65 protein-coding genes (2 of these 65 running past the window's edge) are annotated in these 115,343 nt (G+C 69.3%); 5 read left to right on the plus strand and 60 right to left on the minus strand.

From position 1 onward, the window contains the following. The 5 genes from dxs to ACEN9Q_RS13410 all read right to left on the minus strand — a co-directional run. Positions 1–259 carry the start of a 1-deoxy-D-xylulose-5-phosphate synthase gene (gene dxs, locus ACEN9Q_RS13390; protein WP_495628792.1) on the minus strand. The gene continues 1,520 nt to the left of window position 1, outside the view, so the window shows 259 of its 1,779 coding nt (coding positions 1–259); its start codon is at positions 257–259; its stop codon lies off the left edge, out of view. A gap of 158 nt (positions 260–417) precedes the next feature. After that, on the minus strand, positions 418–1,308 hold the full coding sequence (locus ACEN9Q_RS13395; RefSeq protein ID WP_495628793.1) for a LysR family transcriptional regulator: 891 nt from the start codon (positions 1,306–1,308) through the stop codon (positions 418–420). Between the two features lie 9 nt (positions 1,309–1,317). Then, positions 1,318–2,511 carry an MFS transporter gene (locus ACEN9Q_RS13400; protein ID WP_495628794.1) on the minus strand — a complete coding sequence of 398 codons (1,194 nt, stop codon included), beginning with the start codon at positions 2,509–2,511 and terminating at the stop codon, positions 1,318–1,320. A 3-nt stretch (positions 2,512–2,514) separates the two neighbouring features. After that, entirely contained in the window at positions 2,515–3,564 is a 1,050-nt protein-coding gene (locus ACEN9Q_RS13405) for an NAD(P)-dependent alcohol dehydrogenase (protein ID WP_495628795.1), read from the minus strand. 153 nt (positions 3,565–3,717) lie between these two features. Next, on the minus strand, positions 3,718–4,314 hold the full coding sequence (locus tag ACEN9Q_RS13410; protein ID WP_229412651.1) for a hypothetical protein: 597 nt from the start codon (positions 4,312–4,314) through the stop codon (positions 3,718–3,720). A 56-nt stretch (positions 4,315–4,370) separates the two neighbouring features. On the opposite strand from ACEN9Q_RS13410, the gene ACEN9Q_RS13415 reads away from it, so the two are divergent. After that, positions 4,371–4,730, plus strand: coding sequence for a winged helix-turn-helix domain-containing protein (locus tag ACEN9Q_RS13415; protein WP_495628796.1), 360 nt, complete (start codon positions 4,371–4,373; stop codon positions 4,728–4,730). A 79-nt stretch (positions 4,731–4,809) separates the two neighbouring features. Here ACEN9Q_RS13415 and ACEN9Q_RS13420 read toward each other — a convergent pair whose 3' ends face one another. From ACEN9Q_RS13420 to ACEN9Q_RS13555, 28 genes are all read right to left on the minus strand, one after another. Further along, positions 4,810–5,208: a (R)-mandelonitrile lyase gene (locus ACEN9Q_RS13420; RefSeq protein WP_056440114.1), complete on the minus strand. Its 399-nt coding sequence runs from the start codon at positions 5,206–5,208 to the stop codon at positions 4,810–4,812. A 90-nt stretch (positions 5,209–5,298) separates the two neighbouring features. After that, the gene (locus ACEN9Q_RS13425) at positions 5,299–9,306 is read right to left on the minus strand and encodes a pilus assembly protein (protein ID WP_495628797.1); all 4,008 of its coding nucleotides are present in this window, start codon (positions 9,304–9,306) and stop codon (positions 5,299–5,301) included. Further along, on the minus strand, positions 9,303–9,884 hold the full coding sequence (locus ACEN9Q_RS13430; RefSeq protein WP_056440119.1) for a PilX N-terminal domain-containing pilus assembly protein: 582 nt from the start codon (positions 9,882–9,884) through the stop codon (positions 9,303–9,305). The genes ACEN9Q_RS13425 and ACEN9Q_RS13430 overlap by 4 nt, the downstream gene beginning before the upstream one ends. Next, positions 9,881–10,954, minus strand: a complete 1,074-nt coding sequence (locus tag ACEN9Q_RS13435; protein ID WP_495628798.1) for a PilW family protein — start codon at positions 10,952–10,954, stop codon at positions 9,881–9,883. The genes ACEN9Q_RS13430 and ACEN9Q_RS13435 overlap by 4 nt, the downstream gene beginning before the upstream one ends. Positions 10,955–10,962: 8 nt before the next feature. Further along, entirely contained in the window at positions 10,963–11,535 is a 573-nt protein-coding gene (locus ACEN9Q_RS13440) for a type IV pilus modification PilV family protein (RefSeq protein ID WP_495628799.1), read from the minus strand. 10 nt (positions 11,536–11,545) lie between these two features. After that, positions 11,546–12,007, minus strand: coding sequence for a GspH/FimT family pseudopilin (locus ACEN9Q_RS13445; protein WP_495628800.1), 462 nt, complete (start codon positions 12,005–12,007; stop codon positions 11,546–11,548). Beyond that, positions 12,001–12,402 (minus strand): type IV pilin protein, encoded by a 402-nt coding sequence (locus ACEN9Q_RS13450; protein WP_495628801.1) that lies wholly within the window; start codon positions 12,400–12,402, stop codon positions 12,001–12,003. Before ACEN9Q_RS13450 ends, ACEN9Q_RS13445 begins: the two co-directional genes overlap by 7 nt. A 146-nt stretch (positions 12,403–12,548) precedes the next feature. Next, complete coding sequence (locus ACEN9Q_RS13455) at positions 12,549–13,847, minus strand: ATP-binding protein (RefSeq protein WP_495628802.1); 1,299 nt, start codon at positions 13,845–13,847, stop codon at positions 12,549–12,551. Positions 13,848–13,983: 136 nt separating this feature from the next. Next, positions 13,984–14,412 carry a YybH family protein gene (locus ACEN9Q_RS13460; protein ID WP_495628803.1) on the minus strand — a complete coding sequence of 143 codons (429 nt, stop codon included), beginning with the start codon at positions 14,410–14,412 and terminating at the stop codon, positions 13,984–13,986. An 85-nt stretch (positions 14,413–14,497) separates the two neighbouring features. Beyond that, positions 14,498–17,062 (minus strand): beta-galactosidase GalB, encoded by a 2,565-nt coding sequence (gene galB, locus ACEN9Q_RS13465; protein ID WP_495628804.1) that lies wholly within the window; start codon positions 17,060–17,062, stop codon positions 14,498–14,500. 127 nt (positions 17,063–17,189) lie between these two features. Further along, positions 17,190–19,430: an EAL domain-containing protein gene (locus ACEN9Q_RS13470; RefSeq protein ID WP_495628805.1), complete on the minus strand. Its 2,241-nt coding sequence runs from the start codon at positions 19,428–19,430 to the stop codon at positions 17,190–17,192. Then, complete coding sequence (locus ACEN9Q_RS13475; RefSeq protein ID WP_495628806.1) at positions 19,427–20,302, minus strand: response regulator; 876 nt, start codon at positions 20,300–20,302, stop codon at positions 19,427–19,429. The genes ACEN9Q_RS13470 and ACEN9Q_RS13475 overlap by 4 nt, the downstream gene beginning before the upstream one ends. After that, positions 20,299–21,357, minus strand: a complete 1,059-nt coding sequence (locus ACEN9Q_RS13480; RefSeq protein WP_082547870.1) for a chemotaxis protein CheB — start codon at positions 21,355–21,357, stop codon at positions 20,299–20,301. The genes ACEN9Q_RS13475 and ACEN9Q_RS13480 overlap by 4 nt, the downstream gene beginning before the upstream one ends. Then, entirely contained in the window at positions 21,354–23,591 is a 2,238-nt protein-coding gene (locus ACEN9Q_RS13485; protein ID WP_495628807.1) for a hybrid sensor histidine kinase/response regulator, read from the minus strand. Before ACEN9Q_RS13485 ends, ACEN9Q_RS13480 begins: the two co-directional genes overlap by 4 nt. Before the next feature lie 7 nt (positions 23,592–23,598). Then, complete coding sequence (locus ACEN9Q_RS13490; protein ID WP_495628808.1) at positions 23,599–25,233, minus strand: methyl-accepting chemotaxis protein; 1,635 nt, start codon at positions 25,231–25,233, stop codon at positions 23,599–23,601. Positions 25,234–25,248: 15 nt separating this feature from the next. Beyond that, positions 25,249–25,869, minus strand: coding sequence for a chemotaxis protein CheW (locus ACEN9Q_RS13495; protein WP_495628809.1), 621 nt, complete (start codon positions 25,867–25,869; stop codon positions 25,249–25,251). After that, the gene (locus tag ACEN9Q_RS13500; RefSeq protein WP_495628810.1) at positions 25,866–27,236 is read right to left on the minus strand and encodes a CheR family methyltransferase; all 1,371 of its coding nucleotides are present in this window, start codon (positions 27,234–27,236) and stop codon (positions 25,866–25,868) included. The genes ACEN9Q_RS13495 and ACEN9Q_RS13500 overlap by 4 nt, the downstream gene beginning before the upstream one ends. After that, entirely contained in the window at positions 27,223–27,738 is a 516-nt protein-coding gene (locus ACEN9Q_RS13505; protein ID WP_495628811.1) for a chemotaxis protein CheW, read from the minus strand. The genes ACEN9Q_RS13500 and ACEN9Q_RS13505 overlap by 14 nt, the downstream gene beginning before the upstream one ends. A 313-nt stretch (positions 27,739–28,051) precedes the next feature. Further along, positions 28,052–29,026, minus strand: a complete 975-nt coding sequence (locus ACEN9Q_RS13510; RefSeq protein WP_495628812.1) for an HDOD domain-containing protein — start codon at positions 29,024–29,026, stop codon at positions 28,052–28,054. A 115-nt stretch (positions 29,027–29,141) separates the two neighbouring features. Then, positions 29,142–29,666: a response regulator gene (locus ACEN9Q_RS13515; protein WP_495628813.1), complete on the minus strand. Its 525-nt coding sequence runs from the start codon at positions 29,664–29,666 to the stop codon at positions 29,142–29,144. After that, positions 29,644–30,990 (minus strand): response regulator c-di-GMP phosphodiesterase, NosR family, encoded by a 1,347-nt coding sequence (gene nosR, locus ACEN9Q_RS13520; protein ID WP_056440152.1) that lies wholly within the window; start codon positions 30,988–30,990, stop codon positions 29,644–29,646. Before nosR ends, ACEN9Q_RS13515 begins: the two co-directional genes overlap by 23 nt. After that, entirely contained in the window at positions 30,987–31,922 is a 936-nt protein-coding gene (locus ACEN9Q_RS13525; RefSeq protein ID WP_495628814.1) for an ATP-binding protein, read from the minus strand. Before ACEN9Q_RS13525 ends, nosR begins: the two co-directional genes overlap by 4 nt. A 9-nt stretch (positions 31,923–31,931) precedes the next feature. Next, positions 31,932–32,771 (minus strand): HDOD domain-containing protein, encoded by an 840-nt coding sequence (locus ACEN9Q_RS13530; RefSeq protein ID WP_495628815.1) that lies wholly within the window; start codon positions 32,769–32,771, stop codon positions 31,932–31,934. Then, complete coding sequence (locus ACEN9Q_RS13535) at positions 32,768–33,085, minus strand: hypothetical protein (protein ID WP_056440158.1); 318 nt, start codon at positions 33,083–33,085, stop codon at positions 32,768–32,770. The genes ACEN9Q_RS13530 and ACEN9Q_RS13535 overlap by 4 nt, the downstream gene beginning before the upstream one ends. A gap of 39 nt (positions 33,086–33,124) precedes the next feature. Further along, complete coding sequence (locus ACEN9Q_RS13540) at positions 33,125–35,638, minus strand: EAL domain-containing protein (RefSeq protein ID WP_495628816.1); 2,514 nt, start codon at positions 35,636–35,638, stop codon at positions 33,125–33,127. A 298-nt stretch (positions 35,639–35,936) separates the two neighbouring features. Further along, positions 35,937–36,503, minus strand: coding sequence for a nitroreductase family protein (locus ACEN9Q_RS13545; RefSeq protein WP_495628817.1), 567 nt, complete (start codon positions 36,501–36,503; stop codon positions 35,937–35,939). Positions 36,504–36,555: 52 nt separating this feature from the next. Continuing rightward, on the minus strand, positions 36,556–37,992 hold the full coding sequence (locus ACEN9Q_RS13550) for a DUF3943 domain-containing protein (protein WP_495628818.1): 1,437 nt from the start codon (positions 37,990–37,992) through the stop codon (positions 36,556–36,558). 116 nt (positions 37,993–38,108) lie between these two features. Further along, on the minus strand, positions 38,109–40,310 hold the full coding sequence (locus ACEN9Q_RS13555) for an OsmC domain/YcaO domain-containing protein (protein ID WP_495628819.1): 2,202 nt from the start codon (positions 40,308–40,310) through the stop codon (positions 38,109–38,111). Between the two features lie 339 nt (positions 40,311–40,649). Between ACEN9Q_RS13555 and ACEN9Q_RS13560 the strand changes: the two genes are divergently transcribed. After that, positions 40,650–41,207 carry a porin family protein gene (locus tag ACEN9Q_RS13560; RefSeq protein WP_495628820.1) on the plus strand — a complete coding sequence of 186 codons (558 nt, stop codon included), beginning with the start codon at positions 40,650–40,652 and terminating at the stop codon, positions 41,205–41,207. Between the two features lie 42 nt (positions 41,208–41,249). On the opposite strand, the gene ACEN9Q_RS13565 is transcribed toward ACEN9Q_RS13560, so the two are convergent. The 20 genes from ACEN9Q_RS13565 to ACEN9Q_RS13660 all read right to left on the minus strand — a co-directional run bounded on the left by ACEN9Q_RS13565 (position 41,250) and on the right by ACEN9Q_RS13660 (position 105,826). After that, positions 41,250–41,543, minus strand: coding sequence for a hypothetical protein (locus tag ACEN9Q_RS13565; protein ID WP_495628821.1), 294 nt, complete (start codon positions 41,541–41,543; stop codon positions 41,250–41,252). A gap of 78 nt (positions 41,544–41,621) precedes the next feature. Next, complete coding sequence (locus tag ACEN9Q_RS13570) at positions 41,622–42,377, minus strand: polyketide synthase (RefSeq protein WP_495628822.1); 756 nt, start codon at positions 42,375–42,377, stop codon at positions 41,622–41,624. After that, positions 42,374–43,165 carry an enoyl-CoA hydratase/isomerase gene (locus tag ACEN9Q_RS13575; protein ID WP_495628823.1) on the minus strand — a complete coding sequence of 264 codons (792 nt, stop codon included), beginning with the start codon at positions 43,163–43,165 and terminating at the stop codon, positions 42,374–42,376. Before ACEN9Q_RS13575 ends, ACEN9Q_RS13570 begins: the two co-directional genes overlap by 4 nt. Continuing rightward, the gene (locus tag ACEN9Q_RS13580; RefSeq protein WP_495628824.1) at positions 43,153–44,415 is read right to left on the minus strand and encodes a hydroxymethylglutaryl-CoA synthase family protein; all 1,263 of its coding nucleotides are present in this window, start codon (positions 44,413–44,415) and stop codon (positions 43,153–43,155) included. The genes ACEN9Q_RS13575 and ACEN9Q_RS13580 overlap by 13 nt, the downstream gene beginning before the upstream one ends. A 45-nt stretch (positions 44,416–44,460) precedes the next feature. Continuing rightward, positions 44,461–45,447 (minus strand): hypothetical protein, encoded by a 987-nt coding sequence (locus ACEN9Q_RS13585; RefSeq protein WP_495628825.1) that lies wholly within the window; start codon positions 45,445–45,447, stop codon positions 44,461–44,463. Between the two features lie 24 nt (positions 45,448–45,471). After that, complete coding sequence (locus ACEN9Q_RS13590) at positions 45,472–46,728, minus strand: hypothetical protein (RefSeq protein ID WP_495628826.1); 1,257 nt, start codon at positions 46,726–46,728, stop codon at positions 45,472–45,474. A gap of 31 nt (positions 46,729–46,759) precedes the next feature. After that, positions 46,760–48,106 carry a type I polyketide synthase gene (locus ACEN9Q_RS13595; RefSeq protein WP_495628827.1) on the minus strand — a complete coding sequence of 449 codons (1,347 nt, stop codon included), beginning with the start codon at positions 48,104–48,106 and terminating at the stop codon, positions 46,760–46,762. A gap of 16 nt (positions 48,107–48,122) precedes the next feature. Continuing rightward, positions 48,123–49,013, minus strand: a complete 891-nt coding sequence (locus ACEN9Q_RS13600) for an outer membrane lipoprotein-sorting protein (RefSeq protein WP_056440183.1) — start codon at positions 49,011–49,013, stop codon at positions 48,123–48,125. A gap of 17 nt (positions 49,014–49,030) precedes the next feature. Beyond that, on the minus strand, positions 49,031–51,601 hold the full coding sequence (locus tag ACEN9Q_RS13605) for an efflux RND transporter permease subunit (protein ID WP_495628828.1): 2,571 nt from the start codon (positions 51,599–51,601) through the stop codon (positions 49,031–49,033). Positions 51,602–51,609: 8 nt separating this feature from the next. Continuing rightward, positions 51,610–65,073: an SDR family NAD(P)-dependent oxidoreductase gene (locus ACEN9Q_RS13610; protein WP_495628829.1), complete on the minus strand. Its 13,464-nt coding sequence runs from the start codon at positions 65,071–65,073 to the stop codon at positions 51,610–51,612. A gap of 33 nt (positions 65,074–65,106) precedes the next feature. After that, positions 65,107–73,875: a beta-ketoacyl synthase N-terminal-like domain-containing protein gene (locus ACEN9Q_RS13615; protein WP_495628830.1), complete on the minus strand. Its 8,769-nt coding sequence runs from the start codon at positions 73,873–73,875 to the stop codon at positions 65,107–65,109. Positions 73,876–74,115: 240 nt separating this feature from the next. After that, entirely contained in the window at positions 74,116–82,581 is an 8,466-nt protein-coding gene (locus ACEN9Q_RS13620) for a beta-ketoacyl synthase N-terminal-like domain-containing protein (protein WP_495628831.1), read from the minus strand. 9 nt (positions 82,582–82,590) lie between these two features. Continuing rightward, the gene (locus ACEN9Q_RS13625) at positions 82,591–83,844 is read right to left on the minus strand and encodes a hypothetical protein (RefSeq protein ID WP_495628832.1); all 1,254 of its coding nucleotides are present in this window, start codon (positions 83,842–83,844) and stop codon (positions 82,591–82,593) included. A 32-nt stretch (positions 83,845–83,876) separates the two neighbouring features. Then, the gene (locus tag ACEN9Q_RS13630) at positions 83,877–84,542 is read right to left on the minus strand and encodes a DUF2306 domain-containing protein (RefSeq protein ID WP_495628833.1); all 666 of its coding nucleotides are present in this window, start codon (positions 84,540–84,542) and stop codon (positions 83,877–83,879) included. Positions 84,543–84,564: 22 nt separating this feature from the next. Then, the gene (locus ACEN9Q_RS13635) at positions 84,565–95,610 is read right to left on the minus strand and encodes an SDR family NAD(P)-dependent oxidoreductase (RefSeq protein WP_495628834.1); all 11,046 of its coding nucleotides are present in this window, start codon (positions 95,608–95,610) and stop codon (positions 84,565–84,567) included. A gap of 63 nt (positions 95,611–95,673) precedes the next feature. Continuing rightward, positions 95,674–96,417, minus strand: coding sequence for an SRPBCC family protein (locus tag ACEN9Q_RS13640; protein ID WP_495628835.1), 744 nt, complete (start codon positions 96,415–96,417; stop codon positions 95,674–95,676). Between the two features lie 34 nt (positions 96,418–96,451). Then, positions 96,452–97,153, minus strand: a complete 702-nt coding sequence (locus ACEN9Q_RS13645) for an SRPBCC family protein (protein WP_495628836.1) — start codon at positions 97,151–97,153, stop codon at positions 96,452–96,454. 35 nt (positions 97,154–97,188) lie between these two features. Further along, on the minus strand, positions 97,189–98,487 hold the full coding sequence (locus ACEN9Q_RS13650; protein WP_495628837.1) for an FAD-dependent oxidoreductase: 1,299 nt from the start codon (positions 98,485–98,487) through the stop codon (positions 97,189–97,191). Between the two features lie 12 nt (positions 98,488–98,499). Further along, the gene (locus ACEN9Q_RS13655; protein ID WP_495628838.1) at positions 98,500–99,453 is read right to left on the minus strand and encodes an NAD-dependent epimerase/dehydratase family protein; all 954 of its coding nucleotides are present in this window, start codon (positions 99,451–99,453) and stop codon (positions 98,500–98,502) included. After that, on the minus strand, positions 99,443–105,826 hold the full coding sequence (locus ACEN9Q_RS13660; RefSeq protein ID WP_495628839.1) for a thioester reductase domain-containing protein: 6,384 nt from the start codon (positions 105,824–105,826) through the stop codon (positions 99,443–99,445). The genes ACEN9Q_RS13655 and ACEN9Q_RS13660 overlap by 11 nt, the downstream gene beginning before the upstream one ends. Positions 105,827–106,127: 301 nt before the next feature. Between ACEN9Q_RS13660 and ACEN9Q_RS13665 the strand changes: the two genes are divergently transcribed. Continuing rightward, positions 106,128–106,922, plus strand: coding sequence for a 4'-phosphopantetheinyl transferase family protein (locus ACEN9Q_RS13665; protein ID WP_495628840.1), 795 nt, complete (start codon positions 106,128–106,130; stop codon positions 106,920–106,922). Here the strand turns inward: ACEN9Q_RS13665 and ACEN9Q_RS13670 are convergent. The 7 genes from ACEN9Q_RS13670 to ACEN9Q_RS13700 form a co-directional block, all read right to left on the minus strand. After that, complete coding sequence (locus ACEN9Q_RS13670; protein WP_495628841.1) at positions 106,877–107,869, minus strand: acyltransferase domain-containing protein; 993 nt, start codon at positions 107,867–107,869, stop codon at positions 106,877–106,879. The genes ACEN9Q_RS13665 and ACEN9Q_RS13670 overlap by 46 nt on opposite strands. A 17-nt stretch (positions 107,870–107,886) precedes the next feature. After that, positions 107,887–109,005, minus strand: coding sequence for an ACP S-malonyltransferase (gene fabD, locus ACEN9Q_RS13675; protein ID WP_495628842.1), 1,119 nt, complete (start codon positions 109,003–109,005; stop codon positions 107,887–107,889). 22 nt (positions 109,006–109,027) lie between these two features. Further along, a complete protein-coding gene (locus ACEN9Q_RS13680) occupies positions 109,028–110,272 on the minus strand; it encodes a beta-ketoacyl synthase N-terminal-like domain-containing protein (protein ID WP_495628843.1) in 1,245 nt (414 codons plus the stop codon). After that, positions 110,259–110,498 carry an acyl carrier protein gene (locus ACEN9Q_RS13685; protein ID WP_495628844.1) on the minus strand — a complete coding sequence of 80 codons (240 nt, stop codon included), beginning with the start codon at positions 110,496–110,498 and terminating at the stop codon, positions 110,259–110,261. Before ACEN9Q_RS13685 ends, ACEN9Q_RS13680 begins: the two co-directional genes overlap by 14 nt. A gap of 27 nt (positions 110,499–110,525) precedes the next feature. Further along, complete coding sequence (locus tag ACEN9Q_RS13690; RefSeq protein WP_495628845.1) at positions 110,526–111,821, minus strand: DUF1302 family protein; 1,296 nt, start codon at positions 111,819–111,821, stop codon at positions 110,526–110,528. A 235-nt stretch (positions 111,822–112,056) separates the two neighbouring features. After that, a complete protein-coding gene (locus ACEN9Q_RS13695) occupies positions 112,057–112,566 on the minus strand; it encodes a UpxY family transcription antiterminator (RefSeq protein WP_056440222.1) in 510 nt (169 codons plus the stop codon). 173 nt (positions 112,567–112,739) lie between these two features. Continuing rightward, positions 112,740–113,471: a helix-turn-helix transcriptional regulator gene (locus tag ACEN9Q_RS13700; RefSeq protein ID WP_082547882.1), complete on the minus strand. Its 732-nt coding sequence runs from the start codon at positions 113,469–113,471 to the stop codon at positions 112,740–112,742. A 1,191-nt stretch (positions 113,472–114,662) separates the two neighbouring features. Between ACEN9Q_RS13700 and ACEN9Q_RS13705 the strand changes: the two genes are divergently transcribed. Continuing rightward, the gene (locus ACEN9Q_RS13705; protein WP_056440226.1) at positions 114,663–114,857 is read left to right on the plus strand and encodes a hypothetical protein; all 195 of its coding nucleotides are present in this window, start codon (positions 114,663–114,665) and stop codon (positions 114,855–114,857) included. A gap of 77 nt (positions 114,858–114,934) precedes the next feature. Beyond that, a protein-coding gene (locus ACEN9Q_RS13710; protein WP_495628846.1) for a radical SAM protein crosses the window boundary here: on the plus strand, positions 114,935–115,343 show its start. The gene runs 1,091 nt beyond the window's last position; 409 of the gene's 1,500 nt are visible here — the first part of the coding sequence; its start codon is at positions 114,935–114,937; its stop codon lies beyond the right edge, outside the window.

The following is a 115,343-nucleotide window of genomic DNA, read 5'->3' on the forward strand; positions in this document are numbered from 1 at the left end:
GCGCGCGGCGCCCCGTCAGCACCTTGTGGCCATAGCTCTGGTGGCCGACGTCCCACACGATGCGGTCGCGCGGCGTGTCGAACACGTAGTGCAGCGCGATCGTCAGTTCCACCGTTCCCAGGTTCGACGCGAGATGGCCGCCCGTGCGCGCCACCGTGTCGAGCAGGAAGCGGCGCAGCTGCTGCGCCAGCGGCTGCAGGTGCGCGCGGGGCAGCGCGCGCAATGCGGCCGGATCGTCGATTGCCTCGAGCAGGTCCATGCGGTCCTCCATGCGGCGTGCGAAGGCACCGCAGGCGAACCATTCTAGAACATCCGGGCCATCCGTTCAGGCATGCGATTCAACCGTGCGCCACCCTCTGCAGAGACATGGTAAGCACGAAAAAGCCCCGCAGAAATCAAGCCACGCCGGCACCGCCGTCACCCGTTGTGGCGGATCGCATCCAGCACGACGGCCAGCGCGCGCGACGCATGCCGCCGGCTCGGGTAATAGGCATGCAGGCCGGGAAACTTGGGGCACCAGTCGGCCATCACGCTCACCAGCCGTCCCGCGCGCACATGCGCCAACGCCATGTCCTCGGTGACGAACGCGATGCCGCAGCCGGCGAGGGCCGCGCCGACCATCTGGTAGACGCCGTTGAAGATGAACTGGCCGCGCACGCGCGTTTCGACGTCCGCGCCGTCATGGCGCAGCTCCCACGCATACAGGCCGCCGCCGGCGAGGCGCAGCCGGATGCAGTCGTGCTTCAGGAGGTCCTGCGCGGACATGGGCACCGGACGGTGCGCGAAATACGCGGGCGCGGCGACGATCATCGTCTGCGTGTCGGGCGTCAGCCTCACGGCGATCATGTCCTTCTCGACCTGGTCGCCCCAGCGCACGCCGATGTCGAAGCGTTCGGCGGCCACGTCCACCATGCGGTATTCGGCGCTGATCTCGACCTGGATGTCCGGGTATCGCGGCAGCACGGCGGCCAGCCGCGGCCACAGGACGTTGTCGATCACGTGGTCCGTGGCCGTGATGCGCACGGTGCCGGACGGCGTGTCGCCCAGTTCGCTGACGGCGGCGATCTCGGCGTCGATCTCTTCCAGCCGCGGCCCCACGTTCTGCAACAGGCGCTCGCCGGCCTCGGTGGGCGACACGCTCCGGGTGGTGCGCGTCAGCAGGCGTACGCCGAGCCGGCTTTCCAGCGCGCGGATCGTGTGGCTGAGCGCCGACTGCGTCATGCCGAGCTTGGCGGCCGCGCGCGTGAAGCTGCGCTCGCGCGCGACGGCGAGGAAGACGAGGATGTCGCTGAGGTTATCGCGTGCCATCCCCTGATTCTAAGCCCGCGCGGCCTTGCCGGCCAGCACCGCGGCGACGACGAGCAGCAGCGCGCCCAGCCCGAACGTGGCGCGGTAGCCCCAGGCATCGAACAAGACCCCGCCCAGGGTCGCGCCGAGGCCGATCGCCAGCTGGACGACGGCCACGATCAGGCCGCCGCCCGCCTCGGCGTCCTGCGGCAGCGTGCGCGCGAGCCAGGTCCACCACCCGACGGGGGCCGCCGTCCCGACGAGGCCCCACGCGGCCAGCAGCACGGCGACGACGGGCGCCGAGCCGCCCCACGCGACGAGCGCGACGGCCAGCACGGCCATCGCCAGCGGGATGACGACCAGCGTGCGGTACAGGTGGTTGTCGAGGAACGCCCCGATCGCCGTCGTGCCGACGAAGCCGGCCACGCCGATCGCCAGCAGCATGCCCGTCAATGTGTTCACGCTCACGTGCGTGACCGTTTCGAGGAATGGCCGCAGGTACGTGAACAGCGCGAACTGGCCCATGAAGAACACGCTGACGGCCGCCATGCCGTACGCGACGGCGGGCCGCTTCAGCAGCGCGAACACGTTGCCGGAGCGCGCCCCCGGCGCGGCGGCCAGCGGCGGCAGGCTGACGAACTTCCAGGCGAATGCCAGCGCCGCGACGGGCACGACGCAGAAGAACGCGCCGCGCCAGCCGACCAGCGCGCCGAGGAAGCTGCCGGCGGGCGCCGCGACGACGGTCGCCAGCGCATTGCCGCCGTTGACGATCGCCAGCGCGCGCGGCACGAGGTGATCCGGCACGAGCCGCATCGCGGTCGCCGCCGACATCGACCAGAACCCGCCGATCGCGACGCCGATGAACGCCCGCCCCACCATGAACACCGTGTAGTTCGGCGCGAACGCGGCGATCGTGCCCGACACGATCATCGTCAGGCACAGGCCCAGCAGCAGGATCTTGCGGTCGAGCCGGCCGGCCAGCCGCGCGATCGCGAGGCTGGTCACGAGCGCGAACGCGCCCGAGACGGCGATGGCCTGCCCCGCCTGTCCCTCGCTGATGTGCAGGTCGGCGGCGATCGGCGTGAGCAGGCTGACGGGCATGAACTCGGACGCGACCAGCGCGAACGCGGCGAGCGCCAGCGCGAACACGGCGCCCCAGGCCGCGGGCGCGGCGGGCACATGCGGCGCCGCGCCGGCGTCGATCGATGACACTTGTGGCTGCATGAATCAGGCCGCCAGCGTGGCGTTGTCGATCACGAAGCGGTACTTGACGTCGCCCGCCAGCATGCGCTCGTACGCGGCGTTGATCCCGTCGGCCCGGATCAGCTCGATGTCCGCGACGATGCCGTGCGCCGCGCAGAAATCGAGCATCTCCTGGGTTTCCGGAATGCCGCCGATCATCGAGCCGGCCAGCGCGCGGCGCTTCATGATCAGGTCGAACACCTGCGGCGACGGGTGCGGTGTGGCCGGCGCGCCGACCAGCACCAGCGTGCCGTCGCGCTTCAGCAGGGCGAGATAGGCGTCGAGGTCGTGCGGGGCGGCGACCGTGTCGACGATCAGGTCCAGGCTGCGCGCCCGCGCGGCCAGCGCGGCGGCGTCGCGCGACACGACGACCTCGTGCGCACCGAGCGCCTCGGCGTCGCGGCGCTTCGATTCGGAGGTCGTGAAGGCGACGACGTGGGCGCCCATGGCACGCGCCAGCTTGATGCCCATGTGGCCCAGGCCGCCGATGCCGACGATGCCGACCGTCTTGCCCGGACCCGCGTGCCAGTGGCGCAGCGGCGAATACGTCGTGATGCCGGCGCACAGCAGCGGCGCGACGGCCGCCAGCTGGTGTTCCGGATGGCGCACCCGCAGCACGTAGCGCTCGTGCACGACGATGCGTTCGGCGTAGCCGCCCAGCGTATGGCCCGGCGCGTCGCCGGTGGCGCCGTTGTAGGTGCCGACCATGGCGTCGCAATAGTTTTCGAGGCCGGCCTCGCAATCGGCGCAGTGCCGGCAGCTGTCGACCATGCAGCCGACGCCGACGAGGTCGCCGGTCCGGAAGCCCGTCACGTGCGCGCCGACGGCGGACACGCGGCCGACGATCTCATGGCCCGGCACGCACGGATACAGGGTGCCGGCCCATTCGGCCTTCACCGTGTGCAGGTCGGAGTGGCACACGCCGCAATAGGCGATCTCGATCTGGACGTCGTGCGGGCCCGGCGCGCGGCGGGCGATGGTCAGGGATTCGAGCGGCTTGTCGGCGGCATGTGCGCCATAGGCTTTGACGGTCATGGGTGCGATCCTTTCGTGACGTTGGTCGTTGCATCGATGGTCGACGATGGTAACGGCAAACGCCGGGCGGATAACCCGGTCGGGATTGCTTGACCTTATGAATGCCGTTCATGTATCGGCGGTGGAATCATGTCCGCCGCGTCATGAAACGGGTCAGCGGCGGCGTGGCGGCGCCGGCAGCAGGACCAGCATGGCCTTGAGGGCGTACAGGACGAGCAGCGCACCGACCATGTCCCCGACGGCCATGACCGTGAAGCCCTGCGCCAGGTTGACGGGGTCGCCGTGGAGCCAGAACCACAGGTGGTGCATCAGCGGACTGGCGACGCCGAACAGCGGCACGAGCAGCAGCAGCCGGCGCGACGTCAGGTTCGAGAGCGACGCCTGCATGCCCAGCACGCGCAGCGCGAACAGGTACACGAGGTAAGGGGCCAGGGCCGAGCTGATGCCGCCGGCCAGCGAGCGCACGGGGTCGTCCGGGTACAGGTGGAAGAAGCACTCGCACCACGACCCGACCAGCACGCCGATGGCGCCAGGCAGGCCCAGCAGCAGTGGACACAGCAGCCGCGCGCCCGCCGGCAGGTAGAGCCAGCCGACGCCGCGGACGAATTCGACGTGCGGGAACACCCAGTCCTGCAAGCGCGCCAGCGCCACGTAGAACACGGCCGATCCGATCACGCCGGCACACGCGATCCCGGCCCGTTCGGCCACGCCCTGCACGACATCGTTGCGTGGAGCAGTTGGGATAGGCATGGCGGGATCGTCGACGATGGATGGAGTTCGGTGGGCACTCGCATTATAATCTGCGCATGAGCAAATCTACCCGGCCCGCCGACATCTATCTGCGCTTTCTGCAACTTGCCGAAGCCTTGCGCGGGCTGCCGTCCCTGCCTTCCCTCGATCCGCTGGAAGAACGCATCCTCGGCACCGTCGCGCGCGCCATGCAGGACGGCCAGCGGCTGTGCGTGCGCGACATGATGGCCAAGAAGGAGCTCGGCGCGCCCGCGACCGTGCACAGCCGCCTGACGTCGATGCGCGAGAAGGGCTGGATCATGTTGACGGACACCGAGGACACGCGGCGCAAGCAGGTCACGCTCACGCAGGCCGCGCTGGCCCACTTCGACAAGCTGTCGAAGTGCATGGTCAAGGCCGTGGAAAAGACGGGCTGACGGCAAGAATACCGCCCGGCGTCCCGTCGTCCCCGCGCAGGCGGGGACCCAAGTTCTTCGGCCAAATCCGCGCGCAACCTCACTGGCCCAGGTAATCCTCGTCGCCGACCTTGTCCATCCACACGACATTCACACCGTCCAGCGCTTCCTGGATGGCGATGTGGGTCATGGCGGTCGTCGCCGTCGCGCCGTGCCAGTGCTTGTGGCCGGGCGGGCACCAGATGACGTCGCCGGCACGGATCTCCACTTTCGGCCCGCCCTCGCACCGCGTCCAGCCGCAGCCGGCCGTCACGACGAGCGTCTGGCCGAGCGGATGCGTATGCCAGGCCGAGCGCGCGCCCGGTTCGAACGTCACGCTCGCCACCGATACGCGCGCCGGCGCGGGCGGCGCGTTCAGCGGATCGATGCGGACTGTGCCAGTGAAATATTGCTCCGGGCCTTTGATCGACGGCTGGGAGCCGGGGCGCTTGAGTTCCATGGGAGTCCTTTCGGTAAAGGACCCAATATAACGGTCGCTCGCCCGGCCGAATACCCCGCGGTCGTTCAATGACGTTATGAAGCGTGTTCATCAATCCCCGGCCGTATAGGTGTAGACGCGCTTGCGCTTGGACGCGATAGCCGGCCGGATGCGCTGCGGCGAGATCGCCACGCTGGCCCCGGAGGAACCGTTGCTGCCCTTCTGCACGGCGCCCAGCACGACGGACACCGCCTTGCCCCCGATCGGCACGCTGCTGGCCTTGACCGGCGACGGCGGCAGCCCGCCCCCGACGAAGATCGACGAGCGCGTCCCGCCGCACAGGCCCGGCACGTTGATCGCGCCCGAGCCGTTCAGCAGGTTGACCCAGTAGCCGCGCGCCTCGCCGAGCGACGTCGAGCAGCTCGCCCCGTCGGGCGGGACCGGACGGTTGGTGCTGAACGTGATCATGCCGCTGGCGATCAGCGCGGACGTGACCACCTGCTCGCCCTGGCCGTACTGGTTCAGGTCCATGTACCAGCCCTTCACGCCCGCGTTGGGCAGGATTTTCGCGGTCGCGCAGTCGGTGGCCGTGCTGTAGTCGGTCATCGCATCGAGGTTCGTGGCCGGCGTGCCGGTGGCCGCCGCCAGGTCGTCCAGGTAGACGTAGAAACGGTTCGTCACGCCGCTGTAGGGGTATTGCGCCTGCAGCGGATGTTCGCGGTCGCCGCTGCCGAGCGCCACATAGACCTTGCCCTGGGTCGCCAGCAGCGCCGGCGCGAACAGGAACTTGCGGCCGCCGCCCGTCGTGTACGCGACCTTGCGCGAGGTCCAGGCGTCGGGCGCGGCGGGCACGCGTCCCGCGTAGCTGCCCACGAAGTCGATCCGGTAGATGCCGCCGCCCGTGTCGGCCGCGTAGGCGTAGTCGGGATAGCCGTCGTTGTCGACGTCGACGAGGGCCACGTCGGCCGCCACCGCGCGGTCGGTCGGGAAGGCGCGCAGCACGGTGCCCGTGTTCGCATCCAGCACGTACACGAAGCCTCCCTTGCCGCTGCCGCACGCGGGCGCCGCCGTGTCGGCGTCCTCGCAGGCGTCGTAGCCCCCGCCCACGACCAGCACCGGCGTCGTGGTCGAATAGCCTTTGACGAAGGCGACGTTCGGCGTCGACCAGGTCTGGCCGATGCCGGACATGCCGGCCGTGCAGCCGGTGTCGTCGCCCAGGCTCGGACAGCCGGCCTTCCACTTGAACACGGGGCTGTCCGGATTGCTCACGTCCAGCCCGTACAGCATGCGGCCGCCGCGGCGCATGGCCGGGAAGATCCAGACCTTGGAGTCGTCGGCGTTCTGGTACAGGCCGATCGAGCCGTCGAAGAAATAATCCTTGCGCGCCGGCGCCGGCGTGATCGATGCGCTCATGTTCGGATAGCTCACGAGCGGCGTGTTGTCCATCAGCCGCTGCAGGCGGCCGAAGAACTCGGGCGCGACGAAGGACCAGCTCTCGGTGCCGTTGCTGGCGTTCACGGCATGCAAGGCGCCGTCGTTGGCGCCGTAGAACACGCGCACGCCCGTCGTGCCGCCGAAATTGACGGGCAGCGGGCGCGAGTGGATCACGTCGCCGTGGATGGACGGGCGCGTCGTCGTCGTGCTGCCGGTGCCCTTTTCGTTGTCGACGTCCGCACCCTGGATGAAGTTCACGACGTCCGCGGCGAGGCCCGTGCTGGCCGTGTTGAAGGCCGTCAGCGCGGTCCCGGACAAGGTCAGCATGTTGCGGTTGACGGCTTGTGCGCCGCTCCACGCGCCGGCGACGTTACCCTGGCGCAGGATCTCGGCGGCGCCGCCCTTCTCGACCTGCGGACCGTCCGGCAAGTCCGAATACGGGCTCGCGCCGTCCGGGGCGCAGGCGCCCGCCGGATCGGGATTGATGCCGAGGCCGCTCCAGTAGCTGCCCGAATCCGACGTCCAGTAACTGGCCGCGCACGGCGTGACGAAGCCGGTGAGCGTGTTGACGGCGACGTGGCCGTTGACGTCGCCCAGTTCGATGTCGGCGCCGCTGCTGATCAGCTGGTAGCGCTTGAGGTTGCCGAACCAGCGGGGGCGGGCGTCCGGATCGGGACGGAACATGCCGATGAACACCTGGTTCTCGTTCTGCGAACGGTTCGTCGCATTGACCGGCAGGCTGGTCGACGCGAACGTCGTGTTCACGGCCTGGATCTCGATGATGATCTGGCGCAGCGCGTCGAGGATCGCCTGCTCGTTCCTGGCGGCGAAATACTTGCCGCCGCCGGCCTTGGCCATGCTCATCAGGAGTGCCGTCTGCGTGGCGTTCGGCTGGGCGTTGTAGACATCGATCGTGTACGTCGTCACCGGCGAGCGCACGGTCGTTCCGGTGACGGGCACGCCCCGGTCGTGCAGCAGGCGCGCCCACTCGTCGGCGTTGCGCGGGCCCGTGTCGGGCGTCGTGGTGCCGGTCGGGACGTCGGTCAGCACGATGTTCGTGCCGACGATGTTGTAGGCGCTCGTGCCCGCCGGGCACGACGCCAGCGTGCTGCTGGTCGGCGCATTGTTGTACGTGCAGCTGATGTTCGTGCCGGTGCACGACGACGCGTAATCGGACGTCGACGCCGGCGCGCTGGAATAGCACTGCGACGTCATGCCGAGGTTCGTGGTCGTCGTGGAGCCCGGCGTGGTAGCGTTGCTGACCGTGGTCGGCGTCACCGTCTGCGTGATCGTGTACTGGCGCTTGCTCGTGGCGGTCTGGGTCACGGTCACCTGGCGGTAGCCGTTGCCCGTGCAGCCGCTGGCATTGCCGGCCAGGCTGCCCGCATACGTGCAGCTGCTGTTGGCCGGGCAGGACAGGCCGCCGAAGTCGCTCGTCGTCGCCGGATTCCAGTTGCCCGACGCGGTGCCGACGCCGGTATAGCAGCCCGCGCCCTTGTGGTTCGGATTCTGGCTTGCCGTGGCGCTGTCCGTCGTGGTGCCCGCCGTGCCGATCGCGGCGCCGACGGAATAGGTGCAGCTGTAGCTCGTTTCCGTCGTCGTGGTGCCGCTGGTGGCGGTCGACGACGACGGGCACGTGAGGTTGCCGTGGTCGCTCGCCGGCACGTCGCCGGCCGTCGCGTAATAGCCGGTCGTGGTGCCGGTGGACGTCGTGACGGTGCCCTGCACGGGCTGGCCCGGACTCGTCGTGGCCGGGTGGTAGACGGATTGCGTGACGGTGTACGACAGGCTCCCGGCCGGGCACGCGACCGGTTGCACGTTGGCCGTCGCGGCGCCGATCGAGCAGCCTTCGGTGAAGTTGGCGCACTGCGTCGCGTACGCATTCAACTCGGCCGCCGCGGCCGTCGGGCTGGCGTAGCACGCGCCGGTGACGCCCAGGTTGCTGGTGTTCGTCGCGTTCTGGCTCGTGAAGTTCGGCAACCCCAGTTGCGTCGTCGGCGTGCCGTTGAGCGCGTTGAGGGCCGCCGTATTGGCGGCGCTGTCGCTGGACGGGCCGCTGGAGTTCGGGTTGCCGATGAAGATGACGAAGCTCTTGCCGCAGGTGTTCGCGGCCGTCAGCGGCGAGCGAAACGTCGAGTACGGCGTCGTGTAGCCTCCGCTGTCCGCGATGCTGGCGATGACGCCGCCCGGCGAATACGCGTCGGCGCCCGCGAAGTAGTTGTACACGTCGTACATCAAATCGCCGTACGGCGTGTTCGAGTTGCGCTTCTCGTCCGGCGACGTGACGTTGCCGTAGATGGTCCCCAGCTGGCTCGCGAAGCTGGCCTTGGCCGTGCTGTCCAGCGGGCGAATGGCGGAGCGGATGAAGCCGCCGTCCATGTTGGCGTTGCCGCCGGTGACGAATTCCATCAGGCCCATGCTGACGGTGCTGCCCAGCGTGGGCAGCAGGCTGCTGATCGCACGCGACTCCGACTGGCCCTGCTGCAGGCCGCCCGGCCATTTCTGGCTCTGGCGCGACCAGTTCGACGTGTTGTCGAGCACGATCAGGATGCGCGGATTGACGGCGCTGCCGCCGGACGCGCCGGTGAAGATGTCGATGTCGTCGGCGGCCGCGCGGATCGGCAGGCCGGCGAGGCTCGCGGACAGCGCCAGCGCGAGGGCGGCGGCGGGACGGGAACGGGTCATGGGCTTGCTCCGGGTTGCGGACAGTTGGTGGCGACGTCGTCCTTGGCGATGCGCACGGCGACGCCCTGGACGACCTTGACGGAGGCCTGCGTCGCGGTGTCGGTGGCGACGGCGCTGACGTCCCAGACACTGTTCTCGCAATCGGAATTGCCGTCGGACGCGCCGGCGACGCCGAAGTTCTGGCCGGCGCCGACGGCGCAGCCGGCGTCCTCGCTGTTGTTGAGGTCCAGGTCGGAATTCTTGATCGCCTGGACCTTCACGCAGCTGGGGGGCGGGCTGAGCGTGACCTTGACGTCGGTCTTGCCGTCGCCGTCCGTGTCGACGCAGCGCTGGTTCGGCCCGTCGCACGGGTTCGACAGCGCGCTGCCGGGCGTCGTCGTGAACCGGGGCGAACTGATCGTCTCCTCCAGCACGGCGTGGGCGGCGGCGAGCGCCTGGTCGCGGCGCTGCATGTTGCCGACCACCTGCAGGTTCGAGTTGCCCAGGTTGACGCTGGCCAGCGCCAGCATCGTAAGCAGGAGCAGCATGATCAGGGCGGTCACCAGCGTGATGCCCTGCTGGCGGCGTGGGTACGTCATGGCTGTTTCCTTCCGACCGGGTTCGCCAGTGTGACGAGCGTCTGGAACACGTGGCGCTTGTAGCCGTTGTTGAACGGCCCGGCCGTGCGCGCGCTGCCGTCGGCGGCCGTGCCGAGGCTGTACGTCTTCGTATCGACATAGCCCGGCGTCGCGCTCGGGCTGCGCGCCAGCACGTGCAGGCGCACGGCCACCACGTTGCGCCAGTTGGCGGCCGCGCAGGCCGGCGCGGCGCAGCCGTTCGCGCTCGCCGGGGCGCTCGTGTACAGGCCGACGGTGCCGTCGCCATGGGTGTCGATGCCGTATTCGAACTGCAGGTTCTCGACGCCCTCGACCAGCGGCACGATCGTCCCGAAGTCGAGCTGGCCGTCCGTGTAGCGCAGCTCGGCGCGTTTCAGCGTCGGGATGCCGTCGCCCGCCACGTCGTTGTTGGCGACAAAATAGATGTGGGTCTGGAAGCGGCGCGTCACCGCCAGCGTGCCGCTGCCGGCCGTGGTCGTGCAGTCGCGTTGGTGGCGCGTGAGTTGTGCCGGGTCGACGTCCAGCGCATACCAGTCGGCCGGATTGGCCGACCCCAGCTCGCTCGCGTTGTCGCACAGCGAAGCCTGGAACAGCGGGCCCGCGGGATCGTTGGCGCTGCAGTTCGGATCGCCGCTGACGCAGGCGCGCGTGTGGCGCACGACGATCAGCGCGGTCCCCGGGCGCACGTCGGACACGCAGGACGGCCGCGCGTCGTCGTCGTCGAAACCCTGCACGTGCAGCGGCAGCATGGCCTTGAGGGCGGCCAGCGTCGCGGCGCACGGATCGGGCACGGCGGCCGGGTCGGGCAGCAGGGTCGGATCGAATTCGCCGTAGAAGCCGGCGTTGCGCAGGTCGTTGGACAGCAGGTCGACGGCGTAGCGCCCGCTTTCGATCTGGCGGTTGGCGCGCTCGATCTCGGCCTGGGCGCGGCTGTTGTGGAAGAACAGCGTGACCATGGCAATCACGATCAACAGGCCCATCGTGACGGACACGAGCAGTTCGGGCAGGGAAAAGCCGGCGGTGCGGCGGTGAAGCAAGGGTTGGGCGGCCATCATGGGTCCTAACTGCAGTCGGGCAGGCCGATCGCGACCTGCACGGCGATCGCGCGCCGGTTGGCGTCCGGGCCATACTGGTTGGCGCCGCACGTCAGCGACGACGCCCGCGTCGCATGCAGGCCCTGCCATGCGACGCTGAGGCGGTAGATGCCGGGCTGGCAGATGCCGGCCGTCGGGTCGGGCGCCTGCAACTGCTCGACGCAGCCGCGCGCGCCGACCATGGCCCCGTTGGCCGCGCCGGCGGCGGTCTGCTCGGCCGCGCCGTTGAGTTCCTGGCTCCATTCGCACAGGTCGCGCGCGCTGCCGATGGGTAGCGTGGTGCAGTCGGCCGGCTGGCCGTCGGCGGGGCCGAGCGGCGTGGCCGTCACGTAGTCGGCCGCGTGGGCGGCGTTGCCGAGCATGCGCGCGCGCAGGTCGTCCAGCAGCACGACGGCCTGGGCGCGCTGGTACGATTCGATGGACCCGACCTGCACCTTGGCCTGCAACGCGGCGATGCCCAGCAGGCCGAAGGCGAGCACGATGACCGTGACGAGCACCTCGACGAGGCTCAGGCCCGCGCTGGCGTGGCGTCGCGGCATGCGCTTCATGTCAGCACCCCGTGGCGGGCATGCGCGGACGCCCGCTGAGGTCGACCTGCACGCAGCGGTGGCTGGACGCGCCGTCGACGGCGATGTCGAACGACGGCGCCGTATCGCTGGCCACCCGGCCGTTGGGCAGGTACACGACCGAGTCCGGTCCGGTAATGGTGGCGTCCGTCACCGGGCCGTGGTTCGCGACCGGGTGGCCGGTATCGGACGGATTCGGAATGCGCCAGCCGGCCTGCCAGCCGCCGGTGACCGGTTGCAACGTCACCTGGGTGTCGCGCTTGATCGCTTCGCTGCGCGCGAGCACGAGGGCCGCGTACAGCTCGGTGCCGGCGACGCGCGCGCGCTGCCCCGCCACCATGCTCTTGAACGCGGGCGCGGCCACGGCCGAGAGGATCGAGGTGATGGCCACGACGGTCAGCAGCTCGATCAGCGTGAACCCGCGGCCGCGGCGCCGGCTTACCATACGGTGGACGGCGTGCGGGCGCCGCTGTTGTCGATGGTGAGCACGCTGTCGCCGGTCTGGCGCGTCCCCTTCGGCCTGGCCGTGATGGTGAACGACGGCGGCGCGACGTCGGGCGCATCGATGGTGATGTCGTAGTTGGCCGCGACCTGGTCCGGCACGGGCAGGCTGAGCGCGTCCGGCGTGGCCGCATAGCTGTGCGCGTCGGCAAAATACTGCGCCTGCGCTTGCGCCAGGGTCAGCAGGTACCCCTGCGCGGCCGAGCGATTGCCGCGCACCAGGTAGGCCCCATAGGCGGGATAGGCGATCGCGGACAGGATGCCGACGATGGCGACGACGGCCAGCAGTTCGACCAGGGTAAAGCCGCGCGGGCGGGACTTGAGCATACGGTAAGACATGATGAACCTCGTGGCGCGCATCGCCGCAAGCGGCGCATGGGCCAACACTACATGTTTCTACACGGAAATTCTATCACAATGTATCAATCTGTAGCATATGCACGACATTCAGACGGGCATGACGGTGCACGCGCGTCCAGGGGCCGTCAGGCCTGCGGCGCATCCGGCTCCGCCGTCGACGCCGGCGGAACGAGCGGCAGCCGGATCGTGAAGACGGTGCCGACGCCCGGCTTCGAGGCGACGTCGATGCGGCCGCCGTGCTTGTTGACGATGCTGTACGACAGGGACAGGCCCAGGCCCGTGCCGCTGCCGACCGGCTTGGTCGTGAAGAACGGTTCGAACACACGTTTCAGGTTTTCCTGCGGAATGCCGCAGCCGTTGTCGCTGATCTTCACCCACACCCAGCCGTCCTGGGCGCCGGTGGCGATCGTGATCACGCCGCGGCTCTGGATGGCCTGGGCGGCGTTGACGAGCAGGTTCATGAACACCTGGTTCAGCTGCGACGCGAGGCACTTGATTTCCGGGAGCTTGCCGTAGTGCTTCTCGACCGTGGCCTTGTACTTGATTTCGTTGGCGACGATGTTCAGCGTCGTATCGAGTCCCGCGTGCACGTCCGCATACTGCCAGTCGCTCTGGCCGACGTGGGAAAAGTCCTTCAGCGCCTGGACGATATCCTTCACCCGCTTGAGCCCGTCCATCGACTCGCTCACCAGGTCGGCGATGTCGTCCTTCAGGTAACCGAGGTCGGCCTTGCGGCTGATCGCTTCGATCTCCGCGGCCAGCGCCGAGCCGGGCGCCGCTTTTTGCACGGCCTCGCCGTACGCGTCGACCACCGACAGCAAGGTGCCCACGTAGTGCCGCAACGTCCCCATGTTCGAATTCACGAAGCCGATCGGATTGTTGATCTCGTGCGCCACGCCCGCCGCCAGCTGGCCGATCGACGCCATCTTTTCCGATTGCAGCAGCTGGTCGTGGGCCTCGCTGAGGCGCGCGATCAACTGCTCCTGCTTCTGTTCCATGCGCTTGCGCTGGGTGATGTCGGTCAGCGAACCGATCACCTCGACCGGCGTGCCGCGGTCGTCGTAGATCAGGCGCAGGCGGTCGTGCATCCACAGGAATTCGCCGCTCGCCGTACGGAACCGGTATTCATAGGTTTTCTCGCCTTCCACGAACAGCTGGGCCAGGCTCGAAAAGATGCTCGGGGCATCGTCCGGATGGATATGGTCGAACCAGAAGTTCGGATCCGCCAGCATCTCTTCCGGGCGATAGCCCAGGACGTGGTACGCGTTGTTGCTCACGAACGTCATCTTGAAGTCGCCGCTCGGCACGGTCGCGTAGATGATGCCCGGCGTGTTGTCGATCAGATATTGGAGCCGGACCAGCGGCGAAGTGGCGTCGCCCGGGGCGGGGCTCGACGTCAACGATTCGAAAACTTCAAATTCCATGGCGGTGGCTCGACGTATGGCGGGAGATTACATTATCCGGAGGAAACGCCAACAAATGGTGCTTTGTTGAAACTCTTATATGCAAGAGTTTCAGTCACTATCTCCGGATTACAACACTCGCGCCGGATCGACGGCGTCAGCCGGGCTTGCCGCCGCCCAGGCGGTCGGCATGCCGGTGGATCAGCTTCCAGGCGCCGTCCTCGCGCCGGAAAATCTCGGTCACGCGCAAATCCATGGGCACGGGCTGCGCCTGGCCCTTGACGTTGACGACCGAGCGCTGGATGCCCGTCCAGTACGCGAGATCGCCATCGGCCGCGCTGTGCATGACCTCGAAGCGGTTGTCGCTGCCGGGACCGAAATGCGCGGCACCCTCGCGGTTCGCGGCATTCACGGCGTCGGGCCCCGCGACGCAATCGCCCTTCGGACCGAAGAGGGTGGCGGGTGGCTTGTCCGCCGCCATGGCGCCGAGCGGGCCGTAGTCGCCGTTCACGAACGCGTCGGACGCCTGGATGCGCCGGCGCATGAAGGCGTCGAAATCATCGTGCTGATCGTGCTGTCGTGGCATGGCTCTCTCCTCGCGATGGAAGACGATTGTAGCCAAACCCGAGCGCGGACGCCGCATGAATGGGCGTCCGCGCACGCTCCCGCCTTTACTGCGGCTGGCTGTCCAGCGTCACCTGGGTCGGTGCCAGGCCGTCGGCGCTGGCCGTCAGGGTCAGCTTGCCGCCCTCCCCGGCGCGCGTCTTCACGATCGCCAGCGCCAGGCCGTTGAACGCGTTGCGCTCATGCGACTGGAACGGCTCCAGGTTCGTCGCGTCGCCGTTGTCGGTCGCGACGATCTCGCCCGGCCCGGACAGGGTGAAGGTGATGCGGTCGTGCGAGCGCGGCACCTGGTGGCCGTCCTTGTCGGCGACGGTGACCGTCACGAACGCCAGGTCCTTGCCGTCGGCCGCGAGCCTGGCGCGGTCGGCCGACAGCAGCAGCCTGGCCGGCTTGCCGGTCGTGGCGACGGTGTCCTCGGCCCAGCGCTTGCCGTGCTTGTAGACGACGGCTTTCAGCGTACCCGGCTGGTACACGACGTCGTCCCAGCGCAGGCGGTAGTCGCGCGGACCGCGCTTCTTGCGGCCGAGCGATTTACCGTTCAGGAACAGCTCCGCCTCGTCGCCGGACGTGTACAGGTGCACCGGCGTCACCTGGCCCACGCGCTCCGGCCAGTTCCAGTGCGGCAGCAGGTGCGCCATCGGCAGGTCCGGGCGCCAGCGGGCCTGGTACAGGTAGAAGCGGTCCTTCTTGAAGCCGGCCAGGTCGATGATGCCGAAGTACGAGCTGCGCGACGGCATCGCGATCTTCTTCATCGTCGCCAGTTCCTGCGCGGCCCGCGCCTGCTGGGCGGGGTCGGTGAAGTTCAGCAGGTTCGACGCGTCGTCGTTGTACGGCGTCGGCTCGCCCAGGTAGTCGAAGCCGGTCCACACGAATTCGCCGGCCACGAACGGGTTGTCGTCCTGGCCCTTGAATTCGGCGTCGGGCGTCGTGGCCCACGGCGGCGCCGTCAGGTCGTAGCTGCTGACCTGGAAGTTGGCCGCGCCTTTCGATTTGTCGTCGCTGACGGGGAAGAAGTATTCGCCGCGCGAGCTGATCGTCGATGCCGTCTCGCTGCCGAACAGCGGCAGGTAAGGCGCGGCCGCATGCACCTTGCCGTACAGGCCCGGCTTGTAGTTGTAGCCGAACAGGTCGACGACGTTCTGGAAGCCGTTATATGCCGAATCGACGTGGTTGTCCGCCATCGTGACGGGGCGCGTGCGGTCTTCGCCGCGCGCGATCTCGGCCAGTCGCGCGGCCAGCTTCCAGCCTTCCGGCTTGCCCTGCTCCGGGATCTCGTTGCCGATGCTCCAGGCGATCACGCTCGGGTGGCTGCGGTCGCGCCGGATCTGCGCGCGCAAGTCCTTCTCGTGCCATTCGTCGAACAGCAGGTGGTAGTCGTTCGGCTTCTTGGGGATCTGCCACATGTCGAACGCTTCGTCGAGCACGACGAAGCCCATGCGGTCGGCCAGGTCCAGCAGCTCGGGCGCCGGCGGGTTGTGGCTGGTGCGGATCGCGTTCGTGCCCATCTCGCGCAGCAGTTCAAGCTGGCGTTCCAGCGCGCGCACATTGATCGCCGTGCCCAGCGCGCCCATGTCGTGGTGCATGCACACGCCCTGCAGCGGCACGCGCTTGCCGTTCAGGATGAAGCCGCGCGCCGGATCGAACACGGCGGTGCGGATGCCGAAAGGGGTCTCGACGACGTCCGTCACCTTGCCGTTGTCGGTGACGGTCGTGACGGCCACGTAGCGCTGCGGCGTCGCGATGCTCCACAGGCGCGGCTGCGGCACCGTCAAGGTCTGCGTGAGCTGGGCCTCGCGGTCCGCCACGACCTTGGCCGGCGCCGACGCCGTCTGGCGCGCGACCGGCGCCGCGCCGCGCTTGCCGGCCGCGTCGAGCAGGTAGATCTCGGTCGCGACCTGCACCTGCGCCGCCTGGCCGTCGCTCTCCACCGTCGTCTGCACGGAGACGGTGGCCGAGTCCTTCGTCACCTGCGGCGTCGTCACGAACGTGCCGTACTGCGCCACGTGCACGGGCGCCGTCTTGACGAGCCAGACGTTGCGGTAGATGCCGCCGCCCGGATACCAGCGCGACGAATCCGGCGGGTTGTCGAGCCGGATCGCCACGACGTTGTCGCTGCCCGGCTTCGCATACGGCGTCAGGTCCACGCGCCACGACGCATAGCCGTACGGCCAGCCGCCGACGTAATGCCCGTTGACCCAGACGGCGGCGTGCGACATGGCGCCGTCGATGTCCAGGTAGACGCGGCGGCCGGCGTCGCCCGCCGGCAAGGTGAAGTGCTTGCGGTACCAGCCCACGCCCCACCACGGCAGCTTGCCCGTCTCGCCCGGGTATGCCTGCTTGAACGGTCCCTCGATGCCCCAGTCGTGGGGCAGGTCGAGCTTGCGCCACGCGGCGTCGTCGAAACCCGGCTGCGCGGCGGGAATGGCCGTCGCCGGGTCCTTGAGCCTGGCGTCGTCGAGCTGGCCGCTGCCGGCCGGATCGCCTTTCGCGAAGCGCCAGCCGGCGTCGAACGAGAGGCGTTCGCGCACGGGCATGTCGGCCGCCTGTGCGGCGCCGCACAGCAGCGCCACGCCGCACGCGATGATGGAGAGGGAACGGGGAATGAGCGTCATGGTCACGAGATCGGTCGTTGTCGAGGATGTCGAAAGGGAAACCCCTAGTATGGGCCAGCCCTCCCGCGCCCAGCTATATGAATTGGCCGGGCCGGTATCCAAAAGCGCGATAGCACGCCCCGCCGCCTCACGGATGGGCCGGCGCCGTCCCCCGTTTCGCTTCGAATTCGGCGAACGCCTCGCGCACCGCCTCGTCCAGCTCCTCGTCGATCCACGGCTTGGTCAGGAACTTGAAGATCGCGCCCCGGTTCACCGCATCCGTGACCGACTGCAGGTCCGTGTACCCGGACAGCACCATGCGCACCGCGTGCGGATACATCTGCTTCACGCGCGCGAGGAATTCGGTGCCGCTCATGCCGCGCATGCGCTGGTCGCACACGATCACCCCGACCTCGGTGGTGGCAAGCAGCTCGAACGCCTCGCGCGCGCTGGCCGCCACCAGCACGCGGTAGCCGCTGTGGCGCATGGCGCGCCGGATCGCGGCCAGCAGGTTGACCTCGTCGTCCACGTACAGGAGCGTGCGATGGTAGGGCTGCGGCTGCAGGGCGTCCAGCGCGAGCGCCTTGTCCTCGCGCAGCATGCGCGCGCAGTCGTCCGCGGGCGCGGGGCGTCCGAACAGATAACCCTGGATCTCGTCGCAGCCGTTCTGCGCCAGCAGCGCCAGCTGCCCTTCCGTCTCCACGCCTTCCGCGATCACGTCGAGCCGCAGGCCGTGCCCCATGGCGATCACGGCGCGCGAGATCGCCAGGTCGTCCGGATCGGAGGTCAGGTCGCGCACGAACGACTGGTCGAGCTTGAGCCGGTCGACCGGGAAGCGCTTGAGGTAATTCAGGTTCGAGTAGCCGGTGCCGAAATCGTCGATCGCGAGGCGCACGCCCATGTCCTTCAGCTTGCACAGGATGTCGACGGTCTTCTGCGGATCTTCCATCGACGCGCTTTCGGTCAGCTCCAGTTCGAGCAGCCGGGGCTCCAGCCCCGTCTCCGCGAGGATGCGGCCGACCGTGTCCACGATCCGTTCCGAGAACTGGCGCGCCGACAGGTTGACCGAGACCGGCACCGCGCGCAGCCCGTCGCGCTGCCACGCGCGGCATTGTTCGCAGGCCTGGCGCAGCACGCGCTCGCCGATGGCCAGGATCAGGCCCGTCTCTTCCGCCAGCGCGATGAAGCGCCCCGGCGGGATCAGCCCCTGTTCCGGATGCTGCCAGCGCAGCAGCGCCTCGAAGCCGACGATCCGCCCCGTGGAGAGGCTCGCCTGCGGCTGGTAGTACACGGTCAGCTCGCCGCGTTCGAGCGCGCGCCGCAAGGCGTTTTCGAAGCGGAAGCGCTCGTACACGCCGTCGTTCAGTTCCGGACGATAGAAGGCGTAGCGCTCGTCCTTGCTGGCCAGCGCGCGCTGCAGCGCCGCCTCGGCGTCCTGGTTGAGGCCGTCGTAGTCGTCGGCGTCGTTCGGGAACAGCGCGATGCCGACGCACGGATCGAGGTGCAGCTCTTCGTCCCCGTAGACGTAGATCCCGTCCATCGTCTCCAGCACCTGGCGCGCCAGCGCGGCCAGCTCCGCCTCGTTCGTGCGCAGCGCGGCGAGCGCGAACGTGCGCTCGCCCGTGCGCGCGACCGTCAGATCGCCGTGCGCCAGTTCGCTCAGGCGCGACGCGGCCTGGCGCAGCAGCGCCTGTTCGGCCTCCAGTCCCAGGCTGGCGCGGATCACCTGCAGGCGCGTCATCCGCAGCAGCATGTAGCCCAGCAGCGGCTTGCCGTCGGCGACGCGCGCCTGCATCTGGCGCACGCGGTCGCGCAGCAGCACGTCGTTCGGCAGGCCGGTCTCGCGGTCGAAGTTGGAAAGGTAGCGCAGCTTTTCCTCGGCGCGGCGCAGCTCCGTCACGTCCATCCCGGTCGTGACCACGTATTGCACCGAGCCGTCGGCGCGGCGCAGCATCGTCGAGGACCAGATCACGGAACGCACGCTGCCGTCGCGCGCGAGCCATTCGCCGCTCTGCTGCACGGGAACGGCGCCGGCCGGCGACGCGTTGAATTCCACGGGCGCGTTGTCGGCGCGGCGGAACAGGTCGCGGAACGGCCGGCCCAGCACCTCGTCCGCGCGCCAGCCAGAACTCTGTTCGCAGGCCGGGTTGAACAGGCGGATATTGCCGTCGCCGTCGAACACGCAGACGAGGGCCCCGGACAGGTTCACGACGGCCGACAGCAGCGCGCGCTCCGACTCCAGCGCCGCCGTGCGTTCGTCCACCAGCCGTTCCATGTTCCCGTACAGGTGCGCGCGTTCGATCGCGACGGCGATCTGGCTGCCGACCGTCTCCAGCACCTGGCGGTCGTCGTCGGCGAGCGCCCCGTCGCCGAGGGTCAGGCACATCATCCCGCGACTGCGCACGCCGGTGGTGAGCGGCACGCGCAGGCTGGGCTCCCCACGGCACGTGGCGCGCGCCAGCCGGCCGGCTGGCCCGGCACGACCGTGCACTCGCATGGCGCCACCGCGGCGCCGGCGGCGTCGCGGGCGACGGCGAACGCGGGCCGGCCGTCGACACCCAGCAGCCGGATCGTCGCACCCGTCACGCCCGGCAGGTCCAGCACGCGGTCGAGCGCGCGCTCGGCCACGTCCTGTTCCGACAGCACCGGGTTGATCGCCTCGGCGACGCGGTACAGCCCTTCGAGCGACTGGTAGGAATGCTTGATGCGTTCCTGCTGGGTACGCAGCTGCTCCGTCATGTGGATCGCTTCTTCGTACGTCGAGATCAGGAGGTCGAAGATCTGCTGGCGTTCCGCGGTGATGAAATGGGTCTGGCCGCCCAGGCTGATCTTCATCCCCAGCTGCACCCGCTCGTTGGAACGCAGCGCGCGGTTGGCCAGGATGAAGCGGATGCGGCCCAGCAGGTAGTCGGCCTCGAACGGCTTGCGGATGAAGTTGTCGGCGCCGCAGTCCAGGCCCTTGATCACGTCGTACAGGCTGGAGAGGGACGTGAGCAGGATCACCGGGATGTCGCGCAGCGCCTCGTCCTTCTTGATCGCCTGGCACATCTCGAAGCCGTCCATGCGCGGCATCGCGATGTCGGTCACGATCAGCGTGGGCGCACGCTCGCGCGCGGCCTCCAGGCCCGCGCGGCCGTCGACGGCCACGCGCACGCGAAAGCCGGCCTTGGCCAGCAGTTGCGCCAGCTGGCGGGCCTGGGTGGCGCTGTCCTCCACCACCAGGATCTCGATGTCATGCGCGTTGTCGGGAGACGGGTTCATGGGGGGTCTCCATTCGTTGGAAAAACGGTGGACGGAAACGGCTCGGCGGGCAGGCGCGCCAGCACCTTGCCGATTTCCGCCGGCTCGAGCACCAGCATCGCGGCGTCGAGGCGCAAGGCTTCGCCGGGCATGCCGTACACGACGGAGCTGGCGCGGTCCTGGGCGATCGTCAGCGCGCCCTGCTCGCGCAGCTGCTTGAGTTCCGCCGCCCCGTCCTTGCCCATGCCGGTCAGGAGGACGGCCGCGGTGGCCGGGCGCAGTTCGGCATCGATGTTGCGGAACAGGTAGGACACGGACGGGCACATGCCGTGTTCCGGCGGCGCCTGCAGCAGCCGGCACACGAGTCCCGGACCGATGGCCGCCTGCCAGCTTTCGGGCACGAGGTAGGCCCGCCCGCCGGCCAGCGGCATGCCGTCCTGGATCACCTCCACCGGATAGCCGGCGGCGTCGGCCAGCCACGCGGCCAGGCCGTCCATGAAGCCGGGTGCGAGGTGCTGGACCATCACCACGGGCAGCGGAAAGCCGGCCGGCAGTTCGGCCAGGATGTCGCGCAGGACGGTCGGTCCGCCGGTCGACGCGCCGATGGCGACCAGCCGCCGCGCCGATCCATGCAGCGGCCGCGCCGCGCGCCGCGCATCGCCCCAGCGCCGCACCACCCGCACCTCGGCCATCGCCTTCACGGTGCGCACGAGCGCGCGGGCGCTGTCGGCATGCGCCGGATTGCCGACGCCGTACGGACGCCGCACCAGCACCAGCGCGCCCGCCTCGATCGCACGGAAGCTGGCGTCGACCTCGGCCCGGTCGTCGCTGCCGCTGACGACGACGATGCGCGTCGGGCACGCCTGCATGATGCGGCGGATCGCCTCGTAGCCGTCCATGCGCGGCATCTGCAGGTCCATCGTGATCACGTCCGGACTGAGTTCGTGCGCCATCCGCAGCGCCTCCTCGCCGTCGGCGGCGCAGCCCACCACCGCCAGGCCGGGCGCCGTGCCGAGGATGTGCACGAGCAGTTCGCGCACCGAATTCGAATCGTCGACGACGAGGACCCGGATCATGGCGCCTCCATCCCCGCGACCCGGCGCACGGTCGCCAGCAGGCGGTCCTGGTCGAAGCTGCCCTTGGTGAAATAGGCGTCCGCGCCGGCGCGCAGACCCGCCTCGCGCTGTTCCGGCGTCTGCAGCGACGTCACCAGGATCACCGGCAGCTCGGCCGTGGCCGGATTGGCCCGGATCGCGGCGGTGAGCGCCAGGCCGTCCATGTTCGGCATCTCGACGTCGCTGACGACCGCGTCGTAATGGCCGGCGCGCAGCCGCGACAACGCGTCCAGGCCGTCGACCGCCGTGTCGACGCCGCATCCGGCGCCTTCCAGGATGTGCTTGAGCAGCAGGCGCGACGTGACGGAATCCTCGACGACGAGCACGCGCCGCGGCCCGGCCACCGGCGCCGCCGCCGCCGGCGCGCCGGACGTGCCGGTCAGCCCGCGCGCGGCGACGTCGTCCAGCGCGATCACGGGCGCCAGCATGCCGTCCCCCAGTTGCGCCGCCCCGCTGAAATAACGCACGCGGCGCAACAGCGGGCCGAAGCTCTTGGGCAGCAGGTCCTGCTCGGCGACGATGGCGTCGGCCAGCATGCCGAACGACTGGCCGCCCGCCGTCGCGACGATCACGACGCCGCGGCCCTCCTCCTGCCCGGGCCGGGCCGTCCCGAACAGCGCGGCGAGCCGCACGAGCGGCAGCACCCGCGTCCCCGCCAGCACGGTTTCCCTGCCCTCGACCGTGCGGATCTCGGCCTGCGCCTCGCTGCGCACCGCTTCGAGGCCCGCCAGCGGCACGGCGTAGCGCGCGCCGGCGACGTCGACGACGAGCGCGCGCAGGCTCGCCACGCCCACCGGCAGCAGCAGTTCGAACGACGCGCCGGCGCCGGGCGCCGTCGCGACCACGAGCTGGCCGCCGCTGGCCGCCACCTTGTCGGCCACGATCGCCAGCCCCACGCCCCGTCCGGACACGGGCGTGACCTCGGCGCGGGTCGACACGCCGGCGCGCAGCGCCAGGTGCACGCGCTGCTGCTCGCTCATCTGCGCCAGCTCGGCGTCCGTCAGCCCCGTGCGCCGGGCGGCCGCCTGCGCGACGGCCTCGATATCGATGCCCGCGCCGTCGTCGGCGACCCGCACCGACACCATCCGCGCATCGCGCTGGGCGACGACGATCTCGATGCGGCCCACCGGGTCCTTGCCGGCCCCGGTGCGCTGCGCGGGCGCCTCGATCCCGTGGTCGACCGCATTGGTGACGAGGTGGATCAGCGCTTCGCGCACGACGCCCAGCACGCGGCGGTCGATGTCCACGTCGGCGCCCCGGGTCTCGAGCCGGACCTCCTTGCCGTGCCCGCGCGCCAGGTTGCGCACGAGCGCCGGCAACTCGTTCAGCGCCGCGGCGGACGGCACCAGCGCCGTTTCCAGCGCGGCGTCGAACAGGCGCGCGCGCACGCCGTGCAGCTCCTTGCCCGTGTGTTCCAGTCGCGCGGCCAGCCGGGTGCACGCGAGTTCCAGGTCCGCGCCGTCGTCGGCGCCGATGGCGGCCGGTCCTTCGCGCCGCCGGGTCGCGATCCCGGCCGCGATCCCGCGCAATTCCTCGACGTGGTGGCGCAGCTTGAGTTCGACCGGCAGCAGCGCCTCGGCGTGGGCGCGGATCGAATCGATGCAGCGGCCGTCGACGCGGATGCGTTCGCCCGGGTCTTCGTCGGTCGCGTCGGCGGTGCCGTCGTCCGGTTCGTCGTCCGGTTCGTCGTCCGGTTCGTCGTCCGCACCGTGGTCCGGCGCCGCCGCCGGCACGGGCACGCCGGCGGCGGCAGCGGGCAGCGGCGCGTCGGCCGGCGCCGGCCGGGCGGACGCCTGCGCCGGCAGCGCGCGCGCGGCGGCATCGACCTGCGCCGCCAGCAGGCCCGCCACCTTGCGGCTGCGCAGGCCCGGCGCATCGACGACCTGGCGCGCGGCGGCGGCGGCCTTGTGCAGCAGGTCGAACTGTTCGGCCGTCGCGTGCGCGCCGGTCTCGCGCGCCGCCGCCAGCACGCCTTCCAGCGCGTGGCACAGCCGCTCCAGTTCGAGCTCGTCGACGGTGCGCGCCGCGCCCTTGAGCGTGTGCAGCACCTTGAGGACGCGCTCGTGCAGCGCGGCGCGCTGGGGCTCGGGCGCCTGCTCGAGCGCGACCAGCCCGACGTCGATCTGCGCCAGGTGCTCGCGCGCCTCTTCGGTGAAGATGCCGCGCAATCGCTGCTGGAACTGCTCGTCGGTCATCGCGCGGTCACAGCTGGAAGCGGTCCATGGTCTGGCGCAGCGACAGCCCCAGCGCATGCAGGTTGCGGGCCGACGCCTCCGCCTGGCGCGAGCCGGCCGCATTTTCCGCGCTGGCCTGCTGGATGTTCTCCATCGCCAGCGCCACCTGGTCCATGCCGGCCAGCTGCTGCTGGCTCGACACGGCGATCTGCACGGCCGCCTGCGCGGCCTCCGTCATGTTGTCCGTCAGCCCGCGGATCGCCTGCCCGGCCTGGGTCGTCTGCTCGACGCCCTGCGCCACCGTCTTGGCGCCCTGCTCCGTGATCATCACGGCCGCGCCCACGCTCTTCTGGATCTCGCCGAGGATCTCGCGCACCTGGCGCGTGGCCTGGCGCGACTGCTCCGCCAGGCTCTTGACCTCCTGCGCCACCACCGCGAACCCCTTGCCGTGCTCCCCGGCCTTGGCGGCCTCGATCGCCGCGTTCACGGCCAGCAGGTTCGACTGCTCGGCCAGGCTGGCGACGGTCGCGGTGATTTCGCCGATCGCGTGGCTGCGTTCGGACAGGCGCACGACCGTGCCGGCGATCGCTTCCATTTTTTCCTGGATGGTCTGCATGCCCTTCATGCTCTCCTCCAGCGCGCGGCGGCCGTCGGCGGCCGTGCGCGCCGCCTGCTGCGCCGCGTCGGACACGGCGCGCGATTTTTCGGACGCCAGCAGCGACGTCTGCTTGACCTCCTCGACCGTGGCCGTGGTCTCGCTGACGGCGGCCGCCGTCTCGGCCGTGCTGGCCGCCGCCTGCGCGCTGCTGGACATGATCTCGCTGGCGGCGCCGGTCAGCGTGGCGACGCCGCTGGTGGTCTCGGCGGCCAGGCCGCGCCACGACCGGACCATGCCGTCCAGCGCACGCAGCAACTGTCCCACCTCGTCGCGGCTGCCGTTGGCCGGCACGTCGACACGCAGGTCGCCGGTCGCGATGCGCGCGGCCACCACCGTCGCCTGGCGCAGCGGCGTCGCGATCGCGCGGTTGAGCCAGTACGCCAGGACGATCGCCAGCAGCACGGCCGCCAGGTTCACGGCGATCAGCGTGGCGCCCGCGTTCTCCACGAGCGCCGCGCCGTCGCGCATGCGCTCCTGCGCCTGCGCCAGCTGCTTCGCGCCGATGTCGTCGGCGATGCCCTTGAGCCGGTCGAACGTGTTCTGGAGCCGCCCCGTCGCCGCTTCCCCGGCGGTGGCGCGCTGGCCCGCCTTGACGGCCGCCAGCACGTCGCTGTCGCGCACGCCGCCGTAGTCCTTGTACGCGCCGGCCAGGCGCGCATAGTCGGCGGCAAAACCCTGGTCCGTCTGCGTGAATGCAGCCAGGTCGCCCAGCAGGCCGCGGATCGTGGCCTCTTCCGCTTCCAGCTGGCGCCCGAAGCCCGCCTGCGTGGTGCTGCCGGCGACCAGCGTCGACAACAGGGCCACGCGCTCGCGGTTGATCGCGCCGCGCAGTTCCAGCACCTTGAGCACGATCGCCAGGTCGTCATTGAACAGCTGTTGCTGCGCCGCGCGCTGGCGCGCGAGGCCGGCGTAGGACGAGGCGCTGGTCAGCGCCATCGCCACGACGAGCAGGCCGAAACCGAGCATCAGTTTCGCGCGGGTGGACAGGTCGGCAAGCGTGGGCATGAAAAATCTCCAGTATCAGTGGTCCGCATTCACGACCAGGGTGGTATCGGCAAGCAGGCGCCGCGCGTCGAGCAGCGCGGTGCGGTCTCGGGCGACGCCCAGCAGATAGCTGGCGTCCGGGTCGGCCAGCATCGGCAGGCTGTGGCCCATGTCTTCGGGGGCGAAACGGCGGGCGCCGTCGATCGCGTCGGCCAGCACGGCGAACCGGTTGTCCTCGCCGCGCAGCACGACGAGGGCGCCGGGTTCGGCCAGTTCGGACAACGGCAGGGCAAGCAGCACGCGCAGGTCGAGCACGGCCAGCACCTCGCCCTCCCACATCGTGATGCCGGCCACGTGATCCGGCACGCCGGGCAGCAGGGTCAGGGGCAGCAACGGCAGCACGCGTGCGACCCACGCGGTGTCGAACGCATAGCGCTCGCCGCCGCAGCGGAATGCCAGCACCTCCACGCCGCCGGCCGGTTCCTGCGCCGGCGCGGCGGCGATGGCGGCCAGCGCGGCGGCGCGGTCGGCGAGCAGGCGTTCCTGGGCGGCCGGATCGGCGCGGTCGAGCGCGGCCAGCGCGGCGGCGGCCGCCTCGAGCCGGCGCGACAAGGCGGCCCAGTCGAAGGCGGGGATGTCGTTCGGCAGGTCCGTCATGACAGGCGCTCCAGCCAATGCTGGACGGCGCCGCGCAGGTCGGGGTCGGCCGCCAGCCGGCCGCAATCGCGCAGCAGGCTGCGTGCGCGCGGCCGCCGGCCCGCGGCGTCTTCGATCAGCGCGGCCAGGTAATGGCCGATGGCGCTGTCCGGTTCGAGGTACAGCAGGCGCCGCAGGCAATGCCGCGCCAGCGTGCGGTCGCCGTGTTCGAGCGCGAACAGCGCCGCGTCCTGCTGCAGCGGGGCCGACGACGCCTCCGCCTCGACGGCGCGGCGCAGGCATTGCAGCGCTTCCTCGCGCCGGCCCGCGTCGGCCAGCGCCCGCACGCGCGCCATGGCGGAATCGGGCGCCGCCACGACCGGCGCGATCAGCGGCGCGGATGGCTGCGCGGGATGCGGCCTTTGTGCCGCGGCGGGCGCCGCGACGGGCGGCGTGAAAACCGGCGCCGCGACCGTGGACGGCACCGGCGCGGGCGCGGGCGCGGGCGGCGCACCCTTGCGGAAGAACACCGCATCCTCGTGGTACACCGGCGTAAAACCGGCGAACAACTGGGTCGACGCCTCGCTCGCATTGACCACGAGCCAGCCGCCGTCGACGAGGCAGTCGCGCAGGCGCTCGATCACGCGCTTGACCTGCTCCGGCCCGAAATACATGAGCACATTGCGGCAAAAGATGACGTCCATCGCCAGCGTTCCGGTGGCGGCGGACGGATACGCGCCGGTGGCGAGATTCAGGCCGGCGAAGCGGATCTGCTCGCGCAGTTGCGGGTCGATCTCGAAGCGGCCGTCGGCGAGCGGCCGGAAAAATGCCGCCAGGTCGGCCGGGTCGCTGCGGCGGAACGACCAGCGCCGATACTTGCCTTCGCGCGCGAAGTCGAGGAACGCCTCGTTCAGGTCGGTGGCGAGGATCGTCACGTCGGCGGGCGGAAGCCGCGGCACGCGGCGCCGCAGCGTCATCGCGATCGAATACGGTTCCTCGCCGGTGCAGCAGCCGGCGCTCCAGATACGCAGGGGCCTGGCCTCGGCGCGCGCGAGGTGCGCCAGCGCGTAGTCGCAGACCAGGTCGAGGGCGCGGGGCTCGCGGAAGAAATAGGTTTCGCCGACGGTGAGGAAGCGCGCGCACAGGGCGCTGCGGGCGTCGTCCCACGGACCGGCCAGCAGCCACGATGCGCACGCCGGCGCGCCCGGCAGGCCGAGCGCCTCGGCCATCCGGCCCAGCGCGGCGTCGAACTGCCTGCGCTTGGCGCCGGCGAAGGCCAGGCCCGTCTCGGCCTCGATCCGCTGCGCGGCCAGGTCCAGCACGCCGGCCACGGGCGCGCCCGCCGCCGGGACGCCCGCCATGGGGACGGCGTGTTCAGTGGCGTTCACCAGCGGCTCCTGCCAGCGCCTGGGCCAGTTGCGCCCGTTCGTGGTCGAACAGGAAGCGCGCCGGTTCGATCACCAGGCACAGGCCGTCGGGCAAGTGGAGCGCGCGGTCTACGAAGCCGGCCGAACCCGCGGCGGCGGGCCAGGCGGCCGCCGCTGGCGCCGTGCCCGGGCCGACGATGCTGTCGACGACGAGTGCGCACGGAAAACCGTTCGACTCGACGATGAGGAATTGTTGCGTGGGTGTGATGGCCGTCGGGCGGCCGCAGGCGCGGCGCGCGAAGTCGAGGACGGTCACGGTCTCGCCGCCCACGTCGAGCACGCCGAGCACGATGTCCGCCGCCCCCGGCAGCGGCACCGGCCGCGCGCTGAGCACGGCCCGCCGCACGGACGCCAGCGGCACGGCGAAGCGCTGTCCCCGGCAAATGAATTCGAGGACCTGCAGTCCTGCCGGGGCCGTGTCCGGTTGCCGGGCCGCTTCGGGCGCAAAAGCGGAGGAAATCATGGTGCACTCCTGTCGACGTGAGGGCCATGCGACCGATGGCACTGTCTCACCTGAGTCTGATCGTAGCGGACCTTGGCGCCCGCGTCTCACCGAGTCCGTGCGCGCCGCACGCGTACGTACGGCCCGCGCCCGCCCGGCGGGGGCCAGAATCCGCTGAATTCATGAAATTTCTGACAATAAATTGCAGATGAGCGCATAGAGGCGCGTCAAAACCGGCGTTTGTGTCGTAAATTAAACGACAAACGTTATCGATATATTGTTGCGAAAAATTGACATTCCTGGCCGCAACTGCGGTTACCGGTGCAATCCGGACTCAGCCTTCCACGTGGCTCAGCTTGCCCAGGCAGCGGCGCTGGAAACTGTCCAGGCCCTCCGTCACGAGCGCGTCGTCCTCGGCCACGACGCCGGCGTCGAGCAGGAGGCGCAGCTTGGCGATGCGGTCGCCCAGGCTGAGCGCCTGCGCGAGGTAGGGCCCGTCCGGGTCGCCCGCCTGCGCGATCGCATCCGTGACCTCTGGCGGAAATTCCCAGTGGCGCGCGATCCCGGCCGACATCTGCCGCCCGCAGGCCAGCAATTCGATGCCGAAGTCGGTGGACCCGGGGATGGTGCCGTTCTGGCACAGGCGGTCGGCGAGGCGGAATGCGACGATCAGCCCGACGTTCTGCATCAGGCCGGCCAGGTAGGCTTCGAACACGCCGGCGGTGAGGCCGGGCGCGACGAGGCTCGCGGCCAGCGCGCAGCGCTCGGACTGGCCCCACACGTGCGGCGCCACCCGTTTCGAGAATCCCTCGGCCTGCATCTTGATGACGGGCCGGAACGCGACGCGGGCCAGCAGCATGCGCAGGCCGTTCTGGCCGAGCATCATGATGGCGGCCTCGACCGTTTTCACCTGCGTCATCGGACGGTAATACGCGCTGTTGGCTTCGCGGATCACTTCCGCCACGAGCACGACGTCCTGCACGACGAGACGCGACAGCTCCGAGGCCGACACGTCTTCCTCGGCCAGGCTCTGCAACAGCTTGGGAATCACTTCCGGCACGCGCGGCACCAGTTCGGCCGCATCGGCCGGACGCGCGGCCAGCGCGCGGACCTGGTCGAGGATCGCGGTCTGCACCTCGGCGGGCGCGTCGAACCTGGCGGACCCGGTCAGCCAGCGGTAGTAGGCGGCGTCGATGTCATGACTGATGCGTTCCGCCTGCTGCTCCTGCTCCTGGGCACTGGCGGCCGCAGCCGCAGCCTGGTTGGCGCCGCCATCCGATCCGCCCACTAAACGAGAAAAAAAACCCATGAGATGTCACTCCGCCGCATTTAAACAAAATTCCCTGATGCAACACATATTACCCCTGAAACATTGATATGCCAATGCCCGGAGAAACGGCCTGCTGCCGGCCGACGCCGTCGGGTCAGAACAGGCGGATGTTCCCGTGTTCGTCCCAGTCGACCCGGGTGATGCCCGGCTCATCCCGTTCGAGCTGGCGCAGCACGTCGTCGTGCGCGCCGGCCGCCGGCGCCGCCGGCACGGCGGCCGCCGGCTGCTTCGCGCGCAGCTGCCCGTCGCGGCGCGCGAACGCTTCGGTGACCGTCGCGACCAATTCTTCCTGCAGCCATGGCTTGGCCAGGTAGCGGAACACTTCGGCGCGGTTCACGGCATTGAGGACGTCGAGGACTTCGGTGGTGGCGCTGACGACGACGCGGATCGCGTCCGGCTGCAGTCCCTTGACCAGCTGGAGCACGTCGGCCCCGTTGAGGCCCGGCATGCGGTAGTCGGAGATGACGACGTCGAAGTCCTGCTCGCCGGCGCGGTGGACGGCCGCTTCCGGCTCGTCGAAGGCTTCAATGACGACGTCCTCCGGAAATGCCGCGCGCAGCGTACGGCGCAGGGCATTCAGCACGGAGGGTTCGTCGTCAAGAATGAGAATGCGGCGCATCGGCGGTTCCTGATTTCACGAAGAGTTGCAATTGATTGCCCGAGCGGCGCTCGAATTCGGTGAGCTGTTTCAGCATGCGGTCGGAGAGGACATGGTCGGCCGACAACAGCAGCGCGCCGTCCGGCGACAGCAGGTCGCGGCTGAGCACCATGCCCGGCTTGAGCTGCGCCACGCCCATGGCGACGTCGGCGATTTCCTCGGCGACGCTGCGTCCCGTCCGGATGTCGTAGAACGCTTCGACGACGGCGGGATCGTACCGCTTGCCGCGGCTTTCCGCCACGAGTTCGGTTGCCGCCGCGGCGTCCGTGCGCCGCTGTACGAGCACGCCCTGCTGCAGCGCTTCGAAATCGTGGGCCACGGCCAGGATGCGGGCGCCGAGCGGAATGTCGAAACCGGCCACGCCTTCCGGAAAGCCGGCGCCGTCGAAGCGCTCGCGGTGGGCGCGGATGATGCGCGCCGGTTCGCGTAATTCCTCGAGCGGCATAAGCAATTGCTCGCCGAGGTGGGGATATTTGCGGTACTGCCCCAGGTGATCCCCTTTCAGCACCGATTCCGGCACGCCGATCAGCGTGTCGGGAAACCCGGTCTTGCCGATTTCATGCAGCAGGCCGGCCACGAACACGTCCTGTGCCTCGCGCGCGGACAAGCCCATGCGCAGGGCGATGCGGCGTCCGAGGTCGGCGATCCGGCGGCCGTGTCCGGGCACGGCGCCGCCGCGCGTCTCGACCAGGCCCGACAGCACCTTGATGAGCGTGAGGAAGTTGGTCTTGAGCCGCTCGTGCGATGCCTGCAGGGATTTCTGGGCCGAACTGAGTTCCGCCGTCCGGTCGCGCACGCGCTGCTCGAGCGTCGCATTCAGGTCGCGCAGCTGGTCGTTCTGCTGCTTGGTCAGTTCTTCCAGCCGCTCTTTTTCGCGTTGCAACGCCTGGCGTTCCAGCGCGTCGCGCACCACGAGCAGGATGGCTTCCTCGTTCCACGGCTTCGTGATGTAGCGGTAGACCTCGCCGCGGTTGATCGCGCCGATGGTGGCTTCGTGGTCGGCGTGGCCCGTCAGCAGCAGGCGCAGGGTGCCGGGCCAGCGCTGGCGCACGCGCTCGAGGAATTCGGTGCCGTTCACTTCCGGCATCTGCATGTCGGAAATCACGATGTCGACGTGTTCCTCTTCCAGCACGGCCCAGCCGGCCGCCGCGCTGCCCGCGCACAGGACCTTGTAATTTTCCCGGCGGAACAGGCGCCGCAGCGACGCCAGGATGTTCGGTTCGTCGTCGACGCACAGGATCGTGCCCGCGGGCTCGTCCGACCTCATGGTGGCGGTCATGTTCATGGCTGCGCCTCCGTCGCGTCGTCGTCCTCGACGTGCCGGATCGGCAGCTCGATGCGGAAGACCGTACCGGCGCCTTCCTCGCTCTGCACGTCGATGCGGCCGCGGTGTTTTTGTATGATGCCGTACGACAACGAGAGGCCGAGGCCCGTCCCGGTCCCGATGGGCTTGGTCGTGAAGAACGGATCGAAGATGCGCGACCGGATCGCGGGCGGGATGCCGCAGCCGTTGTCGGCGATCTCGATCCACACGTGATCTTCGACGGTGCCGGTGCGGATCGTGATGCGCCCGCGCGGCCCGTCGATGGCCTGGGCGCCGTTGACGACGATGTTCATGATGACCTGGTTGATCTGGGACGGCAGACACTCGACCTCGGGGATGGCCCCGTATTCCTTGACGATGTCGGCCTTGTACTTGACTTCATTATTGACGATGTTGAGCGTCGAGTCGATGCCGTGATGGAGATCGGCCCATTGCCATTCCTGGTGCGCGTCCACGCGCGAGAAATCCTTGAGGTCCTGGACGATCTTGCGCACCCGGTCGATGCCCTCGCGCGACTCCGACATCAGGACCAGGATGTCGTCCTGCAGGAAATCGAGGTCGACCTGCTCGCGCAGGGCGGCGATGTCCTTCAGCACGCCGGGATCGGCGATGAAGCGCTCGGCCTGTTCGTAGCGGACCAGCATGCGCAACAGGTTGTCGACATAGGTTCCCAGCGTACCGAAGTTGGAAAACACGAAGCTGATCGGGTTGTTGATCTCGTGCGCGACGCCGGCCGCGAGCTGGCCGATGGACGCCAGCTTTTCCGATTGCAGCAGTTGCGCCTGCGCCATCGAGAGCTTCTCGTTCAGCTCGGTGAGTTCCTGGTTGCGGCGCAGCAGTTCCGCCTCGACCGATTCGCGGTTCATCGCCACCATATCGACGTTGTCGTTCATGATCTGGTCCTACATTAAAAGCCGGCATGCTTCGTCGAACTGCCCTTCCGTCTCGCGGCAGACGGCCAGCAGGTGCTCCGGCGTCAGGCCGAGGCTGTCCCAGGCCGTGTCGAGCAGGCGCGGCACGGCGACATGCCGTCCCCCGCCCAGCTCGAGCGCGTGGACCATTGCGTTGGCCGCGTGCACGACGCCGGGCAGATCGCCCAGGTCGGCGCCGGCCGGCGCATGATGCTGGCCGATCGCGCGCTGGATCAGGGGCGGGAACTTCCACGCTTCGGCCAGCATCTGGCCGGCGCGCTGGTGGTCCAGGCCGAACACGCGCAGCTCGGCCGCGTAGATGGTCGCGTCGTTGCGCTCGCAGTCGTCGAGCACCTCCGCATACCGGTCAGGGAAACTGATCGCCAGCACCAGCCGGCCGATGTCGTGCAACAGGCCGGCGATGAACGCGGCGTCCTGGTCGAGGCCGGCCTGGCGCGCGAGGTTTTTCGCGCACAGCGCGGTCGCGATCGAATGGCGCCAGAAATCCGCCACGTCGACCCGCGGGCAGCCGCTGCCGTTGAAGCCGTCGATGATGCGGCTGGCCACGGCCAGCGCCCGCGCGCTGTCGAAGCCGAGCACGACGATCGCCTGCTTGACCGTCTTGACCTTCGCGGCCAGGCCGTAGAACGACGAATTCGCCAGGCGCAGCAGCTTCGCGGCCAGGGCCTGGTCGCGCGACATCTTTTCCGCCAGGGTCGTCACGTCGACGTCGTCGCGCTCGAAGGAATGGATCAGGTCGAGCACGATGGACGGCAGCACCGGCAGGTCGCGCAGGCTCGTCACCACCGGGGCGAGGTCGACCGCCGTCATGCCAGCCCCGCCATCCGGTATTGTTCGACCACGGTGCGCAACAGGCCGATCGCCCGGCCGTCGCCCGCATGGCGGCACAGCCAGGACAGCCGCGCCTGCACGCGCAGGCGCTCGGCGCCCAGCTGTTCCTCCGTCAGCGCTTCGTCGACGATCCGCACCGCCCCGATGCCGCGCCGCGCCAGGGTCCGGATCATCGCCCCGCTCAGCGCCGTCGCCCGGGGAAGCACGATGTTGCCGTCGTCGTCCCGGACGTCATCGGACAGCAGGACGCCCTCGCGGGCCTCGTCGATGGGAACTACACGGAAACGTTTCATGGATTCTGACGCTCTCTGTTCTATGGATCGATCGGAAGTTCACGCCGCCGGCTGCGCGGCGCCGCCATCGCTCTCGGGCGCGGCGAAGGCGATCAGCCAGCCGCGCGACTGGCTGCCGCTGCCCATCGGCCGCAGGTCGGCCGCGAACCGCTTGCCGCCCACATGGTGCTCGAACGACAACACCTCGCCCGCGGGCAACCGGTCCGGCAGGCCGGGGAACAGTTGCCGGACGTCGCAGCCCAGCACCTGTCCCCGTCCGGCGAACAGGGTCAGCGCGGCCCGGTTGGCCAGCACGATCATGCCGAGGTCGTCGCTCGCGAGCACCGGCACGGGCACGTTGTCGAGCGCCTCGTGCACGATGTCCAGGCTGATCTCGCCCCGTTCGATTTCGCTTTGCTGGCGCGCCAGCACCGACTCGAGCTGGCGGTTCACGGCGGCGAGCTTCTGGTTCGCCGTGCGCACCTCCAGCGTCAGCAGGTGGTTCTCGTTGGCCATCGCGCCATAGGCCACGGCTTCCTGGATGTGGCTGCGCAGCTGTTCGTCGTCCCAGGGCTTGGTCAGGAATTTGTAGATCGCCCCGGCGTTCACGGCGTCCGTCACCGTCTGCAGTTCGGTGAAGCCGGACAGGACGATGCGTACGGTATCGGGATAGGACTGGCGCACGGTGCGCAGGAATTCGACCCCGGTCATCTCCGGCATGCGCTGGTCGGACACGATCACGTCGACGGTGTGTTCGGACAGCACCTGCAAGCCCTCGCTGCCGCTGTTCGCCGTCAGGATGCGGTAGCCTTCGCCGCGCAACAGGCGGCGCAGCGACGACAGGATGCTCGGTTCGTCGTCCACCAGCAGCAGCGTGGGCTGCGTGCGGTTGAAGCGCAGCAGCCGCGGCGCCAGCCCCGGCCCGGTCTGCAGCAGGGCGGCCATGGCCTCGAACGGGACCGGCTGCGACACGAAGTCGCCCTGCACCTCGTCGCACATGTGGCGCGCCAGGAATTCGCACTGGCCTTCGCGCTCGACGCCGTCGGCCACGACGCGCATGCCCAGGCTGTGGCCCATCGTGACGATCGCATCGACGACCGCCGCGGCGCCGTCGTCGTCGGGCACGCGGCGCAGGAACGAACCGTCGATCTTGAGCACGTCCACCGGCAGGCGCTGCAGGTTGACGAGGCTGGAGGCGCCGGTCCCGAAATCGTCGAGGCACAGGCGGATGCCGAGGTGCCGCAGCGCGTGCAGGCCTTCGACCACGCGGTCGACGTCTTCCACCAGCAGGTTCTCGGTCAGCCCGAGATCCAGGCAGGACGCCGGCAGGCCCGCATCGGCCAGCGCGCGCACGATCGCCCCTTCCAGGTCGCGCATGCCGAACTGGCGCGCCGACAGGTTGACGGCGACCCGCAATCCGGTATAGCCCATCGCGTGCCAGCGCGCGCCTTGCGCGGCGGCGGCGCGCAGCACCCAGTCGCCCAGTTCCGCGCTCAAGCCGCATTCTTCCGCGATGCCGTTCAACATGGCGGACGATACGGCCGCGCCCTCCCCGTCCAGGCACACCGACGCCTCGACGGCGCAGATCTCGCCGCTGACGAGGTCGACCCGGGGCTGGTAATGCACGGACAGGCCGCCGCCCGCCAGCGCTTCGCGCAACGCGAAGCCCAGCTGGAGCCGCGTGAGCCCGGCGTCGTCGGGCAAGGTATCGTCCCAGCGCTGCATGCCGGCGCCCGCTTCCTGCGCGCAGGCCAGCGCGCGGTCGGCCGCCAGCAACAGGCTGTCGGCCGTCTGGCCGCTCAGGGGGAATGCCGCGCCGCCCACGCAACAGGTCACGTAGATGGCATGTTCGGCATGCTCGAACGGTTCCGCCACGGCCCGGACCACGTCCTGGATCCTGGCCGCCGCGTTCGGCTGCGGGTCGCCTTCCAGCAGCAACAGGAACTTGTCGCCGCTGTCGCGCGCGACCGTCACGTCCGGCCCGGCGGCGCGTTCGATGCGGCCCGCGATCTCGCGCAGGATGCGCTCGCCGCCCTCGTGGCCGACCAGCGCGTTGACGCGCTTGAACAGGTCGAGGTGAAGGGCCGCCACCTGCAACGGCCGTTGCGCGCGTGCGGCGCGCCGCAGCGCGTGTTCGAGCCGGTCGCGAAACAGCGCGTGATTCGGCAGCCCCGTGAGCACGTCATGCGTCAGGCTGAACTGCAGGTCGCGCTGCGACACCGTTTCCATCGTCACGTCGCTGCCCAGGATCAGCAGGCCGCCGCCGCCCTCGACGTGCGGAATCGGCTGGGCCACGAAATCGACGTAACGCAGCTGCGTGCCGCCGCCAAAACTGGCCAGGCGCACCGGGCGGGCGGACTGGATCAGCCGTTCGCCCGTCGCCAGGGCCGACTTCAACAGCGGCAACACGCCCTGCTCGGCCACGTCCGGCAGCGCGACGTGGAACGGCAGGCCGACCAGTTCCTCGCGCCCCACCAGGCGCTTGTAGGCGTCGTTCGCATGGGCGAACACGAGATCCGGACCGACGAGGCAGGCGACGAAGCCCGGCGCATGTTCGAGCCATTCCAGTGCCACGTAACCCTCGGGGCAAGGCGGCACGACAACCGCGCCGGACCTGGCCGACCGGTACGCGCTACCGTGGTCCGCGGACGCGGCATGTTGTGATTTGGCTGCATTCATGGCAGTGACCCGAAATACTCGACGGAAGCTTTAGAAAAATCAAGCTCTACACCTTAGACTATAAAACATTGCCGCACGGAATGTTCGTCTAATTTGCGGAAACTGTGTCATAACGAAGACACTTGGCGGCCCGGCGCCCGCCAGGCGATGTCACATTTGTCACGGCCGACGCCGGCGCGGCCGGGCGGCCAAGTCACAGGCTCGAAAAGAACTGGTCCGGCTGCGGACGCGCCCGCGGCGGTTTCGTGACGGCGGCCGTGCCGAGGCCGATGAAGCAGACGGCCTGCTCGTGCGCCTCGAGACGCAGCAGGCGCCGGATGCCCGGCGTGTCGAGCGCCGCGCCGCTCGCGAGGCCGCTGCCAAGGCCCAGCGCCTGCGCCGCCAGCAGCATGTTCTGGACGGCGCAGCCCAGCGACACGAGTTTTTCGGCGGTCGGGATGGGCGTGGCGGGGGCGTCGACGAGGATCGCCACCAGCAGGCACGGCGCGTGCTGCGCCTTCTCGCGGGCGGCGGCCCGCGCGGCAGCGTCGGCGCCGGGATCGCGCCGCGCCAGCGCTTCCTCGAAGGCGGCGCCGAGGTCGGCGCGCCTGCCCTGCGGGATCAGCACGAAGCGCCACGGCCGCAGCAGGCCATGGTCGGGCGCCTGCGCGGCCGCGTGCAGGATGCGCGCCAGGGCGGCGGCGTCCGGACCCGGCGCCTCGAGGCGGCGCAACCCGACCTGCCGGCGCGCCGGCAGCAGTTCCCATAGATTGTCTTTCATCGCCGCATTATAGGCGCCCATGCGCGCCGGCACGCCGTTCCGGACGGGATGCTCACCAGTCCACGGCGCCGAAGCCGCGCGTCGGCTGGTACGAATAATAAAGGCCGACCGTATCGCGCCGCTGCTGCCGTTCCGGGACGTTCGTGAACGCAAGCGTCCGGCGCGACGTGATGTACTTGAGCGTGAGCGCATGGCGGCCGGCCAGCCGGTACGTCAGCGAGGCGTCGCCCCGGAACACGCGGTCGGTGCCGGCGGTCTCGGGACTGGTCAGCTTGCCGTCGAAGAACTCGCGCGCGGCCAGGTCGAGCGCGATCCTGTCGCCGCCGGTCAGGCGCAGCGTCGCCATCGCCTGCGGCGCGAAGCCGTAATTGTATTGCCCGCCCGTGCTGGCGCGGACGGTGCCGGTCGACGTATAGCCGACGCCGGCCGACGCGTGCCCCAGCAGCGCGACGCCGTCGGCCAGCCACAGCTGCGCGTTGCTGCCCAGCGACAGCCCCGTGCTGGCGACCCGGAACACCTCCGGCGCCAGATAGTCGTAGCTGCCGTACAACCCGACGATGCCGCGCAGGTCGCGGCCGGCCGCATACGGGGCGCCGAACAGCAGGCCGCGCGACGCCAGGCTTTCGACGCCCTGGACGTTCGACAGACGGAGGCGGAACAGGAAATAATCGAAAGGCCGGCGATAGGTATAGCCGGCCTTGCCGGGCAGGCCGTAGTCGAGCGCGAAGTCGGCCGCGACCTCGTTGCGCCGCGGTGCCAGCGACGGCCCGACGATGCGGCGCGAGATGCCGCCCAGGCCCAGTTGCAGCCGCGCGTACACGGCCGGGTCGTTGCTGTTCCAGATGCCGGACCCGTGCCCCGGGCGGACGTAGCGGTTGAATCCCAGCGGCGGCGAGACGACCGCCGCCGCGGCTTCGCGCCATGGCGGCGCCAGGCCGTAACCCTGCTCCAGCACCAGGTTCGCCATGCGGTACAGCGATTCGCCCAGGAAGCTGCCGCCGAAGCTGGTGGTGATCTGGTCGTTGCGCGACGGCGGCGTCGTCTCGCCGGCGAGCTCCCACACCGCGCTGCCGGCAAACGCGGCGCCCAGCGATTCCCAGAACGTGAGCCCGTTGCTGCGCCCGAGGCCGAAATACATGGAACCCTGGTACGGATGGCCCAGCTGGTTGATCTCGAACGGGTCGCGGTCGACCACCCAGCTGCTGCGCAGGTTGCGGCGGACCGATCCCACGCTCACGCCATAGTCGTCCGGACGGACGAACGCATGGTCGACACGGTTCAACGCGGCCTGGAAAGCGACGATCTCCAGCGCGGCCGCGCCATAGCTCTCGTACGGACGGTCGCCGTCGCTCCTGGCCGGCACTTTTGTACCCAGCGGATCGTCGGCGGCGGCCGGCGCGGCCCCGGCGGCGCCGGCCGCCAGCAGCAGGGGCAGGAGCAGCGCCGCGTGGAGGCGCAGGCGCACGTACCAGTCGTTCGATACCCTCATGTCCTCGCTACATTCATCCAGACAGTCGTCCGGCGGCTGCCGGCTGTTGAATTAAATATAACGAATACGCACGGCGGATGGCGCACGGGACCGCGCGAACCGCCCCGCTGCCGCCGTCACAGCGGCCGAACGGCCTTCGCCCGCGCCTTGAGCAGTTTCTTGTAGCTGTCGAGCAGGCGCTGGTGCCGGTCGAGCCCCTCCAGGGCCATGCCGGTCGGCGTCAGCCCGTGGAAGCGCACGCTGCCGTCCACCGATCCCAGCACCGCGTCCATGCGTGCGTCGCCATACATCCGGCGGAAATTGACCACGTAGTCGTCCAGTTCCAGGTCGTCCGCGAGCAGCACTTCCAGCACCACGTTCAGTGCCTGGTAGAACAGGCGGCGCTCGACGGTGTTGTCGTTGTACTGCAGGAAGGCACCCACCAGCTCGTGCGCCTCCTCCAGTTGCTGCAGGGCGAGGTGGATCAGGAGCTTCAGCTCGAGGACCGTCAACTGGCCCCACTCCGTGTTCTCGTCGAATTCGATGCCGATCAGCGTGGCGATGTCGGAGTACTCGTCCAGCTCGTTGTTCTCCAGGCGGTCGAGCAGCGCGGCCAGGGCGGCATCGTCCAGGCCGTGCAGGTTCAGGATGTCGGCGCGGAACAGCAATGCCTTGTTCGTGTTGTCCCAGACCAGGTCCTCCACCGGGTAGATCTCGGAATAGCCGGGCACCACGATGCGGCAGGCAACGGCGCCGAGCTGGTCGTACTCCGCCATGTACACTTCCTTGCCCAGCTCTTCGAGAATGCCGAGCAGGGTCGCGGCTTCCTCGGCATTGGCGTTGTCGCCCTGCGCGGAAAAATCCCACTCGACGAAATCGTGGTCGGCCCTGGCGCTGAAGAAGCGCCACGACACGATGCCGCTCGAATCGATGAAGTGCTCGACGAAGTTGTTGGGCTCGGTCACCGCATGGCTTGCGAAGGTGGGCTGCGGCAAATCGTTCAAGCCTTCGAAACTGCGCCCCTGCAGCAATTCCGTGAGGCTGCGTTCCAGCGCCACCTCGAAGCTCGGGTGCGCGCCGAACGAGGCGAAGACGCCGCCCGTCCTGGGGTTCATCAACGTCACGCACATCACCGGATACATGCCGCCCAGCGACGCATCCTTGACCAGCACCGGGAAGCCCTGCTCTTCCAGGGCCTGGATGCCGGCCACGATGCCCGGGTACTTCGCCAGCACGTCCTGCGGGACGTCCGGCAAGGCGAGTTCGCCTTCCAGGATTTCACGCTTGACCGCCCGCTCGAAGATCTCGGACAGGCATTGCACCTGCGCTTCGGCCAGCGTATTGCCGGCACTCATGCCATTGCTGGCGTACAGGTTTTCGATGAGGTTGGACGGGAAATACACGGTTTCACCGTCGGAATGCCGCACGAACGGCAGCGAACAGATGCCGCGCGCCACGTTGCCGGAGTTGGTGTCGTAGAGGTGCGACCCTTGCAGTTCGCCGTCGGGGTCGTAGATCGCCAGGCAGTAGTCGTCGAGGATGCCGGCCGGCAGCGCGCCGTCGGGGCCGGGCTGGAACCAGCGCTCGTTCGGGTAATGGACGAACGGGCCGTTGGCGATCTCCTCGCCCCAGTACGCGCCGGCATAGAAGTGGTTGCAGCTCAGGCGCTCGATGTATTCGCCCAGCGCGGACGCCAGCGCGCTTTCCTTGGTCGCGCCCTTGCCATTCGTAAAACACATCGGCGAGTGCGCATCGCGGATGTGCAGCGACCACACGTTCGGAACGATATTGCGCCAGGACGCGATCTCGATCTTGATGCCGAGCCCCGCCAGCAGGGCCGACATGTTCGCGATCGTCTGCTCCAGGGGCAGGTCCTTGCCCGGGATATACGTGCGCGCGCCGTCGGCGGGCTGCAACGTCAGCAGCGCCTGCGCATCGGCATCCAGGTTCTCGACCTCCTCGATCACGAACTCGGGCCCGGCCTGCACGACTTTTTTCACGGTGCAGCGGTCGATCGAGCGCAGGATGCCCTGGCGGTCCTTGTCGGAGATATCCGGCGGCAGCTCGACCTGGATCTTGAAAATCTGCTGATACCGGTTTTCCGGGTCCACGATATTGTTCTGGGAGAGCCGGATATTTTCGGTCGGGATGTTCCGGGTCGAACAGTACAACTTCACGAAGTACGCCGCGCACAGGGCCGACGAGGCCAGAAAATAATCGAACGGACCGGGCGCCGAGCCATCGCCTTTATAGCGGATGGGCTGGTCGGCGATCACCGTGAAGTCGTCGAACCTGGCTTCGAGACGCAGCTTGTCGAGAAAGTTGACCTTGATTTCCATGGGGGACCTCTAATACCGATTCAAAAATAGAAAGCCCTGCGGGAACAGGGCTTTGCGGGCCGCGGCGGACGGAAGACCGCAGCGCGCCCGACAGGCGCGTCCGGTCGCGTCGAACGACGGCGTTGCGACGCGGCGGGCCGCGCACGAGACGCACGCAGGCGAGCCGGCCATTATAAGGCAACGACCGGCGGCGTGGCGGACTTCGCCGTGCCGGCACGACCGATCGCATACCGCTGTTCTCCCGCCGGGCTCGCCACCGTGACTACATTCTTGTGTAGTTTCCCCGCTGATCTTCGGCAGCTATATTCCGCCTGTTCACCAACAGCGAAGGAATGTCTCATGCTAAAGATGTTTATCAGCGCAATCGCCACCGGCACCGCCGTCCTGGCGCTTGCTCCAGCCGCCCAGGCCGCCGACAACCTCTACGTCGGCGCGGATTTCTCGCGGATGACGGACAAGGGCGACCAGGCGTCGGCGATCCATCCGCTGGCGCTGGCCATCAAGGGCGGCATCGAGCTGACGCCGAATTTTGCGATCGAAGGCCGCTACGGGGCCGGCGTCAAGAGCGACGACACGATGTTTTCCGGCATGAACCTCGACCTCAAGCTCGACTATGTGTACGGCCTGTACGCAAAAGGCAGGCTGCCGCTGGCGGCCGCGGCGCCGTACGTGCTGCTCGGCTATTCGAAAGGCAAGGAAACGGCGAGCATCAAGGCGCTCGGCGTGAGCATGTCGGCGGCCGACCATGGCGTTTCCTACGGCATCGGCATCGACGTGCCGATCACGAAATCGGTCTCCGCCAATGCCGAGTGGGCGCGCGTGCTCAAGGGCACGGACAGCGCCGGCGTCGGCTACAAGATCGAGGCGCTCACCGTCGGCGTCGCGCTGCATTTCTAGGAAAGCGGTACGCCGGACGCCGCCGCGGCGCCCGGCACCCGGTCAGCACAGCACCGCTTTCACCTCCAGTCCGAGCCAGCGGTAATACTCCCCCCAGAACTGCGCGCATTCGCGCGCATCCTCGGCCGAGCCTGCCGTCTCGATCTCGAAGATGTCGATCGCGCCGCTGTCGAGCGCCTGCGTGACCCAGCGCGCGACATCGTCCCGGCCGCTGCCGGCCAGGTCGGAATAGATCTGCTGCGGTTCCCGCCCCGGCGATTTTTCGGTCCAGCCGATGTAGTGCAGGTCATCGGCGCCCGAGCCCAGGCCAAAAACGTAATAGCTTCCAGTGTCCATGTGATCACCTCGTGAATGAACAGTACGTCGCAAAAAACTCCCGCCCCGCGTCCCTGCCTGGCCTCCTTTGTCGCCACACTAATTCCCAAACAATGCCTCGATGCGCGCCTTGACTTCGGGCTGGTGAAAGGTCGCTTCGTGCATCGCCAGTTCCTGGTCGATCACCGGCGGCAGCCCCCGGCGCAGCGGGGCCACCAGGTGGTCCTTCAGCGTGACCAGGGACACCCGCGGCTTTTCCGCGATCGTCCGCGCCAGCTCGAGCGCATACGCCATGACCTCGGCACGCGGCAGGACCGGGAACGGCATGCCGCGCTTCTGCAGCTCTTCGCCGCGATACGTCCGGGCGGTGATCATCATTTCCTCCGCCAGGCCGATCCCCAGCTTTTGCGGCAACACGAAGGTCGAACCCATGCCCGGCGTGAAGCCGTACTTCATGAAGTTGGCCGTGTAGACGCTCTCGCGGCTCAGGACCGGAAAATCGGCAAAGAGCCCGAGCACGAACCCGCCGCCCACGCCGTGCCCCTGCATCGCCGCGATCACGGGAATCGGGCAGTTCAGCGCCAGGCTGTAGAAGTCGCGGTCGGAAAAGCGTCCCTTGCCCTCCGAGAGGAACAGCAAGCCCTCCTTGGTGCCGCCGCTGGCGAAATAACTGTCGTAGCCGGTCAGGATCACGACCCGGTGACGGGCGTCCGCGCCGACCTCCGCAAAGGCGCCGATCAGGCCATCCGCCAGCGCGCGCGAAAACGTATTCTTGTTGGCCCGGTCCTGCATCGTGACCTGCACGATGCCGGGTTCGATCGCCGTCGTCACGACTGCCTGCTCGTGCATGGTCACCCTCCTTCCCAGGGAAACTGCCCGGTCTTCACGTAGCGGGCGATCTTCTGCAGGTTGTCCCGGTCGCCGAACACCTCGACGTTCGCCGCCAGTGCCCTGGCCTTGGATGCGGCCAGCGAATCGTCCAGCGCGTTCATGTAGCGCTTGTAGCGGAGGATGCCCGGCTTGGACAGGCGGCGCAGGCGCAGCAGCTTCTTGCGCAGCAGGTTCTGGCTGTCGGGCGCGCACTCGTCGACCAGGCCCCACTCGTGCGCGCAGCGCGCGGAAACCGGCTCGGTCATCAGGGTCATGTAGTTGGCCTTCGCAAAACCCATCCTGCGCGCCAGGAACGGCATGACGCAGGCCGGCATCAGGCCGAACAGCAGTTCCGACAGGCCGAAGCTCGCGCCCTCGTCGCACAGCACGATGTCGCAGGCGGCGACGAAGCCGATGCCGCCGGCATTCGCCTGCCCGCGCACATGCGCGACCGTGACGTACGGCCCCGTCGCCAGCCGTAGCCACAGGTCGTACATCGGGCCGGGATCGAAGATCTGCCCGGACTGGCCGCTCTCCACGCGGCGCTGGATCGCCCTGAAATCCGCGCCGAAGCAGAACACCTCGGGCGAGCCCTCGATCACCACGATCTTCACGCTCGCTTCGCACAGGTCGAGGACCTCGGTGAACTCGCGCACCAGCAGGTCGTCGATCGTGTTGCTGGCGCCGGGGCGGTGGATCCGGATGAAGCAGATATCGTCTTCGAACCGGACCACGAGCGTCTCGCGCGGCGCCGCGCCGGTCATGAGATCCATTCGTAGATCCTGCGGTATTCCTTGATCTCTTTCAGGAACAGCACCGGCCTGCCGTGCGCCTTCCTGGCCTGCGGGACGAAATCGGTGTCCAGCACGACGTTGCGCGTGCCGAAGCGCACCGCCTTGCTGCCGCGCAGGAGGTTCTCGTATTCGTCCATCGTCAGTTCGTAGCGGTTGTCGAGGTGCTGCCCGATCCGCGACTGGCGGATCCGTTCCTGGCCCTCCTTGTTCACCACGCCGCTGAAGAACTCCGAGCAGCACCCGGAACCGTACGAAAACACGCCGACGCGCTGCGGCGTCCCGAAATCGCCGTTGTCGATGGTGCTGGCGAGCGCCATCATGGCCGTCGCGCCCATGATGTTGCCGACCCGCTGGCAGTAGGTGATGCCGGGACCGAAACGGCGCTTGAAGTCGGCCTCGATATCGCCCGGCGAAAAGCCGCGCGCATATTTGCGCATCATGTTGCGATGCGCGCCCTTGACCATGCCGCCGAACGGCGTGTGGTAGGCGAGGTAGCCGAAGGTATTGGCATAGTCGGCGCCGCGCACGCGCTTCTGGTATTCGAGGAAGGCGTTTTCGGCGCAGTCCAGGTACGAGAGCAGCGACAGGTCCGAATCGCCCGCTTCCGAGTCGGTCGACGGGCGGCAGGTATCCATCACCTCGTAGCCGTACGAACCGTTCGCACCCGCATCGACCTGGAAGACGTACGGCGTTTCGCTCACCAGCATGGCGACCGCGCCGGCGCCGCCGCTCGGTTCGGCGAACGCCCATTCCATCTTGAACGCGTTGCCGCCTCCTTCCAGGATGAAGCGCGAGATATCGGTCGCGATCACCAGCGCCTTGGCGCCGGGCGACACCTGGGCCAGGACGAAATTGATCGCGTTCTGCAGCCCCGCGACGCCGGAGAAGCAGGCGTTCTTCACTTCGAACAGCCGGCAGTTGCGGTTCAGTCCCAGCAGGTCGTGGCAGTAGGTGCTCATCGATTTGCCGAAATCGAACGCCGATTCGGTGCACGTGATCACCATCTCGATCCGGTTTTTCTCTTCCGGCGTGAGACTGTCGATGATCGGCCTCGCGGCGTTGACCGCGAACGTGATCGGGTCCTCGTACGGCAGCGCGACGCTCTTCTGCCGCATCATCAGATTGTCGAACCTGGTGCGGTCCAGGTCCCGGTACGCGGCAAGCTTTTCGACGTCCAGAAACGCCGTGCCGGCAAATACGTTCATTGCTTCGATTCCTGCTTTGACCATGACGGGTGCCTCGATGGATTGTTAAGGTTTGGGTTGGCAAAAAAATCAGGAGACGACTTCGAGCCGTGCGTGCGCGGGTTGCGGCAGGCACGCGTCGCTCCATGTGTTCAATAGCGACCAGGTGCAGTGCAGGTCCCTGCCGAGCGCGTCGTGCAGCTGGATCGCCAGGGCCATCCGGCCATTCATCGTCACGCAGCCGGCGCCGACCGGATAGACGCGGGTGATCGCGGGACAAAAGAGCCAGCTGCCGGCCCCGTCGACGTGCCAGCTTCCCAGGTTGGAAAACATCCCGGTCACGCCGTGTTTCTGGCGCTCGCGCTTGCGGATGTCCTTGCGCATGCCTTCCTTGCCCAGCAAGCGGCCCAGGTGGAGCATGAGCCACATGCCCCAGTGACAGCCACGCCGCTTCAGGCGGTCGACGCGTTGCTGGACCGCCTGCGGCGCGGCGTCGCCTTCGAGGTCGACGGCCAGGAACGACATGTGCGGCGCCTGCACCGAAGGGCGCGTCACCGCGCCGCGCAGATTCACCGGCACCATCCAGCGCCGCGCCGCGCCGGGCGCCACCAGCTCGGCCGCCACGGCCCGGTCCAGGTGACACAGCAGGTAGCTGTTGACCGTCACCCCGGCCGCCCGCGCCGCGGCGGCGATCCGCGCGGTCTCCCCGGGCGTGAACAGCCGCCACGCCAGGCGCTGCCCGACCGGCAGAAACGCCACCGGGCGGGTCCAGTGGAATGCGCTCTTCCATCGTTGCCGCCGCACCGGCAGCGCATCCAGGACCGACGACAATCCGCGCAGGCCGCCCCACAACGTGAAGCGCTCGCCGCGCCATTCGGGCAACGGCCCCGGCGCCGCGCCGCCTTCGGCCAGCAGATGCGCGAGCCCACTGACGCCGTCGTAGCGGTCATGCGGCAGTTCGAACCAGCGCGGCCTGCCGTCGGCCGCAGGCGCACGCTCTTCCCCGAACACGATCGAAATGTTCTCGCCGCAGTCGCGCAGCGCGGCGAACATCTCCGCGATCCAGTCGATTTTCATCTCCCCTCCCATGCGGGTCGCCGGTCAGCCCTGTGCCTGGACATCGAGTCCATCCGCCGGTTCCCGCGGCGGCGCATCCGGGATATCGTGGTATTTGTGCACGAGGTCCATGAACCACCTGAACCGCGGGCCGTCCCATTCGTAGCCGTTCAGCTGCTCGTCGAGCCGGATCGAATACTTGAGTTCATCGGGCAGCACGCTGGTGCGCTTTTTCAGTTCGGCGGAAATCGGCTGGTCCAGGTTGATGGCGAACCCGTACGGCTCCAGCCGCCCGTAGTGGTGGAGCGAATGCTGGATCACGGACAGGAATTCGCGGCTCAGCTTCGGATACACCCCCGGAATGTACTGGTGCAGTTCCATGTCCACCTTCACGTCCGCCGTGTAGAAAAAGGCGGCCACCAGCGGGTTGTAGAACGGGATCGGAAACGCGAGCGCGCTGCGAAAAAAACCCTCGAGGTAGCCGTTCCCCGCCACGCCGATCAACGCGCACGGCAGCGCGTCGTGGTGGGTGCCGTGGAGATAGACGAAATCGAATTCCGAGTTGTGGCCGAGCCAGTGGTCGCGATAGAACCAGTCGTTCAGGTTCTTCACGCTGCGCTTCTGGACCACGAAGGCGAGGACGCAGGTCAGCGGCATGAACACGAGCGAAAAGTTGGCACACCGGATGACCAGATACCACGGTATCAGGTACACGATATGCGTCAGCATCCCGGTGCAGTAGGCGTGGACGATCTCCGGCACCACCCGCGATTCGCGCTCGACGTTCGATTTCCAGACCGACTCCATCAACACGTTGCGCACGTGGTCCTTCTTCATCAGGTGCGCGGCGAGGATCACGCTGCGGTAGCCGGCGATGAAGATGAAGTGCGCCCAGAACAGCCCCACCGCGACCTGGTGGGTCCACGCCACGTGGTGCGGCAGGTCCGGGGTCACCGCGATCAGGTAGTTCTCGAGCGCCAGCAGGGCCAGCGCGATGAAGTACTGCGGCTTGATGTTCCGGACCTTGTGCACGAGCGAATACACGATCTCCTGCGGACGCCTGAGCGCCAGCGGCACCTTCCATTTCACGCCGTGGCGAAGCGGGAACGTGACCAGCATGAACCCGCAGAGCGGCAGGCCGATCACGGTCATGACGTGGCGCGGCCCGTACGCGAACCAGATCAGCGCCGCGCACACGACGATCATGAGCGCGTAGTCGAGCAGGTCCTTGTCCTGATAATTGATCCGCTGCTTTCTTGCGCCATACAATTGATGGAATTTTTCTGCGTTGACTGTTTTCATACCTGCCCCTCGGGATCCGGTCATGCCGGGTTTATTGAACCGCCTCGTACGACTGCAGCACGACGTGCGCGTTGGTGCCGCCGAAACCGAACGAGCTGACGCCGGCGACCAGCGCCCGCGCCGCGCCGCCCGCGGGCCCGGACGCCTGCCAGTCCTGCAGTGCCTTCACCAGGTAGAACGGCGAGCCGCCCAGCTCGATGTTCGGATTGAGCTGGCTGAAATTGACCAGCGGCGGCAACTGGCGGTGCTGGAACGCCAGCAGGACCTTGATGATTCCCGCGATGCCGGACGCCGTCTCCAGGTGGCCGATATTGGTCTTGAGCGCACCGATCGCGCACGTCCCCTCGCTGGCCTTGACGTTGAAGTGCCGTTCGAGATAACGCCACGCGCGTTTCAGGCCGGTGATCTCGAGCGGGTCGCCCTTCGGCGTGGCGGTGCCGTGCGCCTCGATATAGCTGACGCGGTCGGGCGAAATGCCGGCCCGCTTGTACGCGTCCTGGATGACCTGCGACTGCGCGAACGCATTCGGCGACGTCAGCGTCTGCGCGCGGCCGCCGTGGTTGATGGCCGAACCCTTGATCACGCCGTAGATATGGTCGCCGTCCTCGACCGCCTTCTTCAGCGGCTTGATCAGGATGACGCCCCCGCCCTCGCCGCGCACGTAGCCGTCGGCGCCCGCATCGAACGTGCGGCATTGCCCGGTCGGCGACAGCATCCCGGTCTTGGAAAACGAAATGAAGGTCGACGGCGTGAGGATGATGTTGATGCCGGCCACCAGCGCCATGCCCGTTTCACCGCTGCTGATCGATTGCGCCGCGTAATGCAGGGCGTACAGCGCGCTCGAACAGGCGGTGTCGTACGGGATGCTGGGTCCGCGCAGGTCGAGGAAATACGAGACGCGGTTGGCGACGAGCGACAGGTAGTTGCCGGTCGACCGGTGCGCTTCCACCGACGGCACCCTGGCCTCCAGCAGCTCGCGGTAATCCAGTCCGGCCACGCCCACGAAGACGCCGGTATCGCTGCCGGCCAGGCTGCCCGGCAGGTAGCCGGCATCCTCCAGGCACCCCCAGCACAGTTCCAGCATCAGCCGCTGCTGCGGGTCCATGAGCTGCGCTTCGGTGGGCGAGACGTGGAAGAAATCATTGTCGAACTTGTCCACGTCCTCGATGAAGCCGCCCCATTTGCTGTTGGTCTTGTTCGGTTCGCGCGGGTCGCCGAAATAGCGGCGCCAGTCGAACCGCCCGGGCGGGACTTCGCGGATGCTGTTCACGCCGCCCGCGAGGTTGTCCCAGAACTGCGCCGCGTCGGCGGCGCCGGGAAAGCGGCAATCGATCCCGATCACCGCGATGTCGTCGTCCATGTTCCTGGTAGTCGTCATGATCGTCCTTTGCGGCTTACTTGTAATGGCTGCGCAGGGTCGCCAGGATTTTTTCCTTGAAGGTGAAATCGGTCAGGCTGCGTTCCGTCATCAGCTCGTCCGGCACCTCCTTGTTGTACGCCGCGGACAGGTTCTGGATCACCGTGATCCGGTTCGTGGACAGATTGTTCATCGTCTGCTCGCGCGCGATCCAGACGTTGTCGATCAGGGCGAACGCCTTGTTCAGGCGCTGGCGATACAGCTTGCCGGCACGGTTGTAGATGTCTTCGCGCAGGATCAGCTTGCGTTCCTTGTCGACCCACAGCCGCGATTTGCCGTACTGGGTCTTGTGCGCCCGTTTTTCGGTCGGCGTCGATTCGACGATCCACACCGGCCGCCCGTCCTGCACGTCTTCGCCGACCATCGTGTAGGTGTAGTCGTCGACCTTCTTCAACTGGGTGTCGTCGACGAAGAACTCGGTCCCGAAGAAGCTGCCGCCGTCTTCGTTGCCGTCGCCGCCCGACACCACGCGCCGCACCTTTTCCAGCGCCGGCAGGTAGAGCAGCACGTCGTTCTCGCGGTCCGAATCGGCGTATTCGTAGGTGAGCATGCCGATGCCCTTGTCGGTGACCGGCTGGAGCACCAGGGAAATCGCGCGCGAATCCTTTTTGTCGCTCCCCCATTTTTTCTCGCCGACTTCCAGCACCGTCACGCGCGGCTGTTCCTTGCAGTTCGTGCCGCCGTTGCCGATCACGTAGCGGCAGGTCGACAGCTTCACCTTGATGACCGCGGTGGTGAAGGCCTTGCGGTACACGTCGTCCGACGATTTCATGATGTCGGTGGCCGTCATCGCATACAGCATGCCCGGCATGGCCAGCAGGGCCCCCATCGCGGCGGTGCGCGCACGCGCGCCAAAAGCAGACTTCATGGCTGATCCTTTCGATGTCACGGTTGAGGTGCGGCGGCCAGCGGTGCGGCCACCTCGTCCTGTTTCGCCTGGAACCGCAGCTTGAACACGAGGATCAAGGCCGGGGTCAGGAACAATTCGCATACGAGGCCGGAGAAAATGGCGAGGAAACCGAGCTTGCCGAGGCTGGCCAGGCCCGGCGTGGTGGCGACGGACATGATGCCGAAACCGAAGCCGAGGATCATAGACGCGAACACCGTCGACTGTCCGCACTCCTTCACCGTGTCGACCAGCGCCCGCCGGATATCGCCGTCGTGCAGGACTTCGGTGCGGTACACGGAGACGAAATGGATGGTGTCGTCGACCGCGATGCCGACCGCGATCGGCGCCAGCATCATCGTGTAGAAATCGAGCGGGATGTTCAGCCAGCCCAGCACGCCCAGCACGAGGAACGACGGCACCACGTTCGGAATCAGCGAGACCGCGCCGGCCTTGAACGAATTGAAGATCACCAGCAGCATGCCGGAGATGACCAGGAGACTGAGGCCGAAGCTCTGCAGCTCGTTCGTGACGAGATAATCGGCGGCCTTCATGCCCATCGCGAACAGGCCGGTGATCGACACCCTGGCGTTCGGGTAGTCCTTCCTGATCAGGTCGAGCGAGGCATGGATATCCTGCTTCATGCGTTCGAACACCTTCGTGTACTCGGACGATCCGTAGCCGCGCAGCGTCACGGTGATGTTGGCCTTGCGGTAGCTCTCGCTGACCAGCTTTTCGCGTTCCTCCGGATTGGCCACGTTGAACGTGAACAGCGTCTGCGACAGGACCTCGCGTTTCGACGGGATCGCATACATGTCCGGACGCCCGTCGTTCTGCTTCTGGTAGGCGTCCTTGACCACGTTGACGATCGACCCCGTGCTGACGACGTACTTGCCGTAGTCCTTTTCGAACTTGTGCTGCAGGTCGTCGATGACGCGCAATACCGCCGGGTCCTGGAAGCCGTTGTCCTCGCCGAGGTCGACGTACAGCGACATCTGCGACGAACCGGCCATCTTCTGGTCCAGCAGCTTGATGGCCTGGTAGAAGTTCGACTGCTTCGAATACTGGTCGTACACGCTGTAGTCGACCTTGACGTGCAGCGCTCCCCAGACGGAGGCGACGAACAGCAGCAGGAACGGCGTAATGAAGGCCCACGGCTTCTGTTCCACCATCGGCACGATCTTGTCCAGCGCACGCTGCAGCGCAGGCACGAAATTCGGCGTGAGCCTTGCGATCAGCGCCGCCAGGCCGGTGTTGCGCCTGGCCGGATCAGGCGCCGGCGACCAGATATCCAGCAGCACCGGCAGCAGATGCATCGTGAGGAAGAACACGACGCCCACGCCGATCGCCGACATCAGCGAAAAATTAATCACCGGGACCAGGCTGCCCGACAACAGGGACAGCATGCCGGCGATCGTCGTGATCGTCGTCAGGAAGCACGCCAGGCCCGCTTTTTCATAGGCCTCGCGGATCGCGGCCGCCGTGTCATGGCCCTCGGCGCGGAAGTACAGGTAGCTGGACGTCATGTGGGTGACGTCGGCCATGCCGATCGTCAGGATCAGCAGGATGGTCAGGATCACGAACGGCGAAATCGACATGCCGGTCCAGCCGGCGATGCCGAACGTCCAGATGGTGGACAGGACGATGATCACCGCCGGCCACAGGGCGCCCGCGAACGAGCGGAAAATCATGAACAGGGTGGTCAGCATGATGAGCAGGCCGACCATGTAGAGCAGGCCCATTTCCTTGCCCATCTTGACCTGGTTGTCGGAGTCGATGGTATTGCCGACCTTGTAGTACTCGAGGTGCGCCGCATATTCCGGCCGGGCCAGGATCTCGTTCAGCGCGGCGTTCAGGGCCACGTAGTCGGCCATGTCGGTCGGCTTGAAGCGCAGCGGTTCTTCCGCCCCGCCCGCCCTTGCCCGCGGATCGCCCACCGTCATGTTGACGGTCTGGCCGGCCGCGCTGGCCTCCCCGGCATTGATCGGGATGGCGCCGAAATCGGTCTTGATGTAGATGGCGCCGTACTTCTCGTCCTTCGAGAAATACTTCAGGACGAAATCCCGTTCCGACCAGGCGGTCCTGCGGATCGCGGCCAGTGCCGGTTCGGCGGTCGGAACCGTGTCGCCGACCAGCCAGTGCGACACCATCGCGTCCTGCTTGACCGTGAGGACCGGGGCGTTGACGAGCGTATCGACCTTGAGGACGTGGTCGAGGGCAGAGCTCTCCCCGGCCTTGACCTTCGCGTGATAATTGAGCAGCTCGTCGCGGATGCCCTTCACCGCTTTCAGGGACGCGGCGGAAAAGACATTCCCGTCCTTCGGGCGATACACGATCACCACGCCGTCGTCGCTGCCGAACTGGTCGTGGAACTGGTTGTACGCCACGAACGCGGCGTCATCCTGCTTGAGCCATCGTTCGATCGTGAAGTCGAACTGCAGCTTCGACATCCCGACGATGAAAAAGGCGGTTGCGGCGGCAAGCATCAACAACACGAGCGCCTTGCGTTTCCGGACCCAATCGGGGACACCGGTAAGGTAGTGCGACGTCCAGCTCAGTACTCTTTTCATGGCATTCTCTAGGCTAAGTTGGCACCCGTGATACGTTCCGGGCGGTGCGGTGAACGATGGTTGGCAGGCTGCGACTTGAAGGCCCGTACGCAGAACTGTTTCAGCACCACCAGGACCAGGCCTCTTTCGTTCGCGATCCTGATGTTGAATTTCCTGATGTCCGTGCTGCCCGTCGACTGCGGCCCGGCCTCTTCCACGTGCACGTAACAGGTGCGCGCCAGGGGGTGCAGGATCTCGACGTCGTCGATCGCAAAGGGCAGGTACGGCACCGACGCTTCGCCGCCGCCCGCCAGGCCGGCCACGGTCTGCAGGGCGCCGTCGATGATCGCCGGATGGAGGGTGTATTCATCGAAGCCCTCGCTCAAGTCGTCCGCGACCGACAGGATCGACAGCGCGAACGACGCACCGGCATGCAGCGTCTGCATCGTGCGGAAGGCAGGTCCGTAGCCGATGCCCGCTTGCGCGAACCGCCGGTAATACTCGCTGCCGTCCACCGTGCGCGACGACGCGCGGATCAGGTCCGCGACCGGCAGATGGTCGTCGCGGCCGGATTCGCCGGCGCCGTCGTCGAACCGGAGCACGCCTTCACAATGCACGACCTTCTCGCGGTCCGCATCGTACGAGGTGATGATGTACCCGGCATCGCCGTCCGCGGGCTGCAGCGACACCTGGACCGGCTGCTGCGCGTGGGTGAACACGAGCGGCTGCACGAAGACGACGCTCTGGATGCGGCGCACGTTCCTGCCCGCCGCCAGCGCCCCGGACGCGCAGGCCATCTCGAGCAGTCCGGCGCCAGGGAAGACGCGCCGCCCGTTCACCTGGTGGTCGCGCGCATAGAACGCGTCGCCCGACAGCATCGACGTGAAGCTCACTTCCCGCAGCGTGGACGAATTGTGCGAGACCAGCGGATGCAATGCGGCAGGTTGTTGCGCGCCGGGCCGCGGGGCCTCGTCCACCCAATGCCGTTCTTGCGCAAACGGATAGGCAGGCAGCGGAACACGCCGCGCCGCGCGGTGCGGATCGAGGTCGTCCCAGGCGATCGTGCGGCCCTTCACCCAGGCCTGCGCGAGCGCTTCCAGGTCGCGCGCCTCGGCCGCGTTGTCGGGGCGCTTTGCCGCGCTGCGCGGATCGACGCTGCCGCGATGGATGCCGGCACACGCCTCGTCGGCCGTCCAGCGTTCCAGCGTGGCGGCCAGGCCGGCCAGGTCCTGCGCCACGAAGGCGAGGCGCTCGGGCATGGGTTCGCGGGCCGTCTGCAGGGTGTACGCCACGTCCGCCAATCCGGTCGCGTGGTGCTTGCGCAGGTGGGCCAGCAGGCGCGCCGCCAGTTCGCGCAGGCTAGCGCCGGTCCGCGCGGACAGCACGATCAGCTGCGGACCGGCGGCAAGCGGCCGCGTCGCCGGCGCCTGCACGTATTCTTCGAGCAGCACGCACGCGTTCACGCCGCCGGCCCCGAACGAATTGACGAGGGCGCGGCGCGGATGCGCGGCCGCGGGCGTCCAGTCGGCCAGCCGCCGCTGCAGGTAGAACGGCGAGCGCTCGAACTCGATGTCCGGGTTCGCGACATCGGCATGGATGGACGGCGCCAGTTGCCGGTGCTTCATCTGCAGCAGGACCTTGGTGACCGCGGCGACCCCCGCCGCGGATTCGGCATGCCCCACGTTGGCCTTGACCGAGCCGAGCGCGCAGAACTGGCGCCGGTCGGTCTCGCGGCCGAATGCCTGCGCGAGCGCGGCGACTTCGAGGCTGTCGCCCAGCTGCGTGCCGGTGCCGTGTCCTTCGACATAGCCGATCGACGCCGCCGCGACGCCGGCCGCGGCCAGCGTGCGGCCGATGAGGCCCGCCTGCGCGTTCGGACTGGGCGCGGAATAGCCGTTCGAGCGGCCGCTGTGCTCGAACGCGCTGGCCCGGATCACCGCGTGGATCGTGTCGCCATCCTCGATCGCGCGGGCGAGCGGCTTGAGGATCAGCGTACCGACGCCCTCGCCCGGCACGAATCCGTCGTCGCCGGCGCCATAGCTGCGGCACTTGCCTTCGCGCGCCAGCATGCGTTTCCGGCACAGGCCCTGGTATTTGGACGGATGGAGATACAGGTTCACGCCGCCGGCCACCGCGACCTGGCACTCGTTGCGCCGCAGGCTTTCGCACGCCAGGTGGATCGCCACCGACGACGACGAACAGGCGGTGTCCACCGGCATGCTCGGTCCCTGGAAGTCGAAGAAGTAGGACACGCGGTTCGCGATCGACCACGGCAGCGCGCTCGCCGCCGTCCCTTCGCTCGCCAGCAACTGGTACGAATTGGTCGTCACGCCGACGAACACGCCCACGCCGGCGCTGCGCGCTTTCGGGAACCGCCGCTTGAGGCTCTCGCGGGTGTAGCCGGCGTCTTCGAAGGCGGACCAGACCGACTGCAGGAACAGCCGTTCCTGCGGGTCCATCGCGGCCGCTTCCGCGCGTTCGACGTTGAAGAACGGCGCGTCGAACTTGTCGACGTCATCGAGGAAGGCGCCCCACTTGCAATAGATCTTGCCGTCCGTGGCCCGGGCGGGGTCGGCGTCGTAGAACCGCTGCGCATCCCAGCGTTCGGCCGGCACGGGGCCGACCAGGTCGCGCCCCGCGCGCAGGTGGTCCCAGTAATCGTCCAGGTCGCGCGATTGCGGATAGTAGCCGTGCACGCCGATGATCGCGACCGGTTCCGCGCCGTCCGCCGGGCGTATCGGCTGCGCCGCACCAGGTACGGCCGGCGCGTCTTCGGCGACGGCCACGGGCACGGACGCGGCGTCGCCGAACAGGTTCGCCAGCGCATCCGCGTGCTCGCGCACGAAATACCGCGCCAGGTCGTCGATGGTCTCGTATTCGTAGAACAGCGTCTGCGGCAGCGCGCCGAACGCGCGGCCCAGGGCCTCGTTCAGGCGGCCCACCGCAATCGAGTCGATCCCGAATGCCTCGAAGCGCTCGCGTGCATCGATCCGGTCCGGGGCGAGCTTGATCTCGGCGCCGAGCAGGCCCTTGAGGTAGTCCTGCATCTGCGCCAGGCGCGGCACCGGATCGGCCGGCGCCCCACCGACGCGGACCGCTGCAGCCGCGACGGCGACGGGTGCCGCGCGCCGCGCCATGTAGGCGCCGACCTTGGATGGGATGCCGTACAGCGCGATCGCCTGTGCCAGTCCGGAACCCAGCAGGTCCTCGAGGCAGCGGATGCCCTCGCCCGTCGGCAGTGGATGCATGCCCATCCGGCTGGCGGAGAACGCGAGCGCCTCGGCCGGGACGGTCATGCCGCCCTCTGCCCAGTACGGCCAGTCGATGGCGAGCGTCCTTCCGCTGCGCCGGCCCGCCAGCCTCAGGGCTTCCCGCTGCTCGGCGAACGCATCGAGGAAGCGATTGGCATAGGCGTAGTCGCACTGGCCCAGGTTCCCGAACGCGCCGGCGACCGACGAGAACAGCACGAACAGGTCGAGCGCCTCGGCGCGGGTCGCGCGCTCGAGGTTGAGCGTGCCGTGGACCTTCGGCGCCAGCACCGCGTCCAGGTCGTCCGGGGTCTTCTTGAGGAGGAAGGCGTCGCGCGTGGTCCCGGCGCCATGGAACACGCCATCGATGCGCCCGAACCGCGCCTTCGCCTGGCGTACGACCGACTCGACATCGTCCTGGCGCGCCACGTCCGCCTGCAGGTAGACGGCTTCGCCGCCCGTCGCCGCGAGGGTCGCGACACGCGCCGCGTTCGCGGCCGACAGCGCCGAACGGCCGACCAGCACCAGCCGGGCGCCGACATGGCGCGCAAGGTAGCCCGCGACGATCCAGCCCAGTCCTCCCAGGCCGCCCGTGACCAGGTACACGCCGCCCTGCCGGAGCGGCATGTCCGTCGCCCGGTTGGCTTCGTACGCAACGTATTCCCGCACGTGACGGACACCGGCACCGAGGTAACCGATTTCTCCGGCGGCCCAATCGTCCCCGCCCAGCTCCGCCATCGCGATGCGGACCTGCTCCGCCGGCCCGGCCGCGTCGGAGCGCATGTCCACCACCTTCGCGTCGTAGCCGGGATGTTCGAGGCTCAGGCTCTTGTAGAAACCGGCGAGCGCGGCGCCGAACGGCATGCCGGCATCGTCGCCGCCGTCGAAGAACGACAGGAACCGCACCTTGCCGCCGGCCTTCCGGCCGATCAGCGCCTTGCACAGGTTCTGCAAGGCGCCGACCCCGAGCCGCAGCGCCTCGCCGGCATCGGGCGATGCATGACGATGCAGGACGGCGCGCGGGAGCTGGTCCCGGTCCTGGAGCGCGGCCAGCAGCTGGCCGAACTGCGCTTCGCTGCCCGGATCGAGCGTGAACACGCCCGGCGCGATTTCGGCGAACGCGTTGCCGGGGAGCGCCAGGGTGATGCCGCTGCCCTCGACCTGCCCTTTCAGCACGGCGAAGAACGCGTCCGAGCCGTCGAGGACCAGCAGCGGCCCGGCCGGCGGCGTCGCGCCGGCAAGCGGCCGCGCCGTCCACTGCGGGCGGTAGTACAGCCGGCGCGGCGCCTCCGCGACGGCGGGCGCCACCGGGTGCGCGGCCGCGGCCTGGACCCAGTAGCGCTCCTTCGCGAACGGGTAGGCGGGCAGGCTCACCCTGCGCGGCGCGGCGCCGGCGTGCAGCGGCGCCCAGTCGATGGCGGCGCCCATGGTCCACAGCGTCGCGGCCTTCGCCAGGTCCCCGTTGGCCAGCAGGCCGCGCAGGAACGCCTCGCCGGCTTCACCCTGGATCAGTTGGCCGGCGTCGTAGGCCCGGTCGTTCGCATTCGCATGGAACACGTCGTCCGGCTCGCGCGACGCGCTCCAGCCCACCAGCTTGTCGTGCAGCTGCGCGACGCTGGACGCGATCAGCGCCAGGCGCGCCGGCATGTGGGTGCGGCCGACCTGCGACGTGTAGGCGATGTCGCCCAGCGGCAGGTCCGGGCGCTCCGCGAGGAAGGCGGCGACGCCGGCGGCATGGCGCGCCAGCCCGGCCGGATCGCGCGCGGACAGCAGGAACACGTGGGGCGTGCGGGCATCGGCGACCCGGCGCGCGGGCCGGGTATCGACATGTTCTTCCAGGATCACGTGCGCGTTGGCGCCGCCCGCGCCGAAGGAACTCACCGCCGCGCGCCGCGGCTGCGCGCCGCTGCGCTGCCAGTCGGCGAGCGTGGTCTGCACGTGGAACGGGGAGTTCGCGAAATCGATGTTGGGATTGAGCGGCTCGGCATGCAGCGACGGCACGAGCTGGCCATGCTTGAGCTGCAGCAGCGCCTTGGTCACCGCGGCGATGCCGGCCGCCGCTTCGAGGTGGCCGATGTTCGACTTGACGGAACCGATCGGCAGGCGGCCGTTGCGGCCCGCGTGGGTGGCGAACGCCTGTTGCAGGCCGGCGATCTCGATCGGATCGCCCAGCGACGTGCCGGTGCCGTGCGTCTCCACGTAACCGAGGCTGTCCGGCTCGACGCCCGCCTTCTTCATGGCGTCCAGTATCAGGTCGCCCTGGGCGGTCGGATTGGGCACGGTGTAGCCATTCGTCTTGCCGCCGTGGTTCAAGGCGCTCGCGCGGACGACGGCGTAGACCTGGTCGCCGTCGCGCAGCGCATCGTCGAGGGGCTTGAGCAGGACCGCGCCCACGCCCTCTCCCGGCACGTAGCCGTCGCCGCCCGCGCCGAAGCTGCGGCAGCGGCCATCGCTCGCGGCGAATTTTCCCTGGCTCAGGTTGAGATACTTCTGCGGGTGGATCGACAGGTTCACGCCGCCGGCCAGCGCCGCATCGATGTTCCCGCGCCGGATCTCCTCGCAGGCCAGGTGGATCGCCGTCAGCGAGGACGAGCACATGGTGTCGAGTGCGATGCTGGGGCCGCGCAGGTCGAAGAAGTACGAGACCCGGTTGGCGATCGAGGCGTGGGACGACGTCGGGATCGCGCCCGACGCGGCATCCGCGCCGTACAGCTCATAGTGTCCCCACATGGCGCCGACGTACACGCCGACGTGCCGGCCCGCCAGGCTCTCGCGGCTGTAGCCCGCGTCCTCGATGGTCTGCCAGGCGGTCTGCAGGAACAGGCGCTCCTGCGGGTCGATGATCTCCGCTTCGCGCGGCGAGATGTTGAAGAACAGCGGGTCGAACTTGTCGACGTCGGCCAGGAAGCCGCCCCATTTGGCATAGCTCTTGCCGGCCTTGCTGCGGTCGGGATCGAAATACCGCGCATGGTCCCAGCGCTCGGGCGGCACCTCCGTGATGCAGTCGCGGCCGGCCTTCAGGTTGTCCCAGAACTCGGCCAGGTTCCCGGCCATCGGATAGCGGCCGCTCACGCCGACGATCGCCACGTCGCGTTCGCGCCGTGCGTCGGGCGCGGGGAACCGCCTGGCGCGGTGCGGAACGGCCAGCGCCGGCGGGGCCGCGGCCGCGGCAGCCGGTTGGGCCGCGGCCGCGCCGGCGGGATCGAGCACCCGGCGCACGGTCTCCGGGAACGAATTGAGCAGATAGCCGGCGAGAGCGGCGATCGTCTGGTATTCGAAGAACAACGTCTTGGGCAGCGAACCGAAGGTCTGCTCCAGCACATTGGTCAGCTTCATCGCAACGACCGAATCGATGCCGTAGTTTTCCAGCGGTGCGCGCGGGTTGATCTTTTGTGCGGGAACCTTCAGCACGTCCGCGAACTGCCTGCGCAGGTAGTCCGCGGTCCGTTCCGGCAGACGCGCGTCGCCGCCGGCCGCAGCCGGCACCGCGGCGACGGGCGTCGGCACGGCCGCGGCGGGCGTGCGCCGCACCGGGCCGGCGAGCACGCGCCGCAACCGCGGCAGGTCGCCTTCCAGCACCAGCGCCTGGCCGTGGCTTGAGGCGAGGCTGCGATAAAACGCGGCGATGCCGGTGCCGGTGCGCAGCGGCCGCGCGCCGCTGGCCTGGAACAGCAGCTCGCGGCTCGCCGCGTCGATCTGCATGCCGCCTTCCTGCCACAGCGGCCAGTTGATCGCCACGGTCCGGCCGCGCCTTTGCCCGCTGCCGGCCAGGCGGTTGCGATAGGCCGCGAAGTGGTCCATGAAGCCGTTGGCCGCGGCGTAATCGGCCTGTCCCACATTGCCCAGGGCGCTGCTCACCGACGAGAACAGCACGAAGAAGTCCAGATCGACCTCGGCGGCCGCCCGGTCCAGGTGGACGGTGCCGGCCACCTTGGGCGCCAGCACGGCGCCGAGCTGGGCGTCGGACTTCTGCAGGATGAAGCTGTCCGCGGTCATGCCGGCGCCGTGCACGATGCCGTCCAGCCGACCGTGCGCCGCGACGATGGCGGCGACCAATTGCGTCACCTGCGCGGGGTCCTCCAGGTCGAGCTGCCGGTACGTGACCCGGCCCGCGCGTGCCGCGAGCGTATCGAGCTGCGCCTGCTTGCGCGCGTCCAGCGGGCCACGGCCGGTCAGGATGACCTTGGCCCGCGACGCCTGCTTCACGATCTCGCCCGCGAACAACAGGCCCAGTCCACCCAGCCCGCCCGTGATCAGGTACACGCCATGGTCCTTGAACGCCACGTCGGCGGCGCCCCCCTCGGACGGCACTTCGCGCCAGCGCAGGACCTGGCGCGCGCCCTGTTCATACCTCACGAGCACGCCGTCCGACCGCCCGTCCTGCCGCAGTTGCGCCGCCAGCCCGGCAACCGGCGTATCCGGCGCCGCCATGATCAGTTGCCCGACGAAGCCGGGATTTTCCAGACTCGCCGTCCTGAGCATGCCGGACAGGCCGGCCAGGATCTCGCCGCCGTCGCGGCCCGGCACGACGACCTGCAGCAGGACCGTGCCCTGCGCCCCGCGTTGCAGATGCGTGCGCAGTTGGCCGAGGAGCGCCGACGCATGGTGCAGGTAACGCGCGGCCAGCGAGTCGTCGTCCGGCGCGTTCGACGCCACGCAGCGGGCGCCCGGCAACAGGCTTTCGAGCGCAGCGACGTCGACGCCCTGCAGGTCGCACAGGAGGACGTGATGCTCCGCCGGCGCATCGGCCGCGGCAACCGGCGCGGCGGGCTCCCATGCCGGGACGGCGAACAGGCGGCCGACGCCGTCGTCCACGGCGCCCGGCTGGCCGCCCAGGGCGCGCGAGCACAGGTCGCGCATCCGCACGCAGACGCGGCCCGCGCCGTCGCACAGGTCGATGTCGAGCTTGACCACCGCGTCGCCCGGCCCGCTGCCCTCGGCATACCGGACCCACGCCAGCATCTCGCTCGCACAGGGGGCCAGCACGTGCAGCGCGCCGAGCGCGAACGGCACGCGCGCCTGCCCGGCCGGCTCGTCCTGCCAGTCCAGCAGGCCGATCGCTGCCTGCAGCGCGCCGTCCATCAGGCTCGGATGGAGCAGGTAGTCCGATGCGCCGGCCTGCAGCGCCGTCGGCAGGCGCAGTTCGGCCAGCGCCTGGCCATCACCCAGCAGGATCGACTCGATCGGGCGGTGCGCCGGGCCGTAATCGAGGCCCATGCGTGCATAGGCCGCATAGACCTGCGCGGCGTCGAGCCGGCCGCGCCGCAGCGGCTGCCGGACCTGCGCGACGTCGATCTGCTGCGCGCCCGCCGGCGCGGCGACGGCCACCCGGCCCTGGCAATATGCGATGCGCTCGCCCCCGGACTCGCCGCAGATCTCGAAATCGACCTGGCCGTCGTCGTCCGGCGACAGCGCGATCTCCGCCTGCGTGTGGCCGTCCACCACGAGCGGCCGCGCCCAGGCGACGTTGCGGATCTCCAGCGCCGGCGCCGGGTCCGCGGCATGCAGCGCCTGTGCGACCGCGGCGCGCGCCATCTCGAGGAAGGCGACGCCGGGCAGCACCTTTTGCCCCGCGGCGGCGCCGATGGTCACGCGATGGTCGGCCAGGAAGAACTCGAAACCGGTGAGCGTCGTCCGATAGCACTGCTGCGCGAAATCGGACGTGTTCCGGTGCAGGAGCGGGTGCAGCACGGCGCCCCGTCCCGCATGCGTTTCCGCCGCCCGCTCGATCCAGCAGCGCTCGCGCGCGAACGGATACGCCGGCAGGCTCACGAAACCCGGCCGGCGCGCGCCGTACAGCCGGTTCCAGTCGAGCTCCAGGCCGCGGGTCCACAACTCGGCCAGCCGCGCAAGCTTGCGCGCCGCGATCCATTTTCCTATCGTGTCCTGCAGGTCGGCGTCGGCCTTGAACAGCGCCACCGCATCGAAGCCTTCCGTGGCCTGTCCGCGATAGCAGTTGTCGAGCGTCTCGTCGCCGTCCAGGCAGGCCTGCAGGTCGCGCTCCAGCTGGCCGACCGAGCTCACGATCAGGGCCAGGCGTTCTTCCATCGCTTCGCGTCCGGTCTGCAACGTGCAGGCCACCGCATGCAGGTCCACCTTCGCCTCGCCGCGCCGCACGAACGCAAGCAGGTCCTGCATTTTTTGCGTCAGCTGCTCCGGGGTGCGCGCGGACAGCAGTACGGCCGCCGGTTCACCGTCCGCGTGCGGCGCGGGGTCGGCCGCGACGTATTCCTGCACCACGAGGTGGGCATTCGAGCCGCCGGCGCCGAACGACGAGATGCCGGCGATGCGCGGCAGCCGCTTGCCGTCGACCTGGGGCTGCTCCCACTCGCGCAATTCCTGGTTGACGACGAACGGCGAGTCGTCGAAGTCGATATTGGGGTTGAGCGCGGACGAATGCAGCGACGGCACGATCTGGCGGTGCCGCATCTGCAGCAGCACCTTGGTCAGGCCGGCGATGCCCGCCGCCGATTCGGCGTGGCCGATATTCGATTTGGCGGAGCCGATCAGGCAGGACCCGTTCTCCGTGGCGCTGCGCCGGAAGACCTGCGCGAGCGCCGCGATCTCGATCGGGTCGCCCAGCTTCGTGCCGGTGCCGTGCGCTTCGATATAGCTGATGTGGCGCGGATCGACGCCGCATTCCTTCAACGCACGGGCGACGACGCTGGCCTGGGCCTGGGGATTGGGCACCGAATAGCCATTGGTCTTGCCGCCGTGGTTCAGGGCGCTGCCCTTGATCACGCCGTAGATGTGGTTGCCGTCGCGCTCCGCGTCGGACAGCCTTTTCAGGATGACCGCGCCCACCCCTTCCGCCGGAATATAGCCGTCGCCGCCCACGCCGAAACTCTGGCAGCGGCCATCGCTCGCGATGAACTGGCCGGAACTCAGCAACAGGTATTTGTTCGGATGGATGGTCACGTTGACGCCGCCGGCGACCGCCGCGTCGGTGCGGCCCTGGCGCAAGTCCTGGCAGGCCAGGTGGATGGCCGTCAGCGAGGACGAGCACATGGTGTCCACTGCCATGCTCGGCCCATGCAGGTTCAGGAAGTACGACACGCGGTTGGCGATGCTCGCGTAGCTGGACGGCGTCACCATGCGCTCGCCGAGCAGGCTGCTCTCGGCGCCGAACATCTGGTACTCGCCGTACATCACGCCGACGTACACGCCGACCTGGCCGGCCTGGTCGTCCCCGTGCGGCATCTGCAGGCTGGCGCGCGTGCACCCCGCATCCTCGAGCGCCATCCACGCGTGCTGCAGGAACAGGCGCTCCTGCGGGTCGATGCGCTCGGCGTCGACGGGTGGAATATTGAAGAACAGCGCGTCGAACTCGTCGACGCCGTCGATGAAGCCGCCCCACTTGCTGTAATGGCGGCCGCCGGCGGACCGGTCCTCGCTGAAGTGGTCGCGCCAGTTCCAGCGCTCCGGCGGAACCTCGACGATGCTGTCCTTCCCGTCGCGCAGGTTGCGCCAGAACTGATCGACGTCCGCCGCGCCCGGATAGCGTCCGCTCAGGCCGACGATGGCGATCGCGTCGAGGTCCGCGGCCGCGCCGCGCGCGACGGGACGGCGGGCGGCGGCGCGGGCGCGGGCCGGACCGGCGACCACCGGCTGCGACGGCGCGAGCGCGAGCGCGAGCGCGGGCGCCGGCGCCGGCGCGGCCGGCATCGCCGCAGCGTCGAACAGTGCTTCCAGCCGGCCGCGATGCTGCGCGACGAAGTAGCCGGCCAGTTCGGACAGCGTCTGGTATTCGAAGAACAGGGTCTTGGGCAGCGCACCGAAGATGGTCTCCAGCTCGCCCGTCAGGTCCATCGTCATGATCGAATTGATGCCGTACTTCTCGAACGGCGCGGCGGCATCGATCCGGTTGGCGGGCAGTTTGAGCAGGGACGAGAGCCGCTTCTTCAGGAAGCTTTCGGTACGCGCCCGCAGGTCGGCGCCGCCCGCCTGGCCGCCATTGACCGTCGCGGGCTGCGGCGCGGAGGCCTCGGCCGCCGGCTCCGGGGCGAACAGCGCCGCGCGCACGAGGCGCAGGTCGCCCTCCACGACCTGCAGCTGGTCGTGCGCCAGCGCCAGACTGTGGTCGAATGCGCGCAGGCCGGTACGGCTGCGCATCGGCACCAGGCCGGCGGCGCGCTTCAGTTGCGCCTGCGTCGCCGCGTCGGCGCCCATGCCGCCGTCTTCCCACAGCGGCCAGTTGACTGCGCGCGTGCGGCCCTGGCGCCGTCCCTGCCGCACCAGCGCGTTGCGGTATGCGGCAAAGCGGTCCATGAAACCGTTGGCGGCGGCGTAGTCGGCCTGCCCGGCATTGCCCGTCACGGCCGCGCCGCCGGAGAACAGCATGAGGAAGTCGAGCGCGACGTCCTGCGTCGCCGCGTCCAGGTTGACGGTGCCGGCGACCTTGGGCGCGAGCACCTGTTCGAATTCCGCCGCCGTCTTCTTGAGGATGAAGCCGTCGCCGGTCATGCCCGCGGCATGGAGGATGCCGTCGAGGCGTCCATGCTGCGCGACGACGCCCGCGACGAGCGCGCGCACCTGGTCCGCGTCGCACAGGTCGAGCTGGCGGTAGTGCACCTGGCCGGTGTGCGCGGGCAGGTCTGCCGGCGCATACGCCGCGGCGCGGCCGGTGAGGACGACCGTGGCGCCGCGCGCCCGGTCGAGGATCGCGCGCGCAAACAGCCCGCCCAGCGCGCCCGTGCCGCCGGTGATGAGATACACGCCCCCGTCCTTGAACGCGGGCGCGGGTTCTTCGGCGGGCATGTCCAGCTCGCGCCATGCGAGCACCTGCCGCTCGCCCTGCACGTGGCGCACGACCCCTGCCTGCGCACCGGCGGCCTCCGCCTCCAGCTGGCGCGCCGCTTGCCGCGCATCGGCCGCGGCGTCAAGCACGATGACCTGGGCGGCAAGCAGCGGATTTTCCAGCGCGGCGGTCTTGAGCAGGCCCACGAGGCCGAGGAGCAGCTCGTCGGCCGGCGTGTGCGCGAGCACGAGCTGCACGAGCGTGCGCCCCTGCGGCCTGGCGGCGAGCAGCGCCTGGACGTGCAGGAAGCAGGCGGATGCGGCGTCGCGGTAATAGTCCGCCAGGTCGCCGTCCGCGGCGCCGGGCAGGCGCACGCAGCGCGCGCGCGCGCTGGCGGCCTGCAGCGCCGCCACGTCGGCGCCCACCGCCGCGCTGACGAAGACGTGGCGCTGCGCCCATGCCTGCGGCCCGCCCTGCGCGAGCGCGGCGGCCTCCCATTGCGGGGCCGCGTACAACACGCCGGCATCGGCTTCCTCCTGCAAGACCCGGGACGTGAAGCCGCGCAGCTGCGCGCAGACCTTGCCGTCCCCGTCGCACAGGTCGATATCGAGCTTCGTCACCTTGTCCGCGGGCGCGCTGCCCGGCGCGAACCGCAGCCACGCGAACATGCTGGGCGTACACGGCGCGAAGACCCGCAGCGATTCCAGCGCAAACGGAAGGCTCGGCCGCGCCGGCACGTGGTCGATGTCGTCGATGAAGCCGATGGCCGACTGCACCGCGCCGTCCAGCAGGCTCGGATGCAGCACGTAGTCGCCGAGGGTGTCCGCCACCACGGCCGGCAGTTCCAGGCGCGCCAGCACCTGCCCCGCGCCCTGGTGCAGCGCCGTCACGGCCCGGTGCGACGGGCCGTAGACGATCCCCATCCTGCCGTAGGCCGCATACACCTGCGCCGCATCCAGCTGCCCGCGCGTCATCTCCTCCTGCAGTTGCGCGACGTCGAGCCGGGGCTGCGCCGCCGGCGCCAGGACGGCGGCCCGGCCCTGCGAATGGACCAGCGCCTGCGCGCCGCCCCCGGCCGCGGCCGCGTGGCTGCAGACTTCATAGTCGACCTGTCCGTCGCCCGGATACAGCGCCAGCGTGACCTGCGCGCTGTCGTCGACGACGACCGGCTGCGCCCACACCACGTCGGAAAGGCAGATATCGCCGTCCTCGCCGGGCAGCGCCGCCGCGAGCGCGGCGCGGACCATTTCGAGGTAGGCCACGCCGGGCAGGACCTTGCGTCCGCCGACCACGTGGTCGCGCAGATAGAACGCGCCCGCGTCGAGCGTGGTGCCGTAGCTGTGCTGGTTCAGGTCGGCCGTATTCCGGTGCAGCAGCGGATGCAGCACGCCTGCGCGCGCCGCGCCCTGCGCCTGCCCGCGAAACTGGGCAATCAGCGCCAGGGCGTCCGCTTTCGACAGCCGCTTGCCCGACAACTCCCCGACCACATAGTCCACAAAATCGATCATCACACTCTCGCTATATCGTTGTTCCGGGATGGCCTAGATGGCGATCTTCTTCAGCACCGCGCTTGCCAGGTCCGCCGCCAGCGCGCCCTGCTCCACCTGGTCGAGGATGCCGGCGATCGACGCCAGGTCGCCCTGCGCCGCGGCCGGGGCCGGACCGTCGATCCGGCAGCGTTCCCGCGCGAACGGATAGAGCGGCAGGCCGATCCGGTCCGGCAGCGCGCGGCGGCCGGCGTACAGCAGGCGCCAGTCCAGCTCCAGGCCCCGGGCCCAGAGCGCGGCGAGCTTGTGCAGCTTGTTGCCGTTCACCCAGTTCAGGATCGCGGCCTGCATGTCCTCGTCGTGCTGGATCACCTGCAGGCCCCCGTTCCTGCCGTCCGCCCTGCCGCGGAAGACCGACGCGCCGTCCGGGGTCCCGTCGAGGAAGGCGGCAAGGCCGCGTGCCAGCTGGTCGAGCGAACCGGCCACGAAGGCCACGCGCTCCTCCATCGGCTCGCGCGCCACCTGGAGCGTGTACGCGATGTCTTCCAGGCGCATGGCGCGGGTGCGGATCGCATCGAGCAGGTCGCGCACCTTCTGCCGCAGCGGGTCCTGCCCGCGCGCGGACAGCGGCACGATGACCGTCGCGTCTCCCGCTTCGCCGTCCGGCCGCCGCGCAGCCGGCCGCACGTGCTCCTCGATCACGACGTGGGCATTGGTGCCGCTGCGGCCGAACGCGCTCACGGCGCCCATGCGCGGCTTGCCGTCGATGCCCTGCCACGTGGTGGTCGTCTTGTTCACGTAGAAGTCGCTGGCCGCCCAGTCGATGTAGTCGTTCTCTTCATCGCAATGCAGGCTCGCGGGTATCCGGCCGTGTTCCAGTCCCTTCAACAGCGCCACCACGCTGACGAGGCCCGAGGCGGCCATCGTGTGGCCCAGGTTCGATTTGCAGCTGGTGACGGCGCACTTCGTCCGGCGCGGCGCCGTGGCGAGCTTCCGGAAGGCGTCGTTCAGGGCATTGATCTCGACCGGGTCGCCGAGCCGGGTGCCGGTGCCGTGCGCGACGACGTGGGAGATGTCGCCGACGTCGATGCCGCTGCCGGCATACACGCGCTCGATCAGGCTGGCCTGGGCCCGGCCGTTCGGCGCGGTGACGCCGTTCGTCTTGCCGTCGAAATTGATGCCGCTGGCTTTCACGGTGCCGTAGACATGGTCGCCGGCCTCGATGGCGGCCGCCAACGGCTTGAGCATCAGGACCACCACCGCGTCGCCGACGCCGATGCCGTCCGCATCCTTCGAAAAGCTGCGGCATTGCCCATGCGCCGACAGCATGCGCGCCTCGCTCATCCTGAGCCACGCCTTGGGCGACAGGTTGAGCGCGACCGCGGCCACCAGCGCCGCGTCGCATTCGCCCTGGCGCAAACTCATCGCGGCCTGGTGCAGCGCGACCAGGCCCGAGGAGCACGCGGTGTTGGTGGCGATCGCCGGCCCGTGCAGGTCGAGGAAATAGGACAGGCGCGACGAGATCATCGCGGCGCCGGCCGTCGTCACGCCCTGTGCGTCCGTGACGAGGCTGTACTGGCTCTCCTCCATGCCGACGAACACGCCGACATTGGTCCCGCGCAGCGCACCCGGCGACGTCCTCGCGTCCTCGATGGCGCGGTAGGCCTCCATCAGCAGCAGCCGCTCGGCGGGGTCCATCTCCTCCGCCTCGGCCGGAGAAATCTCGAAGAACAGCGGGTCGAACTCGTCGACGCCGTTGACGAAGCCGCCCATATTCGTGCTGATGACGTTGCCGACGTGGCCGGGCGCGGTGAAGTAGTCGCGCCAGTCCCAGCGCGCGGCCGGCACTTCGGTCACGCCGCTCCTGCCCTCGGCCAGCAGGTTCCACAACTGGTCCACGTCGTCCGCCTGCGGGAAGCGGCCGGCCATGCCGACGATCGCGATCGGTTCCTGCCGCCGGTCCGCCGGCGCCGGCGCCGGCGCGAACCGTCCCGCGGCCGCCGGCCGGCTCGGCGCGGCCGGTGCGGGCGCAGGCACCGGCGCCTGCGCGCCCTGCCCCTGGCCGTACAAGGCCGCGAAGTGCGCCTCGTGGTCTTGCGCGAAGTGATCGACGAGCTGCCCGACGGTGGCATGGTTGAAGAACAGGGCCGGCGTCACGTCCAGCGACAGGTGGCTGGACAACAGCTTCGCCAAGCCCGCCAGGCTGATGGAATCGAACCCGACGTCGGCCAGATTGGTCCTGTCGTCGAGCCGCGCCGGATCGATGCCCGCGCTGGCGCACACCAGCCGCCGCAACTCGGCGCGCAGGCGCTCGCGGACCGGGGCGCCCCCGGCGACCGCCGGCAGAGCCAGTGCCGGCAGCGCTGCCGCCAGCGGGCGCCGCGGCTCGGCGGCGCCGTAGGCACGGGCCAGGAACCGTTCCACGCGCGCCGGCTCGCCACGCATGACCAGGGTCTGGGTGCGCTCGGCGTGCAGCAGGTCCTCGCAGATGCGCAGCCCGTCCCGCGCACCCAGCGCCTGCTGGCCGCTGCTCTTGAGGTAGAAGGCCGCTTGCGCCGGATCGCCGGCGCCCATGCCGCCGCGCTGCCCCGCTTCCTGCGCCCAGAAGGGCCAGTTGACGACGACCGTCTTCCCCGCGCACCGGGCCTGCCGGCGCCACTCGCCGTACGCCATCTGGAAGCGGTTGGCGATCGCGTAATCGCACGCGCCGAAGTCGCCAAGGATGGCGGCGGACGACGAGAACAGGCACACGAAATCGAGCGGCTGGTCCCGCAACGCCTCGTCCAGCAGCATCGTGCCGGCCGTCTTCGGCAGCAGCACGGCATCGATCTCGGCGCGCGCCTTGTGGCGGAACGGCCGGGCGGCCTCGATGCCCGCGGCATGGAACACGCCGGACAGCGGCAAGCCCAGCGCCCCCGCCCAGCGCAGCACCTGCGCGGCGTCGCCGACATCGACCGCCGCGTACTCCGCGTGCGCGGCGCCGGCCTGGCGCAGGCTGGCGAGCTGCGCGTCGATGTCCGGCGACGGCGCCCGCCTGCCCAGCAGCACCAGCTTCGCGTTGTACTCGCCGGCCAGGTGCCGGGCGAACTTCATGCCCAGCGCGCCGCAGCCGCCCGTGATCAGGTAGGCGCCGCCCTGCTTGAGCAGCGGCGCTTGCTGCGCACCGGCCTGCACCGGCCGCAAGGCGAGCACGCTGCGCTGCCCGTGTCGGTACCAGATCACGCCGCCCGAGCGCTGCGCGTCGACCAGCTGCGCCGGCGTGGCTGCCGGTCCGTCCGTGTACAGCAGCGCGATCTTCACGTCGGGGAGCACCAGCCGGAGCGAACGCTCGAAGCCGATCCACGCGTAATCCCAGGCCGTATCGCGTTGCGCCGGATCGTACTGCCCGACCAGCACGACGTCCTCCACCAGGGCGCCGCAGGCCTGCACGGCGCGGAACAGCTCGAACAGCAGGTGGACGCCTTCCTGCCCGCGTCCCCTGGCCCACTCATGGACGACCGCGACCGGTTGCGCGTCGGCGCCCGCGGCCTGGCGGATGGCGGCCTCGATATCGGCCGTCCGATCCACCACCAGCCTGGCGCCGGGAACGGCCGCCGAACCGGCGTCGCCGAAGATTACCGTGGCGCCGGCGTCCGCCGTCCGCGCCGCGCCGGCGGCCGCCTCTTCGGCGCGCCAGTACTCCTCGAAATACAGCGCGCCGGCCGGATCCGCCGTGGCGGCCGCCTGTTCGACGAACCGCGCCTGGCCCGTGCAATGCACGCCGGCGGCGCTCGCGATCTCGACGCCGACACGATCCGCCGCGTGCGGGGCGAGCTCGATCCGGATCTCGGTGCTTCCCGCCGGCGCAAAGGGCACATCCCAGGCGACGTCGGACAGTTCGACGGCCTCCCCTTCGCGTTCGGGCGAGGCCAGCGCCACCGCGGCGCGCGCCATGTCGAGCAGGTCGTCGCGCGTCAGCGGCGCGGACAACACCGACGCATAGCGCTGGCGGCTCAGCGTCGAGGTATTCCGGTGCACCAGCGGGTGCAGCAGGGCCTGTTCGTCGCCGGCGTCGATCCAGTAGCGTTCCCTGGCAAACGGATAGGTCGGCAGGACGATGCGCCGCGGCGTGGCGTCGCGATAAAACAGGTGCCAGTCGAGGTCCAGCCCCTTGGTCCACAGCGCCACCAGCTTGGCGAATTTGTTGTGGGCGAACCAGTTCGCGATGATGGTCTGTTTCAGCTCGTCGTCGTCGCTGATGAGCGTCAAGCCTTCCTTGTTGGCCCGGACCCTGCCGCGCCAGGCATGCGCGCCGTCCTCGCGGCCGTCGAGCCAGGCCTGGATTTGCTCCGCCAGCTGCGCCGTCGATTCGGCCAGGAAGCCCAGCCGCTCCTCCATCGCCTCCCGGCCCACCTGCAGCGTGTAGGCGACGTCCGCCAGCGCGCACGACTCGCCCGCGCCGCGCAGGAAGGCCAGCAGGTCGCGCGCACGCTGGCGCAACTGTTCCTCGGTCTTCGCCGACAACGGCACCAGCGCCACGGGCGCCGCGGGCGCGGCCTGCGGACGGGGACGCGCGGCGTATTCGGCCACCACCACGTGCGCGTTGGTGCCGCTGTAGCCGAACGAGCTGACGGCCGCCTGGCGGCGCGCGCCACCCTCGGGCGTCCAGTCGCGCAGCCGGTCGTTGACGTGGAACGGGCTGTCCTGCAGCCTGATGTGCGGGTTCAGGCGTTCGAAGTGGATCGTGGGCGGCAACTGCTTGTGCTGGAGCGCCAGGACCGTCTTGATGAACGACGTCACGCCGGCGGCGGTCAGGCAGTGGCCGATATTCGATTTCACCGATCCGAGGGCGCAGTATCCGGTCTTGCCCGTATGGTCCCGGAACGCCTGTTTCAATCCCTCGACCTCGATCGGGTCGCCCAGCGGGGTGCCCGTGCCGTGCGCTTCGACCAGCTGGATGCCGGCCGGATCGATGGCGTGCCGGCGATAGACGTCCCGCATCAACCGCGCCTGGGACAGCGGATTCGGTGCGGTGATGCCGTTGGTCCGGCCGTCCTGGTTGACGCCCCAGCCCCGGATCACGGCGTGCACGACGTCGCCGTCGCGTTCCGCGTCGGACAGGCGCTTGAGCAGCACGGCGCCCACCGCTTCTCCCGGCACGAAGCCGTTCGCGCGCTGGTCGAAGGTATGGCACTTGCCGTCGGCCGACAGCATGCCCGACTGCGCGGTCATGATGTGCATGGCCGGGCCGGCGCCGACGTACACGCCGCCCGCCAGGGCCAGGTCGCTGGCGCCGGACACCAGGCTGTCGCAGGCGGTCGCAATCGCCACCAGCGACGACGAGCAGGCCGTGTCGATGGCCATGCAGGGCCCCTGCAGGTCGAGGAAGTAGGCGATGCGGGCGGACAGGATCGAACTCGCATTGCCGGTGAAGCCGTGCGCGCTCAACTGGCTCGTGCGCGACAGCAGTCCGTAGTCGTTCCCCGCGGCGCCGACGAACACGCCGCAGCGGCTGCCCGCCAGCGCCTTCGGGTTGTAGCCGGCGTGCTCGATGCCTTGCCAGCACGCCTGCAGGAACAGGCGCTGCTGCGGATCCATCGCCTTCGCCTCGACCGGCGAGATATTGAAGAACAGCGGATCGAACCGGTCGTAGTCTTCCAGCTGGCCGAGCCATTTCGAATTCGTCTTGCCCGGCGCGGGTTCCCCGGCCTGGAACCACCTCGCCACGTCCCAGCGTTGCGGCGCGACCTCGCTGATGCAGTCCCTGCCTTCGGCGATGTTGCGCCAGTATTCGTCGAGGTTCCTCGCCATCGGGAACTGGCCGGCCATGCCGATGACGGCGACCGGTTCCGGCACGCCCGCGGCGCGCGGCGCGGCCGGCGCGGCGGCAGGCGCCTGCCGGCGCCAGGAGACGAGTTCGCGCACGGGCGCGGCCGGCGCAGGCGCGGCCTCCGGTGCCGCGGATAGCGGCGTGCGCAGCTTTCTCGTCTCCAGCTCCGCGAAGTCCGGCATGGCGCCGGCGGCGCCGCGGTCGTGCGCGACCTCCCGCACGTGGCGGCCCAGCTTCGCGAGCGTGGGATGGCTGTAGACGATGGTGGCGTCGAGCGACAGGCCGAAGTGCTCGTTCACCTTGCGCATCCAGGTGACGCCGGTGATCGAATCCAGGCCGAGGTCGGACAATTGCGTGTGCTCGTCGAGTTCCGCCTCGTCCAGGTGCAGTTCGCGCGCCAGCAGGCGCCGGATCGTCGCGACGACGGCGGCCGGCGCGTCCTCGGGCGCCGCGGCGGCGACGGGTGCGATCGGCGCGAGCGACACCGTCACCTGCCTGTCCGGCGCGGGCCTCCCGCGTCCGAGCTTGCCCGCCTCGATCTCCGCGAAGTCGGGCGCGCCGCCGGCGGTGCCGCGCGTTTCCACCTGCTCCTTCACGTGCGCGCCCAGCCGGGCGAGCGTGGGAAAGCCATAGACGATGGTCGCGTCGAGCGCGAGGCCGTACTCCAGGTTGACCTTGCGGATCCAGGTGACCCCGGTGATGGAATCCAGGCCCAGGTCGGTGAACTGGGTGTGCTCGTCGAGTTCGTCCTGTTCCAGGTGCAGTTCGCGCGCCAGCAGCAGCTTGAGCGTGCCCACGACGTCCGCCGCCTGCGCGGCCGTTGCACCTGCCGGCGCCACCGCCAGTCCGCCGGCCTGCTGCCCCGAACCGAAGGCGGCCTGGATGCGCTGCAGCGTCTCCGCCTGGCCGACGAAGGTGTGTTCATGCATCGCCAGCTCGCGCCGGCACGTCTCGTCCAGCCGCCCGCGCAGGTGCCGGCACAGGTGATCCTTCATCCGGACCAGGCTTGCGCGCGGGTTGTGCGCCAGCGTGGCCGCCAGCGCCATGGCGGCATCGCGCAACGCCGCGCGCGGGTGCACGGGCAGCGCCAGTCCCCGTGCGCGCAGTTCGGCGCCGTCATGTTCGCAAGCGGTGAACAGGCTGTCGCGCGCCAGGTCGCGGCCCATGCGATCGGGCAGGACCAGCGTCGCGCCGACGCCCGGCGTGAAACCATACGCCATGTAGGGGCTGACGTATTTGCCTTCCTCGCACAGCAGTGGGAAATCGGCGAACAGGCCCATCGACAGGCCCGCGCCGATCGCGTGTCCCTGCATCGCGGCGATCACGGGGATCCTGCAGTCGAGCGCCAGCCGGAACGTCCTGTCGTCGGTGAATTTCAAGGTGCCCTGCTGGATCGCTTCGAGCGCTTCGCGCGTGCCGCCGGATGCGAAATACGTGTCGTAGCCGGTCAGCACCACGACCTTGTAATCCCCGGCGTCGATGTGCGCGAACGCTTCGGCCATGCCGCGCACGAACGCTTCGGAAAACATGTTCTTCGATGCGCGGTCGTGCATCGTCACTTCCACGATGCCGCCGGGATGGGCGACGGCGGAGACGACGCTGGACGCGAGCGCGATCGGGCCGGCGGCCGTGGCCTCCCCGTCGGCGACCGGTGCCGCTGCCGGCGCCGGCAAGGCGCCGATGTGCTCACGGAGGATCGCGCTGGCCCACTCCTTCCACGACCGCACGGCTGTCCACGGCCAGGCCGACCAGTCCCCGGCCAGCGCCAGCGCGCGCGCCGGCGCCTCGTGCGCGGGCGCGACGGCGAGCGGCCCGGCATGCCGCCGCAGCTCGCTGCCCGCGCAGGCCGCGCCGGGCAGCAGGATGTTCCGCGCCGCGTCCGTGCCCAGACGCCACGCGAACATGCAGGCGGCAAGCCCGGACACTGCGTCGCCGTGCAGCAGGCTCGCGGCGCCGTGGCGGCCATCGTCGTGGTACACCACGCGATCGCAGCACTGCGCCACCAGCCACGCCTTGCCGTGGGCGGCGGGGTTCAGGACGGCGACGACCGGCAGTGGCGCCAGCAGGAACACGTCGCGCAGCGCCGCCACCGTGCCGGGGTCCGTGTCGGCGTCGGCCTCCGGCAGGAAACCGGGATAGTCGCTCGCGAGCACCACCGCGCGGTAGCCCGAAGCCGGCTCCAGTTGCGCGAACACGGCGCCCAGGTCGGCGGCGAGCGCACGGCCGGTGTACTTCTTCTTCATGCCGACCCGGACGACCAGCGTCGCGCCATGATCGGTGTCCAGCCGTATGTGCTTGCCCGGCGCCGCGATCCGCGCGTTCGGCGCATCTTCGGCGTCCGCATGTTCCGGCGCCGGCGCCAGCGCATCCGCCAGCGCCAGCAGGTCGCGTCCCAAGTGCTGCTTCAGCAGCCGCAGGCTTTCCGGGGTCTTGGCGGCCAGCTGCGCGGCCAGTTTGTCCGCGTGCGCATCCACGTCGCCGTCCGCCAGCACGGGACACGGCCAGCCCAGCGCCCCGAGTTCCTGGCCGGTGCGCCGCCGCAGCAGGTGCGTGGCGTGCACCGGCCCGAAACGTTCGACCAGCAGCCGGTCTTCCCCGGCGGTGTGGAACGTGGCGCCGTCCGGGCAGGCGTAGCCATAGCTGGCGGTGTCGCTGCACACGAGGAAGTCGCACAGGGCCGCGAGCAGGAATCCCGCGCCGATGGCGTCGCCGCGCACGGCCGCGACGAGCGGATACGGAAAGGCGGCGACGGCCCGCACCAGGCCCCGCGCCAGCGCGTCGTCGACGGCCGCGCGGCCGCCGCCGGCAAGGCTCGCGCCGCCGGCGCGCAGCACCAGCACCTTCGCCGCCGGGTCATGCCGCGCCGTGTCCAGTGCCGCCGCCAGTTGCGCGGCCAGTTCGGCGTCGAAGCCATCGCGGCCGGCGACGCGAAGCGACAGGATGCCGTTGCCGTCGTGTTCGAGCGTGACGGCGGAAGGCGTACCGTTTCCTTGCTGGAGATCGTCAGGAGTCATGTGAGAACTTGAGAGAGCCGACGGTGGCGTCGGGAGCGGGCCGGAAGCCGGGCAGGCTCCGCCGTGTAACGTCACGTTTGCGTGCGTCACTCGGGAGCGGTTTGATGAGGCGACGCGAAAACTGTATCGCGCGCTGTGCGGAAGGAGAACTACACGAACATGTAGTTTCCTGGACGGCGATGCGGACACGGGTCCGGGCCGTGCTTCGAAAAGCGTGCCCGGACTGGAGGTGGGGATGGTTCAGTGCAGCGTGATCTGCACCGGCGCACGCGCGGCCGGTGCCGCGGCACCAGGGCCTTTCGGATCGTCCAGCACGATCGCCGGACGGCCCGCGACCGGCGGCGCGGCCGGCACGTCGGCGCCCGTGCGGACGGCGTCGAACGCCAGGCCGCGCGCCTGGACGAGCACCTCGCCCTGCGCGTCGCACAGGTCGATGTCGAGCCGGATGACGTCATGCCGCGCGCCGTCCGCATGGCGCACCCACGCAAACGCGGCGCGCGCGGCATCCGGTCCGATGCAGAGCAGGTCCAGCGCGAACGGGAGCGCGGGGTGCACGGGACGGCGATCCGCGCGTTCGGTGAGCCGCCGCGCGGCGTCGAACAGTGCGTCCGCCGGCGTCGCGGCGCCGGTGAGCGGACCGACGGGCACGAGCAATCCGCCGTCCGCCTCCTGTGCCGCGCGGCGCTGGAGGCGCCCGATATCGATGCGCTCCGCGGCGGCCGGCGCGAACCTGGCCTGTCCCTGGCAATGCACGATCTCGTCGCCGGCGTCGAGCCCCAGGCTGTAGACCTCGAACTTCACCACGCCGTCGCCCTGCCGCATCAGCGCGATGTCGAGCTGCCTGTCGCCCGCCACCAGCGGCCGGCCCCACGCCAGGTACTCCAGCCGCAGCGGCCCGCCATCCGCGGCGGCGGGGGTGGCATCCGTCATCGCGAAACGGATCATCTCGAGACACGCGGCGGCAGGCAGCACCTTGCGGCCCGCCTGCTCGACCAGGCAGCCGGCATGCGCGTCGACGGTGCAGCTGTAGCCGGGCTGTCCCGGCGCCGCCGTATTGCGCCGCAGTTGCGGGTAGCCCGCCGGCGCCGCGGCCGCACGCTTCGGCACGGCGCCGGGGTTGGCCCAGCACCGCTTCTTCGCAAACGGATAAGTCGGCAGGGCCATGCGCACGGGCTGCGCCGCGCCGTGCAGCTGGCGCCATTCCAGGTCCAGGCCGCGCACCCACAGCTGCGCCAACTGCGCCAGGTCGTCGCGCGCCACGCAGTCGCGCACCAGAGCGTCCATCCCGCCCTGCTGCGCCAGCAGGACGACGCCGTCCGCGCTGCGTTCGACCTTGCCGTGGTACGCATGCGCGGCGGCCTGCGCGCCCGTGAGCCAGGCGTCGAGCGCCGCCGCCACCTCGGCGACCGAGCCGGCCACCAGGCACAGACGCTCGTCCATCGCATCGCGGCCCGCGAGCAAGGTGGCGGCCAGCGCGGCCAGGTCCGGCGCCTGCGTGCCGGCGCGGAGAAACGCGAGCAGGTCCTGCGCCCGTTGGCGCAGCTGTTCGCCGGTCCGCGCCGACAGCGGGATGAGGTGGGTGCCCGCGCCGCCCACAACCGGCGTGCGGGCCCGCGGCACATACTCCTCGACCACCAGATGGGCATTGGTGCCGCTGAATCCGAACGAACTGACCGTCGCGCGGCGCGGCGCGCCGCCGGCCGCGTCCCATGCGCGCGCCTGCTTCGACACGTAGAACGGTGAATCGTCGAAATCGAACAGGGCGTTCTCCTTCGCCACGTGCAGGGTCGGCACCAGCGTGCGATGCCGCATGCCGAGCAAGACCTTGTGCAGGCTGGCGACGCCCGCCGCGCCCGACGTGTGGCCGATATTGCTCTTCACCGATCCCAGCGCGCAGAACCGCTTCCTGTCCGTCTTCTCCTTGAACACCGTGGCCAGCGCCTCGAGCTCGATCGGGTCGCCGAGCCGGGTCCCGGTGCCGTGGGCCTCCACGTAGCCGATGGTCGCCGGGTCGATGCCGCAGCGCGCGTACAGGTCGCGCTCCAGTTCGATCTGGCTGTTCACGCTCGGCGCCGTGATGCCGTTGGTCTTGCCGTCCTGGTTGATGGCCGACCCCGCGATGACGCCGTAGATCACGTCGTGATCGCGCTCGGCATCCTCCAGGCGCTTGAGCACGACCGCGCCCACGCCCTCGCCGGGCACGAAGCCGTCGGCCGAATTGTCGAAGGTCTTGCAGCGGCCTTCCGGCGACAGCATGCCCGCCTTGCACATCCCCATATAGGTTTCGGGACGCAGCCAGACGCTCACGCCGCCGGCCAGCGCCATGTCGGTCTCGTGGTTCAGCAGGCCCTGGCAGGCCAGGTGGATCGCCACCAGCGACGCCGAACACGCGGTGTCGATCGAAATCGCCGGCCCTTTCAGGTTGAGGAAGTACGCGATGCGGGCGGCGCCGATCGCCGGGTTGTTGCCGGTGATGTCCACCGATGTGGACACCAGGTCCGCGTATTCGGTGCCGATGTTCCCCACGTAGACGCCGCACTTCGTGTTGCTCAGTGCCTTGCCCGAATAGCCCGCGTGCTCGAACGCGCGATAGCCCTCCTGCAGGAACAGGCGGTGTTGCGGGTCCATGTTCTCGGCTTCCGCCGGGGACACGCGGAAGAACAGCGGATCGAAGCAGTCGATGTCGTCGAGCACGCCCATCCATTTGCAGTAGATCTTGCCGTCCTTTTTCGGGTCCGGGTCGTAGTATTGGTTCACGTCCCAGCGCGCCGGCGGAATCTCGGTGACGGAATTCTTCCCCTGGACGAGGTTCTGCCAGAACTGGTCGAGGTCCTGCGCCTGCGGGTAGCGGCCCGACATGCCGACCACCGCGATCCTGCCGCCAGACCCGGCACACGGGCGCGGCGCCGGTTGCGCGGCGCGTGCGGCCCGCGCCAGCACCGGGAACGCAGCGGGCGCGATGGCGGCCGCCGGCGCGGGCGCGCTCGCGACCGGGGCGGCTTCGGGCGGCGCCGCCGCCTGCTGCGCCAGGAACGCGGCCAGCGCGGCGATGTTCGGGTAGTCGTACAGCCGGGTCGCGGGGAGCTTGATGCCGTAGGTCTTGTTGATCTCGTTGATCCACTCGACGCCGACGATGGAATCCAGGCCCAGTTCGATGAACGGCCTGTCGACCTGGATCTCGGATTCCGGCAGGTACAGCGCACCCGCCAGGCTGGCCTTCAGCGCCTGCTGGAGCGTGGACTGGAGCGGCTTGTCGGCGCTTGCCGGCACCGGCGCCGCGGGTTGCGTGGCGGGTGCGGCCGGCGTGGCCGGTGCTATCCCGCCGTGCAGGTATGCCGCCAGCTCGGCCAGGTTCGGGTAGTCGTACAGGCGCGCGGCCGGCAGCTTGATGTCGTAAGCCTTGTTCAGCGCATTCACCCATTCGACGCCGACGATCGAGTCCAGGCCCAGTTCGATGAACGGCTTGTCGACGCGGATGTCCGCGACGTCCAGGAACAACGCGTCCGCGAGGCTCTGCTTGAGCGCCTGCAGCAGCCGCGCTTCGCTGATCGCCGGCTGCGGCGCCGGCGCTGCCGGCTGGACGGCCCGGCCTGCGAGCACGCGCAGCGCCAGGCCGGCGATGTCGACGCACAGGTTGCCGCGCTCGTCGGCCACTTCGATATCGAACAGCGCGGCGTCCCCCGCATGCGGGCGGACGCGCGCCGTGGCCGCGCCCACGCACGGCCCCGCGATGCGCACCCGCCGCGCGCCCGCGAGCAGCCACGCGTGGGCGGCCGGCCCGCCGTGCTCCCGATCCATCCACGCCGCCAGGACGGTTTCGACGACCAGCGGATGCAGCACGAAGCCCTCGCCGCCCGGCGCGGGCAGCGCGACGCGCATGCCGCCCGCGACGGCATCCGGCCCAGCGGCGCCCCCGACCATCGCCCGTCCCCGGCAATGGACGGTTTCCGCCACACCGTCCTGGCTATAGATCTCGACGTCGATCGCGCCGTCCGCCTCCGCGCACAGGGCAACCGTCAGCTCCCGGCCCGCGCCGGGGACGAAAGGTTGGCCCCATGCGAGGTCGTGCACGTCGATGGTGGCGGCGGGTCCGGCGCCGGACGCCTGCACAACGGCCGCGCGGATCATTTCCAGGCAGGCGGAACCGGACACGGCGTTCGCGCCGTCCGGCAGCGTCGTGACGAAGGCCTCGTCGCCACGGAACACACTGCCGTAGCCGACCTGGCGCAGGTTCGAGGTATTCCGGTGCAGCAGCGGGTGGATCGCCGCCGCCGGTGCGCCGGCGGCGGGCTTCGTCTCCGCGCCGGAGCGGGCGCCGTCGATCCAGTAGCGCATCTTCGCGAACGGATAGGCCGGCAGCGGGATGCGCCGCGGCGTGGTGCTGCCGTAGAGACGCTGCCAGCCGAAGTCGAGGCCCTTGATCCACAGGTCGAGCAGTTTCGCGAGCTGGCGCTGGCCGACCAGCCGGTCGACGATGGTCTCGCGCATGTCGGCATCGCGCCGCAGGAGGCTGGTGGCTTCCCGGCCCTCGCTCGCGCGGCCGTGCAGGATGCCGTCGCCGGCGCCGCCGGCGAGCCAGGCCTGGAGCTGTGCGGCCAGCTCGTCGAGCGACGCGGCCAGGATGCCGAGCCGCTCGTCCATCGCATCCCGGCCGGCTTGCAGCGTGTACGCGACGTCGAGCGGATCGAGGGCGCGGCCGTGCCGCCCGATGAAGTCCAGCAGGTTGGCGGCCTGCTGCCGCAGCTGCTCGGCCGTCCGCGCGGACAAGGGAAAGATGACCTTGCCGTTGTCCGTGACGACGGCGGGCGCCGGCCGCGCGGCGGCGGCCGTGTATTCGCCGATGACGAGGTGCGCGTTGGTGCCGCCGAAACCGAAACCGCTGACGGCCGCCTGGCGTGGCGCGGCCGCGCCGGGTTCCCAGGCACGCAGGCGGTCGTTCACGTAGAACGGGCTGCCCGCCAGGTCGATGTGCTCGTTGCGCTGCTCGTAGTTGATCGTCGGCGGCAGCTGCTTGTGGCGCAGCGCCAGCACGACCTTGATGACGCTCGCCACGCCGGCCGCGGTGAAGCAGTGGCCGATGTTGCTCTTCACCGAACCCAGTGCGCAGTAGTCCGTCTTGTCGGTGTATTTGCCGAACGACGCCTTCAGCGCGTCGACTTCGATCGGGTCGCCCAGCCGGGTGCCGGTGCCGTGGGCCTCGACCATCTGGATGGCGGCGGGGTCGATCCCGAACTTGTCGTAGACCTCCTGCTGCAGCCGCGTCTGCGCATCCGGATTCGGCGCGGTGATCCCGTTGGTCTTGCCGTCCTGGTTCACGCCCCAGCCGTGGATCACGGCCAGGATGTTGTCGCCGTCGCGCTCCGCGTCGGACAGGCGCTTGAGCAGCACGGCGCCCACGCCCTCGGCCGGCGCGAAGCCGTTGGCGCGCCGGTCGAAGGTGAAGCACCTGCCGTCGCGCGACAGCATGCCGGTCTGCGCCATCTTGATGTGCAGCTCGGGCCCGCTCATCACGCCCACGCCGCCGGCCAGCGCCAGGTCGCTGCCGCCCGAGACCAGGCTGTCGCAGGCGGTCGCGATGGCGACCAGCGACGACGAGCACGCGGTCTCGATCGACAGGCACGGCCCCTGCAGATTGAGGAAATAGGACACGCGCGCGGCGAGGATGGCCGTGTCGCCGCCGGTGAAGCCGAGGGCGCTCGTCTGCAGGTCGCGCGACAGCAGGTGGTAGTCGCCCGGTCCGCAGCCGACGAACACGCCGCACCGGCTGCCCGACAGCGCGCGCGGATCGTAGCCGGCGTGTTCGATCGCATGCCAGGCGGTTTGCAGATACACGCGCTGCTGCGGGTCCATGCTCAGCGCTTCCCTGGGCGAGATGTCGAAGAACTGCGGATCGAACAGGTCGTATTCGTCGAGATGGCCCATCCAGCGCGAGTTGGTCTTGCCGGGCGCCGGATCGCCTGCCTGGTAATACGCGTCGATGTCCCAGCGGCCCGGCGGAATCTCGCCGACGCAGTTGCGGCCGTGCGCGATGTTGTCCCAGTACTGGTCGAGGTTTCGCGCCTGCGGGAACATGCCCGCCATGCCGATCACGGCCACCGGCTCGCGCGCGGTGCGCGTGCCGGCGCCGGGGCGCGAAGGCTTGCGGTCGCGCCACGACATGAGCCTGGGCCGGGCCTGCGGCGGCGGCAGCGCATGGACAGGCGCCTGGGGCGCGGGCGCCGCCACCGGCACGACCGCCGGCTGTGGCGCCGCGACCTGCGGCGCCGGCGCATCCGTCGCCGCGACGGCCTCGCCAACGTAGGCCGCAAGCTGGTTCACCGTCGGATGGCTGTAGACCTTGGTCGCCTGGATCGACGTCTTGTACGTCTCGTTGATCCGGCGCATCCAGGTGACGCCGGTGATCGAATCGAGGCCGAGGTCGACGAACGCGGTGTCCGGGTCGATGTCCTTGGCCTGCATGTGCAGCTCCTGCGCCAGCAACTGCCGGATGGTGGCGCCGATGTCGGCGGGGGCGTGGGTGGGCTGTGGAATATCCATGGGATTGAAGTTCGCTTGGATCTGTTGGAGCGTGCCGGCGTGGCCGACGAAGGTCTGCTCGTGCATGGCAATCTCTTGCGCGGTATTGCGCTCCATGCGTTCCGCGATGGCGCGGTTCAGGCAGCGCTTGAGCGCGACCAGGCTGGCGCGCGGATGGGCGGCCACCTTGCGCGCCAGCGCCATGGCGGCATCGAAGACGGCGGCGCGCGGGTGGACGGGCAGGCGCAGGCCGCGTGCCTTCAATTCGCTGCCCGAGCTTTCGCGCGCCGTGAACAGGCTTTCGAGACCGATGTCGCGCCCCAGCTTGTCCGGCACGATGAGCGTCGCGCCGGCGCCGGGCGTGAAGCCGTAGCCCATGTACGGGTTCAGGTATTTGCTTTCTTCCGAGAGCAGCACGAAGTCGGCGAACAGGCCGAGCGACAGGCCGCCGCCGATGCCATGCCCCTGCAGCGCGGCGATGACCGGGATCTCGCAGGCCAGCGCCAGCAGGTAAGTCTGCTGGTCGGTGAACCTGGCGCTGCCCTCCTGGATCGCCTGCAGCGCCTCGCGCGTGCCGCCGGAGGCGAAGTAGCGGTCGTGGCCGACCAGCACCACGGCCTTGTAGTCCGGGTTCCGGCCGATATGCCGGAACACGTCGTCCATGCCGCGCACGAACTCGGGGGAGAACAGGTTTTTCGCGTCGCGGTCTTCCATGCGCACGACCACGATGCCGTCGTCGTCGACCGTGGCGCGGATCACCGCGGAGCCGGCCGGCAGCGGGCCGGCCTGCAACCGACTGGCCTGCATGTCCGGCGCACACGCCGCCGGTGCGTCGTCGCCGGCAGCGTGGATCAGGCGCCGCAGCAGCACGGTCCCCGGCGGCCACGCGGCCCAGCGGCCGGCCAGTGCGACCGCCTGCGCCAGGACCTCGTCCCGCGCGGCGACCGGCATCGGGCCGATGTGGCGCGCCAGTTCGGCGCCGCCGTAGCAGCCGCCCGCCATGGCGATGTCGCGGCCGGCCTGGTCGCCGAACCGGGCGGACAGGACGCGGGCCGCCAGCGCGGCCCAGCCGGCATCCCGCGGCAGGCCGGATACGCCATGGCTGTCCTCCCGCGCGCACACCGCGCCGTCGCAGAACTGGCTGACCAGCCATGCCTTGCCGCCAGCGCCGGCGCGCGGCACCGCGACGACGGGCAGCGCCGATTCGCGCAGCATCGCGTGGAAGCGCAGTGCCGCTTCGACGGTAAGTCCGGTGCCGGGCGCCGGGAGAAAATCGTCGCATGCGCTGTCCAGGACGAGCGCGCGCGCCGCGAAGCGCCCGGTTGCGGCGCCGTCGTTGAGCTGTCCGAACAGCGCGCCCAGTTCGTCCAGCACGGCCTGCCCGTCCGCATCGGGATCGACGCTGACGTGCAGCACATCCGCGGCCGGCATGGCGAGCCGCAGGTGCCGGACCGGGAACACGATCTCCGCGCGGCCGCGATCGGGCGTTTCCGCCGGCGTCGGCACCGGCACCGCGCCAAGCGCATCGGCCAGCGCGCGCAAAGGCTGGGCAAGATGCCGTTTGAGCAGCCGCAGGCTGTCGCGGGACTTGTCGGCCAGCCGCTGCGCCAGTTCGTGCGCATGCGACTCGACCTCGTCCTGCGGCAGGAACGCGCAGGTCCAGCCCTGCGCCTGGAGCTGCGCGCCGGTCGCGCCGGTGTCGCAATACAGGAAGTCGGTCGCGCAGGCGCGGCCGAACCGCGCGCTGAACAGGCTGTCCTCGGCAGGACCGGGATACAGGCCCGCTTCGGGTTGCGTGTAGCGGTACACGGCGTCGCGGTTGCAGACCATGAAGTCGCACAGCGCGCCGGCCAGCAGGCCCGGGCCGCCGGCGGCACCGGCCATGGCCGCGATCACCGGGACGGGAAACGCGGCGATGGCCGCGAACAGCCCTTCGGCGACCGCGTCGTTGACGTGGTCCCTGCCGCCATCCAGGAACGCTTGCGCGCTGCCTTCGAGGACCAGCACCCTGGCGGTGCCGGCGCGCTCGATCTCGCCCATGGCGCCGGCCAGCGCGGCGGCGAGGCGTCGGGTCAGGACGTTGGCGCCATCGGCGGCGCCGATGCGGATCGCGCAGACGCCGTTGCCGCGGTCGTGGACGGTGACCGCGGGCGCGGCGCCGTGCGTGGGAGACAGGTCGATCGGTGTCATGGCGGGACTCTACGGTTCAAGAGACGCGGGCTGCTCGGAAATCGACTCGCGCGACTTCACCGCGAGGTATTTCTCGTACAGGTCGATGTATTGGCGGAACCGCGGGTTGTCCCATTTGAAGCCGGTGAGCCGTTCGTCCAGCTCCGCCGAGTTCTGCTGCTCCTTGGTGAAGACGCGCGCGCGGCGCAGCAGCTCTTCCGGCACGCCCGGCTGGTCCAGCTTCAGGCCCAGGCTGTACGGCTCGAGCTTGCCGAAGTGGTGGGTGGAATGCTGGTTGATCAGCTGGACGCTGGTCGGCACGTGCGGATAGACGCCGGGGATGAACTGGTGGCCGTCGATGTCGACCTTGACGTCGAAGCAGTGGATCAGGAACGTGGTCACCGGGTTGTAGAAGATGCCCGGTCCGCCCATCGTGTGACGCAGCACGCCTTCCAGGTAGCCGTTGCCGGACACGCCGATCAAGCCGCTCGGGATGGCGTCGTGATGGGGGCCGTGCAGGTACAGGAATTCGAGTTCCGAGTGGTGCGCGAGCCAGTGGTCGCGGTAGAACCACAGGTTGACCACCTTGAGGAAGCGCGAGTGGATGTAGAACCCGAGCGGCACCGTCAGCGGCAGCAGGACGAGCGAGAAGTTGAAGTACCTGATGGCCAGATACCAGGGCGCGAGCAGCAGGATGTGCGTCAGCAGGCCGGTGCAATAGGCGTGGACGATCTCGATGGCGATGCTCGGCTGCCGCGCCAGCGCCGCCTTCCAGCTGGTCTCCATCAGGAACGCGCGCACATGCGCCTTCTCGCGCAGGTGGGCCACGAGGATCGCGCTGCGGTAGACCGTCAGCACGGCGAGGTGCGTGTAGAACAGGCCGAAGGCGATGCGGCGCATCAGCGCCGTGTGGTGCGGCAGGCCGGGCGTACGCCAGATCACGTAGTTCTCGACGAGCAGCGCGGCCGCGGCGACGATCCAGGGCAGCCGCATGTTCCGCAGCTTGTAGACGACCATGTAGAGCGCGTCCTGCGGCCGCCGCGCGATCTTCGGCACGGCCAGTTCCCAGCCGTGCCGGACCCGGAACGCCCAGACCATCCAGGCGCACAGGCCGAGCGTGATCCAGGCCAGCGGATGGCGCGGGCCGAAGGCGCAGGCGGCGACGAGCCAGACCAGCGCGGTCATCAGGAGATAGTCCGGGAAGTCGTCGCCGCGGTACACGAGGCGCGACGTCCTGGTCCCATACAGTTTGTGGAATGTGGCCGGGTCGGCTTCATTGTTCATGTCGTTTTCTCTTTCGTGGACGCTGGTTGCGGTTACCGGATGCGTTGCGATTCGGGGACGGCTGTGCGCCGTGCGACGGGCGCGCCGTGGCGGCGGATGATCCATTCGGCGAGCGCGAGGTTGATCGCCCAGCCCGCGCCCAGCAGCAGCGCGCGGGCGAGCGTCCCCGGCTTGCCGCCCAACAGGAGCCACGGGATGTGCACCACCACCTGGGTGCCTGCGCCCATGCCGATCGCGTAGCCGCGGGTCATCCAGGCGCGGTGGCCGGCGACGTCGCGGCGCCGGATCGCCGTGAACCCGAGCACCATGCACGCCGCCATGGCGACACCGAACGCCAGCCGGAATGCGTCGAGCAGCGCGCCGTCGCCGTCGACGCGGGGAAAGAACACGGTCATCCACAGGCCCGAGAGCGCGGCCAGCAGGCCGAACGCCGTGAGCGCCCGTCCCGCCGCGCGGTGCCAGCCGGGCCGGCGGCGCCGGAAGGTCGCGACGAACTGGAACGCGCCCACGATGCCGAACGTGCTCGCGCACAGCAGGTGCAGCACCGTCGGCGCCGGCGCCGCCAGGAAGCGCGCGTTGTCCGCCGTGACCGCGGCCCCCGTGCCGAGTTCCAGCAGCCGCCGCACGCTGGCCGCGAACGGTATCGCGTTGAGGGCGAGCAGCGCGGCCGGCAGCAGCCAGTCAGCTTTGTTTTTCATCGAGGTTTCCTTCGCGCGGACATCAGTCCATGGCGAGCGAGATCTGCGGCGGCTGCGCCGGCGCGGCCGGCGTGAACCCGGCCGCGGCAGGTGCGGCCAGCACGATGCCGCCGTCCGCCGCGGCCGCTGCCGCGGGCGATACTGCCGCTGCCACGGGTGCGGGCGCGGACGCCGCGTCTGCATAGCCAAGGCCGCGCATCTGCACGCAGACCCTGCCCTCCCGGTCGCACAGGTCGACATCCACACTGGCGCTCGCGGGCCCGCCGGCGCGGCGCACCCACGCCGCCATCCCCGCGCCGCAGGCCCCCAGGATGCGCAGCGATTCGAGCGCCGCCGGCAGCACCGGCTCGATGCCCGGCCCGAGCAGCCCGGCTGCGGCCCGCAGCGCGGCGTCCAGCACGGCCGGATGCAGGACCAGGCCCGCGTGCGCCGCGTCCGGGTCGTCCGCGACGGCGGCAGGCAGCGCCAGCTCGGCCAGCAACTCACCCGCGCCGAGATGCAGGCCCGGCGACTGTTCGCGCATCCGCGCCTTCAGCCGCGCCAGGTCGACCGGCGCCGGTGCCGCCGCGGCGGCGAGCAGCGCCTGTCCCTGGCAATGGATGATCTCGTCCATGCCGGCACCCGCGCTGTAGATTTCGTAGCCCAGCCGGTCGTCATCCTGCGCGAACAAGGCGACGAACAGTTGCCGGCCCGGTTCGACCGTCATCGGCTCGGCCCAGGCGACATCGAACAATTCCATCGCCTGCTGCGCACGGATCGATTCCGGCACGGGCGTGCGCGCGTCGTCGACGGCGGCGCGCGCCATCTCGAGGTACACGAGCGGCGGCACCACGCGCACGGCGCCGAGCTGCGCCACGAAGAACTCGCTGCCGCCGACATCCGAGCGGTAGCGCTGCTGGCGGATGTCCGATACGTTGCGATGCAGGAGCGGATGCAGCACGTCCGGTTTGCACCGGCCGGCCGCGCCGGCCGGCACGCGCACGGCGTCGGTCCGCGCGCGCCAGTAGCGCTCCTGCGCGAACGGATAGACCGGCAGGCCGATGCGCCGTGGCCGGCCGCCCCGGTGGAGCGGGCTCCAGTCGACGGTGACGCCCGCGATCCAGGCCTGGGCGAGCGCCGCGGGGGTCTCGTCCGCCGCCGGACCGGCAGTCTCGTGGCCGCGCTTCACCCGCCCGCGCCACGCGCATCCGTTCCCGGCGTCGCCGCGCAGGCACGACTCGAGGCGCTCCTCCAGCTCCGCGGGCGACGCGGCCAGGACGGCCATGCGCTCTTCCATCGCCTCACGGCCCACCTGCAGCGTGTAGGCCAGCGCGGCGAGGTCGGGCCCGGCGCGCCGGACGAAGCCGAGCAGGTCGCGCGCCTTGTGGGCGAGCTGCTCCGCCGTGCGGGCGGACAGCGGGACGACGACCTGGCCCGGCGCCGGCGCCGGGGCCGGGGCGTGCGGCGCCACGTACTCCTGCACGACGAGGTGTGCGTTCGCGCCGCCCGCGCCGAACGACGAAATGCCGGCGATGCGCGGGACCTCCCGCCGCACGCCGCCGGCATCGCGGCGCGGCCGCTGCCAGTCCTGCAGGCTGCGCTGGAGTCGGAACGGCGTCTGCGCGAAGTCGATCTCGTGGTTGCTCACCTCCGCATGGAGCGACGGCGCCAGCTGCCGGTGCTTCAACTGCAGCAGCACCTTGGTCAGGGCGGCGATGCCGGCGGCCGACTCGCAGTGCCCGATGTTCGACTTGAGCGAGCCGATCGCGCAGAACTGCCGCTCGTGCGTGGCGCGCTCGAAGGCGCGCGCCAGGCCGGCGATCTCGATCGGGTCGCCCAGCGCGGTGCCGGTGCCGTGCGCCTCGATATAGCTGACGTCCGCCGCATCGACTCCCGCGCGCTCCAGCGCCTTGGCCACGACCGCGGCCTGGGCGACCGGATTGGGCACCGTGTAGCCGTTGGTCCGGCCGCCGGCGTTGACGGCGCTGGCCTTGATGACGCCGTAGATATGGTCGCCGTCCCGTTCCGCCTGCGCGAGCGGCTTGAGGATGACCGCGCCCACCCCTTCGGCATCGACGAAGCCGTCGGCGCCGGCGCCGAACGACTTGCACGCGCGTCCCTCCGACAGCATGGTGAGCGACGACAGTTCCAGGTAGTGGACCGGATCGATGATGAGGTTCACGCCGCCGGCGATCGCGCATTCGGACAGGCCGCTGTACAGGCTCTCGAGCGCCAGGTGGATCGCCGTCAGCGACGACGAACATGCGGTGTCGACCGCCATCGACGGGCCCTGGAAATTCAGCGCGAACGACACCCGGTTCGCGATCGAGTAGTACAGCGGCTGCGCGTTGTAGCGGGCATTCATCACGCCGGCGAACACGCCGACCTTGTCGACGGCGCCCAGCGTGTCGGGCGTGTAGCCGGCGTCTTCGATCGCGTGGTAGCAGGTTTCCAGGAACAGCCGCTCCTGCGGGTCCATCAGCTTGGCTTCCTTCGGCGAGATCCTGAAGAACAGCGGGTCGAAGCAATCGATGTCGCGCAGGAAGCCGCCCCAGCGTGTATAGGTCTTGCCGGGCCGGCCCTTCTCCGGATCGAACCAGTCGCGCCAGTCCCAGCGCTCGGCCGGGATCTCGGTCACGCAGTTGCGGCCGTCGGCCAGGTTGCGCCAGAACGCGTCGAGGTCGGGCGCCTGCGGATAGCGCCCGCTGACGCCGATGATCGCCACGTCGACGATGCCGCCCGCCGCCACGGGCTGCGCGGCCGCCGGCCGGGCCGTGCGGATCGGACCGATGCCGGCATGCGCGGCGGCCGTGGCGGGCGCCGGCGCAGGCGCGGCGCCGAACAGCGCATCCACGTGCTCGCGCTTGTGCGCCAGCAGGTGGTCGGCCAGGGCCGCGATGTTCCGCACCTCGAAGAACAGCGTGCTCGTGATGCCCGGGAAGGCCTTGCGCAGCTGGTTGGTCAGGCCGACGACCAGGATCGAATCGAGGCCGAAGTCGGTGAGCGGGCGGCCCGGCGCGACCTGCGCGGCGTCCATCTTCAGGGTCCTGGCGACGACGCCCTGCAGGTAGGCGACGCATTGCTCGCGCTGCGATGGGGGGGCGGGGGCGCCCCCCGTCGAGGCGGGCGCCGGCGCCGGCACCGGCGCCGCCACGGCCGCGGCGCCGGCAGCGGCGGGCGGCAAGGCCGCGATGGACTGCCGTACCTGCCCGTCGCTGCTGGCGGCGATGACCTGCTGGCCCAGTTCGTGCACGTCGGCGGCCAGGAACGCGACCGCCTCGAACCCTTCCTGCTCCAGCGCGGCCTGCCAGTTTTCCGGCGCCAGCGCGGGACTGCCCGCGAGGCGCAGCGCCTCGTCCTCGTACAGCCACCAGCCTTCCAGCAGGCCGAAGGTCAGGTGGCTGAACAGCGACCAGCCGCACATTTCGTTGATGAGCAGGACGCCGCTGCGCTTCAGCAGGGCCTTGGCGTTGCGCAGGGTCGCGCGGATGTCGCGGGTCGCGTGCAGCACGTTCGTGGCGAGCACGAAGTCGTAGCTGTCCGGCGCCGGCACCTGCCCCGCGAGCGGCTGCGACACGTCGAACAGCGCCGTGCGCAGGCCCGGAAGCCGCGGCCGGTAGTGTTCCTCGGCGTGCATCAGGAACGCCTTCGACAGGTCGGTATAGCAGTATTCGTCGATCGAGGCGGCAAAGCGTTCGAGGGCGGGGAGGATGCGCGCCGTCGTGCCGCCGGTGCCGGCGCCGATCTCCAGGATCCGGATGCGCGCGCCCTTGTCGGCCTGGAGCCGGCGCTCGATGCCGGCGCACAGCGCGGCGCCCAGCACGTCGTTGGCATGGTCGGCCAGCGCATGGCCCTTGTAGACGCCTTCCACCAGGGCCATCGACGAGTCGGGGAACATGACGTCGGTGGCGCGGCGGCGGCCCGTCAGGATGTCCGGCAGCGCGCGCAGGCAGGTCTCCAGCAACGCGACCTGCGCGCGCAGGTTCGGGTTGACCAGCCAGCCCCGCTTGCCGACCTCCCATGCGGCCCATGCCTCGTCGAGCGGCATGACGCGGCATGCATGCTCGCGCACGTACTGCGCGCTCGACGCGAGCCAGCGGCCGTCCACGCCCGTCACGGTCTGCGGGCCGAGGCTCGCCAGCGTGGACGCGAGGATGTCGGCGGCCAGCGCGCGCGTCCGCTCGCCCGGCAGGTCCTGCCGCAGTTGCGCGGCCGGACGCGCGGCGAACGCCGCCCGCACGGCGTGCGCCACCTGCGGCAACAGGGCCGCGTCATGCCCGGGGTAGCAGGCCACGGTCTCCGCCAGCGCGATGGTGTCGAGCACGTCCGGCGCGAGCGTCTTGACCACGGCCATCTGCGGCAATGCGGCGCCGACGAACCGCTGCAGCGCGTCCATCGCCTCGGGGGCCTCGATCGACGCGATCCCCATCTGCTCCATGCGCCGGTTGTAGAACGCGCCGCTGACCGCCCCGACGTTGCCCCAGTAGCCCCAGTTCATCACCTTGACCGGGTAAGGACGGCGCTGCGCGACGGCGCGCGCGAAGCTGTCCTTGAACGTGCAGCCGGCGGCATAATTCGATTGCCCGGCGCCGGTGGTGAACGAAATGAGCGACGAGAAGAACAGCATGCAGTCGAGGTCCAGGCCGCCGAAGACCTCGTCGAGATTCACGCTGACGTCCAGCTTGGCCGACAGGCTCGCCCGGAACGTCGATTCGTCCATCAGCGCGGCGCTCTGGTCCTGCAGGTCGATGGCCGAATGCACGACGCCGTGGATCGCCGGGCAGGCCTGCAGGATCCGGTCGCGCGCGGCGCGCAGCGCGTCCGGGTCCGCGGCGTCGGCGGACAGATAGACCGGCGCCGTCCCGCAGCGGCCGAGCGTTTCGATGGCCGCGCCAATCGCGGCGTCGAGCGGGCGGCGGCCGATCCATACCAGCCGTGCGTCGTAGTGCTCGATCATGAAGCGGCTCCACGCCTGGCCGATGCCGCCCGCGCCGCCGATCACCACATACACGCCGCGCTGGCGGTAAGGCGCCGGCGGCTGCGGCAGCGCGGCCACGCGCGCCAGGCCCTGCCGGAACCACTCCCCGCCGCGCCAGGCCAGCACGCCTCGCCGGTCGTCGCCTGCGCCGGCCCAGGCCAGGCACTGGCCGGCGGCAGGCAAGCCGCGGCCGTCGACATCGAGCACGCCGATGTCCCAGTCCGGGTATTCGTTCGCGAGGCTGCCCGCCAGGCCAATCACGCCCGCGTGGGCCGGCGCGATGCGGTCGCCCGGCGCGGCCGCCTGCGTGCCGCGCACCACGAGCGTCCAGCGCAGCTTCCTGTGCCCGTAGTCCAGCGCGAGCAAGGCCTTGGCGAGCCGGAAGACCGCCAGCACGCCGGCCTCCTGCGCCGCCGCGATGCCGTCCGCGCCGGGTTCCTCGGCGGGCGCGACCCACAGCAGGTGGTCGAACGATGCCTCGTCCAGCTGCGCGGCGAGCGTCTCGATGGCGGCATGCGCGGACAGGTCCAGCCGGCGCGCGTGGGGGTACGAGGCGCGCACCCAATCGAACGCGGCGTCGTCGCCGCCCGCTAGCAGCACCTTTGCCGTCGCGGCGGACGCCGGCGGCGTCACGCGGTTCCACACCGGCGCCAGGCCGTGCAACTGCGCCGGCGCGGCGGCCGCGCGCGGTACACCCTCCGCGTCCTGGATGCGCGACGTGAACCCGTGCATCTGAACGCAGATATTCCCGTTCCGGTCGACGAGGTCGACGTCGAACCTGACGACGCCGGGGCCGTCCGCCGCGCCGGGTGCGCGCCGCAGCCAGGCGAACATCGCGCCGCTGCATGGTGCGAAGACGCGCAGCGTGTCCAGCGCAAACGGCAGGAACGGCTGGCGCGACCGGCGAACCGCGTCGTCCATCAGGCCCATGGAGGCTTGCAGCGCGCCGTCCATCAGGCTCGGATGCAGGCAGTAGCTGCCCGCGTCATGCTCGACGACAGCGGGCAACCGGAGTTCGGCCAGCAGCTGGCCGCGACCGCGCCAGATCCGCTCGACCGCGCGGTGCGCGGCGCCGAAGTCCACGCCCATGCCGCGGAAGTCGTCGTAGATGCCCGCGCCCTCCTCGCCGCCTTCGTTCAGCGCGGCCTTCAGCGCTGCCAGGTCGATGCGAGCGCCTGGCGCGGCCGGCACGAACGCGGCCTGGCCCTGGCAATGCAGCACCTGCGCGCCGCCGCCGCGGACTTCGAATTCGATCTGCCCGTCCGCCTGCCCCGGATGCAGCGCGATGCCGACTTCGTGCGCGCCGCTCACCGCCAGCGGCTGCGGCCAGGCCGTGTCGCGCAGCTCCAGCACCATGCCTTGCGCCGGCTCGCCCGCGGCCAGCACCAGCGCGGCCCGTGCCATTTCGAGGTAGGCCACGGCCGGGAGAATCTTCTCGCCCCGCACCTGGTGGTCGCGCAGGAACGGCTCGTCGCCGCGGAAGACGGAACGGTAGCGCTGGCAGTTGAAGTCGGACGTGTTGGCGTGCACCAGCGGGTGCAGGACGGCGGCGCCGGCCGCGCGTGCGGGCGCGGTGTCGACGATGGCATCGACCCACAGCCGGTTCTTCTCGAACGGATAGGTGGGCAGCGCCATGCGCGCCGGGTGCGACGTCCCGTACAGCTTGGCCCAATCGATGTCGATGCCGCGCGCCCACAGTTCGGCGAGGTTGGCCAGCTTGCGGCGCGCGATCCATTTTTCCAGCGTTTCGCGGAAGTCCTCGTCGCCGCCGAACAGGTGCAGGCCGTCGCCGCCGTCCGTCGCCTGGCCCTCGTACAGCTCGACGATGCCCGTGCCGCCGTCGAGCCAGGCCTCGAGCTTTTGCGCCAGCTCGCCGGTCGAACCGGCCAGGATGGCAAGGCGCGACGCCATCGCTTCGCGCCCCACCTGCAGCGTGTAGGCCAGCGCGGCCAGGTCGGGCGGCTGGTCCGCGGCCTGGATGAAGCGCAGCAGGTCGCGCGCGCGCTGCCTGGTCTGGGCGGCGCTGCGCGCGGACAGCACGACGACGGCCTTGCCGTCGCCCGGCGCGGCGGCGGCCGCGTCGACGGCCTGGTATTCCTGCACCAGCACATGCGCGTTCGCGCCGGCGGCGCCGAACGACGAGATGCCGGCCACGCGCCGGCCCGCCGCGGGCGCATCCCATGCGCCGAGGCGGGTATTGACGCGGAACGGGGTCTGCCCGAACGCGATGTTCGGGTTGAGCACGTCCGCGTGCAGGCTGGGCGCCACCTGCCGGTGCTTCATCTGCAGCAGCACCTTGGTCAGGCCGGCGATGCCGGCGGCGGCCTCCAGGTGGCCGATATTCGATTTGGCCGAGCCGATCCTGCATTCGCCCGGCGCACCGCCGTCCGCCGCGAAGGCCTGCTGCAGCCCGGCGATCTCGATCGGATCGCCGAGCTCCGTGCCGGTGCCGTGCGCCTCGATGTAGCCGATGTCCGCGGCCTTGATGCCGGCCTTGTCGATCGCCGCGCGGATCAGTTCCGCCTGCGACCTGGGACTCGGCACCGTGTAGCCGTTGGTCCTGCCGCCGTGGTTCACGTGCGTGGCCAGGATCACGCCGTGGATGGGGTCCTTGTCGGCGACCGCGCGCGACAAGGGCTTGAGCAGCACGGTTCCCACGCCCTCGCCCGGCACGAAGCCGTTGCTGCCGACGCCGAAGCTGCGGCAGGCGCCGTCGCGCGACAGCATCCGGTGCGACGACAGCCATTTGTACGTGTACGGATGCAGGTACAGGTTCACGCCGCCGGCGAACGCGACCTCGCATTCGCCGCGCCGGATATGCTCGCAGGCCTCGTGGATCGCAACGAGGGACGAGGAGCACATGGTATCGACCGGCATGCTCGGCCCGGTGACGTCGAGGAAGTACGACACGCGGTTGGCGGCGGAGCTGAACGAGGTATAGGGCAGGAACGGCTCGCCCGCATGCGGCGCATGCATCGCGTACAGGTTGTAGCCCGGCTTGGTGATGCCCGCGAAGACACCCACGCGCCGGCCGTACCTGTGTTTCAGGTCGGCGCGGGTATGGCCGGCGTCCTCCAGCGCACGCCAGCACTCCTGCAGGAACAGGCGCTCCTGCGGGTCCATGTTCATGGCCTCGCGCGGCGAGATGTTGAAGAACAGCGGATCGAAATCGGCGAACTGCTCGATGAAGCCGCCCCACTTGCTGTAGCTCTTGCCCTGCTCGACCGCGCGTTCCACGTCGGGCTCGTAGAACCCGTCGAGCGCCCAGCGGTCGGCGGGTATCTCGCCGATGCAGTCGCGCCCGGCCTGCAGGTTGGCCCAGAACTGATCCAGGTCGGCCGCCTGCGGGTAGACGCCGCTGATGCCGATGATCGCGATCGGTTCCTGCGCGCCGGCGGCGGGCGCAGGCGCCGGCGCCGGGACGGCCTGCGCCAGGCTGGCCGCGGCCGGCGCGGCGGGCTCCTGCGCCGCCATGCCCGTCCACGCGGCGCATTCGGCCGGATACGCCTTGACGAAATGGTCCGTGACCTCGGCCAGCGTCTTGAATTCGAAGAACAGGGTCTTGGCGATGTCGCCGAAGACCCGGGCCAGCGCGAGATTGAGGTTGCCGATGATGATGGAGTCGATGCCGTACACCATCAGCTCTTCGTCGACGTCGATCTTCGCCGCGGCGCGCCGGGTCGTCTCGGCGAACAGCTGGCGCATCCGCTCGAGCGTCGCCTCCCTGAGCCGGCCCGCGTCGAGCGCCGGCTGCGCACGGCGCGCCGCGTGCACCCGCGCGGTCAGCGGCGCGGCCGCCGCCATCGCCCCGATCTTGTCGCTGTCGCCTTCCAGCACCATCGCCTGCCCGCACCTGGCCGCCAGGCTCTCGTGGAAGATGCGCAGGCCGGTCGCCGTCGACAGCGGCAACAGGCCGGTGGTGCGGTGCAGGCTCGCGAGGACGGCCGGGCCGACCGCCATCCCGCCGTCCTGCCACAGCGGCCAGTTCAGCGCGAGGGTCCGGCCGCGGCGCTCCTTGCCGTCCACCAGTCGGTTGCGGTGGGCGGCAAATTGGTCCATGAACCCGTTGGCCGCCGCATAGTCGGCCTGCCCCGCGTTGCCGAACACGCTGGCGGCGGACGAGAACAGCACGAACCAGTCGAGGCCCGCGTCCCGCGTGGCCTCGTCGAGGTTGAGCGTGCCGTGCACCTTCGGCGCCAGCACCTGCAGGAACTCGGCGGCACTCTTGTTCAGGACGAGGTTGTCGCGGGCCATGCCGGCGCAGTGCAGCACGCCGTTGAGCTGCCCGTATTCCGCCACGATGCCGGCCACGAGGCGCGCGACCTGCTCGTGGTCCTCGAGGTCCACCTCGCGATAGACCACCGCGGCGCCCTCCGGCCGGGCGGCCTGCCGCGCCAGTTGCGCGAGCCGCTGCGCCTTGTCGCCCGCCGGTGCCGCGCGGCCGGTGAGGATGACCCTGGCCCGCGGCGCGCGCGCGAGGATCTCGCGGGTGAACAGGACACCGAGTCCGCCGAGGCCTCCCGTGACCAGGTACACGCCGTCGTCCCGGAACGCGATGCACGGGTCCGGCGCGGCCGCGTCGCGGGCGACGGTCCGCCAGCGCAGCACGTGGCGCGCGCCGCGCACATACATGACCACCGCATTGTCGAGACGTTCGCGCTCGAAGCGCAGGCGCTCGGCCAGCGTGGCCGGCGCGCGGCCGTTGGTGAGGATCACCTGGCCGATGAACTGCGGGTTCTCGTCGGACGCGCTCTTGAGCAGTCCGGACAGGCCGGCCAGCAGCGCCGGTTCCGGATGGTTGGGCACGACGAGCTGCAGCAGGACCCGTTCGCGCGGGTGCGCGGCGAGGATGGCCTTCACCTTCTCGAAACAGGCCAGCGCATAGGCGGTATAGCGTTCGCCGATGCCGGACGGCGGCGCCTGCAGCAGGTGCGCGCAATCGGCGCCGCGCACCAGCGCCGCGAGGTGCTCGGCGCTGACGTCGGCCATCTCGCACAGCATCACGTGATGCTCGCCCACCGGCAGGGCCGGCGCGGTGCCGTTGCAGGTCGTCGCCGGCGCCGGCTCCCAGACGGGATTGACGAACAGGTGCGTGGGAGCGTCGCACGGCGCGGTGCGGGACATCGCGCCGGCGTCCTCCGCCGTCTCCTCGATCCAGTGGCGCTCGCGCGCGAACGGATAGGTCGGCACGCTGATCCGGCGGCCGGCGGCGCGCACGCTGCGCCAGTCGATGTCGCTGCCGGCCGCCCACAGCTCGCCCAGCTGCGCCCAGTCCGCGCGGGCGCAGGCATCGAGCACCCGCTGCTGTCCGGCCTCGGCCTGCGCCGCGCCCGGCCTGGCCGCGCCCGACCAGGTGCCGGCGGCGGCGTCCTGCACGAGCCAGCGCTGCAGCTTGTGCCGCAGGTCGTCCAGCCCGGACACGAGGATCGCGAGGCGCGCCTTCATCGGCGTGCGCGCCGCCTGCCAGGTGTGGATGGCGTCCGCCAGCGTGATCCCGGGCGGCGGCGCTTCCAGCCACTGCGCGACCCGGGCCGCGTAGGCCTCCAGGCGCTCCCGGTTGGCGGCGGACAGCACGAACAGGTGGTGCTCGGCGGCGTAGGACACCAGCGTGTCGGGCCCGGGATTGCCCACATCGTGCGTCCGGTAGCCGGGCACGGTGCGGACGACGCCGGCGCCGTGCGCCACGTGCCAGGCCAGGGCCGCCTCGTCGACGACGCCGACCACTTGCGTCACGTCCGGCGCGCGCCGGCAGGCGTCGAGCAGCGCGGCAAGGAGCGCGTCGGCGGCGCCGTCCGGTGCTTGCGGATCGGCATTCAGCGCCAGCACCTGCACCACCGTGCCCGCGGCCTTGTGCAACTGGTGCACGTCGGCCGCGCTGCGCCCCGCCAGCGCGTCCACGCCGGCGATGCGCTGGCTGTAGAGCACCCCCATCACCCGGCCGCCGTGTTCGACGACGAACTGTCCTTCCGGGCATTTTTTCAGGCGCGCGCGGATCTGCTGGCGCGAGGCCCGGCCGGGCTGCGCGCACAGCGCCTCCAGCTCGTACAGACGGGGCAGATCGTTATCGGTGGCCTGGCGCGCCACGTAATCGTTGTTGATCGAGACACTCATGCTTCTGTCCTTGCGAAACTGAGGGATGCGCCGGCGGCGCGCGTGCGGATTCAAAACGGGACGTCAGTTGCGGGCCAGCTTGCGGTCGTCGTGCAGTTCGGTGATGAACGCGGGCCTGCCGTTGCGGTACTTGTCCTTCTTGAGCATGGCGCGCATCTTCGCCGACTCGTCGTGCGCCACGCCCGGCATCACCAGGTTCTGCACGATGTAGGGCAGGCCCAGGTCCATTTCGGACAGCAGCTGCAGGTCGACGCCGCCGGAGGCCAGCGGCGTGAGCGTGAAGTTGTCGCTCAGGTGCACGACGCGTGGGATGCCCGGATCGGCGGCGCGCTTGTTCGGCGCCGCATAGACGTTGATGTTGACCTTCTTCGTGACCGGGTCCTGCACGTATTCGTTCACGATCATCACGTCCAGCTTGCCGAAGGGTTTCAGGTCCAGCTTGTAGGTGTCGTAGGCGTAGAACATCGGATCGGCCGTCACCTGCTCCAGCCGGTGGATATCGGACGCGCCCACGTCGTAGCCGGTATTCAGGTCGCTCATGTAATACACGATGTCGGACAGCTTCGAGTCCAGGTGCATCTCGACCTTGTATTTCAACAGGCTGTAGCCGGGCGTCTTCATGCTCGACACGCGGATGCCGTCGGTGTCGCTGACCAGCTTCCACCGGCTCGACCCCGAATCGACCCACGCGACGTGGGCCACGGCCAGGACGGCGACGATGCCCAGCACCCATTTGCCGCCACGCCTGGCCCGCCGGGCGAACCGGCCCTGTTCCCTGCCCTTGTCTTTTGCGCTTGCATCGTTCATTTCCGGTTTTCCCCTGTGAATGGGCCGCGGCGGCTTACAGTTCCTGCACCGAGACCAGGCTGACCTTCTGGTATTTGTCATTCAACACGAGCTTGCGCTGGTCGCGAATCCCCTGGAACATAAACTGCGGCATCGCCAGGTTCGCCAGCGGATAGAACAGGCCCATGTCCACGTCGCCCGTGACTTCCCACTGCACCATGCCATCCGGCAGGGGCGTCAGGCGGAACATATTGTTCAGGTGCGTGACGCGCGTGGTGCCGGGCGTCGGCGGAATCCTGCTGGGCGCCGCCTGCACGTTGATCAGCACCTCCTTCGTCTTCGGGTCCTGCGCGTAGTTCAGCAGGCACACCAGTTCCTTGGTGCCGAAGGGCGGCGGCATCGGCTGCTCGACCTTGAAGTAGGCGCGGTACACGGACGGCTTTTCGATGCGGTCGAAAATGCGGAAGTGCTTGCCGCCGAAGTCGTCGTTGGTCGACTCGTCGCCGCGGAACAGGAACACCGAACTCGCCAGGCTGGTTTTCACCCGCGTGGTGGCCCGGAACTTGAGCAGCGTGGCGCCGGGTTCCTTCAGGGTGAAGACCTGGACGCCGTCTTCGTCGCGGACCTGCTGCCATTGTCCGGAGCCGGAGGCCTTCCACGCAACATGGGCGATGCATCCGAGCGCGAGCAGCGCCAACGCGCCCGGCACGAACCATCTGCGTACTGCCCTGAACAGCTTTCCCAATATCGTTTTCATCGCTTTTCGTTCTCCTGATCGATTGGATTCGGGGCTCATGCCGTGACCTCGCCGGACGGCGCCGGCGCGGTTGCGGGCTGCGCCTGCAGCGACAGCGCCAGGTGGTTCGCCAGCCGCCTCGCGAGGCACACCAGCATGACCAGCGGCGTGATTCTCACGTCCGGCATCAGCGACTGGTCGCACACGTACAGGTCGGGGATGCGGGTCTGCAGATCGTGGTCGAGGTGTTCGCCGACCCAGAGGACGCCGCCGGGCGTGCCGGCCACATACCTGGAGCGGAAGATGCGGCGGGCTCCGGCGTTCTCCAGGATCTTGCGGGCGATGCCTTCGGCCGCCTTCAGCTTGTCCAGTTCCGCGGGCGCCAGGCGTTTGTGGTAGCTGCCGTCGGCGTCGATCCGCCCGCCCGGCGCATCGTTCAGCGCGACGGCGACCGACACCGTGCCGGCATGCGAGAACAGGCGCGTGAGCTTCAGGTTCGACAGCATGAAGAGCTTGAACAGGGACGCCGTCATCGCACCGTCGCCCAGGGTGACGCCGTTCCCCAGGTCGCATTCCGTCATCCCGAGGAAGGCGTCGCGGCCGGCCAGGCCCGGCACGCTGCCGAACATCATGAATGCGGGCTTGCAGAAGAAGCCGCGGCTGCCGACGTTGTCGATGCCGGCATCGATCAAGAGCCTGGGCGTGGCCGGGGAGCCCGCGCACAGCACGATCTTCTTGCCGTAGGCCTTGCGCACGGTCCCGCCCTGCCGGTATTCGACGCCGACCGCGCGCCCGTCCTCGACGATCACCTTGGCGACCTTTGCCCGGGCGGCCAGCACCGCGCCGTTGGCGACCGCCTCCTCGATGAACGCCGTGGCCTTCCACTTGGCCTCGTACGAATAGCGCCCGTCCGGGCACTTCGACGTATCGAGCAGCATCGGGTGCGTCTTCATCGGATAGCCCAGCGCGCGCGCGCTGTCGCGCACGGCGACCGACTGCGGCGGCAGGAATGCGTCCGAGACCTCGACGACCGGCAGCTCGCGGCGCACTTCGTCCAGCTCGCGCGCGAGGTCGATGCCCAGCTTGTCGAAGGTGTCGGCGGTGGGCAGCTTGCAGACGCCGAAGTAGATGCTGGTCGCGCCGCCGACGGTGTACGCCGTCGTCGCCTTCAGGCCCTCGGCCACGGGGAACTCCCGGGCGATCGCCGCGATGGCGGAAAGCGTTTCCGCCATGGGGCGGTCGGCCCCGCGTTCGAGCAGCAGCACCTTCAGGCTGCGCCGGCTCAGGTCCCGGGCCAGCGTGGCGCCGCTGGCGCCCGAGCCCACGACGATGACGTCGAATTCGTTGTTGTCCATGGCGTCCATGTCCTACAGCTCCCTGTTCTTGATCCAGGCGATCGTGTCGTGCAGCGTCTCCTCGATCGGCCTGGGCTGCCATCCCAGCTCGGTCCTGATCCGGCTGTCCGAATAGCGGTAGGCCTGGCCGACCAGCTCCACCGGCATGCCGGCCTTCTCGGCAAGCGCCCGCGCCTCGTCGAGCGTGAGCGTGCGCTGCGGCACCAGCATCTCGGGGTCGAGCGCGGCCACGGCGTCGACCAGGTCCTGCACGTGCGTCCCGGTGACGAGGTAGCGGCCGCGCGCGTCCGGCGTCTCGTAGGCGAGGATGTGGGCCTCGGCCACGTCGCGCACGTCCACCGCGCAGATCTGCAGCGGCACGCGGAACGGCACCTGGTTGTTCACCAGCGCGCCGATGTTGACGGTGCTCGGCGTGTGCTTGTAGAAGTTCGGCCCGAGGATGATGCCGGGGCACAGGGCGACCAGATCCAGGCCGTGCTCCCCGGCGTAGGTCCACGCCGCCTGTTCGCTCTCCAGCTTCGAGCGGCAGTACGGATCGGCCGGATCGGCCCAGTCCTCTTCGGTCAGGGGCTGCGCCGCGCTGCCGCCGAAGCCGACGGCGGCGATACTGCTGGTCATGACCACGCGCGGCACCCCGAGTTCGTGCGCCAGCCGCAGCACGGTCTGGCTGCCTTCCGTATTGTTGGCCACGATGCCGTGTCCGTGCCCCTGCTCGTCGTAGTGGTAGAGCGCGGCGACCTGGAACACGCCGGCCACGCCGTCCATCGCGGCGCGGACGGCCGCCTCGTCGCGGATGTCGGCCTGGTGGACCTCCACCGGGTAGCCGTCGAAGATGCCGAAGTCCGCGGCCTCCGCGGGATTGCGCACCGTGACCCGGACCTCGTATCCGCGCTCGCACAAGCGCTTGGCGAGGGTGTTGCCGACATGGCCGTTGCCGCCGGTGACCAGAACTTTGTTACGCTTCACTGACGTCCTCCAGTGGTGTTTCGGTGTCGGCGACCGGCGCGGCCTGGGCCGCCTGGTCCCGTTTCTGATAATCGTAGATGCGCGCCAGGAACCCGCAGTCGGCGCGGTTCCACCAGCTGAAGTAACCGTCCAGCAGCGACGGCCAGTCGGGCAAGGCGAGGCCGAGGAACTGGAGCGAGCGCCTGAAATTGTCTTGCGCGAACGGGAACAGCACGGCGAAGTAGCCATCCATGATCTTGCGCTTGCGTACCGACCCTTCCGCGTCGCGCAGCACGCATTCGAGGACGAACCCGTGCACCGGATTGACCGATTCGACGTACCGGACGAAGTCGTAGCAGCGGGCCAGGTATTGCTCGCGCGTGACCGGCGCGAACTGCAGCCCGCTGGCCTGCGCGCGCCGGTACAGGTTGGCGAAGCTGTACGGCTTGAGGTGGGTGGCGTGCACGATGCGGTTCCACAGCGGCGGCGCGTTGCCGGTGCCGACGATGAGGCGCGCCGCGAAGTCGACCGGCACCATGTCCAGCACGTCGCTCGCGATCTTTTCGCGGCAGCCGATCGCGAGCCGCATCTGCAGCAGGCGGTGCAGCATGTCGTCGGTCTGTCCGATGCCGGTGCGGCTCGACCCGGACAGCTCGCCGAAGCGATAGATCACGTACGGCAGGCCGGCGCCGGCGGCGCGCTCGAGGAAGGTCTCCTGCACCCATTTCGACTGGCCGTAGCCGCCGTACACCGCGGCGCCGTCGGCGATGAACGCCTCCTGCTCGAACACGGAGAATTCGGCGCCCGCCTTGTGGAAGCAGGCCGCGGTGCTCGACACGAACTGGACCAGCTTGAGGCGCCCGCTGAACGCCAGCCGGACGATTTCCTTCATCCCTTCGGTCGACGCACGGAAGGTCGCGTAACCCTCGATATGGTTCACGTGGGCCGACGCGTGCACGATCTGGTCGACGTCGAGCGCGCAGCGCGCCCAATCGTCCGGCGCGAGGCCCAGGGCCGGCCGGTTGATGTCGCCGCACAGCACGTCGATGCGGCCCGCGTCGAGCGCCAGCTCGTATTTCCCGGCCTGTCGGCGGAGGCGTTCGAGGCCGTGTGCCGGGTCCTGCGCGCGCACCAGGCAGACCACGCGCAGCGCCGGGCTGCTGGCCAGGAATTCGGACAGCACGTGGATGCCGAGGAAGCCGGTGGCGCCGGTCAGCAGCACGCAACGGGGCATGCCCTCGTACACGGGCGCGATATCCGCGCCGGGCGCCGGCAATGCCGATGCGGCGTCGTCGACATGCGATGCGATGGCCGGCGCTTGCGCATGCTCCCGCGCGACGGGCGCCGCGCCATCGGCCGCCAGCCGCGCCACGGTCATCGCGTCGAACGCTGTGCCGTACCTGCGGCACAACGACGCGGCCAGCGTGTCCAGCGTCGTGCACTCGAAAAAAGCGGTGGGCGAGAACGCCGGATCGAGGCGCTGCTTGAATGCCTGCGTCATCTGCGCCATGTCCAGCGAGGTGACGCCGGTCTCCATCAGGTGCGCGTCGGCGCTCACCTGCGCGATGGGCACCCCGAGCTGCCCGGCGAACGCCTGGCGCACGAACAACAGCGACTTCGCGCCGGCGTCCAGCTCCAGGCGCCTGCCGCCGGACGGCAAAGCGTCGCCGGCGGCGGCAAACAGGTATTCCTCCGCCTGCCGCGCCGGGATGGCCTGCACCGGCTCCGGGGGCGGCTGCGGCGCCGGCGCCGGCACCAGGGAAAGCGCGGCCGGCTGGCGCGCCGTGATCCAGTAGCGCTCGCGCGCGAACGGATAGGTCGGCAGCGACACGCGCCTGCCGCCATGGCCGATGTCCACGCCCTGCCAGTCGCCGATCACGCCGTCGCTCCACAGCTTCGCGAGGCGGCGCGGATCGCGGCTCTGCACCAGCAGGTTGACGAAATCCTGCCTTTCGCGCGCGTCGAGCAGGCCCGTGACGGCGCTGGCGTTCTTCACGTGGCCGGGCATGACGTCGTCGTCGGCCTCGCCCGCGAGGAAGGCCGCGAGCCTGGCCGCCAGCGCGGCCGTCGAGCCGGCGACGACGGCCAGCCGGTGGTCGAAGCCTTTGCGGCCGAACCGCAGGGTGTACGAGACGTCGTCGAGGTCCGGCGCGTCGGCGCGCGTCACGCATGCGCGCAGGCGCTGCGCCGCGAGCCTGAGCTGCTCGCCGCTGCGTGCCGACAGCGGAAAGATCCGGTCGCCCTGCCCCGTCGCGGCGCACGGCGCGGGCTCGAACGCTTCCACGATCACGTGCGCATTGGCCCCGCCGATGCCGATGGTGCTGATCCCGGCGCGCAGCGGATGGCGGATGCCGTCGACGTCCTTCGGCTGCCACGCGGCCGCCTGCTGCTGCACGTGGAAGGGCGAGTTCGCGAAGTCGACGTTCTCGTTCAATGCGGACGAATGCAGCGACGGCACCAGCGTGCGGTGCTTCATCTGCAGCAGGATCTTGTGCAGCCCCGCGATGCCGGACGCGGCTTCCAGATGGCCGATATTGGTCTTCACCGAGCCGAGCGCGCATTGCTGCCGGCCGGCGCCGTGGCGGCCGAACGCGTCGATGAGGGCCGCCATCTCGATCGAATCGCCGAGGTCCGTGCCGGTGGCATGGCCTTCGACGTAGCCGATGGTGCGCGCGTCGATGCGGCCCTGCTCCAGCGCTTTGGCGATCAAGGCCGCCTGCGGGCGCGGGTTGGGAATGGTGTAGGCGCTGGTCCGGCCGCTGTGCGTCACCACCGCGCTCTTGATCACGCCGTGGATCTGGTCGCCGTCGGCGATCGCCTGCGCCAGTGGCTTGAGCAGGACCGCGCCGACGCCTTCGCCCGACACATAGCCGTTGGCGCCCTGGCCGAACGAGCGGCAGACGCCGTCCGGCGACAGCGATCCGCCGCTGGCGTTGATGTCGAATTTGCTCTGGTGGAGGTCGAGATTGACGCCGCCGGCGATCGCGGCGACGCATTCGCCGCTGGCGATGGCGTCGCACGCCAGCTTGATCGCCGTGAGGCTGGCGGCGCAGGCGGTGTCGAGGGTCAGGCTCGGGCCGGACAGGTTCATCCAGTACGACACGCGGTTGGCGATACTCCACAGGAAGGCGCTCGGATTGACGTCCCGGCCCTGGGCCTTTTCTTCCTGGCCGATCATCTGGTACGACGACCACACCGCGCCGACGAACACGCCGACGTCGCGCGTCCCGCCAGGTCCGCCCAGCAGCTCCGGATAGTAGCCGGCATCCTCGACGGCCTCGTAGGCCACTTCCAGGAACTGGCGCTCGTGCGGGTCCATGATCTCGGCATCGCGCTGCGAAATGCCGAAGAACGGCGCGTCGAAGCAGTCGACGCCGTCGATGAAGCCGCCGCGGTAGCGCCGCGTGAACGCGTTGTGGGCACGCTGCGCCAGGCGCTGTTCCGGGATGGCCTCGATGCAGTCGGCGCCGCCGAGCAGGTTGTCCCACAGTTGCGCGAGGTCGCCCGCTTTCGGATACCGGCCGGCCATGCCGACGATGGCGATGTCGCGGGCCGCGGCACGCGGCGCCTGGCGCGGCTGTGGCACCGGTTCGGCCGCGGGCGCGGCGGCCGGTGCCGGCTGCTCGGCCACCAGTGGGCCGGACGCGGCCCGGTAGCCGTTCAGCCGGTAGGCGGCGTGGATGTCGCCGGTGCCGCCGGCCGCATCGATGTCGGGGATATTCCGTTTCGCGGCGAAGGCGGCGACGATGCGCTGCGCGAGGTCGTCGGCCTGCTCGCGCTTGAGCCCGAGGGGAATCGCGAGCCGCACCATGCCACCGAGCGCGCCGTGTTGCTGCATGCCGGCGTTGTGCCCGGCGGCGCGGATGCCGGTGGCCACGTACAGCCAGGCGAGGAAGGAAGCCACCGGGTGCGCCAGGGCCTGGAATTCGGGGATGCGTTTCACGTCGACCAGCACGCAATGCGCGCCGGCCGGCTGCGCAACCGGCACGCCGGCGGTGTGCAGCGTCGTCCACACCTGCCCCGCCACGTCCTGCCGGCGGCGCGACTGCGCCTCGATGAAGTCGCGGTCGCGCAGCGCCAGCGCGAGGCGCTTGCGGTCGAGCGCCGGCAGGCCGCATCCTTCTTCCTGCGCGGCCGCCTGCAGCCGCGCGAACAGCGCCGGATCATTGGTCGCGACCAGGCCGCCGCGATTGACGCAGAAATTCTTGGGCAGGCTGGCGATGACGGCATCCGCCTGCGCCAGGATGTCGTGCACGACCTGCCACAGCGGCTGGCCCGCGCATTCCGGTTCGTGGGCGATGAGGACGTGTGCGTTGTCCAGCACGCGGGTCGCATCGAGGACCAGGGGGATCGCATAATCGGCCAGCATCGTCCTGACCTGTTTCAGATGGCCCAGCGCGACCGGACAGCCGCCGGCCGCGTTGTTGCCCACTTCGATGCACACCATGGCGACCTGCGCGGCGTCGCGCTCGAGCACCTGCGCCAGCGCGGCGAGATCGAGGCCGCCCTTGAACGGCGCCGGCGCATCCGGCTGGAACACGGCGGGATCCGGCATTTCCTGCGGCGTGAAGCCCTGGTCGATCTGGTGGAAGAGCGTGGTCGGGAACAGCAGGTTCTGCGGCACCAGGCCCTTCTTCGGCCACGCGCGGTAGAACACGCGCTCGGCGCTGCGGCCGGACGTCGTCAGCACGACGTGCGCGAACGGGAATACCTCCTGCAGCTCCCGCTCGCCGGCCGGCGCGTGCTGCAATTGCGCGTTCAGGTGCCCGAGCTGGTTGTCGATGGCGGGCATCTGCAGCTGCGCCCACGAATCCGTCTTCAGGTCGAAGTCGACCTCCTTGTGCGGGAGGTTGAGCGGGTTGAAGCCGGACCGCGCGAGCACGAACGAGCGGGCTTCGTGTTCGATGCCGACGATCCGCCCGGCCGCCTCCGCGCTCGCGGGCGCGGGCGCCACGGACGCGCGGCCGCGCTGGTGCTCTTCGTCCGAGGTCTGCATCTTCATCGGATCGGCGATCATCATGATGACGTCGATGACGTTGTGCGGGTCGCATTGTCCGACCGGCCGGCACAGGTAGATCGCCCTGGTCTCGGGACGGAACTTGTTCTTGAATTGCAGATTGCCTTCGTCGTTGAAGATGTTCTGCATGCGCAGCTCGTCCAGGATCTTGTCGACCTCCGGATCGGCATTCGCCGAATTCTCCAGCTTGCAGCCGTAGGTGCCGCCCAGGCTCAGGAGGTGGCACCCTTCCGCGACCAGCGCGCGCACGATGTTCACGATCGCGAATTCGAGGCCTCCGAGCGGCATGTCCTTGTGATAGAACTCGAGGTCCATCAGGTAGCCGTTCAGTTCCGCGCACAGTGGCGAGACCAGGATGACGTTCTGCAGCACGTCATCCAGCCAGGTGAGGAAGATGCGGTGTTCCGGGTCCAGCGTGCCGGCCAGGATCTCGTCCCTGACGATGTGGATCAGGGGGTTGACCATCGTGCGCCCGGCGCACCAGCTGTCGATCATGGCGGCGATGCCGCGGGCGGTCTCCGGGCAGGCACCGCAGCGGAATTCGTCGGTACGGCCGGTGCCGGCCTTCTGGAATTTCGAGACCTGGTAACGCAGCCGCCGCATCGCATTGCCGTCGAGCGTGAAGCCAGGCAGGTCGACGACGCGCTGCAGGACGCCGAACGGCGTGGACGAAAACACCACGCCGCCGATCGACGCCAGCTCGTCGGCCGCGAGCAGGTTCAGCTCCAGGCGGTGCCGGGCGCAGTGCTCGTAAAGCTCCCTGGCGGCCGGCTCGAAATAATCGGCGGGGCCGGTGTAGCCGTAGGCGAGGATGATGTTGCGGCTGCGGCTGTAATGGAAATAACCCTTGCGCGCGCTGCCGATGAACAGGTTGGGCGCGATGTTGCGCGTGCCGCGCGACACCGAGCCGTCGTTCTTGTAACGGTCGAACAGCGCCTTGACCAGCGGTCCCAGTTCGGGGTCGGCGCGCGCGTCCTTCTCGGGCAGGAGGATCGGCTGCGCCGGCGCGGCGGCGGCTGCGGCGGCGAGCGCGGGCTGCGCGGCGATGCGGTGCGCGGCGGCCGGCGTGACGGCCGCATGGCGGGTCGCCGCGGCGCCCTCGCCCGCCAGCTTGGCCGCCATCGTCGCCGCGTGCCTGTCGACGAAGTAGCGGGCCAGGTCGTTGATGTTGAAATTCTCGAACAGCAGGGTCTTGGGGAGCGTGCCGAAATCCGCTTCCAGCGCCTTGACGATCTTCAGCACGCGGAACGAGTCGATACCGAGCTCGCCGAACGGTGCGAAGGAATCGAACTCGGCGCCCACCGTGCCCGCCGCCTCGGATATCAGGGACTTAAGGTACGTTTCGGTGAACGCTGACAGCCGGTCCTGATCGGTCATGATGTGGTCTCGCTGGAACGGACGATGGCCGCGGCCGGCGCCGTTCTTGGGTTGTCTTGGGAGGGGAATGGCCTGTCGCCGCGGTGCGGACAGGCTCCGCCGTGTGACGTCACCAGCCGGTGCGTCAAACGTGAACTGAAGCTCGCTGCCGCCGGAAGGTCTGCAGCGTCACCACTTTAGCGTGCCATCAATACACGGAGAACTACACGAACGTGTAGTTGCTGCGCCAGGCACGCCGCGATGACGCATAATCGTGCCGTTCACACCAGGAATGCCGGCGACGGCAGCATTCGCGCACACCATGTCAACCCTTCCGCCATTGCAGATCAACGACCACGACATCGACCTCTGGCTGGCGTTCTACGACGCCATCGGGGACGAGCGCGTGCTGGCCGACATGCGCGCGCTGCTGAGCGATACCGAGAGCCAGCGGCAGGGGCGCTTTCATTTCGCCGACGACCGCAAGCGCTATCTCGTCACGCGGGCGCTGGTGCGCAGCGTGCTCTCGTACTACGCGCCGGTCGATCCGCGCGCGTGGGCGTTTGCCGAGAACGCCTATGGCCGCCCGTTCATCCACGATCCCCACCCGCATGCGCAGGGCCTGCGGTTCAATGTGTCGCACACGCGGGGCCTGGTCGCGCTGGCCGTGGGCAGGCAGCGCGAACTGGGCGTCGACGTCGAAAACATCGTGGCGCGCAAGATTTCGCCGGACATCGCCGCCAGCTTCTTTGCGCCGTGCGAAGCTGCCGACGTCGCGCAAACGCCGGCCGCGCGCATGCACGACCGGCTGTTCGAGTACTGGACGTTCAAGGAGTCGTACATCAAGGCGCGCGGCATGGGCCTGTCGCTCCCGCTCGACAAGTTCACGTTCCATTTTCCGCATGCGCGCGCGGTCCGGATCGACATCGACCCCGCGCTGGACGACCACGCGGACCGCTGGCGCTTCTGGCAATACCGTCCGGGCGCGGACTACCTGCTCGCGCTGTGCGCCGAAAGAACGGCGCGGACGGCGCCGGTCGTCACGACGCGCACGATCGTCCCGACCGCCGGCTACGAGACCTTCGCCAGCCGCGTCGAAAAAACGTCGGAAGGCTGAACGGGCCGGGTGCTCGCCAGCACGGCGTCGAGGTTGTGTGCGTCCCGTCCGTAGGGCGTGAGGATGGGATGCACTGTCGACGCCGAGCCGGCGGGCAATGCGTATTTCGCGAAGGTCGCCAGGGTGCCGGACGGGCCGACATCGATGTACCGGTGCGGCCCGCCGCGTTCGAGCATGCGCAGGGTGTCCATGAAGCGGATCGGATTGCGCGCGACGTTCCAGAAATAGCCGTCGCCCAGACCGTTCAGCAGGGCCGCCCGTTCGCAGCAGGCCAGCGGCACGCGTCCCCGCATCGTGGGGACGGCGCGCATGAGGGCGGCGAACGGCTCGTACGCGGTCTCGATCCAGCGCGAGTGGAACGCGAAGCCCAGCGGCAGCCGCTGGAACATGATGCCCCGCTCCTTCAGCGCGGCCTCGATCGGTTCGAGATCGCACCGGCGGGCCGATACCGCGAAATGGCCGTCGAAATTGACGCCCGCCAGTTCGCTGCGCCCGGCCAGGAAGGGCTCCTTGTACAGCGCGGGATCGTCCAGGATCGCGATCATGCCGCCCGCTTCGCAGCAGCGCTCGACCACCTGCGCCTGCTGCAGCACCGCCTCGAGGGCGTGCTCGACGCGCACGCAGCCGCCGACCGCCGCGGCCGCGAACGCGCCGAGGCTGGCGCCGAGCACGACGTCCGGTTCGATCCCCTCGTGGATCAGGCATTGCGCGAGCGAATACTCGACCATGAAGATCGCCGGGTGCGTGAGCGCCAGGCGGTCGAACACGTCCGACTTCGGCCGCGCATAGATGCCGGCCGCCACGCGCCGGCCCGAGATCTCGAGCACCAGATCGTCCAGCCGGGTCATCCAGGCGCGAAATACACGGTTCTCGTCGAACAGCTGGCGTGCCATCTGGTAGTACTGCGATCCCTGGCCGGAAAACATGAACACCGTCTTGGCGGACATCGGTGACAGCTCCCGTGTCATGCGGACGGGCTGGCCGGGGCCAGTTCGTCCAGGTCGAAATAGCCGTTGTAGCCCTTCATGTACACGGCCGCGCGGTGGCCGAACAGGACCATCGCTTCGGTGCGCGTCTCCAGCGCGTCGTAATCGGCGACCGTGGAGGTCACCCGCGTACCGACCCGGTGCGACCGGTTCCATGCCGCCACCTTGTCGTGCACCGACGTCGCCGCGGCCGCGGCCGGAACGGGTGCGCCGACGATGGCGCGCAGCACCGGTTCCGGGGTCTGCGTCCTGATCGTGAAAGCCATCCGGGTCAGGACATCGCCATTGCCCAGTTCCTCGAACTCGACCTCTTCGCCGTTGGCGAGGCCCAGCGCCAGCAGGTACTGCATACTCTCCGACCAGCGCACGGTGCTCGCGATCTGGGCCGACAACGTGTCGACCATGGTCTCGACGGCGTACGGCCGCGCGGTGACGTTGGCGATCACGGGAATGGCCGGCGCGGCGAACTCGAATCCCTCGATGAACGCCTTGAACTGCACCATCGCGTCGGCCATGAACGCGGAATGGAATGCGCCGCTGGTGGCCAGCGGGTAGTAGCGCATTTTCCCTTCCCGGAACAGCTCCTCGGCCGCGGCGATCTCGTCGACCGCCCCGGAGATGACGATCTGCGACGGTGTGTTGTAATTGGCGAGATAAACGTCGTGCAGGCCCGCGGCGCGGAGTTTTTGTTCGATCTCGTCCTTCGATGCGTTCATCACGGCCGCCATGGCGCCGCCCGCGACCTGCGCCATCAGCTCGCCGCGCTTTTGCACCAGTTTGAGACCGGTCTCGAAATCGAAGACGCCGCCGGCGAGCAGCGCATTGAATTCGCCCAGGCTGTGGCCGGCCACGACATCCGGCGCGCGGCCGGTGTCCTCCATCCTGCGGTAGTACGACAGCGCATTGACCACATACAGCGCGGGCTGGGTGAACCGGGTGTTGCCCAGCTCCTCGCGCGGGTCGTCGAGGCACAGTTCCTTGATCGAATAGCCGAGGATGGCGTCGGCCTGTTCGGTCAGGTGCCGGAAGCGGTCGAACAGGTCGGCGCCCATCCCCCTGGACTGCGAACCCTGGCCGGGAAACATATGGATCTTCATGAGTACTCCTCGAGTGTCTGGTTCAGGAATGGCGTTGCAGGCAGATGGCCGTATTCACGCCGCCGAAGCCCATGCTGAGATTGATGGCGTTGTCGATCCGGTGCGGCACCGCTTCCGGCCCGACCCATCGGAACCCGCGGTCGATGGGGTGGTCGAGATTGCGCGTCGGGTGCAGCCTGCCGGCTTTCATCTGCAGCATCACGGCGATCAGTTCCACGGCGCCCGCGGCCGACAAGCCGTGCCCGACGATGGATTTGGTGGTGTTGATCCAGGCGTGTTCCAGATCGCACCGGCGCAGCGTATCGAGCTCGGTGGTGTCGCCGAGCGGCGCGCCGGTGCCGTGCGGGTTGACGTAGTCGATCGCGCGCGGCGCCAGGCCGGCGGCGGCCAGGGCCGCTTCGATCGCGGCGACCTCGCCTTCGGTGGATGGATTCGGATTGCGGTTGGCGTCCATGCGCATCGCCCAGCCGGCGAGGCGCGCATACGGCGCACGCGCCGTCCGCACGGCCGTTTCCATCTTCTCGACCACGATGGCGCCGCACGCTTCGCCGAAAATGAAGCCGTCGCGATCCTCGTCGAACGGACGGCAGGCGGCGGCGGGATCGAGCGCATGGCGATCCGAACCCATGGCGCCGAGCGTGCGCAGGCCCTGGCACTCCCAGTACGACAGGTCCATCAGCGCCCCGATCGCGATGCAGGCGTCGACCCGGCCCGACGCGACCGCATGGATCGCCTCGATCACGGCCACCTGGCCGCTGGCGGACGCCCCGCCGACGGTGAACGCCGGGCCGCGAATGCCGAACTGCTGCGTGCACAGGCCGCACAGGTCGCTGTCCATGAACGCCAGGCCATAGGTCGGCCTGAGGAACGCTTCGCGCCCGCGGTACGCGTCGTGGGCGGCCACCAGGTCCCGTTGCTGGACGTTGGAGCCGCCGACGATCAATCCGATCCGTTCCGGCGCGACGCGGTCCAGCGCGGCGTCGTGCCAGGCTTCGTGCAGGGTTGCGAGCGCGACCTGCGCCGACCAGGACGCGGTGCGCAGCAGGCCCGGCGCGATCGCGTCCGGCAGCGCCAGGCCGTCGATCTCGGCGCCGATGAAGCGCGGCCCCTGGTCCGGCACCGGCAGCTGCCGCCCCGGGCGCCGCAGCACGCCGAAGCGATGGCGCCCGTCGAGCAGCGCGCGCGTGAACGCGGCCTGCCCTTGCCCGATGGCGCTCGTTACGCCAAGCCCGCTGACGACGATCCGCGGGGCCTCAGCATTTGGCATGGATGATGTCCGCCAGTTCGCCGACATTCCGGGCCTTCGCCATCTCGATCAGCGGGATGCGCACCGACAGCGATTCCAGGGTCATCATGATGATTTCCGACCGGTCGACCGAATTGGCGCCGAGTTCTTTCAGCGAGTCGCTGCGCTGGAACGCATGGTCCTGCAGGCGCGGCAGCACGTCTCCCGCGTGGCGGGCGATCAGTCCGAGGATGTCTTGCTGGGTCATTTTTCTCTCCTTGTCGTGGCGTGAAAGCTAGAACTGGTACTGGATCTTGAAACCGACCTGCTTCTGGTCGCGTACGTTCCACAGGGCGCTCCGGCGGTCGTTCGTGTCCGGCACGCTGGCGTTGAATCCGAGGGTGACGTGGTCGTCCCACTTGTACGTGGACTCGAGCACGGTGACGCTGGCGCGATAGGGCCGGTTCTGGAAGTGCAGCAGGTTGACGGTGAGGTCGTCGTTCATCATGGTCTTGCTCACGTTGAGCAACAGCGACCGGTTGTCGCGCGCATAGCCCTGGATCGCGCCGGTCCAGCCGGCGATGTGCTGGTCGACCAGTTCCACGCCCACGGTCAGCGTGGCGCTGTAGCGGTAGTCCAGCCCCAGGTAACTGTCGAATGCGCGCTTCTTCACGATCCGCAGCGCGGCGTCGTTGAATGCCTTCGACGACTTCAGCGCCGCCTCGCCGCGCAGCACGAAGCTCTTGAGCGCGTAGGTGAACGAGAGGCCGGCGAGCGCATACCGCTCCTTCACCCGCGTCACCGTGCCGTCGGCATTCATCGCCAGGCCGTAGTCGTTGTCGACCAGGCTGGCGGCCATCAGCGTGATGTCCGCGTTTTCGGAATTCTTCTTCCAGCTCGCGCCGTATTCGCCGCCGTCGTCGCCTTCGATCCTGCTCCGGTACCTGAACGGGTCGAACGAATACGCCGTTCCCGGCTTGGGATTCTTGTTGAACGCCGGCTTGGGTATCCAGAACATGCTCCAGCGCCCGAACGACGAATACTGGTCGACGGCCAGCATCGGCTGGCCGATCCTCAGCTCTTCGAGGTTGAAGTTGAATAGCTCCCGGTTGTCGCGCGGGCTGACCACGTCCGTGATCGGGGCCAGCAGCGATTCACCCCACGCCAACGCCTGGATGCCGGCGCGCACGCTGGTCTGGCCGGCGCTCGTCTGCACATAGGCCTGGGATACCGTGGTGTCCGTCCGCTCGGCGTCGTGGCGATGGTCTTTTTGCAGGAAGGCGATCGTCTTGCCGCTGAACTGGACGACGAAGTGATCCAGGAAATACTGTGAATATTCGAGCCGGACCGACGTGCGGTTCTTGATCAGGCGGTCCGGCTGTTCGGCCTTGTACGCCGCTTCCTGGGCGAGGGTGACGCGCAGCGGCGAATCGGACGTATCGGCCGCATCCGCGCTGTCCGCCGCGCCGGCCGGCTCGAGCTGCAGGCCCGCCACCTCCTGCGCCTGCGCCAGGCGGCCGTCCAGCACGAATCCGAGCGCGGCCACGAGGAGAAGACGAAAGGAAGCCGGCATCGCTGGCTGGGAGTTCATGGTCGGGAAGATGCTCAAGGTTGTTGTGCGGCCCTGGGCCGGCGCTTTCGAAAACGGGCGGACAGGCTCCGCCGCGTAACGTCACGTCCTGTGCGTTACGGCTCGAGGGACAAGGCGATGTGCGCCCGGGAATGCCGCGTGGCACTGTATCCTGCCCCCGCGGCGTGGAGAACTACACGAACATGTAGTCGCTGCGGGCGGGGCGCATGCGGATGGCGCCCGCCCGCATGGCCGTTCAGAGCGCCTCGATGGCGCCGCGGTCCAGTTCCACCCGGACGCTGCTGCCGACGACGTCGACGTTGACGACGAGGATCTGCTGGTTCTTGATCCGCACGAGTTCGCCGTGCACGCCGCTCAAGGCGCCGGACACGATCCGCACCTTCGTCCCGGCAACGAGCTCGGGATCGACCGTGAAGTCGGCGCCGCTGTCGACCAGCATCTTGACCGCATCCAGGTCCTGTTCGGGCAGCGCGGCCGGCCGGCCGCTGGCCAGCACGAACCCGCACGAGCCGCGGATATAACGCATGCCTTCGTACTGGCTCGCGCTCGGGCGTACGAAGACGTAGCCGGGAAACAGGGGCACTTCGACCTTGCGCTTGCGGCCCTGGCAGCAGCGCACGACCGCGCGCTTGGGCAGGTAGGTCGGCACCTGCTTCTGTTGCAGGACGCTTTCGACGACGCTTTCATGATGGCTCTTGGTCCGCAGGACCAGCCAGGGATTGACCCGACACTCGCTCTCGAACATGTGACACTCCTCAGGATATCTGGCCCGGCATGAACAGCCCGCCGACGCCGGGCAACCACCGCATCGATCAGCGGAAACATGTACTGCGCCGACCAATCTAACGCGGTTCGAACCGGCGAAGAACTACGCAAAGATGTAGTACTTGACCATGCAGGTGAGCCGTCCCGGCCGTGTTACAGCAGCCCGAACGCGACCGCCTTCGCGACGGCCTGATGACGGCTTCCCACGTCGAACTTGAAGAGGACATTGCGCACGTGGTGGCTCACGCCATGCTCGGAAATATTGAGCAGCCGCGAAATCTCCCACGTGCTCTTCCCGCCCGCGACCAGGCCCAGGACTTCGGCTTCGCGGCTCGTCAGCCTGGGCGCGGGCGCCATGCGCTGGGTCTTGACGATCCGGCGCATCGCCTCGTGCGTGAACGTGGCCAGCAGCGAGCCCCAGTTCAGCATGTCGCGCACGTGGCGCCTGGCCTCGTCGTCGGAGCGCGCCACGGCAAGGCTGAGGAACGCCACGTCGCCGTTCCTGCCGTGGACCGGCAGCGTGACCCCTTCCGCCAGCCCGTGCATGCGCGCCTCGCCCCGGAACCGGCGCTGGCATTCGGTCTTGTACAGGTCGTCGGTCCAGATCAGCGGACAGAGCGATTGCTGGGCGTGATGGACGACCGGGTCGATTTGCGCGTAGTGCAGTTTGTCGTAGCGCTCGTGCCACGCGGCGCTGTAGTTGGACTCGACCTGCTCGATGTAGCGGGTGCTCCCCGTGTAGAACCTGCCGTAGTAATAAAACCCGTCGAAACCGAGCAGGCTGCTGATCTCCTCGAGTTCGTCGTTGACGTGGCTGAAACTGGCGCTCTCGCTGATCCGCATGACTCTGCCGATGAGCTGCTGATGGACATCATCAATACCCATGTAACAATCTCCTGTTTGCCGCGTTATGCGCTCTGTCAAACCAGAACGAGAAATAATGTACAACTTTGATATTTAACGTAAGTTACAAAGATGAAATTTGTTTTTGATCAATATAACTATCTGGCATATTTTCGGTTTCACTGCAGGGTCCGGCAATCAGTACCCACCATGCGTGCCCCTCGGGCGACGCGGCGGCCGCGGCGTCACCGCGCATGTCCGCCCGGCGGCCGGCGGACGGGACCGATGTCCGCTTCGGGCCGCCGCGGCGGCGATGCGATTTCACATTTCAAGCCAAAATCTTGCCACGGATGACAAGAAAAAAAGCCCCCCATGAAGTGAGGGAGTTTCGTCATTTCACAGTTGGACGGGCAGGCCCGGCCAGGCGGCGGCCGGGCCGCTTTATGCGCATGGCATGCAGGGACGATCGATATGGTGCGACCTCGTCCGCGCGGACCGTTGCATGCGCGTCGCCCGGGTGTCCACGCCCCCGGCATTGCGAACGGATGCGCATGCGTGCATGCGGACACAGTGAGAATGCGAGAGATTTTTTTCGGAAATAATTATTACCGTCGACAATCCCGGACATGGCATTTCTATTATCCGCCGGGGAAAATGGTTATCAGGCGGGCGAGCCTGAATAATCGGGCCGCAATCCGCGCCGGATATTGGTGACAATATGATAGATTCGTCCACCGGGCCCGTCGTTATAATTCGCGAAAGGCTTGTTTTATCGGCCCGTCGAGCCGCCGGGATAAATCGGGCGCTGCGAATTGGGTCAATTTTGTGTCGACAAAAAGTTGACAAATGATATTTACGACATTAGCATTCACTCAATAACGCGGCCATCCCTGCGTATTACACCCCTCCCAGCTGCTATCACTTTGGGAACTCACTTGTGGGAATACCTTTCCCACTCACGTCGAATATCCTCGGCAATATTTAACGCTATCCACACACCGGCATTCCCGGCCTGCATGGCGTTCATTCTTTGTTATTCGTGAAATAAAACCCAGGCTTAGCGGCCTTGCGGAAAAAGAACGTGCTGCGGCATTTGCCGAAGCCATGGGTTTGTCATGCCGGTATTCGACCCCGGAGGCGCCCCTACGTGATTTTTTCGCCAGCCTGTTGCGGCTGGACAGAAGCCAACGGCAAGTGCCGGCGGCGGTTTTTAATCTCAATAAGGAAAATCACGTGAATAAACTGAACATTCAAACCATTGGCGGCACGGTGGGTGGCACGGTCGGCGGCACCGTCGGCGGCACGGTGGGCGGCACCGTCGGTGGTACGGTCGGCGGCACGGTCGGTGGCACCGTCGGCGGCACCGTGGGCGGCACCAGCGGCCGTATCCACGGCTCCAAAATGCTGAAGCACAGCCTGAGCAAGTAATACCCAGGCGCGATTGACATGGGCCGCTCCGGCGGCCCATCCGGCCCCAACAATTGAACGCCGACGATAAATCAAAAATGAACGCTCAAAAATACATCCTGTCGCCAGACGCAGTTAATTTCCCGGTCGGCGACCGGGTCGCCGTATATCATCGCCAATTGGGCGGTTTATGTTTCCTCGATGCCGACGCGAGCGGCATCCTGGGCCAGTTTTCCGAGCCCACGGAAATTGCGGCGAACGTCCTGGAAGGCGACGATATCACCCGCCGCGAGGAATTGATCCAGCAGCTGGTATTGCGCCAGTTGCTCGTGCCGCTCGACCGCGTGGACGCCGGTCCGGAATATGCACCGGTGCCGCAGAATAAGGTCAACATCATCCAGCTGATTCTCACCAATGCCTGCAATTTCGGCTGCACCTATTGCTTCGAGGGCGTGCAGGGCGTGGAATTGCCGCAGGAAGAAGTGGCCGAGCAATACAAGAAAATCG

It is taken from the genome of Massilia sp. Masssp93 (assembly GCF_059491295.1).

Bases quoted from the DNA above. Each gene is read 5' to 3' on its own strand.
- ACEN9Q_RS13395 (WP_495628793.1), bottom strand. From the start codon at position 1,308: ATGGCACGCGATAACCTCAGCGACATCCTCGTCTTCCTCGCCGTCGCG.
- ACEN9Q_RS13400 (WP_495628794.1), bottom strand. From the start codon at position 2,511: ATGCAGCCACAAGTGTCATCGATCGACGCCGGCGCGGCGCCGCATGTG.
- ACEN9Q_RS13405 (WP_495628795.1), bottom strand. From the start codon at position 3,564: ATGACCGTCAAAGCCTATGGCGCACATGCCGCCGACAAGCCGCTCGAA.
- ACEN9Q_RS13410 (WP_229412651.1), bottom strand. From the start codon at position 4,314: ATGCCTATCCCAACTGCTCCACGCAACGATGTCGTGCAGGGCGTGGCC.
- ACEN9Q_RS13415 (WP_495628796.1), top strand. From the start codon at position 4,371: ATGAGCAAATCTACCCGGCCCGCCGACATCTATCTGCGCTTTCTGCAA.
- ACEN9Q_RS13420 (WP_056440114.1), bottom strand. From the start codon at position 5,208: ATGGAACTCAAGCGCCCCGGCTCCCAGCCGTCGATCAAAGGCCCGGAG.
- ACEN9Q_RS13425 (WP_495628797.1), bottom strand. From the start codon at position 9,306: ATGACCCGTTCCCGTCCCGCCGCCGCCCTCGCGCTGGCGCTGTCCGCG.
- ACEN9Q_RS13430 (WP_056440119.1), bottom strand. From the start codon at position 9,884: ATGACGTACCCACGCCGCCAGCAGGGCATCACGCTGGTGACCGCCCTG.
- ACEN9Q_RS13435 (WP_495628798.1), bottom strand. From the start codon at position 10,954: ATGGCCGCCCAACCCTTGCTTCACCGCCGCACCGCCGGCTTTTCCCTG.
- ACEN9Q_RS13440 (WP_495628799.1), bottom strand. From the start codon at position 11,535: ATGCCGCGACGCCACGCCAGCGCGGGCCTGAGCCTCGTCGAGGTGCTC.
- ACEN9Q_RS13445 (WP_495628800.1), bottom strand. From the start codon at position 12,007: ATGGTAAGCCGGCGCCGCGGCCGCGGGTTCACGCTGATCGAGCTGCTG.
- ACEN9Q_RS13450 (WP_495628801.1), bottom strand. From the start codon at position 12,402: ATGTCTTACCGTATGCTCAAGTCCCGCCCGCGCGGCTTTACCCTGGTC.
- ACEN9Q_RS13455 (WP_495628802.1), bottom strand. From the start codon at position 13,847: ATGGAATTTGAAGTTTTCGAATCGTTGACGTCGAGCCCCGCCCCGGGC.
- ACEN9Q_RS13460 (WP_495628803.1), bottom strand. From the start codon at position 14,412: ATGCCACGACAGCACGATCAGCACGATGATTTCGACGCCTTCATGCGC.
- galB (WP_495628804.1), bottom strand. From the start codon at position 17,062: ATGACGCTCATTCCCCGTTCCCTCTCCATCATCGCGTGCGGCGTGGCG.
- ACEN9Q_RS13470 (WP_495628805.1), bottom strand. From the start codon at position 19,430: ATGATGTGCCTGACCCTCGGCGACGGGGCGCTCGCCGACGACGACCGC.
- ACEN9Q_RS13475 (WP_495628806.1), bottom strand. From the start codon at position 20,302: ATGAACCCGTCTCCCGACAACGCGCATGACATCGAGATCCTGGTGGTG.
- ACEN9Q_RS13480 (WP_082547870.1), bottom strand. From the start codon at position 21,357: ATGATCCGGGTCCTCGTCGTCGACGATTCGAATTCGGTGCGCGAACTG.
- ACEN9Q_RS13485 (WP_495628807.1), bottom strand. From the start codon at position 23,591: ATGACCGACGAGCAGTTCCAGCAGCGATTGCGCGGCATCTTCACCGAA.
- ACEN9Q_RS13490 (WP_495628808.1), bottom strand. From the start codon at position 25,233: ATGCCCACGCTTGCCGACCTGTCCACCCGCGCGAAACTGATGCTCGGT.
- ACEN9Q_RS13495 (WP_495628809.1), bottom strand. From the start codon at position 25,869: ATGACGGACCTGCCGAACGACATCCCCGCCTTCGACTGGGCCGCCTTG.
- ACEN9Q_RS13505 (WP_495628811.1), bottom strand. From the start codon at position 27,738: ATGATTTCCTCCGCTTTTGCGCCCGAAGCGGCCCGGCAACCGGACACG.
- ACEN9Q_RS13510 (WP_495628812.1), bottom strand. From the start codon at position 29,026: ATGGGTTTTTTTTCTCGTTTAGTGGGCGGATCGGATGGCGGCGCCAAC.
- ACEN9Q_RS13515 (WP_495628813.1), bottom strand. From the start codon at position 29,666: ATGCGCCGCATTCTCATTCTTGACGACGAACCCTCCGTGCTGAATGCC.
- nosR (WP_056440152.1), bottom strand. From the start codon at position 30,990: ATGAACATGACCGCCACCATGAGGTCGGACGAGCCCGCGGGCACGATC.
- ACEN9Q_RS13525 (WP_495628814.1), bottom strand. From the start codon at position 31,922: ATGAACGACAACGTCGATATGGTGGCGATGAACCGCGAATCGGTCGAG.
- ACEN9Q_RS13530 (WP_495628815.1), bottom strand. From the start codon at position 32,771: ATGACGGCGGTCGACCTCGCCCCGGTGGTGACGAGCCTGCGCGACCTG.
- ACEN9Q_RS13535 (WP_056440158.1), bottom strand. From the start codon at position 33,085: ATGAAACGTTTCCGTGTAGTTCCCATCGACGAGGCCCGCGAGGGCGTC.
- ACEN9Q_RS13545 (WP_495628817.1), bottom strand. From the start codon at position 36,503: ATGAAAGACAATCTATGGGAACTGCTGCCGGCGCGCCGGCAGGTCGGG.
- ACEN9Q_RS13550 (WP_495628818.1), bottom strand. From the start codon at position 37,992: ATGAGGGTATCGAACGACTGGTACGTGCGCCTGCGCCTCCACGCGGCG.
- ACEN9Q_RS13555 (WP_495628819.1), bottom strand. From the start codon at position 40,310: ATGGAAATCAAGGTCAACTTTCTCGACAAGCTGCGTCTCGAAGCCAGG.
- ACEN9Q_RS13560 (WP_495628820.1), top strand. From the start codon at position 40,650: ATGCTAAAGATGTTTATCAGCGCAATCGCCACCGGCACCGCCGTCCTG.
- ACEN9Q_RS13565 (WP_495628821.1), bottom strand. From the start codon at position 41,543: ATGGACACTGGAAGCTATTACGTTTTTGGCCTGGGCTCGGGCGCCGAT.
- ACEN9Q_RS13575 (WP_495628823.1), bottom strand. From the start codon at position 43,165: ATGGATCTCATGACCGGCGCGGCGCCGCGCGAGACGCTCGTGGTCCGG.
- ACEN9Q_RS13580 (WP_495628824.1), bottom strand. From the start codon at position 44,415: ATGGTCAAAGCAGGAATCGAAGCAATGAACGTATTTGCCGGCACGGCG.
- ACEN9Q_RS13585 (WP_495628825.1), bottom strand. From the start codon at position 45,447: ATGAAAATCGACTGGATCGCGGAGATGTTCGCCGCGCTGCGCGACTGC.
- ACEN9Q_RS13590 (WP_495628826.1), bottom strand. From the start codon at position 46,728: ATGAAAACAGTCAACGCAGAAAAATTCCATCAATTGTATGGCGCAAGA.
- ACEN9Q_RS13595 (WP_495628827.1), bottom strand. From the start codon at position 48,106: ATGACGACTACCAGGAACATGGACGACGACATCGCGGTGATCGGGATC.
- ACEN9Q_RS13600 (WP_056440183.1), bottom strand. From the start codon at position 49,013: ATGAAGTCTGCTTTTGGCGCGCGTGCGCGCACCGCCGCGATGGGGGCC.
- ACEN9Q_RS13605 (WP_495628828.1), bottom strand. From the start codon at position 51,601: ATGAAAAGAGTACTGAGCTGGACGTCGCACTACCTTACCGGTGTCCCC.
- ACEN9Q_RS13610 (WP_495628829.1), bottom strand. From the start codon at position 65,073: ATGATCGATTTTGTGGACTATGTGGTCGGGGAGTTGTCGGGCAAGCGG.
- ACEN9Q_RS13615 (WP_495628830.1), bottom strand. From the start codon at position 73,875: ATGACTCCTGACGATCTCCAGCAAGGAAACGGTACGCCTTCCGCCGTC.
- ACEN9Q_RS13620 (WP_495628831.1), bottom strand. From the start codon at position 82,581: ATGACACCGATCGACCTGTCTCCCACGCACGGCGCCGCGCCCGCGGTC.
- ACEN9Q_RS13625 (WP_495628832.1), bottom strand. From the start codon at position 83,844: ATGAACAATGAAGCCGACCCGGCCACATTCCACAAACTGTATGGGACC.
- ACEN9Q_RS13630 (WP_495628833.1), bottom strand. From the start codon at position 84,542: ATGAAAAACAAAGCTGACTGGCTGCTGCCGGCCGCGCTGCTCGCCCTC.
- ACEN9Q_RS13635 (WP_495628834.1), bottom strand. From the start codon at position 95,610: ATGAGTGTCTCGATCAACAACGATTACGTGGCGCGCCAGGCCACCGAT.
- ACEN9Q_RS13640 (WP_495628835.1), bottom strand. From the start codon at position 96,417: ATGAACGATGCAAGCGCAAAAGACAAGGGCAGGGAACAGGGCCGGTTC.
- ACEN9Q_RS13645 (WP_495628836.1), bottom strand. From the start codon at position 97,153: ATGAAAACGATATTGGGAAAGCTGTTCAGGGCAGTACGCAGATGGTTC.
- ACEN9Q_RS13650 (WP_495628837.1), bottom strand. From the start codon at position 98,487: ATGGACAACAACGAATTCGACGTCATCGTCGTGGGCTCGGGCGCCAGC.
- ACEN9Q_RS13660 (WP_495628839.1), bottom strand. From the start codon at position 105,826: ATGACCGATCAGGACCGGCTGTCAGCGTTCACCGAAACGTACCTTAAG.
- ACEN9Q_RS13665 (WP_495628840.1), top strand. From the start codon at position 106,128: ATGTCAACCCTTCCGCCATTGCAGATCAACGACCACGACATCGACCTC.
- ACEN9Q_RS13670 (WP_495628841.1), bottom strand. From the start codon at position 107,869: ATGTCCGCCAAGACGGTGTTCATGTTTTCCGGCCAGGGATCGCAGTAC.
- fabD (WP_495628842.1), bottom strand. From the start codon at position 109,005: ATGAAGATCCATATGTTTCCCGGCCAGGGTTCGCAGTCCAGGGGGATG.
- ACEN9Q_RS13680 (WP_495628843.1), bottom strand. From the start codon at position 110,272: ATGCCAAATGCTGAGGCCCCGCGGATCGTCGTCAGCGGGCTTGGCGTA.
- ACEN9Q_RS13685 (WP_495628844.1), bottom strand. From the start codon at position 110,498: ATGACCCAGCAAGACATCCTCGGACTGATCGCCCGCCACGCGGGAGAC.
- ACEN9Q_RS13690 (WP_495628845.1), bottom strand. From the start codon at position 111,821: ATGAACTCCCAGCCAGCGATGCCGGCTTCCTTTCGTCTTCTCCTCGTG.
- ACEN9Q_RS13695 (WP_056440222.1), bottom strand. From the start codon at position 112,566: ATGTTCGAGAGCGAGTGTCGGGTCAATCCCTGGCTGGTCCTGCGGACC.
- ACEN9Q_RS13700 (WP_082547882.1), bottom strand. From the start codon at position 113,471: ATGGGTATTGATGATGTCCATCAGCAGCTCATCGGCAGAGTCATGCGG.